This window comes from Roseibium sp. MB-4, assembly GCF_053005265.1.
Genome location: NZ_JBRKQB010000001.1, coordinates 280,240 through 391,363 on the forward strand (window position 1 = coordinate 280,240; position 111,124 = coordinate 391,363).

Sequence of the window (111,124 nt, forward strand, 5' to 3'; positions counted from 1 at the left end):
TCGAGAAAGGTTGTCAGCGTTGGGAGCAGCGAACTCTCGATATAAAGCTGGCTGTATTGATCGATGATGTCCCGAGCGTACTGCTCGTCAAAAATGGTGTCGTTCAAGAAAGCCCGGTCTGCAGCATATGTGGACGCAAGGTCTGGATTTAAGTCCGGCCGGCTGGCACCGACATATTGGCTCAAGTGCGTGAATTGAGAGCTTGTCAGGTTGCCGGTGTCGCGTGCTGTCTGCAGGATCGATGTCAAAGCAGACTGCGCGAAACTGTTGGATCCGGCATCAAGCTGGACAATCCCAAACGAAAAGCCGCTGTTGTTGCCACCCTGACTTTGACCCAGAAGCGAATTCGGGACAGCAAAGGAAACCCGGTAAACCGTTGCGGAGTTACCCGCGTGTTCGGTGCCCAGCAGGATCTGGAAAATTTCTTCTGAAGAAAGCTTTGCCATGTCAAATAGATTAAGAATTCAGTCTCTTATGCAGCGAGGCCGCATTGATTGGCCAAGTTGCGATCGATAGGTCCAATCACACACTGGCACGGCGCAGTTGAAATTCAGTTTCCTGCTTAAAGAGAGTTTTCGGAAAAAGGATCAGACAACCGGTCAAGCCTGAGCGACTTCATCATCTGTTTCGCGCAAATAGGGATGACCGTTTGGTCCGGGCTGAGCATCCAGCCAATTTAACAGTTCGCCGACTTGAAGGCTCGGCGTGAAGAAATAGCCTTGCAGGCAGTCCGCGCCCAATCTGCTCGCGAATTCCGCCTGTTGTTCGGTCTCAATGCCCTCTGCCACTGTTTTGCAATCGAGCTCTTTCGCCATCTTAAGCGTGTAGGCCATGATCGTGCCAATGCGCGGATCATCACTTGCACCAGCAATGATGGACTGATCGATCTTCAAGAAATCCACCGGCAGGTTCGCGAGCCGGGCAATGTTCGAATAGCCGCGGCCGAAATCGTCGATAGAGACCCTGTAGCCAAGATCGTGCAGCTGGTTGAACGCATCGACGGCTTTTTCTTCCGAACTGAAAAGCGTGTCTTCTGTGACTTCGATCTCAAGCAGGCCGCGATCAAAGTTCAGTTCGTTCCGGATCGCTTCAACGTTGCTTATGAAACCCTTTGAGACAAAATGATCGGTGCCGATGTTCACGGACATCCAAAGATCATGCCCTTCCGACTGGATCCTGTTGAGGTCTTTCATGGCGGTTTTCATGACCCACTCGCCAAGACGCGGCATGGCATTGGAGCCCATGAGGCTGGGGACCCAGAATTTCGGCATAAAGAGCCCGAACTCCGGGTGTTCCCACCGGGCGAGGGCCTCGACGCTGATCACCTTGCGCCGCCGCGTACAGACCTTTGGCTGGTACTCCAGATAGAGCTTTTCTTCCTCGATCGCTGCGGTCAGGTCACGCCGGATCTCGGAGACAGACTTCGTCCCGATATGCGGTGCATAGACCTGGGTTTTGTTCTTGCCCGACCTTTTTGCGTGGTACATGGCAATGTCGGCCCGCTTGATCAGCTCAATCAACTCAACGCCATCGTTCGGGAATTTCGCGCAGCCGATGCTTGCACCTGGGGTAATATTGAGCTCGGTAATCGGCTCTGCCAACGCATTGCGGACTTGGGCCAGAAACGTTTCGATCTCCTCGTCATCGATCAACCCCTGGATCATGACGATGAACTCGTCGCCGCCAATGCGCGCGACAATCGGCGTGGCGAAGGGTTTGCCCTCGGGGGCGCTTACCTTTGTATTCTCAGCCACCTTGGAGAGGGTCTCGGCGCACGCCTTCAGGTGTTGATCGCCCGCAAGATGGCCATAAAGGTCGTTGATCTCTTTGAAGTCGTCCAGATCGATCAGTAGAATGATCCCACCACGCTTTGGACTGATTGCTTCCTCCAGGATGGATGTTGCCTGAAGATGCAGATGATCCCGGTTCGGCAGTCCGGTTACATGATCACTGAAGGCCAGTTTTTCGATTTGTGCACTCGCCATCGATATCCGGGACACCATCGTGTTGTAGCTGTCGCAGACTTCCTCGGTCTCGCGGAAGCGCATGAGGCTTTTCGGCATTTTCAGTGAAGACAGTTTCTGGTTCAACGCACCAAGATGCATTGCATGGGCAAGTTCTTCGATGGGACGAGACAGGGACCTCGCCAGGAATAGTCCGATAAACACGAGAAATATGAGCGCCATCCCGAGCACCGGAAGGAGTGAATACAGAACCTGGCTTGCCTTGGCGTGGATTTCTGAGACCGGTTGGGGAACCATGATCCCCCAGCCCGGACCGGGCACCGTTGCAAAACCCGCAATCATTTGCTTCTCAACTGCCGGCGAATAGAATTCGCCAACTCCGCTGTTGCCGTCCATCATTTGCGCGACGACCGGCACTGCGGAGATGTTTTTCCTGGACGCAATCCATTCGTCTCTTGGATGGGCGATCAAAGTTCCCGAGCTGTCAACGATGGCCGCGTGCCCTTTCTCACCGAAGACAATGCTCTTTCCGAGCTCAACAATATAGTCTGGCTTGATCACCCCAATCAGCGTTTGATTGGGCTGTTCAATGACCAGATAGATCCGGTTGCGCCCTTCCTTGTCAGGCAAGACATTTGAGAACACCGGCTGATCCGGATTTGAATTACCGAGAAGGGTTTCTAAGGTAGCGTCTTCAATATGGCCTTCTCCCGAGCCCCCCGTTTTGAAGAAATATTCGGTGTGCCCGGTCCGCTTGTCGGTAATTCCAACACACGCAATGAACAGTTGTTCAAAGAGACGGCTGTAGGCGCCGGATGTTTCACTCGACTTCGCTGAAGTTCCGATCGCTTCCACGGCTGCGACCAGGTTTTGCTGGTAATGATCCAGCGTCGCGGCTGCTTTCCTCGCAAGAAGCAGGTGCCGGTCCTGAACATCCGCAAGCTCACGAGCAACGGTTTCCCGATAGGACCAAACGCTGAAGATGATCGTCGGTAAAAGAGCAGCAAGCAAAAAACAGAAAATCACATAACTTCTGATCTTCATCTGATGTCCTTTGGACTGCACACAGCGCCCTGATCAGCACCCGGCTTCTTGCATTGTCTTATTTGGTTATCGTCTTCCGCGATCTTCCCGTTCAAAATTCCAGGTCGTAATATGTCCGTCTTGCAACACCGTAGCAAAAGCGGCTTTATGTTAACATACGGAAACTCAACACTGTAATTTTGCAGGGCACTGTCTGCAAACGTCAATAATGATATCGAGCAGGATGTTACAGGGACATGAAACTCACTTGGTATGGACACTCCGCATTCAAACTTGAAACCGGCGCTGCCACCATCTTGTTTGATCCATTTTTGACCGGAAACCCGATGTTTCCTGACGCCATAACCCCGAAGGAAGCAGCGGAAGGTGCAACACACATCATCCTGACACATGGCCATGACGACCACATTGGGGATTCAATCGATATACTGAAGGAAACTGGTGCGCAGCTGACGGCCAATTTCGAAATCTGCATGTGGGCAACACGCCAGGGGATCGAAAACATCAATCCGATGAACTCTGGCGGCATGGTTGATGCAGGGCCGTTCCGGGTTGGCATGGTCCGCGCGGATCATTCCTCCTCCAAGCAGACCGACGGCGAAGCCATTTATCTCGGCAACCCACATGGCATCATCGTTGAAGTGCCCGGCCAGAAAGTCCTCTATCACATGGGCGATACCGACATTTTTTCCGACATGGCATTGATCAATGAAATCTACCAGCCGAAGATCGGTCTTGTTCCCGTTGGAGACCGGTTTACGATGGGTGGAAAGACGGCCGCAATGGCCTGTCAGCGCTTCTTTGAATTCGACACAATTGTGCCCTGCCATTATGGCACGTTCCCGATTCTGGATCAGAACACGGACGCATTCCTGACAGCGATGGGAGAACACAGCGGCAAGGTGGCCGCTATGGCACCCGGAGACTTCATAGAGATTTGATAGGTCTTTCGTTTTCTAGGTTCTTCCAGATGTTTCGGAGCTCCGCCTATGGGCTGATTTCCGAAACGCTATCGGACAAAGACAGAAGTTTATTTGATCGGAGGAAACATGCGGCTGGCGTTATGGATAGCAAGCCTTGGACTGGCAGTGACCGTTGGAATGCCCGTCAGTTTCGCGGCTGACAAGTCAGTTACACCGGACGGCAAACCGGCCCCGTCACAACCAGCTGCAAAACCCGGGTCTCTAGCAGCCATTGAAAAAGAAGAGGCTGCCAAGACGCCTTACAATGCTGTGCGTGAGGTGTTTTCCGGCAACCAGACCGTAGCGGGTGAGGAAATCAAGTTTCCTCAAAACAATCCGTCGATCCATTCGTTGGTTGTCACCATGGCCCCTGGCGAGGAAACAGACTGGCACCAGCATCATGCGCCTCTTTATGCCTATATCCTCGAAGGCGAAATCACCGTGACTTACGAGGGAATCGGCAAGAAAATCTACCGCGAAGGTGAGGGGCTGCTTGAAGCAATGAATGTCACGCATCGCGGCGTAAACACAGGCGATGGTCCTGCGAAAATTCTCGCTGTGTTCCTGCTGGGCGACGATGGCAAGGCAACGGTGCTCGAGGAAGCGCCGGGCGGGAGTGATGCGCCAAAGATCCAGTGAGTGATCGAAAACTTAACTGCCGGCTGATGCGAGCCTTGAAGCAAACAATCAGATCAAATGACGACCAGCCGCTGTGATACCCCACAGCGGCTGTGTTTTTCCAAGCTGACGGCTTTGGGATGTCCGGCTCAATTCCCGGACAAGGTTTTCATCCCGCAACTCGGGCAAGATCTTGCGAACCTGGCTCAAACTCAGGCCACTCGATTTCGCAATTCCGGTCGCTGTTCGGAAATTGTATTTGTCACTCACCAATGCACTCAGGATTTTCCGCCACTTCTCATCGATGAGGTCTGGCGCGCTGGTTTCCAATAGCGTCGAATGCTCTGGTGTGACAGCTGGAGGTTCCTCGGTTTCCGCGGTCGTTTCGATGATGGCGGAGACGGTATCGCTGGTCTGGTGCAGCTCCCGCTGGAGTTCCTGCAGTTCGGCCTCCAGACCGTCCTTGCCGACTTTGAAAGACTTCACGAAGGATCCCGCCCAAGGCAAAACGGCGATACCGCAAAACACGAGTGCTTCGGTGGTGATCTTGTCTGGATAAACGATGCTCACAGCGACCATAGCCAACGCGGCGACCGTCACCAGCCCGCGGACGATCAGATCCTTATTTGCACCATCCTGGTCCATGGCGGTTTCCCCCTCCGGCATAGAACAAGACTAGAGTGGGTTGGGCGCCGGCTCATGTCAATCTCTGGTTGGTGGCTCAGTGCCCGACAGACTTTGAGAAAACGTTGATTACGATCACGCCGGCTATGATCAGGCCGAGGCCGAGAACCGCAGGCAGGTCCAATTTCTGGCCGAAGACCAGCCAGGCGACCATGGTGATCAGCACAATCCCGGCGCCGGACCAGACCGCATAGACAATACCGGTGGGCAGGACGCGGATCGGATGGGACAGACACCAGAACGAAATTCCGTAGCCGACAATCGTGATGATGCTTGGCCAGAACCGGGTAAAATTCTCGGTTCTGGCCAAGGCCGATGTTGCGATGACCTCGGCGGTGATGGCCGCAGCGAGGAACAGATAGGTGGCAGCGGTTGGAGCGGGCATCAGAGTCTGTTCAACAGGGCGGGGGTCGGCCAGGCATCGGCAGGCATGCCGAGCTGTTGCTGGACCTGCTGGACTGCACCGCGCGTTCCGGCGCCCAAAATCCCGTCGATCTTGCCGACGTCGTATCCCAATGCGCTCAGCTTGGTCTGCAGCTGCTTCATTTGAGCATCGTTCAGGCCTTGGTCCGGATTACCGGCATCGTAGCGCGGGGCACCGGCAAGCCGTGTCGCGAAGTAGGCGGCGGACGTCGTGTAGATGAACGACTGGTTCCACTCCAAGTAAATGTTGTAGTTCGGATACGCCAGAAAGGCCGGCCCCTTGCGGCCTTGTGGTAGCAGAAGAGATGCAGGCAAGTTCCCCGAAATCTGGCCCCAGCGCGGCTGAACCCCCAGCGCGGCCCAGTCGTTGCCAGACTTCGTTTTGCCAAGGCCCGTTTCGGCCCAGTTCAGGTTTTCAGGAACGGTGACTTCCTGCAACCAAGGTTCGCCGTCACGCCATCCCAGATAATTGATGAAGGCACCGGCTGTCAGGATCGCGTCAGGGGCGCTGGCTTTGAGCCGGACATGGCCGTCTCCATCAGCGTCCTTGCCGAACTTGATGATGTCTTCGGGCAGCATTTGAACCATGCCGATTTCGCCCGCCCAGGCTCCCGTGGTGTTCCGTGGGTCCAGATCTCCGTGCTGAACCATCTCGATCGCAGCAATCAACTGAGGCCTGAAGAGTTCAGGCCGGCGGCAATCGTGTGCGAGCGTGGCGAGCGCGTTGACCGTATTGAAGTCACCTTGAACTGCGCCAAAGTCGGTTTCAAGTGCCCAAAAAGCGGTGATGACAGGCGCTGGAACACCATATTCGCGCTCAACACGGTCAAACACACTGGCGTATTTTTGCATGTTGGCAGCACCGTTTTTCATCCGGTAGCTTGAGATCACGCGCTTGGAAAAATCCAGGAACGTCATCTTGAAGACGCCCTGCGCCCGGTCGCGCGACAGGACCTTTCGGTCAATCTGCGCACCAGAGAGTGTCTGATCTGCGGCGCTTTCGGACAGGCCTTTGGCAACGGCTTCCTGTTTCACGCCGGCAAGAAATGTTTGAAAGTCACCGCCACATTGTTGGGCTGCAGCCGGGGCGGTCAGAAACGCCAGGCCCGTCAGCGCGGCAGTTGCAAATGTCTTCAATGGAAAAGGGTGGCGGGTCATGAACCAGTCCTGTCGTCAACGATCAATTGAGGATGCTTCTTTGCACAAAATTGCGATCAGTTGAGTGTGCTTTGCTGGCAAGGTCAACCGTTTCCAGAAAGAGGCCCTGTTTCATCCACGAAAGACGCAGCGGTCAGCACTGGTTAGCGGCAGTTCCGGCCGCCCGAGCCGACCATCAAACCACCGTCGGGAGACCTTTCTGATGGACCGTCGACGCTAGCGCTTGATCGGCAGTTGGGCATAACACCTGCACCATAAGGAGCTGCGCTAGCACCAGAATTCTGCTGTGTGCAGATTTGGTAAGCCATATCGTAAAGCGCTTGCCAGCCTTGAGGAACAGAGCCGAGATTGTTCAACACACCAAGGGCGGCGCCTGTGCGTGCGCCGCGGGCAGCGCCCCCGGTCAACGGGTTCCATTGCCCACCGACAACAGCACCGGTCATGCCACCCGAAACAGCATCACCGACCATGTCACCGCTTCCAACGTGTGCGTTGGCATAATCCGTTGCGTACACCACACAGTCTGTGCCATCTGCCTTGGAAGGAGAGACAGTAAACAGCAGAAGCGGCGCCACAAGTGCGCTGTGGGAAAGAGTGCGACTGAAAGTGGTTCGCATGCCGAGGCCTCCCGCTTTTGAATCCGGGAATTGAGTTTAAGGGCAACGCCTTAACAAGCTTCTACTCGCAGCGTTGCCCATTGGACACGTTACCTGTCGACAAATTTTTGGCCGACAAAGCCCGTCTTGCCGTCGTGAACGACTTCACACCACCATTTTCCACAGTCGTTGAAGCTGACTTCTGAACCTTCAGGCACAATCCCGATGATTTTGCCGTTCTTTGTTCCCGTTGCGCGCAGATTGACAGAAGCCTTGATCGTTCCGGTCGTTTTTTCGTTCGAAACAGACGGCGCGAGCGGCGTTCCAGCTGCTTGCCGCAGTTCGGACGTTGAAAGGGCCTGTGGAGCTGTTTCTGTAGTCCGTCTTGCTGACACTGTCCGCGCAGCTGTTGTTTCAGAACTTGCTACGCTTCGCGCAATCGCGGCCCGATCCAAAGACGCCATCGCCCGGTTCGCCAACTCATTCGTTGGTGTGTCGGCGTTTGTCTCTGTTTCCGCAAAGGCCTGATGGATTCGGTCCTGCGCCTTTGTGAAGGTCGTTGGGGTTTCCGGTGACGCAACGGTAGACGGAGTATTCGAAACCGAATTTGTGAGCCCCCCCTTGGACACTGCTGTTATTGTTTGGGTTTCGACCTGGACGACATCCGGATCACTCCCCACCATAAAATCCTGCAAGCCAAGCGCAATGGCACCAGTACCTGCAAGAGCGAGCAGAACCGTACTCACTGCCAGCGCTTTGAATGACGGTCCATACTGAACGGGCAAGGCGCGGCTCACACGTCGCCGTCTTGGACGCGGTGTCCAGTCATCCATTGGATCTGCGGTCAGAACCTCCGGCATATCCAAGGGAGTCTCATCCGATCCCTTCAGTGCCGGCTTTTTAGGCCGCTGAGGCATCTTTGTTTCAAAATCTGCACTCAATTGCAGAATGCGAGCCGCCAGGGCGCTGGGGTCGTTTTGATTGTCTTCGGTGGCAGCGTTTGCAGTTGTTGTCGTGGTTATTGTGTCTTGCGTTTCTTGTGTTGCATTGTCCGGTGTGCCCTCAGACTGAGGTTCGCAAGAGTTGGTTTGGGCAGTTACTTTTACCATTGAGCCCTCCATGAGTTTGCGGTTTGGCACGCGCGGAGCGATCGCCATGTTGGAGACCTGCCCAATAAGCCCGGCCAATGCGCCGTCATGCGGGCTGGATTGCGGCGGCTCTGCGGAAATTTCCGGCAATTCTCGCGATGGGTTGCAACCCCATAAGGTTCGAGGCGTTTGCAAATACATAACCTGTGGCTGGCACACTGGACGCCGGGTGAGTGGTGCTTGATCGGGCAATCTGTCCATCTTTTCAGGCGCTGAGGTCATGTCAGGAATGGGCAAAACACGATGAAAAATGTGCGCGCGCGGTTCAAACGCCTGGCCGGAGCGGTTCTCTGCAGCGCCTTCATGGCCGCTGTTCCCGGATATGCGCAGGAAACACCCAAATTGACGGTTGGCTTCATGGCGACCTTGTCGGGGCCGGCAGCGATTTACGGGGAGCACATGCGCGATGGCTTCATGCTCGCTGTCAATCAATCGAACGGAGCCCTAGGCGGCCTGGAAACAAACGTACTTATCACCGACGACAAGCTGGACCCTGATTACGCCGTTGAAAAGGTTACAGAGCTCATCGAAGTCAACGGCATTGATGTGCTGGTTGGCGTCAATTTTTCCAGAGTGATGCTGGCGGTACATGATCCTGTTGTGCGCAGTCGAACGCTGTTCATCGGGACCAGTTCCGGGCCGGCGCCAATCGCTGGGCGGACCTGCAGTAGGTATTTCTATTCAACTGCGTCGCAAGATGATCAGGTCCATGAAACAATGGGCCGGTTTGCAAGCTTGAAGGGCTATCAGAGGGTGGTCACGATCGCGCCGGACTATGAGGCCGCCCGGGATGCCCTCGCAGCCTTTCAGCGGCATTTCAAGGGCCAGATTGCGCGCGAACTTTTCCCACGCCTTGGACAAACCGATTTTTCCGGCGAATTTGCTCAGATCGATGAAATCAGCCCGGATGCCATTTACGCCTTCATGCCGTCCGGAATGGGCGTTGAGCTGGTGCGTCAGTTTCACACCTCCGGGCTGAAGGGGGCCATTCCGTTCCTGTCCGCCAAGACCATCAATGGCGTTTCTTTGCCGTACTTGGCCGAGACTGCCGAGGGCTTGATGTCTGCGTCGACCTGGGCGCCCAACCTCGATAATCCGGCTAACAAGCGTTTCATGCGCGAGTTTCAGCGGACCTATGGCTACCAGCCGTCCGTTTATGCCGCCCAAGGCTATGATGCGGCCAAGTTTCTTCATTTCTCGCTGGAGCTCACGGGTGGAATCAAAGATACGGAAACGCTGATTTCTGCCATGAATGCAGCGCCCTTTGAGAGCGTGCGGGGCGATTTCCGTTTCAATGACAACCAGTTCCCGATCCAGGACTTCTATCTTGTGGAAGGGGTGCGCCGAACAAGCACACTCTACGAAATGGAGGCCACCGCCCGGATTTTTGATGATGTCGGCGACGCCTATTCTGGCTCGTGCCGGATGTAGGGCGGGGTCAGGGTAGGGCCCTGTGCCAAGTTCGGATACTCTTTCCGGACTGTGCAGTCCGAAATATTTTTGATGCGTCTTGTAATTCCGGAATGAGCAGTCCATATCCGGTTCATGAGTGACACAGCAGACATTCAAAAACCAAATGGACCAAGCTCCGGCGGGCGTGCGCCGGGGCCGGGGCGGCCGCGGGAGTTCGATGAATCGAAGGCCCTTGAGACCGCGCTCAATGTCTTTTGGCAAAAGGGATTTGAGGCTGCGTCGCTTGATGATCTGACGAAGGCCATGGGCCTGAGCAGGTCAAGTTTTTATGGCACATTCGGCAGCAAGCAGGCGTTGTTCCAACGTGCGTTGCTGCAATATTCCCAAAAGGCCCTGGACAACCTGCAGGACGTTGCCGACACATCGGGCGATGACCCTGTCGGTGCAATGGTCAAAGCGTTGGCGGACCCTGAGGGCGGGTCCCGCGGATGCATGCTGATCAACTGCATTACCGAACTTGCACCGCATGATCAGCAGGTGGCAACCATCGGCCGTCGCCACCTGGAATCGATCGAGGAAATCATTGCAAGAGCGATTGATCCGGACAATCCGGACACAGCGCGTGACCAAGCCAGTGCCTATGCGTCGCTGGCCATTGGGACACTGGCATTAAGGAAAGCCGGGGTTCCGGCTGAACGGATCGCCAAGACACTTGCTCAGGCCAAATCTGTCCTGAGCCCAGACTAACCTATTTGTCTCAAATCCCATCGGAGGAGTCTTGGGACTAAATATGGACTGATCATTCCACAAATGTCAGTTCCAACCGTCGATATCGTTGAAAAGGAAACGTGATGTCCGACACCAAACTGTTTTCCCCGGCCAAGGCGGGAGCCATTGATCTGAAAAACCGGATCGTGATGGCGCCGCTGACCCGCAACCGGGCACGTGCGGAGGATGATGCGCCATATGAGCTTCATGCCAAGTATTACGCGCAGCGCGCAGGAGCCGGTTTGATCATTTCCGAAGCTTCCCAAATTTCACCGCAGGGCAAGGGCTATGCCTGGACCCCGGGCATCTATTCGGATGCCCAAATCGAAGGCTGGAAGAAAGTCACAGACGCGGTTCATGCCAAAGGCGGCAAGATCGTCATCCAGCTTTGGCATGTGGGCCGGATTTCCCATCCCGTTCTGCAGCCGGGCGGGGCAGACCCGGTCGCGCCATCCGCAATTTCTGCAGCCTCGAAGTCGTTCGATGGCACCAGCTTTATCGAAACCACGACACCGCGGGCGCTGGAAGCAGATGAAATCGCCGGTATCGTTGAAGACTACCGGAAAGCAACCTTGAGCGCGAAGGCTGCCGGGTTCGATGGCGTAGAAATCCACGCAGCGAACGGATACTTGATAGACCAGTTCCTGAAAGATGGCGCAAACCAGCGCACCGACGATTACGGAGGCTCCATCGAAAACCGCACGCGCTTCCTCAAGGAAGTTGTCGATGCGGTGACCGGGGCCTGGAGCGCGGACCGTGTGGGGATCCGTTTGAGCCCGTTCTCTAACGCAAACAACATTACAGAAAGTAACCCACAGGCGATCTTCAGCCATGTGATCAAACAGTTGAATGGCTACGGCCTTGCCTATCTGCATCTGGTGGAAGGCCAGACCGGTGGACCGCGGGACGTCCCGGAGGGCGGAGATTTGGCAGCGCTTTATGAGTTGTTTGACGGCGCCAAGATGGGCAACAATGGTTATGACCGTGACATGGCAATTGCGGCTGTGGACAGCGGTGACCTGGACCTTGTTGCGATTGGCCGTCCGTTCATCTCCAACCCGGACCTTGTGGAGCGTCTTGAAAAGAACGCCCCGCTCAACCCGCTGGATCCGGATACACTCTACGGCGGCGGCGAAAAGGGCTACGTGGATTACCCAAGCCTTGCGGAGAGCGCAGTTGCTGCTGAGTAGGCAGTAAGGTCCGGCTGCCCGGCATCCACAAAATCCAGGGCGGCCCGAAAGAAGCCGGTGCAGACAGCTGCACCGGCTTCTTTTGTTCTGCGCGAGATCCGACCCTTGCGGGAGATGACCAAAGCTTAATGCAAACGCCACCCCGGAGCCGCAATTGAGCCCCCATCTCTAGGTTTCGATGAAACAAGAGTTATGGATATCGATATGACAAATATGAAGAGTTGGGTGGCTGGGGCCGCTCTCGGGACCGCAGCAATGTTGGCGGCAGGATCTGCACTCGCAGCTGTTGCCGTGGGCGATACGCTTGGGACCAAAGTGTCCGAGATCGCCGCCCAGCTTGAGGACAAGGGTTACACTATTTGCGAGATTGACGTTTCACGCAGCAAGATCGAAGTCGAAGTTACCTTTGATGGCGCGGACTATGAGATCGATGTCGATCGAACCAGCGGCACGGTGATCAAGATCGAGGACGACTAACGTTCTGCCGTTGTGACGAACGGTTGGAGGTTTACTGCGCCGGATCCAAGACTTCTTGCTTCTGGCGGCGGGCGAAGGGTGTCTCGTCGATTGTCGCCGCAACTGGGGCTCCGGTTGCCGCGTAATGCGTCATGATATTGCTGTGATCGTCTTGCCGCGCTTGGCGCAGGCAAATACCGGCGATTTCAATCGCACGCTGAATACCGGTGTCGGCGGTGCCGGCAAAAATCCCGGCGCTCAACCGTGCGGAAAACTTGTTACCTGATGCCGACTGGCTCTCCGTAACGAGCATTTTCGAAATCCGGCGCGCGTAGGAGTTCGCCTCAACACCATCGGATAAGGGCATGAACACAACGATCTGGCCGGTTGGCAAGTGACCCGCAACCGCAGTTGAGGGCAATGTGGAACCGGAGATTTTCGCGAAGAGTTTTTGCAAGGCGTCGCGCATGGTTGCACCATAACGCTCTTCGATCTGCCTGAGCTCGTCAATGTCCATCAGGACCAGCGCATATGGGGCGGATGTCGGGGCCAATTGTTCGTGATGTTGCGATGTAGCGCGCATGAAACCACGCTGATTGAGCAAACCCGTTTGCGGATCTTTTTCCGCTTCTTCGCGATACTGATGCCGCTGCATCTCGAAGATTGACATCGTGATCCCGACCAACTTCAAGACGATTGCCGTGATCAGAGCAAGGAAACAGAGCTGAAGAGGCAGAGTTTCGTAGGACTCAAGCAGGGTCGGGTAGTGTTTTTGCAAATGCGCGCCGATCAGGCTGATCCTGACGGCGGCATCCATCGAGAACGCAATCGTTAGAAACCAACTGCTGACCCTGTGATGGTTCAACCGGATGCTTTCCCGAACACAGAGCAAAACGCCGAGCAGGCAAAAGCCGTTGATGTAAATGATCCGCAAAAGAATGTCCTCGCGGAAGAACTCAAAAGCATAAAGGCCCAGCCATCCAAGTGCTCCTGCGACCGGCAGCCACAGGTACTGCATCTTTCTGCCGTTCAAGAGTGCAATGGCACTTGGCCTCAGACCGAACCCGATGGTCAGGAGGGCGTTTGCCACAATGATACTGAGCGCATCTGGAATGGCACCGCGTTGACTGATCATTATTGCCGCCGCCGCGGACAAGAAGAGGCAAATTCCCCAAAGCCCCCAACCAAACCGAACGGATTTCGGAGCGGACCGCATTGCGATCGATAAAACAGTCATGACGACCGCGCCGATCAGATAGGCCAGAGTAACAACCGTAAAGAGAGTTTTGACGTCCAGGTTCATGGCGGGAAAGTCTGAATCAATGAATGTTACGAAAACGGAAGGTATCGAATCTATACACTACGGGTCACCACATGTCCTCGCCAATATTAACAAAGGACTGTTGTTTTGGGAGTTTCCGTGGCCTTAAACGTCGTGTCTGTTGTTTCTAAGGGATTACAGGTTTTGCGTTATGAGGTCGCGACCAGGCCGCGCGGCTGGTTCGGCGAATTCACTATCGTCAGCTCGTCAGAAGGAGCAGTCTTGTCGAGAGCGACATGCCGATTGCGGCCGGTTTTTTTGGCTTTGTAGAGCAGCTGATCGGCGTGATCAAAGGTCTCTTCGAAGTCTTGGCTTGTCGTCGCAGTGATGAGACCGGCACTGACTGTAATTCCCGAAACGTCCGACCTTGGACAAATCGCGCAATGCGAAATGACTTCGCGCAGTCTGCCAAGAAGATGGACGGCATCTGCTTTTTCTGTTTGCGGCAAAAGCACAGCGAATTCCTCGCCGCCGATCCGCCCTGGGGGGATTGCGCGAGGAAAGATCGATTTCATGGCAGTCCCAAAGGAGGCAAGCACGCGATCACCGGCAGTATGTCCAAACTGGTCGTTGATCGACTTGAAATGATCAATATCGATCAGGATGAGAGTAAAGGCCTGAGTCTGGTTCGTTGATGAGAACCAGCGTTCAGCCGCCCTTATGAACGCACGCCTGTTTGCAAGACCTGTCAGACTGTCGGTCAAGGCCTGCTTTTCAAACCGGACCTGGATGCGTTCAATGGCCATCGCGACAAAGGAGGCCGACACAATGACAATCGCCACCATCAACAGCACCAAATAGGCCAGTGGCTGTATGGGATTTGCAAAGACCTTAAGGGATTCGTGCTGGTAGATGAGCTGGCTTCCAATCGTCATCAGGTAGGCGGATGCTTCGAGAAAACTGCCGATCGTGAACAACCTTACCGATGACAGGTGTTCCGCGTTTAACCTGAAAACACGCCATACGGAGTACATTGCGGCTCCTAGAAGCATCGATTGGATGAAAATCAGCCTGATTGAAAACGAGCCAAAAAAGTCTGGAACCAAGCAAATGACCAACCAGCCACTGAGGGCCGCAAGTAGCATCCAGCCGCGTACCGGACGACCATAAAAAACCGCAATGGCTTCCGGGCGCAAAGCAAAGCCGAGCAATACCAAAGCGTTAGCAAACGTGATGCTCCAGAATGCTGAGACCTCGGACCGGAAGGCAACGAGAACAGTTCCACACGCGACCAAGAACATGGCAGGTGCATAGATGGCAAATGCCAAGCGTGTTGCCCGGTTGGCTTTCTTCAAACTCACAAGAAACGCCAGCAAAATCAGCGCACTTGCAAATTCCGCTGCTGCCAATGCGATCAGTAGTGTCGGCGTATCCAGTGTCATGCTGCTTTCCGGCTATTGGATCGCGTTCTAAATTTTAAATGGAAGTAATATAATAACGCAACTAAACCGCTTATGTCATTTTTTACATGGAAAGGGTTGGCAAATACCTAACGGTACACAGCTGTTTTCCGCCGAATTGCTGGTTTCTATTCCGCTGAAACGAAGGGCAGATCCATTGATTGAATGAACTACGGTCTCTTTGATGTTCTCGGTTGCTCTGCCTTAACGAGAGCGAGAAGGGCGGCGCGCCGGGTGCCCGTCCTTAGCAACGATACAATCATTTGCCAGACCACAGTGTGCGCCCAACGTGATCTTTTGTGCGATGTGCTACGTACTTCTTGCATCGGCAAACTATTGACCCACTTATGGTAAAACCACCAACGACCGCTTAGGCCACCCGGACCCCTTCATGGATTCAATCACCCAATTCGTACTGGGCGCAGCTGTTTCAACGGCGTGTCTTGGCAAGAAAATCGGTCCAAGGAAAGCAGCGCTTGTTGGTGGTCTATTAGGCACCGTTCCGGACTTGGATGTTCTCATCCCGTTCGCCGACCCAGTCGACAGCTTTGTCTATCACCGTGGATGGACGCACTCCGTGTTTGTTCATGCGCTTGCTGCACCGGTTTTCGGAGAGTTGCTCGTTCGCCTCTTTAAGGGCTTGAGAGACCATCGCTGGCTGACCTACCTGACGGTTTATCTGTGTTTCGCGACCCATGCGATGATTGATGCAATGACGGTCTACGGAACACGCATTTTCTGGCCGATCTATCCAGATCCTGTGGGTGTAGGATCGGTGTTCATCATCGATCCGATCTACTCGCTGCCGCTCCTGTTTGTCGTGGTTTGGGCGTTTTTCAAAAGCGACTGGACACAGAGATTTGGGCGGTGGGTCGGCGGCGTTTTGGTTGCGACCAGCGCGTACATGCTGTTGTCGGTCGGAATTCAAGCCTATGTCGAGCAAAGAGCGGAGCAGATCTTCGCCAGCCAGGGAGAGGTTCCCGAAAAGATCTTCGCAATCGCAGCGCCGTTTAATATTGCGCTTTGGAAAGTGATCGGTCTCGATGAAGACCGCTATCAAAACCTTTACCTGTCGCTCTTTGACGGGGATCAGGAACCGGAGATTTACACTCATTCGCGCCATCCTGAACTCGTTGCCTGCGTTCAAAACTCGGACGCTTATCAAAAGCTCGATTGGTTCAGTCGCGGATTCAATCGCGCGGAACTCGTGGACGGCAAGGTGGTCATCTCGGACTTGCGGATGGGTCTGACACCTGGTTATGCGTTCCGATTTGCCGTTGGTGAACAAACGGATGGTGGCATTGTTCCGATGATGCCGGAGCGGGACTTGTCTCTGCGCCGTGCCGACAGCGAAGACTTCGCCTGGCTTGGCGAGCGTTTGAGAGGGCGGCCTGCTATACGTGCAGCCGAAGCGTCAGAGATGCCGGCTGTTACGCAGCCTTCCGAGCGCTCGTGCTAGCCTGAAACGCATTCACGTCAGTATTTGATTCCGGCCTTGCGATACACAAAATGCAGGAGCCACGCCGGTCCGATCAGCAGGAACTGAATGTCCTTGAAAAAGGACGGTTTCTTGCCTTCGATCTTGTGTCCGATGAATTGCCCGATCCATGCGACTACGAACACAGCCAGCGCTGTTTGCCAGAGCGGCAGCGGTAGGCCGTAGCTGGCATTGATGGCGGAGCAAATTGCCCCGATAACGGCCATGCCAAAGGCAAGTGGAACGGAGAGGGTTAGGTAGTAGAGCGTCGCCAGCAAGATCACCAACGTCGACCAGTTGAGAAGCGGCACTGCAATGAACCATGACGGAACCGGCAAACTCCAGAGCAATGCGGTGACAGTCCAGACGATCACGGGAACACAAATCCAGTGAATGAACTTGTTGGTCGCGTTCTGGTGGCTTTCGCCATACTCCGCCAACAAACTGTCAATCCGGCGATTGTTCGCTGCCTGTGTCGCCATGCGCTCCTCCCGTATGCTCATGCATAATTCTTATATTGAACATATGTTCAATTAAAATCAACCATTGACTTGTGCTGGTTCGACACTCCTCTACGACCGCGAAGGTGATGAATTTCTTGGAATAAGAAATTCAGCAGCCAAGTAATTGCATGAAAGTTGAGCAGAGTGCTGAACTTGTCGGCATCGGCAATATTTGCAAGGCATAATTAATAAATTGCGCGGGATCATGCCGCCCATTCAGGTTTCTTGGGCGGTTGCAATGCGTAAGCTTCGGGTTCAGTTCGAAACTCTTGTTTGGTGTGGAGTTTTTTTCTTTTCGGGTATGTTGCTGCCTGCGCAGGCAGCTTCGGAGAGTTTGCAGCAGCGCCTTGATATGGTCTGGGTGCTGGTTGCTGCAGGGCTGGTTCTTCTGATGCAGCTCGGATTCATGCTGCTTGAAGCGGGCATGGTCCGGTCAAAGAACTCCATCAACGTTGCGCAGAAAAATCTTCTGGATCTTGCTGTTTGCGTGATCATTTTTGCCGTGTTCGGATTTGCAGTGGCGTTTGGGGCAGGCGGCACATGGTTTGCCGGCTACGATGATCGGTTGTTTTTGCTGTCGGACGTTACGCCTTGGGCTCTGACCGTGTTCGCCTTCCAGGTCATGTTCTGCGGGACGGCGGCGACAATCATTTCCGGCGCAGTTGCCGAACGCATGCGGCTTCAGGCCTATGTCTGGTGCACGGTCTTAACCGCAGCCGTCATCTACCCGGTCTTTGCCCGTTGGGCGTGGGGCGGCGTGTTGTTCCCGGACGCCGAAGCTTTCCTTGCTGATCGCGGATTTGTAGATTTTGCAGGGTCAACGGTTGTCCACGGGACCGGCGCCTGGATTGCATTGGCCGCATGTATCATCCTCGGTCCCCGGATCGGACGGTTTGACGCCGAGGGCCGACCTTATCGTATTCAGGGTCACAGCTCTGTTCTGGCGACAACCGGTGCTGTCGCTCTCTTCGTCGGCTGGCTCGGATTCAATGGCGGTTCAACATTGGCTGCCAGCTGGGATGTGCCCAAGATCTTCGCCAACACCGTCTTGGCGGCCGCAGCCGGAACTGCCGCTGGGTATTTGGCCGGCAAGTATCGGGATGGCGTGGTTTTACCGGAAAACTCTATTTCTGGGCTTCTCGGCGGGCTCGTTGCAGTAACTGCAGGGTGCCATATTCTGACGCCCGGCGGTGCGCTCTTGGTTGGAGCTGCCGGGGGGGCAACAGCGCTCTTCGGAGCGCTTATTCTCGAACGGTATTTCAGGCTGGATGATCCCGTCGGCGCGATCAGCGTTCACGGATTTGCCGGTGTAATTGGAACGCTTGGCCTGGCCGTTTTGGCGCCTGCAGAGGCATTGCCGCTCGGTGCGCGCGTGCCTCAGCTTCTGGTTCAACTCCAAGGCATCTTGACCAACTTCTTCTGGTGTTTTGGTGTGAGCATCCTGTTCCTTGCGGTGTTGAACAAATGCAGCCCGCTGCGTTTGTCGCAGCAGGCTGAAGACATCGGTCTAAATGAGGCTGAGCATGGGACACGCCTCGGGATCGGACATGTTGAGGATGCGCTCGACAGCCTGATTGCTGGAAAGGCCGATCTTTCCATGCGCCTTCAGGTGTCCAAAGGCGAAGATTCTGAGCGCCTAACCCGGTTGTTCAACGCGCTTATGGATACTGTCCAAAGTCAGGAACAGGCCCAGTCCCGGGTCGCTGATGCAAAACGGACCCAGGAAGAAGCAGAGCGTCTGTCTGCGCTCGCAAATGCCACCTTCGATGCGATTGTGATTTCGGTCGATGGGCGCATCCTGGACGGCAACAAAACCTTTGAAGAGCTCGTCGGGTATTCGATTTCCGAGCTAGAAATGCGCGGTCTTTATGAGTTTGTGGAGACCGATGTTGCCGGAACTCTGGAAGATCATCTGATCAAGGCGGAGAAGGAGCCGCGCGAGGTCGTATTCGTCAACCGCGCTGGCGAACGGGTGCCGGTTGAGATCCGGACCCGCGTGATCGCCTACCGGGGTGTTCCAACCCGTGTGTCAGCCCTTGTTGATTTGCGTGAGCGGAAAAAGGCGGAAGCGCAGATCCTTCATCTCGCGCAGCATGATCCCCTGACTGATCTTCCAAACAGGGCCGTCTTCAATGCCGAACTTCAGCAGACACTGCGCCGCTGTGAAAAGAACGGGCAGGGCGCCGCGCTGCTGCTTGTTGATCTGGACAAGTTTAAAGACATCAATGATCTGCATGGTCATCCTGCCGGAGATGCGGTCATTCGTGTCACGGCTGAGCGTCTTTTGAACGCTTGCCGGGGCAGTGACACTGTGGCGCGTTTGGGCGGGGATGAATTCGCCATTATCCAGACGTCGATTTCATTCGCCAATCAGGCGGAAGACATGGCGCACCGTCTGGTTGCCATTCTGTCTGAGCCGGTCAATTGCGGACACGGGCTAATTGTGAAGCCAGGGGCCAGCATTGGGGTTGCCATGATCGCGGCAGGTCAAAGCGAGGAGCAGGTTGTTTCGAATGCCGATATTGCCCTCTACAATGCCAAAAGCGCTGGACGGCAGACATATTGCCTGTTCCGAAAGGGCATGGGGGCTGAGGTGCGGCAGCGCCGTGAAATGGAAAAGGATTTGAATGCGGCTCTCGCTGGTGACCAATTCGAGCTCTATTTTCAGCCGCGCCTGAACCTCACCACGGGGAATATCGTTTCCTATGAAGCGTTGATCCGCTGGAACCATCCGGACCATGGGCTTGTCAGCCCAGTTGAGTTTATTCCGGTTGCGGAAAACTCAGGCCAGATCATCGGGATCGGTAAGTTCGTGCTTGAGCGGGCGCTTGCAGTTGCAGCACAGGAGATCCCCACAGGCAACATCAGTTTGAATGTCAGTCCGGTTCAGTTTCGGGACAAAGATTTCATTGAGGATGTTGCAAGGGCCATTCTGGTGTCTGGGATTCCGGCCCACCGGATTGAACTTGAAATCACCGAAAACACTCTGATCGAGGATGATGCACGGGCACTTTCCATTCTGACGAAACTGAAGGATATCGGCGTAAAGATCGCCCTGGATGATTTTGGGGTTGGGTATTCCTCACTCAGTTATCTCAGCCGCTTCCCCTTCGACTGTATCAAGATCGACCGGTCCTTTGTGTTGGAAGCGCAGCAGAACTACAACGCATTGGCGATTATCGAAGCTGTCGTAAGGCTGGGCAAGGCGCTTAACATGCGGATCGTTGCCGAAGGCTTAGAGGACACTGAAAACCTCTGCCTGCTGGCAGCTCAGGGGTGCCATGAAGTGCAAGGGTATTTGATTGGCAAACCTGTTCCAGTCGACAAGCTGGTCCGGGTTGCACCCAAGGCTGTTTTGGCGGCGTTGGATCGGATCAGGTTTGCCGCTGAACTCGGCAGTGACGATATCCCGCCTGCAGAATTGGCCAGTTGATCCAATCCAAATCGTAAAAGCACTGATTGTTCTGAAGGGATGCCTGTCTGGATTAATGGCTTGAAACGTCAGTTCGCTTCGTTTTCTGGCAAAGGAGGCACTGCGATTGTGCTCAATATGCCAGCCGGATCATGGATCTCAGGAACCTGCGTGCAGTCTTTTTCGTTGGTTTGACTGTCCGACTGCTTTTCTCTCAAGGCGACGCATATCGGGATCGCGGCTTGCCGGGTGCCGGCGGAAGCGGCCCTGATCACGTCGGCAAGTGTTCCCTCAGTGGCTGATAGAGACGCTGCCAGATGTTTGGCGAAAAGGGCGATCGTCCGGTCAGCGGAATAGTTTGCCATTTGTCCGGCTCCGGCAGAAGTCACCAGCGCCTCGGGACGGGCATCCAGATTTGTCGCATGTGTTTCCAAAAGGTCCGGATCGATCGTGTCCGAGTTGCTGGTATCCAGGATCAAGATCACCTGGCCAACCGGGACGGTATGGAGCATGGCTGCAAATGCGGGGGCGGAGATCCATGTCCCTGTTTCAATCGCAAGCTCTGTGCTTTCCGGTTTTTCGTCCGCCCAAAGTTGCAGTATTTGACGGTTCGGTAAGCCGGCCTCAGCGGCCGCATTGGAGATTGACGGTATGTTGGCGTAGATGATGAGCCGGTCGTCTGGTCCTAGTGTGTTGGCGAGTGCCGTGACGGTTTTCTTGAGGCTGTCTGCGGAGGCACCCTCATTTAACATCAAGTGAAGCCGCGCTTCGGAGAGACCAAACCGTTCTGAAAATGCCTTCAGAACGGTTTGAACACTGTTCCGGCAAACCTCTACCGATTGTGTCCGCCATGGCGGGCAAATCCCGATACCCAGAACCATGTCGGCGGCTTGGGGTGCTTGTGCAAATGCAGGCTTTGAAAGTGGTCGCTCCAATACAGCAAGACCAATTCCGCAGATCAGTGTTAGCAGCAGGCCTAATTGAGCGCCAGTCCTCTTGAATACCGTCACCGCTGTTCCCCGGCGTATCAGCCACTGTGTTCATGCGTCAGCTGTGCGCAATATGTACGCAGCGTCCAGAGTCTATGTGCACATTATCGCGAAACCCGTTTGCGCAAAACCTGCATTGGAAAAATTATGCATTTTATTTACCTGGAAAATACTGAACGTTTTACGCGAGTTATCCCGCAAGGGAAGTTTCAGTATCCTGGATTCCAAGGGAAATGGCGTTTGGTTTTTAGAATTTGTTCTGGTCATCTGAATGATCCAGAGTATCGACAATTTTTACACTGCTTGTTGCTGAATAGAGGCAATTGTGACCGCCTCATTTATTCAAAATTAATTTTAGTCGGGAGATACTCAGAGCCAGTTTTTTCAGACTGCTGACAAGGTCAGCACGTAGCAGCTGGGGTTTTCCGGTGCCAAAAAATGCCTTCCTAACGGGACGCGAGCGAACGTTTCACAGAGACGATGTCATCGTCAGCAAAACGGACCTCAAGGGCCGCATAACCTACGCCAATCGGGTTTTTCTGGACGTTGCCGGTTACACGGAAAAAGAAGTTCTGGGGCAGCCTCATAGCCTGATCCGCCATCCTGAAATGCCTCGATGTGTATTCAAGCTGTTGTGGTCCACACTCGAAGCCGGTCAGGAGATCTTTGCCTACGTTGTAAACCGTTGCAAGAATGGCGATCACTACTGGGTTTACGCCCATGTGACCCCGAGTTTTGACGCGTCTGGCAAAATCATCAGCTATCATTCCAACCGGCGCGTTCCTGACATGGCAATCGTGAACGAGCACATCATTCCGCTCTACAAGATGCTTCTTGAAGAAGAAAAGCGTCATGCAAGCCGTAAGGATGGCATGCTGGCCAGCGAGCAGATGGTGTTGGGGCTGCTTGAGCAGCATGGGATCGCTTACGACGAGTTTGTCGCGACACTGGGTAAGGCGGCTTAATCACCGGAGCAGCCTTCAGGCAGGCGTCCGGCTAGGAATAGGTTTGGGAATAGGCAGATGATCGGTGGATTGAGCAAGGCGTCACTGCGCAAGGCGACCAAGGTGTGCAAGGCGGTAGCTGCGGGTGATTTCGAAGCCCGTATCACCGGAATTACCGAAACCGGAGAGGCGGCAGAACTTATGCATGCCATCAATCTCCTGATCGACCGCACCGACGCCTACTTGCGTGAATCGAAAGCCTGCCTCGATTATGTCGGGCGCAATCAGCATTTCCGCATGATCTCTGAAACCGGCATGGTTGGCGGGTTCGCAAGTGCCGCCAACAGCATCAACAAGGCGACCGTTGCGATTAAGGAAAAGCACGACGCCTTCTGCGATCTTGCTGAACAGTTCGAAACCCGGCTCAAGGACGTGGTCGAGACTGTTACGCATTCCGTTCAGGAGCTGAACACTGTTTCAACGGGGGTTGCTGCGGCCAGCGCGACTGTCAACGAACAGTCCACCGTGGTTGCTTCAGCGGCAGAGCAGACTTCGGCGAACATGCAAAGCGTGTCGTCGGCAACGGAAGAACTTGCCAGCTCGGTAAAAGAAATCAATCGCCAAGTTTACTCCGCGTCGGAAACGGCAGAAGGGGCTGTTTCCAAATCCGAGACCATGAATCGTGAAATTGGCAGCCTTGCGAAGATGTCTTCGGACATTGGCGAAGTTGTTCAGTTGATTACAGATATTGCTGCGCAGACAAATCTTCTGGCGTTGAACGCGACGATTGAGGCGGCAAGGGCCGGCGAGCATGGGCGTGGGTTTGCGATCGTTGCTCAAGAAGTCAAGGCGCTCGCTGGTCAGACAGCGGAAGCAACGCAGACGATCAACGGCCAGATTTCCGGTCTGCAGGGGGCAACAAAGAACGCCGTAGCGGCCAGTGAAGAGATCAGCCTTGCCATTGATCAGGTCAACAAGGTTTCAACGGCCATTGCGTCGTCGGTCGAGGAGCAGGCCGCGGCCACGGGCGAAATCGCTCAGAACATTGACGAAGTCGCCTCTGGTGTTGCTGAAGTCAGCAGCAGCATTGCAAACGTTCGGGCGGCCACGGCGGAAAGCAAGCAGATCAGCGATCGCGTTCTTGTGGAAGCCGAAACCCTTAACGCTCAGGAAGTCCAGCTGCGTTCGCTGCGCGAGGATATGCGTCACTTCCTGGCAACCGCCACCAAGGTTGGATAAACCAGGTTGGCTCTGCGAAGCAATCGGTTTGCGGACGTGACGCGCAGCTGAGGCTCCCGCCAGGTTTTAGGCTGATTTCGCAGCTTCGAGTTCTGCCATCATCAAAGCCCGAACTTTCTCCAGGGCCTTAAGAGGCCGGAGCATGACCTTGAACTCAGTGATTTGGCCAGCTTCGTTGAACGTCATCATATCGACGCCGTTGATGTGAATTCCGTCGATCTCTGTCTCAAACTCCAGCACGGCATCCTGTCCTTGCTCGAGAATCCGGCAGTATTTGAACTTTCCCTCCTTCAAAAGCACCGTAAACGCGCTCGCAAGATAGAGGAAGGTCAGCTGTTTTCCCTTTTGCGGAGTGTGCATGACGGGGCTGTAGAAGACACAATCGTCCGCAAGGATCTTGTTGAGGACCTTGTATTTGTCTGCCCCCTCAAGGCCGCTGAGCCAGAGGGAGAGGTGATCGGAATACTGGGTCATGGATCCTCCCGTAAAACAAAAAGCTGCAGGATGGTATCTTGCAGCTTTTGAGTGGTGAATCCGTGACGCTACGACAGCTGAGCAAAAAACTCAGGCGCTCTCGGCGAGCTGTCTGCTCTGGACCAGACGGGTCACGACGTTTTCTATGATCTTGTGCCCGGCATCCTGATCCAGCGACATGATGGATTCTGGATGGAATTGAACTGCGGCGATCGCTTCTTTCTGATGTTCGATTGCCATCACGACACCATCTTCTGTTTCCGCCGTTACCCGGATGTCGCCGGGCAGTGTGTCCCGTTTGGCGAAAAGTGAGTGATAGCGGCCGACGATCACAGGGGCGTGCAGGCCATCGAAGACGAGTGAGTTGCCCAACAACGAGATCGGTGAGGGTTTGCCGTGCATCGGCACGTCCAGCTGGCCGAGTTCAGCGCCGAAATACTCCGACAGCGCCTGGAGGCCGAGACAAACGCCGAAGATCGGCAGGCTTCGCGCCCGCGCGCGTCCAATCGTGGCTGCACAATCAAAGTCTTTCGGGTTGCCGGGGCCGGGAGACAGGACCACGAGGTCCGGGTTCACATCGTGAAACACATGATCTGCGACCGGGGTCCGATAAGTGACAACCTCGGCACCTGTCTGGCGGAAGTAGTTTGCCAGCGTGTGCACGAAACTGTCTTCGTGGTCGACCAGGAGGACTTTCAAGCCCTTGCCGGGGTTATTAATGTCGCCAGCGGCCGTTGTCTTGGTCGCAAGACCAGCTTCGCGAACAGCTGCGCGCATCGCTTCCGCTTTGAGTTCGGTTTCCGCTTCTTCGTCCTCGGGAATGCTGTCATAGAGCAAAGTCGCGCCCGCCCGAATTTGGGCAACACCGTCCTTGATACGAACCGTGCGCAGGGTGAGGCCAGTGTTCATATCGCCATTGAAAAGCACTGCGCCAATCGCTCCGCCATACCAGGCGCGCGGTGACTTCTCGTGATCCTCAATGAACTGCATGGCCCAGCGTTTTGGCGCACCGGTGACGGTCACAGCCCAGGTATGCGAGAGGAATGCGTCCAGGGCATCCATGTCCTCGCGCAACGTGCCTTCGATGTGGTCGACTGTGTGGATGAGGCGCGAATACATCTCGATCTGACGGCGCCCGATCACCTTGACGGATCCGGGGACGCAGACGCGGCTCTTGTCATTGCGGTCGACGTCGGAACACATCGTCAGTTCCGCTTCATCCTTGGCCGAATTCAAAAGCTTTCGGATCTGGGCTTCGTCTTCAATCGCGTTCTTGCCGCGCCGGATGGTGCCTGAAATCGGACACGTCTCAACCCGGCGGCCACCGGTGACCCGGACATACATCTCCGGCGATGCGCCGACGAGATACTCGTCATTGCCAAGGTTGAAAAAGAAGGAGTAGGGCGAGGGGTTGATCTGTGCGAGACGCCGGGACACCGCTGAGGGCGGGTTCGGGCAGGACTCATAAAACACCTGTCCCGGCACGGTTTCGAAGAGATCCCCACGGCGGAAATAGTCCTTCGCCTCTTCGACAAGGCGTGCGTATTCGCCCGGTTCATGGTCTCCGCGGCCTGGATCCTGGTTCGAAGGGGTGTACTGACGCTTTTCGCCGGTGCGCTCAAGGCCTTTTGTGCTGCGGCCGTTGACGACAAAATCGTATTCCAGAACATAGGCACGTTTGCCGTGGTGGTCGACGATGAGAATTTCGTCGGGCAGGAACAGAACAACATCCCGCTGGTCGTTTGGCCGGTCGCGTTTCAAATCGATCGGTTCGAACTGAAACGCGACATCATAGCCAAAAGCGCCATAGAGGCCGAGCTGAGCGTCATTGCAGGCAAACAGGTCTTTCAGAGCCCGCACGATCGAGAAAGTTGACGGCTGACGGGAGCGCTCTTCTTCTTGGAAAACGCGATCTGGTTTTTTGACCGTCAGGTCGATGCGCTCGTCGGTCTCTGCAAAGTGCTCGACATCTTCATGGGTTTTAAGGGCCTTGGAGATCGCGGGCATCAATATCTTGCCGCGGTCGTTCAATGCACGGATTTCAACGGTCCGGTCTGCTGCCTCCATGACGAGAGGCGGATTGACCAGCGCCATGTCCCAACGGGTGTACCGGCCGGGATACTCGTAGGACGAGGCAAGAACGGCCCCACGCTCCGCGTCCAGCCGGTCGATCCATTCCGATGTCCCTGTTTCGTAATCGGAAGGGCGGGAGCTGCGCAGGATAGTGATCCCGCTCTCGGTTACGAAACTCTGGTCTGCCAGTTGCGGCATGGTATGTCCCCGTCTTTTTTGGCCTTTGACCGGAACCCGGACGGCCCAATAAAGCACCAAGGCCGCCAGCGGGTTCCCGCGGCGGCCTTGGTTGAAACTTGTCGATCTTGTCAGAGCATGAGAGATCGCTGGCCGCCTATATCGCGCCGCGCCACCACCAAGCTGCTTTCAAGGTTGTCATCATGCCAATACCGTTAGAGGATGGCGCCGGCAATGGCAATGAAAAAGTGCCATTCCAAGGATTGCTGGAGGAAACGCCATCAGACCGCGCTCCCTGATAAGCTGGGCTCAGGTAGCGCAAGACGAGAGGTTTGGCAGGAGTGGCCGCGTTCAGTTCGGCACTTTAGAAGAATGGCCTTGCGAGGTCGGCACGATCCAGTCCCGCAGGCCGTACCGCTGCAGGATCTGCGAAAGTTCGCCGGAATTGCGAAGCCGGTGCATGCCTTCCGACAGTGCTTTTGCTATCTCGTGCGAATTGGCATGAGCGGGCGTAAGCGCAATGAACAAATCGTCTTGCGTGAAGGTTTTCTCAAGCCTGAAACGGTCAGCCAGTCCCATCTCCTCCGCCTTGTATGAAAACGTGTTGATGTCCTCCAGCATATAATCGAGACGTCCAGCAGCTAGGGTTCTTATGTTTTGTTCCAGCGCGTTGTTGCCGCCGGTCCGGACAACTTCAGAATAGCGATTGACGGATGCCTCGATTTCCTCGCCGTATCCATAGTCGATGATCAACCCGGCTCGCTTGTCTTTCAAAGAACTCGGCCCGTCATAGCGCCATGGATCATCTTTAGCGACGAACATGCCAATCGTGTATCGGCCTTGCGCTTCGCTGGGGAACACAAAACCAGTGGCCTCTTCGGGGGTGCCGGCAAAGACGCCGTCAAACCGGCCTTGCCGGGCAAACAGAAGGGCTCTTGCCCAGGTTATCTGTTGATAGCGCACCTCGTAGCCAAGCGGTTCCAGAATTCGACTGGCAATTTCCACCATGTAGCCTGGGCGCTCACTGCCGGGTTCACAGTTGACCGGGCACCATTCGTCTGCGGCGAATGTGAGTGTCTGTGCGAATGCAGAAGCATTCAACATCAACAACATAAGGATGAAATGGCAGGCCAATTTAGCCCGCCGCAGGCGTAGCACGTGCGTCCTCGAGTCAGTTTCTAACGCGTGGCAACAGTTTATTTGAGGTCGCGTGATAAATCCAGCAACCGGACTTGAGCGGAGTTACCACCGGGCAACGGGTTGACCTTGGGCGAAGGATCATGTTTGTGCGGTGCGACATAGAATGTAGTGCGGTTTTTGGACGGATTCGCATTCGCAAGAGGTATGTGAGGGGCACATGGATCATTTTGATCTGATCGTTATCGGGAGCGGACCCGCGGGGCGCCGGGCGGCTATTCAAGCTGCGAAATTCGGATACGAGGTTCTTGTTGTCGAAAGGGGCCGCCGGGTTGGTGGTGTCTCGGTCCACACCGGAACAATCCCGTCCAAGACCTTGCGGGAAACCGTGCTGAATCTCACCGGTTGGCGAGAACGCGGCTTCTATGGCCGGTCTTACCGCGTGAAACAAGACATCTCGGCGGGTGACCTCAGAGCACGCCTTCATATGACGCTTGATCACGAAGTCGAAGTTCTCGAGCTGCAATTTGCCCGAAACAAAGTGTCAACGGTGTACGGCGAAGCGCGCTTCGTATCGCCCGAGAAAATTGAGGTCAAGAGCGAAGAAGGCGAGGTGAAGCTCTTCTCCGCTGACAAGTTCATTCTTGCGGTCGGAACCAAGCCGTTCCGGCCTGACTATGTGCCATTTGACGGAGAATTCGTCCTCGACAGTGACGAATTACTGGAGTTGAACCAATTGCCCCGCTCGATCGCTGTGATCGGGGCCGGTGTCATCGGAGTGGAGTACGCTTCGATTTTTTCCGCGCTCGATGTGGCCGTGACACTGGTCGAGCCTCGAGACACCATGCTTGATTTTCTTGATCACGAGCTTGTCAGCGATTTCACGCACCAGCTTCGGGATCGCGGTATCGCGATGCGGTTTGGCTCGAAAGTGAAAAGCATCGAAAAACACGGTCCGGGGGAATGCGAAATCTTTCTTGAAGGCGGCCGGAGCGTGCGGTCCCACGTGATCCTCTTTGCAGCTGGCCGGATGGGCGCGACACCATCGCTCAATCTCGAGGCGTGCGGACTTGAGGTCGATCATCGCGGTCGCTTGAAGGTGGATCCAGTTACCTTTCAGACAAGCGTGCCGCACATTTATGCGGCTGGCGATGTCATCGGGTTCCCAAGTCTTGCCTCCACCTCGATGGAACAGGGGCGGATTGCTGCCTGTCAGGCGCTGGGTGAAAGAGCGTACGATCCTCCGGAGTATTTTCCCTACGGGATTTATGCCGTTCCGGAGATATCGACTGTTGGCATGACCGAGGAGGAAATAAAGGAACGCGGCATTCCTTATGAATGCGGGATCGCCCGGTTCCGGGAGACCTCAAGGGGGCAGATCATGGGCTTGGATACCGGCATGCTGAAAATGATTTTCTCATTGAAAACCAGACGCTTGCTGGGGTGTCACATTGTCGGGGAGGGGGCAACTGAGCTTGTTCACATTGGCCAGGCTGTTTTGAATCTGAAGGGCACCCTGGAGTATTTTGTCGAAAACACGTTCAACTATCCGACATTGGCAGAAGCCTACAAGATTGCTGCCCTGGACGCCTGGAACAGAATGGGTCCCTTGAAAAACTGATATTCCAAGGTTTGGCTTGAAAGAGTTCCAGAGCACTGGCCGTGGTCTTGGGCTGATCCAAAGGCTAGGGTGAGGCACCTTCGATTCTGCCTGAAAGACTGCTCATGCCCGAGACGCTGCTCCTCAAGAACGCCGATATGCTGGTCACGATGGATGACGAGCGGCGGGAAATCGCCGGCGGCGGGGTCTATGCGGTGGACGGCGTCATCCAGCAAGTCGGGCCGTCCGATGACCTACCCAAGCATGCGGACAAGGTCATTGACGCCTCTGGCCAGATTGTCCTTCCCGGATTCGTCAACACTCATCACCATCTCAACCAGACGCTTACGCGCAATCTACCGGCAGCGCAGAACAACAACCTGTTTCCCTGGCTGCGGGCGCACTACCGGGTTTGGGCGCGCACCGATCCGGAGGCTTCGCGCGCCAGCACGCTGATCGGTCTGGCCGAACTGGCGCTGTCCGGCTGCACCACTGTCTTCGATCACACCTATCTCTTCCAGAGTGGCAACAAGGTCGATTACCAGATCGAAGCGGCCCGGGAGCTTGGGGTCCGGTTCCACGCAAGCCGTGGATCCATGTCGCTCGGAGAGAGCAAAGGCGGTTTGCCGCCCGACGAGTGTGTCGAAGATGAAGAGTTCATCCTGAACGACACGGTCCGGGTCATCGACCGCTATCATGATGCGGCGGACGGGGCGATGACGCGGGTGGTTGTCGCACCTTGCTCCCCGTTTTCTGTATCGGAGGATCTCTTGCGGGAGAGTGCCGTGCTCGCCCGCGATAAGAAGGTCATGCTGCACACGCATCTCTGCGAAACGGTGGATGAAGAACGCTACACTCTGGAACGGTTTGGCAAGCGCCCGGTTGAATGGATGGAAGGGCTCGACTGGACCGGTCCGGATGTTTGGTTTGCCCATGCGATCCACGTGGATGACGACGAGATCCGTCTCTTTGCCAAGACCGGCTGCGGCGCTGCGCATTGCCCGTGTTCCAACATGCGGCTCGCGTCGGGCATTGCGCCGGTGAAGAAATATATGGCTGCGGGTGTGAAAGTTGGTCTTGGCGTTGATGGGTCCGCAAGCAACGACAGTTCCAATATGCTAATGGAAGCCCGCCAGGCGATGCTGCTCGCGCGGTTGCAGCTCGGACTTCAGCCGCCGGAAGGCCCGAGCAAATACGCCCTGCTGCCACCAGCGCACCCGCTTCGAGCCGGGGAGTGGATGACAGCTCGGGAAGCCTTGGAGCTTGCCACACTGGGCGGCGCTTCCGTGCTTGGCCGCGATGACATTGGATCTTTGGAAACAGGCAAGTGTGCCGATTTCTTCACACTTGACTTGAATACGATTGGGTTTGCCGGAGCGCTTCATGACCCGGTCGCGGCCGTGGTTTTTTGTGCGCCTCAAACCGCAAAAACAACGGTGATCAACGGCAAGGTCATTATTGAGGACGGCCAGATCACGACCATGGACATGGTGCCGGTTATCGAGACCCATAACCGGTTGAGCCTGAAACTGGCCGAGGGGCTCTGAAGGCTGGCCGGTGAGACTTCAGCAGAGCCAGCAATTCTCGGGCTGCACAGCTTCTGTGACGTCTCCGCCGCCTGAGATCCAGCTCGTGATGCCATTGGTCACGTTGGCGACCTGGGTGAAACCGCCCTGTCCGGCAAGGTACTCCGACAAGGCTTTGCTGCGCGCGCCCGTCCGGCACAGGAAGATGACCTCATCGCCGGGGCCGGAGATCAGTGACTGCAGTTCCTTGCCGAAATTGGGGTTCGGGTTTCCGGAGGCATCGAAGAAGGTCACCAGATGGGTGCCGGGAATAACACCGGTCTGTTTCCATTCATCCGGGCGGCGAATGTCGATTACAGTCGCTCCTGCGGCCAGGCGCTCTTTGAGCTGATCATTGCTGAGCTCGGAGAATTTCTTGCCTTTGACATCCAGTAACTCGATTTCGAATTTGAGCGTGGCATTCGGCGGAATGACCCCACCAGCACCGGATGCGCCATAGGCGAGATGCGGCGGGATGATCAGTTCGCGCTTGCCGCCGACCTGCATGCCTTCAACACCTTGTTCCCAGCCCGGGATCACCCGGCGTTCGCCGAGTGTGAAGGAAAACGGGGTGCCCCGGTCGAGGCTTGAATCGAACTTTGTCCCGTCCATCAGCCAGCCGGTGTAATGCACGACGACGGTCTCGCCGACATTGGCTTCTTCTCCGGTGCCTTTTTCGATGTCCTTGATTTGCAGTTCTTCTTGCGCGACTGCCGGGAGAACAAACAGTGTTGCGGCAAGGATGGTGGCGATCCACTTGATCATGTCGGGGTCCATTTTTTTCGAAAATATCTTTCGCGCTGACCGTCGATCATCTCCTTCTGAAATGCAAATCAAGGTGCGTTGATTGGGGCCGCGCCTATTGCCGCACCAATATGCATTCTTCTGGCAGGTTGCGGTTATCTGGCGGGTGGATCAGCCGGTCTTCTTCTCGTTGGCCGTGCGGATGAGTTTTTGCAGGAGCTTGCCGAGTTGCTGTTGTTCGTCTTTGCTCAAACCGTCGACCGCGGCGGCCTGCGCTTCCACATAGTCCGGCATCATGCCTTTGACGAGACTCAGCCCCTTGTCCGTCACACAGACGGTCAGAGCCCTTCGGTCTTCCGGATGGGGGCAGCGTTCGACAAGACCGGCCTTTTCCAGCTTGTCGAGCCGGGCCGTCATGCCGCCTGAGCTCATCATGGTGGTCCGGTAGAGTTCGGTTGGGGTGAGCTTGTAAGGCGGGCCGGAGCGGACGAGCGTTGCCAGAACGTCGAACTCCCCGAGTTTCAGGCCGATCTTGGCATAGGCTGGCGTCAGATAATCGGCGGTCATCATCTGTGAGGCTTCGTTGATCCGGCCGAGCACCACCATGGGTGTCAGCTTGTCTGCGATCTCCGGCACTTCCTTTTGCCATTGCTGGCGGGCGCGTTCAGCCCGGTCCATCAAAAGCTCTTCAGGATCCCCGAACATGTGGTCCGAGTTTTTTGAGCGTGAAGACGGCGATTTGGACATCTTGCTTCCTGGTTTTATCGCGCAAGCTTGTCCAGGGGACAGATCTGCGCTGCGCAGTGGCTTTCCTAGATGATTGATTTCTATTCCGAAAATGCGCCAGGACTCGCTGGTTGTCAATCAATATCAAGAAGCTTGATAAAAAGTATCTTGATATAAAGATAAAAGTCCTTATGTTGACCGTTACCGCCGTATTGCAGCGGCTGAGAGACTGTTTCTGAGAAGGATTTTCAAATGTCGGATACGTTTAAAGCCCTGCCGTCACAGGCCGGGGAAGTGCCCTGGCAACAACCGAGCCTCGTGACCCGGTTTTACGACAACCCGCATATACTTCTACTGACCGTTGGCAGCTTTCTGGCCGTCTCCGTTGTGTTTGCCAAAACCGGCCCCATGGTGGGATGGCATCCGTTGGGACTGTTGCAATGGGCCATTATTGGCGGTGCCGCGCTGCTCTGGAGCGGGACGTTGCTCGCCGGTGTCGAAAGCGGTGCCCGGCATCGGACCTCCCGTGCGGCGAAACTTCGTCTCCTGAAATACCTTTTCATCACCGGCATATTGTTCATTGCGCCCAACATGATTGCGGTGGTCGCGGCCCCTGAAGTCGGCGCGAGTTTTGTTTCGCTGAGTTACGCGTTTCCGCTGGTTTTGACCTATGCCTTCGCTGTGCTGATCGGACTTGAGCGGTTCCAGTTTTTGCGCAGCATCGGGGTTCTGGCCGGTCTTGCCGGAGGTGTCCTCTTGGCGGGCGGTGGGGCCGGGGTGTCTCCTGAAGGCTCCTTTTGGGCCGTGGTCACACTCGCAATCCCGGTGTTTCTCGCCGTTGGAAACATCTACCGGTCTCTGAAATGGCCGGACGGTGCACCCCCCATCGAACTGGCTCTTGGCATGATGGTCGTCGCGTTCATCGCGCTGGCAGTTTTCAACGCGGTCATGGGAATACCGGTGGGCCCGGCCGAGTGGACGTCTGCAGCGCTTGGCCTTTTGCTGGCACAGATCCTGGCGTTCTCGGTACAATACGGGCTCTATTTCCGCCTTCAGCAGGTGGCCGGTCCGGTTTACCTCAGCCAGATCGGCTCCGTGGCGGCCATCGCCGGGCTTGGTCTCGGGTATCTCGTCTTCAGCGAAGTTCCCAACCTTGCCAAACTCGGCGCCATTGCAGCCGTCGCGCTCGGTATCGTGTTCGTCACGCTTGGAAAGGGGCGGGGATAACCAGTCTTACGCTCAAAACTGAAAACGCTGTCCCGGCCTCGCGCCGGGACCGGTCCGTTTCAGTCAAGGAGGCTCAGGTCCCGGTGCGCGCTTAGCTTGACCGGGACGGCAGGAAAGGACACCGCTTCAGAGAATCAATCATTCCAAAGCCAGGCAGCACCGCGAACGCCGGAACTGTCGCCGTGTTTTGCCTTGCGGATGGGCGTGTCATAGGTGTCTGAAAAGACGTAAGGCAACATGGCGTCCGGCAGGTCGTCATAGAGTTCCGTAATGTTCGACATGCCACCGCCGAGCACAAAGACATCCGGATCCAGCAGGTTGGCCGACATGGCCAATGCCCTGGCCAAGCGGCTCACATAATCCTGGTAGACCTTGGTGGCCACCGCGTCGCCGGATCGTTTCAAGTCGATGATTTCATGACCTTTCAGCCCTTGCCCGGTACGTTCTTTGTAGTCCCACTGGAACCCGGTTCCAGAGCACCACAGGTCAATGACGCCCTTGTGGCCGATCCAGCTGTCGGGGCCCGGAAACTCTTCTGCCGTCATCCAGGGTAGGGCGATGCCGCCCCATTCCCCGCCAATGCCGTTGGCGCCAAGGTGGGCCTTGGCGTCAATTGCGATGCCGGATCCGGATCCCGTGCCGATGATAATGGCGTGCACGATATGAGCGCCTGCGCCGGCACCATCGGTCGCCTCGGATACGGCCAGGCAATTGGCATCGTTCTGGATGCGGACCGGGCGGTTGAGGGCGGCTTCCAGATCCTTGTCGAGCGGCTTGCCGTTCATCCAGGTGGAGTTGGCGTTCTTTACAACACCGGTTTTTGGGGAAAGCGATCCGGGAATGCCCAACCCAAGCGAGCCGGTCTGGCCGGTTGCACTTTCAGCCGCGTCGACCAGATCCTTCACCACGCGGATGCAGCCTTCGTAATCATCTTTCGGCGTTGCGCTGCGCTGGCGGAACAGTTCTGCGCCCGCATCATCCAGCGCGATGATCTCGATCTTTGTTCCACCCCAATCAATTCCAAGACGCATGTTCAGCCCACCCGTTTCGGCAATTCAAATGCAGCGGATTGACCGTCTTTGAGGTCGCCCGCTTGTTTGCCGTAAGTTTTAAATTTCGTGAGAATGTCGGCCATCTCCGCCGCATCCAGGATCACCGGTTGCCCGAGTGCCAGTGCGGACAAATATTGATCCGCAAGATCTTCGACGCCTTCAGCAACCGACAAGGCTTTCTTGAGCGTTGCCCCGCCGGCAATTTGGCCATGATTGGCAAGAAGACATGCGTTTCGATCCCCAAGCGCCTCAATCATGGCTTCGGAGAGGGCGCGGGTCCCAAAACTCTCGTATCGGGAGCACTCGATCCGGTCACCTCCGGCAAGGGCCACCATGTAGTGAAAGGCCGGAATGCCTTTCCGATGGCAGGCCAGGGCTGTTGCACGCGGGCTGTGACAATGGACGACCGCTCCGCAGCTTGGTTTCGCCATGTAGAAGTCCAGATGCATGCGCCATTCCGAAGAGGGCAGAATGTCTCCGCGATAACACCCTTGCATATCCACGGCGACGATCTTTTCTTCAGTCAAATCCTCATAAGGTGTGCCGGACGGAGTTATCAAAAAACCGTCCTCAGTGCGTGCACTCACGTTCCCGGACGTGCCTTTTGTCAGCCCCAGTTTCGGCAAGGCCCGTGCCGTCTCGATGATCTCCGCGCGGAGCGCCTCGGTGTCTTTGGGAAAGACAGGCTGAGTTTGGGCGGTCATGACAACTCCTTGAAACCAATCCGTTCTGTATAAAGGCCAGAGCGTGGGCTTCAAGGGACTTGGCGGTGGCTTATGGTTTCGGCACCGGTTTCGCAAAAGAAAACCGCGCCGGAGGTCCGGCGCGGCTGAAGTCTTTTGGCAATGACCTGAAAACTAAGGCCCGGGCCGGTCGGGCAGGGGAATGAACTCCTCTTCGTCGCCTGGCACGATGTCGAACCGGCCCTGACGCCAGTCTTCCTTGGCCTGCTCGATCCGTTCCTTGGACGAGGAAACAAAGTTCCACCAGATGTAGCGTTCGCCGTCCATCGGCTCGCCGCCCATCACGACAAACCGGGCGGGTGCCGGAGAGGTGTTTTCGATGACAAGGTGATCGCCCGGTTTGACGACCATCAGCTGCGCCGGATCGAAAGTCTGTCCGGCAACCGTGATCTGTCCGGAGACCGTGTAGATGCCGCGCTCTTCCCAACCGGCATCAAGCGGCACCTTCGCACCCGGCTCCAGATGGATGTCGGCATAGAACATGTCTGAAGCCGTTTTCACTGGCGCCGTATGGCCGTAGAGCGATCCGGCGATCAGTTTGACCGAAACGCCTTGATCAGCAAATTCCGGCTGCTCATCGGTTCCGTGGTGCTGGAACGTCGGGTCGGTCTCTTCCAAATGTTTCGGTAGTGCTACCCAGCTTTGCAGACCAAACAGTGGGCGTATTTCGTTGAGCCGTTCGGGCCGTTCGCGCTCTGAATGAACAATGCCTTTCCCGGCGCTCATCCAGTTGAGTGCGCCCGGGGCAATGGCGATTTCCGTGCCGAGGCTGTCCCGGTGGTACATCTCGCCCTCGAACAGATAGGTGACGGTCGCAAGGCCGATATGCGGGTGCGGGCGCACGTCAATGCCGCCGCCCACCAGAAGCTCTGCCGGCCCCATCTGGTCGAAAAAGATGAACGGGCCGATCATCCGGCGTTTTGCAGAAGGCAGGGCCCGGCGGACAGAGAAACCGCCAAGATCTGATGTGCGCGGCACGATAATCGTTTCGATCGGATCGCAGCTTGCAGCGTCTCCCGGAGTTGGATCCGGGCAATTCAACCAGCTCATGGGCCTCTCCCAATGTCACAAATAAGTTTCTTCTCATCATAGATAGGGGATGCATGCCGAAAGTGTCCATTGAACAGTCCGTTTCGGCCTTGAGCAGTGATTTGCACGCAGTATAACGGACCGGTAATCGGCCTTACGCCGCTATCTCCGTGAGCCAGTATGAAACTCGATCCCTTTTATCTCATCGTTGACAGCTCTGATTGGATTGCCCGGCTGGTGCCGCTGGGCGTGAAACTTGTGCAGCTTCGCATTAAGGACCAGCCGGACGCGGACATTGCCCGCCAGATCCGGGAAGCAAAAACCGTCTGTGCCGATCACGGGTGTCAATTGATCGTGAATGACTATTGGCGGCTTGCCATTTCCGAAGGCTGTGATTTCGTCCACCTGGGGCAGGAAGATCTGGCGGATGCTGACGTGGACGCGATCCGTAAGGCTGGCTTGAAACTGGGCGTCTCCACCCATGATGGCGCGGAGCTCTCGACGGCATTGGCAGTACAGCCGGAGTATGTGGCGCTCGGCCCGGTCTATCCGACGATAACCAAGGAACTGAAGTGGGCGCCGCAGGGGCTTGAGAAGATTACACGCTGGAAAGCGGACATTGGCGATCTGCCCTTGGTCACCATCGGTGGATTGACCGTAGAACGGCTTTCAGGTGTCTTTGAGCATGGCGCGGACAGCGCTGCGGTGATCACTGACATTACCCGAAACAGCGATCCGGAAGCGCGGACGCGTGAATGGATCTCTACAACGAAAAAGTGGCGCTAAGGTACGCGTTACTCAAACATCGCCTTGTCGCGCGCGACTTGCTCGCGCAGGAAGTCCTGCACCGCCGCGACGTGGCGCAAGGGGCGGGAGCTTTCGTGGGTAACCATCCAGTAAGCGCGTTTCAACTTCATATCCGGTAGAACAGGCACAAGCGATGGATCTGCGCGGGCGATAAAGTCGTGCAGGATGCCAATGCCAGCGCCCGCCTTGACTGCTTCAGTCTGGCCGAGTGCGGAGGCAATTTCGAAGCGCGCGGTCCAGCCCTTAAAGAACTCCGTCCCATAATTGAGCGAAGCGGAATAGAGCAGGTCCTCCACGTACCCGATCAGATTGTGCGCGCTCAAATCTCCAGGACTTGCCGGGATACCCCGTTCCGACAGATAGGACCTGGAGGCGTAGAGCCCGAGGGCGTAATCGACCAGTTTTCCGGCGATCAGGCGGCCCGTTTCCGGCCGCTCGATGGTGACGGCGATGTCCGCCTCCCTTCTGGACAGAGAGAAGGAGCGGGAGACCGGAACAAGCTGAACCGTGAGGCCCGGATGCTGGCGCGTGAGTAGCCCGAGGCGCGGGGCAAGGTACGCCACCCCAAACCCGTCCGGCGCACCAATGCGCACGGTGCCGGATATCTCCGGCGTGTCATCTCCAAGATCAGCTTCGGCTTGAAGAGCTGCGGCTTCCATGCTCTCGGCGCGGTCGAAAAATCGGCTGCCGGCATCGGTTAAGACGCAGCCTGAGGTCGAGCGATCAAAGAGCCGGGTGCCAAGACTGTCTTCAAGGGCGGTCAACCGCCGGGCAACGGTGGCATGGTTCAGCCCGAGCCGTTTGGCCGCCGCCAGAATCTGCCCCGTGCGGGCCACGCCCAAAAAGATGCGAATATCGTCCCAGTTCATAGAGGATGTCTTTGTTGTCGTCTCGGACCCTGCGCAGCGAAGATCCGGGGTCCAATCGATTGCGGATGGCTGGTTTATTTTTCGGCCCGGGTAGTCCCTGCTCCGCGCTCTGCTTGGCCCGGGTCGCGTGGGGTGGCTTTTGTGCCGAGTTTGTGATGCCTGTTTGTTATCAAGTTATAGTGGAGCTTATGCGTTCTAACTATAAAAAATGCACAACGGATGCGGATTTTCGGTTCTTGTAGAATGCAAAAATAAAAGCGAAAACAGCTGCAGCATAATTTGGGTAGCAGTTATCAGCTGCCGTTGCTTCTGACGTTTTGGGAGAAACGAAAATGGAAAAGATCGGTCATTTTATCGGCGGCAAACAGGTTGAGGGCACCTCGGGTCGCTATGCCGACGTTTACAATCCGGCGACTGGTGAAGTTCAGGCACAGGTCGCGCTCGCAACCACCGCCGAAATGGAAGCTGCCGTTGCAAACGCTGCCGCTGCCCAGCCGGCCTGGGCTGCGCAGAACCCGCAAAAGCGCGCCCGCGTGATGATGAAGTTTGTCGATCTTCTGAACCGTGACATGGACAAGCTGGCCGAAAAGTTGTCCTCCGAACACGGCAAGACCTTTGTCGACGCCAAGGGCGACGTGCAGCGCGGGCTGGAAGTGATCGAGTTCTGCATCGGCGCGCCGCACCTCCTCAAGGGCGAGTTCACAGACAGTGCCGGCCCGGGTATCGACATGTACTCCATGCGCCAGCCGTTGGGCGTTGTTGCCGGGATTACCCCGTTCAATTTCCCGGCCATGATCCCGCTCTGGAAGATGGGCCCGGCACTCGTTGCCGGTAACGCGATGATCATGAAGCCGTCCGAGCGCGATCCGTCCGTTCCGATGATGCTGGCGGAGCTCTTGAAAGAAGCCGGTTTGCCGGACGGTGTGTTGAACGTCGTCAACGGTGACAAGGAATCAGTCGATGCGATCCTCGACAACCCGACCATTCAAGCTGTCGGCTTTGTCGGCTCCACGCCGATTGCCCATTACATTTATCACCGGGCTGCTGAAAACGGAAAACGGGCGCAGTGCTTCGGTGGTGCCAAAAACCACATGATTATCATGCCGGATGCGGACATGGATCAGGCCGCGGATGCGCTTGTTGGTGCCGGTTATGGCGCGGCAGGCGAGCGCTGCATGGCGATTTCCGTTGCTGTGCCGGTTGGTGATGAAACTGCTGACCGCTTGATCGAAAAACTGGTCCCGCGCGTTGAAGCGTTGAAAGTCGGCCCATGGACGGCTGGTGACGACATTGATTTCGGTCCAGTCGTGACCAAGGCCGCACAGGAAAACATCCTGCGCCTCATCAACTCCGGCGTTGATCAGGGCGCGAAACTGGTTGTCGACAACCGTGACTTCTCCATGCAGGGCTATGAGGACGGTTTCTTCGTCGGGCCGCACCTGTTCGATCACGTCACCAAGGACATGGACATCTACAAGACCGAGATCTTCGGTCCGGTGTTGTCCACTGTGCGTGCCAAGACCTACGAGGAAGCCATTGGCCTTGCCATGGATCACGAGTACGGCAATGGCACCGCGATCTTCACCCGCGACGGGGACACGGCCCGCGACTTTGCCAACCGGATCAACATCGGCATGGTCGGCATCAACGTGCCGATCCCTGTGCCGCTCGCCTACCACACATTCGGCGGCTGGAAGAAATCCGGCTTCGGCGATCTGAACCAGCACGGTCCGGACGCGTTCAAGTTCTATACGCGGACAAAAACGGTCACCTCCCGTTGGCCGTCCGGTATCCGGCAAGGCGCGGAATTCTCCATTCCGACCATGAAGTAAGTCTGTCTAAACTGACAGTTTCAGGGGCGGGCGGACCATCTGGGCCGCCCGTTCTTTTTTGTAGCTTCAGGCGGCGGCCGTCATCTCGGCCTCGACCACCCGGTCGGCGGTGTAATGTGCAATTGAAACGAGACCATCGATTTCCGCCATGATGGCTTTGAAGCCCGGATCAGACATGACCTTCTGCCCGGCGGCTTTGGCCGTCGCGAGATCGCGCCACATGACAACATCAGCGAAGAGGCCTTCGTCGTCGCACGCCTCATAGGCGGACCAGGACAAAAAGCCCTCATAATTGCGAACTACGTCCTGCGCTGCCCGCCGGGCAATGCGCGCCTGGGCGCGGTCCTTGACTTTGAAAACCACCAGTTCGAGGCACGGAGTTGTCATGACGGATCATCCTTTTCGGTTTTGCTGTTGAGGAAACAATGTCCGCAGACTTTGTTGCACAGGCCTCCTGCCAGCTTCCTGTCAGGAGAAACAGCTGGTGATTGGGGCAAAATCCGCGCTCAAACCTTGGGCTAGATGGAAATTTCGGAAAACCGCGTGTAAGAGTCGTTGAAACAAGACAAAGGGGCAAAAAGCCTCAGTGACATCGCGGGGGGAGCGCGGCGATAAGCAGTCCATGACTAAGGGGAATACCAAACGGGCAAGAATACTGGGCGCGAGCGTGACGACTGCCGATGCGGCTGATGGGCTGATCGGCGTGCCGGATGACGCCTGCGCGAAGGCTCTTCGGCGTGCCGGATTGCTGTTGGCATTCGCCGATCTCATTTGGATTGCCCAGGCCGGACTGATCGCGTTTGCCGCTGCTCTCTTGCTTCAGCCCTTTTTGGGTCCAGCAAGCGCAGATGTCTTCCTCGAGAGCTCTGTTCCGGTGCTCGTAGCTGGTTTTGGCGTCATAGCGCTGGCGCTTGTTCGCATGGTTTTGCAAACGAGGGGTATGAATGCGGCACGCCGTTCTGCTCGCAAGGTGCAAAGTGCGGCGCGAACCCGGTTGCTGAAAGCAGCCGTTGAAGTTTCGCCAGCAGCGGCATTCCCATCTTCAGGCGCCTTTGCTGCCCATCTGACCGAACAAGTTGATCTTCTTGGTCCGTATTACCAAAACTATGTGCCGCAAATGATGCGGGTGAAGGTCGTTCCGCTGGTCATTGTTGTGGCAGTGCTGCCGGTCAGCTGGATTGCCTCTCTCATTTTGCTGATTTGCGGCCCGTTGATCCCGGTCTTCATGGCCCTGATTGGCATGCGGGCCAAAAAAGCCAGTGCACACCAGCAGAACGAACTGACACGACTAAGTGGGACATTGCTGGACCGGATCCGAGGGTTGGAAACGCTGACCCTGTTTGGTGCTCTTGATCGCACGTTGCAAAGTGTCAATGACGCTGGAGAGCGGTTCCGGTCTGGCACAATGAATGTCCTGAAGATTGCGTTTCTTTCTTCAACCGTGTTGGAGCTGTTCTCGGCGCTCGGGATTGCTTTTGCTGCCGTTTATATCGGTTTTTCCCTCCTTGGAGACATCTCCATAGGAACTTGGGGATCGCCTTTGACCTACGGCGGAGGGCTGTTTGTCCTGTTGCTGGCACCGGAGTTTTTTGCGCCCTTGCGCGGATTTGCGGCCGCCTACCATGACCGGGCAGCAGGTTTGGCAGCTCTGGAAAGCCTTGCCAGTCTTGAAAACAGCTTTCCGGCACCCAAGCCAAGCAGTGCCGAAAAGAGCGAAGCGGTCACGTTTCCTGTCGGAGGCGGCGTACCAACTATCCGGTTTGAAGACGTTTCGATCAGGTTCGGCGAGCGGTCCGTCTATGATGGTCTCACACTGGATATCCCGTCTGGCCAGACGCTTCTGTTGTTCGGTCCGAGCGGCAGCGGCAAGACAACGCTGATCGACTGTATCCTGGGCTTCCACACACCAGCAGACGGTGCCGTAACAGTTGACGGGCAGGCGCTGACATCAGCAATGGCCAAGGAATTGCGCCAGAGCGCCATGTGGCTCGGTCAATCGCCACGGCTGTTTCATGGCTCGATCAAAGCCAACTTGATGCGGGGCGCGGGACCTGGCGAAACCGTAAGTGACGATGATCTCTGGGCCGCGCTACGGCTTGCAGGTGCAGAGGGACTGGTCCGCGGGTTGCCGCGCGGACTTGGGACACAGCTGGGCGAGGATGGTTTTGGCCTCTCTGTTGGCGAGATCCGGCGGATTGCGCTCGCAAGGGCAGCCGTGCGCAGATCGGCAAAGCTCCTTCTGGCAGATGAACCGACGGCAGGGCTTGATGACGAAACCGCTGCCGATGTGATCTCCGGGCTGCAAAAGCTGTGCGCCGGCCGGACGGCGGTCATTGCAACCCACAATCCGGCCATTCTGGCTCTTCCTGGACAAAAGATTGATCTTGCCCGCTTGGCAGGAGCGAAGATTTTGGAGACAGTCGGATGAGCGCTGTTCTGAGCTTTGTCTCGCGCCACTTTCAGCACAATCGACTATCCTTTTGTCTCGGGATTGCAGCTGCACTGGTTCCGGCAATCTCCGGCCTGTTGCTGTTGGGTGTGGCGGGCTGGTTCATCACGGCTGCCGGTATTGCCGGGGCGACCGGTGTGTTTTTGAACATCTTTGCCCCGAGCGCCATGATCCGGGCTTTGGCGATCTTGCGAACGGCTGGCCGGTATGGCGAACGGATGCTGACCCATGACGCAACATTCCGGTATCTCGCGGATCTGCGCACAAAGCTCTTTGCCGCAATGGCGTCGAAGTCGCTGTCCGGACAGCGATCTGGCCTGTTGTTGAACCGCCTGACTATCGACATTTCCGCACTGGACGGTGTTTATCTTCGGTTGGTTGTTCCTTCTGCGGTAATTTCGACGGTCTCGCTCGCGGCTCTTGCGATTTGGTTGTCTATGCCGGCAATCGTATTTGCCGCTGGCGCGGTTTGCCTCAGCGGCTGGTTCGGGCTCGCAGTCTATGCGGTCCGCAGTGCCGACAAGAAACTTGCCCGCCGGGCAGATGCCGCCAATGAAGCCATGCGTTTGAGAGCAACCGACATGGTCGCCGGACGCCGTGATCTTGCGGTGTTTGGTGGGCTGGAGCCGGTTGTTGAAACCATTCGGCAGGCGGATGACAGCCAAGGCGCAGCGGAAGATTTGGAAGATCGCCGGGCGGTACGCTTGACCGGGTTTTCGGCCGCGCTCGGACAGATGTTTGTGGCCCTGATGCTGGTGGCGGTTTCGCTCTCGGTCATGGCAAACGATATCTCTCCAGGCCTGGGCATTGCGCTTGTCCTTGCAGCCATAGCCGTTCCTGAGATCATCGGGTCTATCCTGCCGGGGCTTGCAAAACTGCCCCGTATCGCTTTGGCGGCAGACCGGACAAACACTTTGCTCGCGCCGTATCAATCGGACGAAAGAGCTGGTGTCGACCAAAGAAACGACAACAACCAGGAAGAGCCAGTCACTGGTTCAATTCTAAAGTTCGAGTCGGTATCATTCGGCTATCCTGGTGCAGAGCGCACTGTTCTGGAAAATCTGTCCTTTGAACTATCAGAGAAACAAACGCTGGCAATTGCGGGGCGCAGTGGATGCGGCAAGAGCACCGTTGCCGCACTTGCCTCCAGAATGCTGGTTCCAGGCAAGGGGCGGATTCTTTTGAACGGTCAGGATTTGGCTGATGTGCCTGAAGCAGAGCTTCGTTCTCGCGTCACGGTTCTGAGCCAGCGTCCGCATCTTTTCAATGACACGGTCGGCGCGAACTTGAGGATTGCGAACCCGTCTGCAAGCGATACCGAACTCTGGATCGCGCTGGCGCAAGCGGCCATAGCGCAGCGGATCTCTGAAAGCCCGGATGGACTAGATACGGTCATCGGGGAGGGGGGGCTTGGTCTGTCTGGTGGTGAACAGCGGCGGATTGCTCTCGCACGTGCGTTTTTGACAAATCCGGACCTGTTTATCCTGGATGAAATGACGGAAGGATTAGACACGGCGACGACAACAGACGTCCTGGAGCGGTTCTTCTCTTTCCGGGGGCGTGCTGTTGTTCTCATGATCGCGCACAAGCGGATCGAATTGGAATCGGCCGGCAGCGTTTTGTTTCTCAATCAGAGAAAAGCCGATCTTGCAGCGGAATAAAGTGACTTCAGATTATCTCGAATTTGTAATTTCGCATTCATTTTGATGTAGTTAGGTGACCTGCGATATAGTCTGGGTGCATTGACCTTAAGATGCACCTGGGTCACCATCACCAAAGGCTAAGGCCGCACGGGCTTAAAAGGGGAACCCGATGGAACTCAACGTCGTCGATCTGTCGCGGCTGCAGTTTGCCATGACTGCGATGTACCACTTCTTGTTCGTGCCGCTGACAATCGGACTCTCCATCCTGCTTGCAACGATGGAAACTGTCTATGTCATGACCGGCCGCGAAATCTGGAAACGGATGGTGAAGTTCTGGGGAACGCTGTTCGGCATCAATTTCGTGCTTGGGGTCGCCACGGGGCTGACCATGGAGTTCCAGTTCGGGATGAACTGGGCCTATTTCAGCCAGTATGTCGGGGATGTGTTTGGGGCGCCCTTGGCCATCGAAGGCTTGATGGCATTCTTTCTCGAAGCGACCTTTGTCGGCTTGTTCTTCTTCGGCTGGGACAGACTTTCGAAGCGCCAGCACCTCGCTGCGACCTGGGCCGTTGCTTTAGGCACCAATTTTTCAGCGCTCTGGATTCTGATCGCGAACGGCTGGATGCAGCATCCAGTTGGTGCCGAGTTCAATCCCGACACGATGCGAATGGAAGTCACAAGCTTCTATGAAGTCCTGTTCAACCCGGTTGCCCAGGCCAAGTTCGTTCACACCGTATCGGCCGGTTACGTCACCGCGGCGATGTTCATGATCGGGATTTCCGCGTGGTACATGCTGCAGGGCCGGCATCTGCAGATCGCGAAACGGTCCATGGCAATCGCCTCGGCATTCGGTTTCGCCTCGGCACTGTCCGTCGTCGTTCTGGGCGATGAGAGCGGCTACGAAGCCAACTTGAACCAGAAGATGAAGCTCGCAACGATTGAGGCCATGTGGCACACGGAACCGGCCCCGGCTGCGTTCAACCTCGTCGCCTGGCCCGACATGGAAACACGGGAGAACATCTTTGCGATTGAAGTCCCGTATGTGATGGGTCTCATTGCAACACGGTCTCTCGATACCGAGATCCCGGGCATCAACGAGCTCGTGGAGCGATCGAAAGATCGCATCCGGCAAGGCGCGGTCGCTTGGGATGCGTTGCAGAAAATTCGAGAGAACCCGGCTGAGGCCAGCGACGAGTTGCGGGAAACGTTCCGCCAGAACGCACAGTCTCTCGGCTATGCCTATCTCCTGTTGCCCTACACCGACAACCCGATGGCAGCTACGACCGAGCAGGTTGATGCGGCAGCCTGGTCGACGGTGCCGAATGTTTGGCCGATGTTCTATGCCTTCCGGATCATGGTGGCGTGCGGTTTCTCTTTCATCCTGCTGACAGCCGTGTTCTTCTACTACTCCTCTGCCGGCCGGCTGGAAACGCTCATGGAAAAACGGCGCTGGATCCTTCATGTCGCGGTTTGGTCCATACCGCTGCCCTGGATTGCATGCGAAATGGGCTGGTTTGTTGCCGAGTACGGCCGTCAACCCTGGATCATCGAGAGTATGCTGCCAACGTCTGCTGCCGTTTCCAGTCTCTCCGTTCCTGAAGTTCTGCTGACGCTCGCCGGTTTCGTGGCTCTCTACAGCACGCTGCTGGTCATCGAGATCGCGCTGATGATCAAATACATCAAGATTGGACCGGAGGATGGCGAACGGATTGCTCCCACACCACCGCCGTCCATCTCGGCGCCCTCATCAGCTTCAGCAGTTCCGGCGGAGTAAGCGATCATGGTCCTTTACGAACTCATCGATTACTCGACCCTGAAAGTGATCTGGTGGTTGCTGCTCGGCATCCTGCTGATCGGATTTGCCGTGACCGACGGTTTCGACATGGGCGTTGGAACGCTGCTGCCGTTCATCGCCGAAACCGATATTGAGCGGCGCGTCGTGATCAACACGATCGGTGCCACCTGGGAAGGCAATCAGGTCTGGTTCATCTTGGGGGGCGGTGCAATCTTTGCCGCTTGGCCGCCGCTTTACGCGATCAGCTTTTCCGGTTTTTACCTGGCCATGTTCGTGGTCCTGGCGGCCATGATCCTGCGGCCAGTGGCCTTTAAGTATCGCTCCAAACGGCCCGACCCTAATTGGCGTAGCGCCTGGGACTGGGCACTCTTCACCGGGTCTTTTGTGCCTGCGCTGGTGTTTGGTGTTGCGGTCGGCAACGTCCTTCTTGGGGTGCCATTCCGGCTCGATAATGAACTTCGCATGACCTATGACGGCTCGTTCTTTGGATTGTTCTCGCCATTTACGCTTCTGTGCGGACTTTTGTCGGTCACCATGCTTGTGATGCATGGGGCGGTTTGGCTGGTGATGCGGGCGACCGGGGAGATTGCTGCACGGGCCAGAAAGGCCGGCACCTTTGCAGCTCTCGGCGGGATCCTCCTGTTCGGCGTTGGCGGATATCTGGTTGCAACCGGTTATGTAGAGGGTTTCCGGATCACATCGGAGGTTGATCCGAACATGCAAGCCAACCCGCTCGCCAAACAAGCGGTTGTTGAGGGCGGAGCCTGGATGCAGAACTATGCGGTATATCCGATGCTGTGGCTTGCCCCGATCATGGGGTTCCTGGGGATGCTCGGCACACTTGTTTTGCTGCAGACGCGCTTCGAGATGCCGATTTTCGCGTTCTCGAAGATGGCTGTATTCGGGATCATTGCCACCGTCGGAGTTTCGATGTTCCCCTTCATTTTGCCGTCCTCGGTACAACCCGAGGCGAGCTTGACTGTTTGGGACGCCTCTTCGACACATCGCACGCTCTTCAACATGCTCGTGGCGGTTGTCATCTTCCTGCCGATCATCCTGGTTTACACGGCCTGGGTCTACAAGGTGCTGTGGGGCAAGATTGATGAAGAAACCATCGAACGCGACAACCACACGGCCTACTGAGGCACGCACAGACGGAGACGAAATCTCATGTGGTACTTTGCCTGGATCCTGGGAATGCCGCTCGCCTGCTGTCTGGCGATATTGAATGCAATGTGGCTTGAGTTGCGCTCTGAAGACGAGCGGCGCCGGGGTCTCAATCCGGACTAAAAGCAAATGCCGTGTCTCTGACCGCCGCTCCGCCCCGAAACAAAACACGGGGTCAAAGCGGCTGCGATCCCGCGGCCGTTTTGTCTTTTCAAGGCGCGATCGAGCGTGCGTTACTGGTTTCCCGAGTGGTCTATGTGCTGACCTTAGGTAATAATTCAAATTTCAATTGTATTTTTCAGTTGCCCGACAAGTCCGGTATTGGCAGGCTTCGGGTTAGCCGCGTTGATTGCCTTTTCATTCAGTAGAAACACAAGCAATCATCGCCGGAAGAAAGGCGAGAATGCAGAAGTTTGCGTTGTTGAGACTGATTGCCGTTTCTATTTTTCTCGTTTTTTCCGGGGTTGTACCCGCGCGCGCCGAGACTGTTGGTGCTGTTATTTTTACGAATGCCAAGATGGACGGTTCCTTCAACGAACTCGCAGCAATCGGGTCTGAGCGGGCCGCGGCTGAGTTTGGACTTGAAATCCGGGAATGGATCAGCACGGATCGGGACGAGACAATAAACGTCATCCGGCAGTTCGCGAAGTCCGGTGTGAATCATATCCTGACGCTCGGATTTGAGAGCTCGGAACTCGTTCGCACCACGGCGATGGAGTTTCCGGATGTCAAATTCACAAGTATCGATGGTGTCATTAGTGACCTTCCCAATGTCCGGTCTATCCTCTTTGCGGACGACGAGAGCGGATTTCTTGCAGGTTATGTTGCCGGCCTGAAGACAAAAACCGGGACAGTGGGGACCATTGGCGGGATGGATATCCCACCGGTGCGCCGGTTCATGTGTGGATTTGAAGCCGGGGCGAAATATGCCAATGCTGATGTCAGCGTGTTGTCATCTTTCGTGGGTCAGGACATGTACGCTTTCCGGAATATCCAAGGTGGAAAGGCGATCGCAGACAAGATGTTTGCAGATGGGGCCGACGTGATTTTTGCACCGGCCGGAATGGCCGCGGAAGGCGTTGCACGGGCCGCTCGAGAGCAAGATGCCCATGTGATCATGGTGGATGCTAACAAGAACGGATTTTTGCCAGGAACCGTTCTGACCAGTGCCTTGAAACGGGTCGATGAAGCTGCCTATGCGACTTGGAAAGCTGCAATTGATGACACATGGACGCCGGGGCTGGTTGTAATGACAACCCGTGACAAAGGCGTCGGCTGGGCGGTTGACGAGCACAACAGGGCGCTGGTTTCCGATGTCGAAGACCAGGTGAATGCAATCGTGGATGGATTGGCCGCCGGCAGCGTTGCGATTGTGCCTGGAGACACTGTTGCCGGTTGTGCCGATGTTCTTTGACGGTTTTCTGGAAACAAAAAAGCCCCGGAGCAGTCCGCGCCGGGGCTTGATCCAAATTGCTGCAGTTTAAGCAGCTTTTGCTTTCGATGCCTTGAGGTTCTCCAGGATGTTTTGCGGAGACGAAACACCGTATGGGTCGGTTTCGCAGTTGTCAGAGAAGCCTTCTTCTTCGAACCACTGCTCAACAATGCCGTCGGTGACGACCGCGCCATAGCGCCAGGACCGCATGCCAAATCCAAGATTGTCCTTGGCGACCAGCATGCCCATCTTGCGGGTGAATTCACCAGAGCCGTCCGGAATGACTTTGACTTTGTCGACGCCCTGAGCCTTTGCCCAGGCGTTCATGACAAAGGCATCGTTCACGGAGATGCAGTAGATTTCGTCGACACCTTCGGCCTTGAAGTCATCGAACAGTTTTTCAAAGTCCGGCAGCTGATAGGTGGAGCAGGTGGGGGTGAAAGCACCCGGAAGGGAGAACAGCACGACCTTCTTGCCTTTGAAGTAGTCATCGCTTGTCTTGTCGTCCCACCGAAACGGGTTCGGGCCTTCGATAGACTCGTCGCGGACACGGGTGCGGAAGGTGACAAAAGGAACTTTTTTGCCGAGCATTTATAGACTCCAGGAAATGGATTTTGAATTTGCTTTCAAACCGGTAGGAGGTGCAGCGCCCGGGAGGAGGTGGGCCGGCCCGTTATCCAGTCTGAAAGCGAAAGGACGGCCCCGACCTAGCGCACTTGCTGCGCTGCGGCAAGGCGCGACGGTTCAACGAGATGCGGCAAATTCACAGATTGCTGAGACTGAGACCACGCGTTCGACGTGGTCTCAACTGGAGGTCTGATTTGCTAGTGCGCGCCGGCCATGGTCACCATAAATTTGGCACCATCGCTCATTCCTGAAATCTGGAAGAAATGGGCTGGACCTGTTTCCGGCCGCACCATCCAGACCTCCATCGGTTTTGCATTGGCAACATCAAGTTGGATATGCCGGACAGTCAGGTTTTTCCCTCCGACCGAGGTCTGCGTTTCGCCATGATCTTTGACCTTCGCTTTGAATACGGACATCTCCTCTGTGTCGATGATCGTCAAGGAGCTTGGCAGAACATAACCGTTCGACTGCCAATAGAGCGGCAGGCCGATCAGTGACGTATCGAAATGGTCGGTTGTCAGGCGTTTGTGCTGCGGAGCGTCCCGCTTGTCTGACAGGAGAATGCCGGCAACAGTCATCGCGTCTCCGGCGTAAGGGACGACCGTCGCAATGACCTCCTTTGCCAAGCCCGCAAGCTCCTCGGTTTCAAGCTGTTCCGGTGTCTTCATCTCGGCTGTAAATGCCAGATAGCTGCTGCCGGACCGCTGAATCTTTGTCCAATAGGTTTTCTTGTTCTCAACCAGCCTGTTGGAGGCTGCATCAAGATAGCCGTCGGCGGAGATTGTCTCTTCCAGAACGCTGTTGATGCGTACCTTGCTGAAGAATGATTTTGTTTCGATCTGAGTGGACAGTTTCAACCCGTGACCGCCATCTGGCTGCTGAACGTATTCATGAACGATTTGGCCGACAGGATTTCCATCAAGTTCAATTTGATAGGTAAGAGGGGAAGCCGCATGGGCGCCCGACAGGCCGCCAAGGACCAAACCGGCGAAAACACTTGAGGTGACGAAAATTGATCTTAAGAAGCGCATGTTGAATGAGGCCTGAGTTTTGGAGCAGATGCTCCGGTTAAGACAGGAGGAAAGGGCGTAATCCCGCAAAGTTCGATACGTTTCCATAACTGTTGCAGCACGCAGGAAGTTGGGATGGTCTGGTGCTCTGCGCTTATTTAAACGAACGAACGTTCGTTTGCAATATCTGTATGTTTCGTTTTTCGTGCGCGCCTGTAGTGCCGGCAATTGTTCGGTTTGTTTCACCGATCACCAAAAAGCGAAAACGCTGGTACCGCCGATAACCGGGACGGGCTATTGCGGGATCACAGGCTGAGCCGTTACAACATGGTCGGAATCACGTGTTGTAGTTCGGAATTTTCATGCAAAACTTGTTACAAGCGGTGCGCTGGCTGTGCATGGGGCTCGCCGTCATCGTTTTCGCCGGCCAACTCGCCATGGTGCTGATGCGGTATTTGCTCGGTGTCGGCTTTGTCGAACTTCAAGATGCTGTCAGTTATTCGTTTGCGGCGCTGGTTGCACTGTCCGTCGCTGTGACCTTTGACCGGGACCGTCACGTGCGGGTGGATGTTTTCCGCCAGACCTGGTCGGAACGCGTCAACCAAAGCATTGACCGAGCAGGGGATCTGTTGTTTGCACTTCCAGTCTTTGGGCTGATGCTGTGGGCGGCGTATCCGCTTGTCAAAAGCTCCTGGCTCATTCTGGAAGGCTCCCAGGAAACCGGCGGTCTCCCGGGTCTTTTTGTCGTTAAGACCTGTCTCGTTATCCTTCCCGCATTGATCCTCTTGATTGTGCTCACAAGACTTGTTGGCGTTGTCCGCCGGAGCGTTTCATGAATCCCGATCTTCTCTGGCTTGTAGTTCTGGCTCTGGCCGTCTTTGCCGGGATCCTTTCCGGCGTTCCGGTCCTATTGGCAATCGCGGGCGCACCGACGCTCGTTGCCTTGATCGCCGCATCTGCCGGACAATTTGATCTCGGTTATTTCCAGGCCGTGCCGCAGCGTGTCTTCGGTGTGATGACCAATCCGCTCCTGCTTGCGGTTCCATTGTTCGTGTTGATGGGTCTGTTGCTGGAGAAATCCCAGCAAGCGGAAAAAATGCTGAAAAGCCTGACCGCCGCGCTCGGCGGCAATCAGTCCGCGCTCGCTCTGGCGGTTGTTCTGGTCAGCGCGCTGATCGCGGCCTCAACTGGCATAATCGGTGCGACGATTGTCATGCTTGGAACGATCACGCTGCCTGCGCTTTTGAAGGCAGGGATCAACAAGCATATGAGCAGCGGTTTGATTTGCGCCAGCGGAACGCTTGGTCAGATCATCCCTCCGTCAATCGTTCTGATTTTGCTTGGCGATCAGATTTCCAACGCCTATTTCGAGGCGCAACAGGAAGCTGGCAATTTCGCGCCTGACCCGGTCACCGTTGGTGATCTGTTCGCCGGTGCGCTGTTGCCGGGGCTTCTGCTGGTGGCGCTTTACTCCGGCTACGTGTTTTTCAATCTGCGCGGCAAAGCGTCGGAGACCGAAGAGGCTGCAGATTCACCGAAATCCTCGCTTTCGGAGCTTTTAAAGAACATCGCGCCGACACTCGGTCTCATCATTGCTGTGCTGGGCAGCATTTTGATCGGGGTTGCAACTCCGACGGAGGCGGCTGGCGTCGGCGTTGCCGGTGCATTGGTAATTGCTGCGGCCGGGCAGGGGGCTCGCGCATTTTGGACGGCATGTGCCTGTGCAGCTCTCGCAGTTTTACTCCTGATCCTTCGGCAAAGCGGACTGTTCGGTCTGGAGTTTGCCGGCGGCAAGATCGCCTGGACGCTTCCGACACTGATCGCAGTCGGGGCGGTTGTTGTGCTCGGCGCGCTGCTTGCCGCGGTCGTGATGGCTTTGCCGCGCCGCGATGTCTTGGGTTCCGCCCTCAGCGAGACAGTCATCATCACTGGCATGATTTTCGGCATTGTTATTGCCGCAAGTATCCTCTCCCTGGTTTTCCGAGGCTTTAATGGCGACGAACATGTCTCCGAGTTGCTGCAATCACTGCCGGGCGGCGCTTATGGCATGCTGCTCCTCACGATGCTCGTGATCTTCCTGCTCGGTTTCATACTGGAATTCGTCGAGATCATTTTCATTGTTGTGCCGATTGTTGGGCCAATCATCCTGCAGACGGACATCAGTCCGGTCTGGTTCGCCGTTCTGATTGCGCTCAACTTGCAAACATCGTTCTTGACGCCGCCCTTCGGCTTTGCCTTGTTCTATTTCAGATCGGTTGCGCCCGATACGATCAGGACACGGGACATTTATGTTTCGGTCCTTCCGTTCGTTGGCTTGCAGTTGTTTGCTCTGGCCCTTGTGGCCGCTATTCCGGCTCTGGCCACCTGGCTGCCGGAAGTCTTGTTTAAATAGAAATCATCTGAGGGAGACTTTCCATGAAAAGACGTGATTTCCTAAAGGCTGGGGCCGTTGCGGCACCGGCCACAATGCTTGCAGCACCAGCGATCGCGCAGGGCAAGATCGAGTGGAAAATGCCAACGTCGTTTCCGGCCAAGGCGCCGGGCGTTGGAACAAATGCCACGACGTTCGCCGCCCGCGTCAACGCTATGTCGGATGGTCAGTTGACGCTGAAAGTCTTCTCCGGCGGCGAACTGGTACCGCCCTTTGGCGTTGAAGACGCCGTGGAGCAGGGTACGGCCGAGATCGGCCATTCCACCCCGTATTATGCGGCTTCCAAGAACTCGGCCCTTCACTTCTTTTCTGCCGTGCCTTTTGGCATGACGGCGGTTGAAACGACAGCCTGGCTTCAGTACGGCGGCGGCCAGCAGCTTTGGGACGAGATCTACGCCGAGCGTGGCCTCAAGCCTTTCTACTCCGGCAGTTCCGGTGTCCAGGCAGCGGGCTGGTTCAAGAACCCGGTCAACAGCCTTGAAGACCTTGCCGGTTTGAACATGCGGATTGCAGGTCTTGGCGGCGAAGCCATGCGCAAGATCGGCGTCAATGCGGTTCTCCTGCCGCCTCCGGAAATCTTCCCGTCCTTCCAGTCCGGTGCGATTGATGCAGCAGAGTGGGTTGGTCCGCTGCTCGATCAGGCGTTCGGTCTGCAAAAGGTTGCCAAATACTGCTATGTCCCGGCCTTCCACGAGCCGTCCGCGGCCCTTGAGATTGTCGTCAACAAGGACGCTTATGACAGTCTTCCGGCACATCTTCAGGCAGTGATTGAGAATGCCGCCGCTGCGGCTTCCGTCGAGACGACTGCGCAGTTTGACTATTATAATGCTCTGTCCTTGAAGAGTCTCCAGGAAGACGGTGTCACGTTTGGTGCTTTCCCTGGTGATGTGATCGCGGCACTCAAGACGGCTGTTGCAGAAGTCATGGCGGAAAACGCGGAAGCGAATCCGCGCTTTGCGGAAGTTCAAAAGAGCTACAATACGTTCCTCGATCTCGCCAAGGACTATGCCACCTTGGTCAAGGAAACTACCTTCACGCAGCGCGTATAAAGCTTAGAGGCCGGGAGAGATCCCGGCCTTTTTGAAAATGGGGCACAGACAGACCTAAGGCTGCGACCTGCTTTCCCGCAGCACGATGAAGATCCCGCTGGCGATGATGATCGCCGCGCCGATATAAGTCCAGGTATCCGGGATCTCCCGCCAAAACATCCAGCCAAGCAAGGTCGCCCACAATAGGGACGTGTATTCAAACGGCGCGATCGTGGACGCGGGGGCAACGCGAAAGGCCTGGGTGAGCATGGTCACACCCGCCGTTCCGAAAGCTGCAATGCCGAGAAACAAAAGGGCATCTTCTGCCCGCGGCGGCACCCATAGGAACGGCATGGTCAACGCACTGATCAACCCGCCGGAGCCAACCAGATAAAGCATCAATGTCCAGACGCTTTCGCGCTCATCGACCAACCGGGCGCTCAGCATCAAGACGGCATAGAGAAAGGCCGTTGCAAGCGGCAGAAGCAGGGCTGGCTGAAAAGCGCTCGCACCTGGCCGGACGACGACCAAGACACCGATAAACCCGACCATCACGGCGGACCAACGGCGCCAGCCTACTTGCTCGTTCAAAAACAAGGCCGAAATCGCAGTGATGAAAATGGGTGCGATGAACACGAGGGTCGTCGCTTCGGCCAGACCCAGATACCGGAAGCTGGTAAAAAACGTCATGGCCGCCAGCACCCAGACACCGCCGCGGACCAAGTGAGCGACCGGTTTGTGCGACTTTAGCGCGGAAGGCCCCGCCAGCTTCCAAATCAAGGCCACAACAATCGGCAGAGCGATCAGGTTCCTCAGGAAGAGGATCTGCAAGACGGGGTAATTGGCGGACAAGGCCTTGGCAATCGCGTCGCTGATGCAAAGACAAATGACCCCGGCACATATCAGGATGATTCCGGCCCGGGCATTTGACCGTGGTATATAGGCTGCCGAACTCATGAAATACTCCGAAAAAAGAGCGCCAATAAATCACTGAAGCTTGTCAACGGCAAGCCGAATGTGGGACGGAGTGTGATATCATTGCATGATCCGAAGGGCTCTAATTTATTGGAAAATAAGTTATTTCTCATTGAAGGGCGAAATGGCGGTTCATGCCTCTGCTTGAGGATTGGCGAGCCGGCGGAAAGCCTGCGAATGCGGGGTCCAGTTAGAGGAAAAGATCCGCAGAATTCGCCACTTTGCGTTCGACGCGGCCAAGTGATATGGAGGCGCCATGACAACCCGTGATCGCCTTTATACCGCTCATCAGCCACGCTTCGCCGTTGCGCCGATGATGGATTGGGCAGTTTTTCCTAAAAACCGTAAGAAAAACAATGGCGTAACAATTTTGGTGTAGCGATTTGGTGTAGCAATTAGCCTGTATATGATGCGCGGGTGTTACTGCTGGTAACTTTAACTGAGTGTGCGAAGGCTGTTGTTAGCCGTTTAGGCCGCGCAATTCTAGTTTGAATGTGTGAAGCGCAGATACAACTCTTTGCCAGAAATGCGGGCGGTGTCTTAGTTTGAAATTTGATCAATCTTGAATACGGCTCTCCAGTTATCTAAATCTGTGTTAACCACTGATCCTCGATAATGAGACGACAAGCGCAAAGCGAATGTTTGCGTAATTTGTTCCTGTTGTGTACCGTCTCCTTAGTTAAAGTCTGGGGAGGCGTTCGATTAAAGATTCGAACGGAGACTCGAAGATGCCTGAACGGCCGAGAGGTGAAAAGCGTCCCGTTGATGTGATCGACAACGCAGTTATGGTGACGTGTTTCGCAAACAGCGAAATTCAAGAAAAGCCTGACCGAGTCCGGTCTGAAGAGGCCGGAGCTGAAGCCCGTTTGGAAAGACTTACCAGCCAGGAACGTTGCGATATCGCGCGCAAGGCAGCAATTGCGAGGTGGCAGTAATGACTACGCTGTTACGACCACGTTGGTCGCATGCTGAGAAGGAGGCAGAGAGGTTAACGAAACTAATTTCGTCACCCCCGGTTCCTGTATATGAAATTGCTGAGAGCAACGGCGTGAACGTCATATTTGCAGACTTTGGGGCGAATGCGGAAAAGGTATCCGGCCTCTGCGATTTCGAGAATGCTCGCATATATGTAAATCAGGACGATTCAACAGAGCGGCAAGCGTTTACAATGGCTCATGAATTTGGCCATTGGGTTCTTCATAGAGATTTTTTTCTGAAGAACCCGGATAAGTATCCTGTTTTACCTCGTTTTCATTCTCCCAATCGCGATGATCCGATGGAGAAAGAGGCGAATAAGTTCGCAGCATGTCTGCTAGTTCCAGAGCGCTTACTGAAGCCTGTAAAGGGCGCGCCAATTAGCGCTCTAGCAAGCAGTTTTGGAGTATCTCGTACGATGATGGAATTTCGCCTGAGAAATGTCTGAGACCGAAGAAGATAGCGATCACGCTTCCCCTAAGTCGCAGGAAGTACTTAGGGGGATACGTTTACCTTCTGGGCAAGGTCATTCAAGGGTTTCAGGCTCCGAGCGAGATTACTTAATACGCTTTCGAAACTTATCAATTGATGCACAAGTTCAATATGCCCACCTGCAGGGGATAAAGGACCACTACTGGCACAAAGGAAAATGGTCATGGTTCTTAATGGCGGCTGTCGGCGGGATGATCATTTTTCAATCGGTACTTCTTTGGAAAGTGGGTAAAGGAGAGCTAGATTTCACGCAGTATGAATGGCTTTTGCCCGCCTTGTTGGTCCAAAATTTAGGGCAGGTCATAGGTTTAGCTGCCTACGCAGTAAAATACCTGTTCAGCGACATTCGCGGCAATTCAGATTAGACATTTTGTGTTAGATAACCATGCTCAGTGCATGGCAAACGACTCTGCCATCGCAAAACGTTTTCAAATATTCGCCATTCCATTTGAAAGTTGCTACATGCGGTCAGTCTCCAGCGTGGTTGATGCGTCAATCAAAAAATGACCTTCAACCATTTTTGGTACCCAAAGATCTCAAAAATGCAATGTCTCGTAGAGAGCGATATTTCAACTAAGCCACTGTCCGGCATTCTGCTGGTCATGTAATGCCAGCTTCGTGCTAGGTTTGCATAGAGAATTTAGGCTTCATTCTCGGAGCACATTGCCGTATATGGCGATTTAAAGCCCTATACGTTTTGGATGTCTTGTTGGCGTTTTCAAAACTGAAATAACACTAGGACTACACCATTGGAAAATGGTGTACTGATTTGGTGTATCTTGCCTACTCTGGGTGGTGTTTTTGTGGTTTTGTGAAAATTCTGTGATCGCCGGGTGAATGTAAGTGTATGATATAAAAGGAAAAAATAAGTACCATAAACCGCAATTTGCGGTTGCACCGATGATGGAGTGGACCGACCGTCATTGCCGTGCCTTCCACCGGCAATTGTCGGCGCATGCGCTGCTGTACACCGAGATGGTCACAACCGGCGCGGTCATTCATGGCGACCGGCAGCATATTCTGGGGTTTTCCGATCTGGAACATCCGATTGCCTGCCAGCTTGGTGGCTCTGATCCAAAGGCGATGTCTGAGGCAGCTAAGATCGTCGAAGACTTCGGCTATGACGAGGTCAACATCAATGTCGGCTGCCCGTCCGACCGGGTTCAGTCCGGGCGGTTCGGGGCGTGCCTGATGGAAGAGCCGCAGCTTGTTGCAGATTGCGTTGCTGCAATGAAGGCTGCGGTCGCAATTCCCGTGACCGTCAAATGCCGGATTGGCGTTGATGATCAGGACCCGGAACCCGCGCTGGATGCAATGGCAGATCTGACCTTCGCCGCCGGATCTGATGCGCTCTGGGTGCATGCCCGGAAGGCCTGGCTTCAAGGCCTGAGCCCGAAGGAAAACCGCGACATTCCGCCCCTGGATTACGACCGGGTGGTGCGCTTGAAACAGCGTCTTCCGGACAAGTTCATTGGGCTCAACGGTGGTCTCGATACCCTCGATCAGGGTGAGCCTTATCTCAAGACGCTGGATGGCCTGATGTATGGCCGGGCCGCGTATCATTCACCCGAAATCTTGGGCGAAGTCGACGCCCGCCTTTATGGCGCAGAGACCAAGACCGTCACGCCGTGGGATGCGGTGCGGGGGCATATGACCTATTTGGACGATCAGTTGTCCAAAGGCGTGAAACTGGCGCACATGACCCGGCATATGCTTGGATTGTTCCATGGCCGGCCGGGTGCGCGTTCCTGGCGCCGTATCCTGACAGTGGAAGCCATCAAACCGGGCGCAGGCCTTGAGGTGGTCGAAAAGGCACTCGAAGCCGTCAGCCCCACGAATTTCGAAGTGGATGCAGCCGAGTAGCCTTTGGCTATCTTCTATGGATTCATGATCAGCCGGTCGCCCTCAATGCGCCAGCTTCTGAGGCGGTCGAGCGCCGTCATGCCGAGCAGGCTTTGACCGAGTGAGCCGTCCCGCGCGACAAACGCCCGGACATTGCGCAAAGTGTGATCACCGATCGTCAAATTGTCGATCCGGATCGGGGCAACAAGTGTCCGCCCGTTGGCTGTTGCAACAGGCACGGTGAACGACAGATCGCGTTCCGGAATTCCGGCCCTGGCCGCATCTTGATATGTGAGGACAACGGCGCTCGCGCCTGTATCGAGCAGAAAGCTTGTTTTCCGGCCATTGGCGCGGCCGTCGACCACGAAATGCCCACCAGCGTCCCGTACGATCAGGATCGAGCCGTCAGCCTGGGTGACCGCCATACCCGGCGCCAAAGAGCCAAGGACCCGGTAACCGGCCTGCACCAGATCAGTCCGGTAGGTGTAGCCGACCACCAGCAAGGCACACAAACCGCCCCAGAAGAGCGTTCCTTGAATGATGTCGCGCACTTTCGGCTGTCCAAAAATGAAGCTGGCCAGGAAGACAAAGGCAAGAGTCGAGAGAGCGACAACCCGCGGTCCGGTGTCGTCGAAATTGAGGTTTTCCGGGTCTGTCGGATCGCCAAAGAAGAAATAGAAGACTGCGGCCGCCATCACCGTGATCAGGATGACAAGTGCAAAGCCCCGGTACTGTCCGCGCCCGTTCACGTGAGCGCCGCTTCTCCGGCAGAAAAACGCATGCGCCGGGTGTCCAAGCTGTCCATGATCGCTTGCCGCCGGGTGTCGTCATAGGTGCTCCAAGACGCAATTTCATCAAGCGTCCGGAAACATCCGGTGCACAGGCGGCTGACCTGGTCGATCTGACAGATTTTGATGCAAGGTGATTTCATAATTCTCATATGGCGTTTGCAGATGGTGCTGCCAATGCTTCTTTCAAGAATTTCACAATTCTCAACTCCTAGAATCCACCTGTCGCCAGTGTAAATGGTGCAGCTATGATTTTGATAGGCAGCGTGACAGCAGCCTGAGTGGTTGTCCCGACAAAGCTGCCGAGATCGTCACCAAAATTCTTGGGACCTGTGGCGCTCGTCTCGCTTGTGAGACCACTTTTCAGCAAGGCATCGCGTAACTCTGGAGAGTACTCAGCCAACGCTGCAAATTTGCTGTGGCTGGATGTTTCGCCTGTTTCGAGTTCGGTCACGTCAAAGACGATCGCCCCAAGTTCCGCCAGTTCTTCGTCATCCGAATAGGCGCCGACCCGCTCAACCCCGCCGGCTATCGCCCTGGATAGCCGAAGTGCCTGATCATCACGAGACACAATAATCACGTAAGGTTTGGCTGGCCCACCTTCCAGTTTCCGGAGGGTGGATTTGAAAAGGTCGATGTCGATATCGGGAGCTGCAAGAACGACGCTGTTGACCTTACGATTGAAGCGCTGTCTGTCGGCCTCTGGGATCTGCCGAGCGGTTTCCATGAGCAAGTAGTTGCCCATGGAATGCGCTAGAATTGAGATGTCATCGGCATTGCTTTTCTCTAGCAGACGGAACGTTTGTTCGAGGCTGTCACGGGCGATTGCGGCGCTGTTGAGATCGTACACATACCCTTGGAGTTGCCCACGGGAAGCCCACGTGAACAGAACTGGCACGACGGGTGTTTTGGAATCGTGGATGATCTGTGTGAAGCGATAAAGCCCCTCCACAAACCTCGTATTGTAACCGTGAATGAACAACATCACGTCCCGTTTGCCCTTGGGAAGTTTTGCGAGCTGCTCGTTCAATTGTTTCAAGAACGCTTGTTCATTTTCGATGTAGCCAGCCTTTCGAGCTACGAAATCAGTGGCTGGATTGCCGGGAAGTTCGCGCGGCCATTCGACCGCACCTGCCTTGTGGGTTGGCGGGACGGAAATTGTTGCTTGCGCATAGTTGGTTGTTTTTGAACGTTCACCGTTGAAGTAAGTATCCGGCGCAGAGTCTTTTTCACGGGTGGTTACGATGAGAATGTCGTGGTCTTCCGCACCGGCGGCAAGTTCGGTGTTGATTGCAAGAGCACCTGTTGTCGGCCGGCTGCCACAAGCGCTGACCAGAAGCGCGACCAGCAGTGCTGACAGGGCAAGTCTCGCCGGCGCGGGAACTGAAATACTCAACATCAACGGCCACGCCTCTTGCTCGGTCCGGATCACCGCCTGGTTACACGGCCACCATAAGCACTCCGGTCAAGAATCCAAGTCCGCTGATCTGCTGAATTGCCCCTAGGACATCTCCGGTTGTTCCATTGATCTTGGACAGTGCCACCTGTGCCACACTCATAGCCGCAGACACGGCGACCACAATGCCAACTGCGATGGTCTGCAACGGCAAAGCAAGAATGGCGGGGAGCAAAAGTACCAGCATAACCAGAACACATTGGCGCAGGGCGGCGTCAGAGGGTTTGCCAAACCGGGCGCCAAGTCCGTCGGGCCGGGCCAATGGCAATCGGTGCCATTGCCATACCATCAGGAACCGGCTGAAGGCCTCTACGCTCACTATGAGCAAGGCGGTGTCCGCTGCTCCGAACCGATCCAACAGGGCTGCAATCAAAGCAACTTTCAGAAAAATGACAAAGACAAGTGCGATTGCGCCAAATGCTCCGATCCGGCTGTCTTTCATGATGTCGAGGCGCCTGGAGGTCGTGGCTCCTCCGAAAAAACCGTCAGCCACATCGCTCAGGCCGTCTTCATGTAAGGCCCCGGTCACGATCGTGAGGACGGCTACGGCCATCACGGCGACAACAAGTGGCGGGAGGCTGGTTGCTTCAAGCACCAGAAGCAGGCCGGCAGCCGGAAGCGCCACAAACGCACCTGCGAGCGGAGCAGCTCTCGAGATCCGGCTAAAATCCGGAAGCGCTGCCGGATCATCGGCCGCGTTGAGCTTCTGTAGAGGCATGCGCGAAAAGAATCGGACGCAGGCCGCCATATCAGCGAACAGGACCGCTAGAGATGACGCCGTTGCTGTTGATTGATCCCAAGAAAACTCGGGCTTTGTTTCGGATGCAGTTTCAGTGTTTTGGTCGTTTTCAGACGGCATCCTGTTCGGTCCGGAGCTTGAGTTTTATCAAGGGGCGGTTATAGAACGGCCTCTTGAAGAGACCAAGAGGCGGCCTAACTTTCCGCCCATCAATTGGAACTGTGAGCACCATGTCCCTGTCCGAAACCGCGCTGCCCTTCGACGATATTCGCAACCTGGTCAAGTCCATGCCTGGCCCGGACGAAGAGGCGCTTCAGAAGGTGAAGGCGCGGGATGCAGAACTCACCAAGCCCGCCGGGTCTTTGGGCCGTCTGGAAGAGATCGCGGAATGGCTTGCGGCCTGGTCCGGCAAGGCCCCGCCGAAAATCACCCGGCCGATGGTCGGGATCTTTGCAACGGCACATGGCGTTGCGGACGAAGGCGTTTCAGCATTTCCAAGTGCGGTGAACCGGCAAATGGTCGAAAACTTCGCAGCTGGCGGGGCGGCTATCAATCAGATCTGCCGGATCAACGACATTGGCTTGAAGGTGTTTGATCTTGCCGTTGATATGCCAACACCAAGCATCACCCAGGAAGATGCGTTGGATGAGGCCAACTGCGCGGCCACCATGGCTTACGGTATGGAAGCGCTGGCGGGCGGTATCGATCTGATCTGTCTCGGAGAAATGGGTATCGGCAACACGACCGTTGCAGCAGCCGTCTTGAACGGCCTGTTTGGCGGATCGGCTGCCGACTGGATTGGCCGTGGCACCGGCGTAGACGACGAAGGTTTTGCGCGCAAACGTGACGCCGTTGAAAAGGCCGTGAACCGGCTGAACGGCGAAAAAGACCCGCTGGAAGTGCTTCGCAAGGTTGGCGGACGTGAAATCGCAGCCATGGCCGGACTGATCATCGCCGCGCGCCTTCAGCGCGTTCCCGTGGTGGTGGATGGGTTCGTTGCAACGGCTGCTGCTGCGGTGGTTTACGCGATGGACCCGGAAGGACTGGATCATTGCCTGTTTGCGCATGTCTCTGCCGAACAAGCCCATGCCAAAGCGCTGTCCCATATGGGCAAAGATGCGCTGTTCGATTTCGGCATGCGTTTAGGTGAAGGTAGCGGAGCAGCGTTGGCAGCCGGGATCATCAAGACCGCGGCCGAGGTTCATTCGGGTATGGCAACCTTCGCTGATGCCGGTGTTTCAGAAAAGTCGGAGTGACGAAAGGCGTCTCACGGCCTTATGCGCTGCGCGCGTTCTCAAGGTCGAAGTCGGTGCTGTCCGTGTCTGCCCAAACGACGTCCGGTGAATAGTTCATCACCCGGGCGCGGGGCAGGGACATGATTGCCTCGGTGCCGACACCCAGCTGGGATTTGATCACGAATTTGCCGTCATGCATTCCAACGAGCGCCTGAACGATTGACAGTCCGAGCCCTGTGCCGGGTTCCGCGCTCTTGATGGCATGAGACCCCTGGCCAAAGGCTTCCAGCACTGTCGGTATTTCGTCTTCCGGAATGCCGGGGCCGGTGTCGGTAATGGAAACATATTGCCCATCGTCGCTGGTTCGGCCGACCTTGATATGCACTTCACCGCCCACCGGCGTAAACTTTACCGCGTTTGAAATGAGCTTGAGGACGACCTGACGCAATGCGCGCTCGTCGGCCCACACCCGCGGCATATCCGGTTCATGGGTGTGATGCAGCACGATGTTCTTGGCGTTGGCGCGTACGGTCATCATCGACCCGCATTCTTCCACGACCTCTTCCAGATAGAGCGATTCTTCCTGCAACTCATGCCGGCCCGCTTCAATCCGCGACAGATCTAGGATTTCATTGATCAGGTTCAATAAGTGTTGGCCTGAGCCGTGAATATCGGCGGAATAGCTCTTGTAGGTGTCGTTCTTCATCGGACCGAGCACCTCATCCTTCATGATTTCGGAAAACCCAAGGATGGCATTGAGCGGTGTCCGGAGTTCGTGGCTCATCGTCGCCAGGAAGCGTGACTTGGCGACGTTTGCAGCTTCGGCGCGGCGGCGTGCTTCGTCCGACATGGCGTTGGCCGTTTCCAATTCGGCAATCAGATGGTCCTTTTCGGCGCGGTACTCCAGCATCGTATTGGCGTTCTTCAAAAGCTGATTGCCAAGAATGAAGAAGAAGCCTTGTGCGCCAATCGCCATGGCAGCCAGCGTGTAGTGGATCGGGTCGATCTGCTGCAAAAAGCTCGCCGTGACGATGAGCGTCATTGGCAAGGTACTCGCCAACAGGCACCGCGGCAGCGTTGCCGATTGCATGGTGTTCATTGCAACGACAATCAGGAGCGTCGCAAAGTGAAAGATCACAAAACCGTCGCCCGCGTTGTCAGATCGCGGCAGGAGAAAGAACACCGCCCATGAGCATCCATAGAGTAGGTCGCCGAGGGTGAAGCGGCGGCGCCAATAGATCCTGGCCTTTTGGTCTGACGGGGCGCGCTCATAAGAGTGGCACGTGACGACCATCAAGAGATGCGTGCAAAGCGTGACAATGAGCCAGGCGCCGAGAAAAAACGGGTTCAGCCAGATTACAGAGATTGCGGTGACGATAAGCACCAGAAGGGGAACCGCAAAAGCCGCGTTGATCCGTGTGTCGGCGAAGAGATGCTGGCGTTCCAGCTCAAAGGTTGAGTGCTGCCGGTCGGATGTGCCGAGACGGCTGCGGACATTTCCGGCCGAACGGGCCATCTCGCGCCGGCGGCGCGCGCGATCCCGATCAATTGCCTGACTGTCGTCGTCTTTTACTGACGCGGCGGTGTCCATTCGGCCTGCCCAAGGTGTTCAATTGGTTATTTCAATTATGCTTGTTTCCTTGTTTTGACTCACCATTCCTTAAGATCGTCCCTAGAATTGTGGTAAGCAAAGGGTTAACCGGATCGCTAAAATTAAGGCATTGATTGAATTGACAAAAATCGAAGAAATTGAAGCTGTTTCTAACGCAGTGCGCGCGTGCCGGATTTGTGTCGAGAAGCCGGAAAAGGCGCCCTTGCCGCATGAGCCTCGACCGGTTCTCCAAACATCTTCGACGGCGCGGATTTGCATTAGCGGCCAGGCACCTGGGACCCGTGTGCACAAGAGCGGACGACCCTTTACAGACCCGTCCGGAGATCGTCTGCGATCCTGGATGGGGATTGGGGAAGATATCTTTTATGACCCGGACCTGCTGGCAATCGTACCGATGGGGTTCTGTTTCCCGGGCCTGGATGCCAAGGGAGGGGATTTGCCACCGCGCCCGGAATGCCGAAAAGTCTGGCACGATCGTGTGTTTGCAGCGATGCCGCAAATCGAATTGATCCTGGTTATCGGGCAATATGCACAGGCTTACCATCTGGGTAAGGCGCGCAAGGGCTCTTTGACGGAGACCGTTGCTGCATGGGAGACCTACTTTCAAGAAAGTGGACAGTCTGACCGTCCGCTTGTGCTGCCGTTGCCCCATCCGTCCTGGCGCAACAATGCATGGCTCAAAAAGAACCCGTGGTTCGAAGCGGAGCTTTTGCCGGTCCTTCAAAAAGAAATCGCCCGGCTGTTGAGCCGGGCGTAAGGTGAGGGGCGGCACATTTATGGATGCCATGCCAACCCCAGGGGAAAAGCTTAGTTCGTTGCCGTTTTCGGGCTTGAGATCGGCAGGTCTTTTTGCTGGCTCCAACCAACCATGCTGTCGTCATAAACGGCGACATTCTCGTGACCGAGCAGCTCGCTCAATACAAACCAGTTCGTCGCGGCCCAGTGACCTGTGTTGCAGTACGAGACGACCGGTGTGTCCGAGCCGGAAACCGCATTCTCTGCCAGCGATGCCAAAGCTGCCTGCGGCTTCAACTGGTTGCTTTCAGTGTCGTAGAACTTTGCCTGGTCGAAGTGGGTTGCGCCCGGCAAATGACCGAAGCGGGTTGCATCCTTGTGCTTCTCTGCGCCTTCAAACTGCGCCAGCGGCCGGCCGTCGAGCAGAACGGCATCCCCACCAATGAGGGACGCTACATCGTCGGTCGAAACCAGCAGCTCAGGACGTGGCTCGGCAATGAACATGTCACCCTCCGGCACGACTTCTCCTGTTTCAAGGGGCTTGCCGGCTTTTACCCACGCGTTGTGGCCACCATCCAAAATGGCGACTTTGTCGTGGCCGAGATACTTGAAGGTCCAATAGATCCGGGTCGCAGCCCCAAAATCGAGGTGAGATGTTCCCGCCGGAACCAGAACGACGGTCCGATCTTCATGAACGCCGAGCTCAGATAGCGAAGCCTCCAGCTTTTCAATCGACGGCAGAACGCCAGTCACATCGCCGCGCGAGGTGCGCCAGAAACCCGGATATTCGCTCCAGACAGCTCCCGGAATATGGCCTTTCAGGTAATCGTCTTTACCGGACTTGGCGAGGGGGGAGCGAATGTCTAGGACCAGAAGGTTTTCGTCGTCTTGATTGGTCTCAAGCCACTCGACGCTGACCAAAGGAGATGCGTCCAGCGCCTGGGCGGCACTGGTCAGGCTTGTGACCTGAAACAAGATAGCACATGCAGCGGCCACAATCGCTTTTGTGCCAAGGTGCAAACGTGTCATGCCGGTCTCCTTCCAAAATTCGAATAAATTTCTATTCGACCGTGGAAATTGCACTGAGAGGGTGCCGTTTCAAGCCAAATCGGCTCCTCTTTTGGAAGAAAAATCTCAATTTCTCTTGCGTTCCCCCCATGTAGAACGGTATTGCGGGATCTGGACCCGGCAGGCAAAAAGAATCCTGTCATTTTGGGGCGTCCCAACGCTTGGTGACGCTGCGTTTTCTCAGGCAAAACCATGATCGACCGCATAGACCGCCGTATTCTCTCCATTCTTCAGGAAGACTGCACCGTGCCCGTTGCCGAAATCGGCAGGCGGGTTGGGCTGTCGACCACTCCGTGCTGGCGCCGCATCCAGAAGATGGAAGAAGACGGTGTGATCACGGGCCGGGTGGCTCTGCTCGATCCGGCCAAGGTCAACGCAAAGGTGACGGCTTTTGTCGCCATCACCACGAGCCAGCACTCGGAAGACTGGCTGAAGAAATTTGCAGACGTTATTCAGGAATTTCCCGAGGTGGTCGAGTTTTACCGCATGGCAGGGCAGGTGGATTATCTCCTGCGCGTCGCAGTGCCGGACATTGAAGCTTATGACTCGTTTTACAAACGCTTAATCGCCAAGATCGATATCTCCGACGTTTCGACCACCTTCGCGATGGAGCAAATCAAAAACACCACCGCCTTGCCCCTGGCCTATGTCGCTACAGAAAAGCCGAAAGCTGACAAGGACGCGTAGGATCATCAGGTTGTTTTTGCTGGGGTGATGCATTTATAGCGATTGTATTTATAAATTACACTTTTTGCGTTTATGTGATTTTTACTAATACTGCGTACTTTCAAAAGTGTTGGCTGTAATCAAGCTTGCATTTTTTGAGAGTTTTTCAATGAACTATATTATGGCAATTGCCGCGCAGTGGCGGACAAGTTACCCCACGTTCCTCAACACAGGGCCACTATGTAAACAGTTAGGCGGTCCGTTTTTTTTCCCTTTTTGGCTTCTTGCGGGCATCTTGACTCTGGTTTTTTTGTTCGGAGTCGATCATGGCTTGTTGGAGTTTGATAAAGGCATCGGTGAGATAGGGGCGGAGGACTTTGCTGCATTTTATCGCGGTGGGCAGTTGGCCCTGAATGGTGCTGCAGCTACAGCTTATGATCCAGTTGTTTTTGCTGAACCGTTCTCTCATGAAAACAAAGGGTTGCTGTTTCTAAATCCTCCACATGCATTCCTTTTTTTTGAACCGCTTGCCAATCTTCCTTATCCCGTTGCACGAGGGATCATTATCGTTGTCAATTTGTCGGCAATTTTGGGCTTGGTGTATATTCTGCGCTTGAAATTAGGGGGGGCTCCATATGTTTTTGCCCTATTTTCTTGCGGGTCCTACTTCAGCTTTAGTGTGCTTCAGATTTCGCCAATTATCATTTTTTTGGTGATCTACGCTTTGATCCATCATCAACGCCGACCTGTCTTGAGCGCAATTGCGCTTGCAATCGCGACAATTAAGCCGCAGCTAGGTGTGCTTATTCCCTTTTTTCTTATTTCTGCAAGAAGTTGGACAACGCTTACTTATGCGACTGTATCTACACTGTTTTTGTTTGTGCTCAGTGTTGCGTTTTACGGCTTTATTGTTTGGACTGCTTTCTTTGTTTCACTGGTTGATGGTTCGCATGTTGTTCAATTTGAAAATATGATTGGATATATGATTGGTATACGCCATTCATTCAGCATAATTGGAGCATCAGGTACTACTAAGTTGGTGTTTCAGTTGCTCGTGACTTTGTGCTGTTCAGTTTTGGTTTGGTATTCAGTTCGCAGCTTTCCCGAAAAACAGGCATTGCCGATCGTTGTTTTTTTGATGTGCATCGCTGCACCGTCCTTTCTTCTCTACGATTGGTTGCTGTTGTCTGCGGCAATGCTTCTTGCGCTAGGTATTCAGAGCCGTTGGTCTGCGCTGTTGCAGATTCTGGCCGGAATGCTGCTGTTGGCTCCATATATTCAAGCGCTGCTTCGTTTAAGAGGTAGTGATGCCATGATCCTGTTCTCCTTATTCGTGCCATTCCTAATGATCGGTGTCTGCTGGCTCTACATAAGGGAACTATCTAGCAAAAAGCATGTGACCCGTGGTGCAAACGAAGCGCCTCGACGCCAGAGTTCACTACCCCGAAATGAAGTATTTAGTACCCAATAGGATGCCGGGCGCGGAAGCGGGCGATTTCCGCGTTTGAGACGGGTTTTCCGGTGAAGATCTCCGCGTAGTGGGGCATGCGCCCCAGACGCGGTTCCAGCGGTTCGGACGGCCCGTCCTCTTTCATCGAGATATAGCCGATCTGGGTCTGATAAACGGTGTTCGCGCGCACATTTGCGTATTGCGGCGCATCGCCAAACCGCAAAAACAGAGCTTCCAAAGCTTCGACGCGCACCTGATCGGCCTCGTTCAGAAGTTTTGCCAACTGCGGGTCGGTGTGCGCCCAGTTGCGGATGGCAAATTCCAGGCGGGAATCGAACAGCTCCGGCAAAAGCCACAGATCGAAAATATTCAGCATCGCTTCCGTGATGGTCTCAGCGTAGGCTTCGGTCCGTTGGACGAGATTGCCGGTGTTTTTGGTTTGCCAAAGCGTGATCAACGCATCCAGAAGATCCTGCCGATTGTAAAAGTGGCCGTAAAAGCTGGTGCGCGACAGGCCGAGCCGGTCGCTCAAGGGCATGACTTTGACCGCATCAATACCGCCATCCAAAAGCGCTTCATAAGCCGCCTGGACCCATATGTCGCGCGACCCGCGCCATCCCGATGTTTTGCTGATCAGATCTGAGTTCATTCAGATCCGTTATCAGTGCAAATCCGCAGAAACAAGCAAAATTGACACCTATGTTTTCAAATCCGACATAAATGTCGTTTTTGCGGCTTTTCAAAGGAGCCTATGCGGCCTTTACTGAAGGTATTCCGCGACCATCGCGGGCATGCGCACAAGAGGGAGAGGCATGTCGAAAGATCCGTTGCTGCAGCCGTATCAGCTAAAACATCTGACCTTGAAAAACCGGATCATGATCACCTCTCATGAACCTGCCTATCCTGAAGACGGGATGCCGAAGGACCGTTACCGTGCCTATCACGAGACCCGGGCCAAGGCCGGCGTCGCCCTGACTATGACGGCCGGATCTGCTGCCGTGTCGCGCAACTCCCCACCGGTCTTCAACAATATCCTGGCCTATAAGGACGAGGTGGTGCCCTGGGTTAAACGGCTGACCGATGCTTGTCATGACCATGGCTGCGCGGTGATGATCCAGCTGACCCATCTTGGCCGGCGGACCCACTGGAACAAGGGAGACTGGCTGCCGGCTGTTTCGTCAAGTCATGAACGGGAAGCGGCTCACCGGGCCTTTCCGAAACAAGTCGAAGACTGGGACATTGCCCGAATTGTTCAAGATTATGCCGATGCTGCCGAGCGCATGAAAGACGGCGGCATGGATGGCATTGAGCTGCAGGCCTATGGACATCTGATGGATCAGTTCTGGTCCCCGGTCACCAACACACTCGACGGTCCCTATGGCGGGTCTCTGGAGAACCGGATGCGGTTTTCGATGGAAGTGATCGATGCTGTACGTGAGCGGGTCGGCGATCAGTTCATTGTGGGTATCCGGTTCACGGCTGACGAAGACCTTGAGGGCGGGATCACCGAAGCCGAGGGACTGGAGATTGCCCGTCGTTTAAAAGCAACAGACAAGATCGACTTCTTGAATGTGATCCGCGGGCATATCGATACCGACCCGGGTCTGACAGACGTTATTCCGGTTCAAGGAATGCGCAACGCGCCGCATCTTGATTTTGCCGGGCGGATCAAAAAGGAAATCGGACTGCCGACCTTTCACGCGGCGAAAATCCCGGATGTGGCCACCGCGCGGCACGCCATCGCGGAAGGTCTGCTCGATATGGTCGGCATGACCCGTGCCCATATGGCGGACCCTCAGGTTGTGAGGAAGATTGCGGAGAAGCGCGAGGACGATATTCGTCCTTGCGTCGGAGCGACCTATTGTCTGGACCGGATCTACCAGGCCGGTGATGCGCTGTGCATCCACAACGCGGCGACAGGACGGGAACTGACCATGCCGCATGAGATCCCGCCGGCAGATGAGAAAAAGAAGGTCGTTGTTGTGGGAGCTGGGCCTGCGGGATTGGAAGCAGCGCGTGTTGCCAGTGAACGTGGTCATGACGTCACGGTCTTTGAAGCAGCGCCCGATGCTGGTGGTCAAATCCGGTTGACGGCGCAGTCCGAGCGCCGCCGGGAGATGATTTCAATCATCGATTGGCGTCTGCAGCAGTGTTCCAATCGTGGGGTGATATTTCACTTCAACAGATTTGCGGAAGGTCCTGATATTGAATCTGAAAACCCGGATACTGTCATCATCGCGACCGGAGGTTTGCCGCACACGGATGTGCTTGGTGAAGGCAATGATTTGGTGGTGTCGGCCTGGGACATCATCGCGGGCGACGTCAAGCCCGGCAAGCGGGTGCTGGTCTATGACGATGCCGGCGATCATCCAGCCTTGCAGGCGGCAGAGATGATTGCAGCATCAGGGGCACATGTTGAAATCATGACCCCGGACCGGTCCTTTGCGCCCGATGTCATGGCGATGAACCTGGTGCCTTACATGCGTGCGCTTCAGGACAAGGATGTGCGCTTCACGGTGACCTACCGCCTGAAAAGCGTGCGCCGGTCCGGCAACCAATTGGCAGCTGTGATCGGAACGGACTATTCGGCGCACACCGAGGAGCGTGAGTTTGATCAGATCGTTGTCAATCACGGCACCGTTCCGATGGATGAGCTTTATTTTGAGCTGAAACCGAAATCGACCAACCTCGGTGCGGTTGATCAGGATGCTTTGATCTTTGGCCGGTCTCAGCCGCAAGGAGCGAATCCGGACGGGTCCTTTGCGCTCTACCGGATCGGCGATGCGGTCGCTGCCCGTAACACACATGCGGCAATCTATGACGCTTTGAGGATAGTGAAAGATATCTAGAAAAGCGGCACAGCTGACTGAATTTGCAGCACGTCTTACTTGGATAAAATCATGCCGTTTTTGTGCTATGTAAAATCACAATTGCGCGTCAATTATCCGCCAGACCAATGGCCACCACAAACGGCTTTTACAGGATGATGCAGAATGCACAGCGACGCTGATATTCTTTCGCTTCTCATGTCCCGGACCCCCGGTTATTCCCTGCCGCAAGCCTTCTATGCTGATGAGGATGTGTTCCAGGCGGACATGAAGCACATCTGGCACAAGGAGTGGGTGTTTGCGATCCCATCTGCGGAATTGCCGAAGACCGGGAATTACGTGACGCTCGAAATCGGCGCCTATTCAATCATCATTGTGCGCGGTGCGGACGGTCAGATCCGCAGCTTCCACAACTCCTGCCGGCACCGTGGCAGCCGGATTTGTTCTGCATCCAAGGGAAGCTCGCCGAAACTTGTCTGCCCTTATCATCAGTGGACCTATGAGCTTGACGGCAAGCTTCTGTGGGCGCGGGAGATGGGCGAAGACTTCAAGCCTGAAAATCACGGGTTGAAGCCGGTCCACTGTGCCGATGTGTCAGGCATGGTGTTCATCTGCCTGGCCGACGTTGCACCCGACATCGCGGACCTGAAGGCTCAAGCATCCCGATATCTTGGTCCGCATGACCTCTCCAATCTGAAGGTGGCGCATCAGTCGACGATCACGGAGAAGGCCAACTGGAAGCTTGTCCTTGAGAACAACCGCGAATGCTATCACTGCTCCGGTTCGCACCCGTCGCTCTGCCGGACTTTTTCGGATGATCCAAATCTTGTTGGCGGAGACGATTCCAGCAGTTCCAATGTGGGCCTAGCTCATGTTGATCGCTGCGAAAAATCCGGCTTGCCGGCCAAATATGTGATCAACGACGACGAGCAGTGGCGGTTCGTCCGCATTCCGTTCCTTGGGGACGCGGTGAGCTACACCATGGACGGCAAGGCGGCAGTTTCTCGCCGGGTGGGGTCGATCCCGTTCGACAATGCCGGGACGTGCCTGTTTTTCCATTATCCGAACACGTGGAACCATTTCCTATCCGACAGTGTTCTGACGTTTAGCGTGCTTCCGGTCGGGCCGATGGAAACACGGGTCACGACGACGTGGCTGGTGCACAAGGATGCCCAAGAGGGCGTTGACTATGATTTGAAGCGGCTGACCGAGGTTTGGGTGCACACCAACGATGAAGACCGGCAAATTGTTGAAGAGAATCAGATCGGTATCAATTCCCCTGCGTATGAACCCGGACCATATTCGCCTGTTCAGGAAAGCGGCGTGATCCAGTTTGTCGACTGGTATGCCCGCACCCTTGAAAAGGGCCTTGTGCGCCGGTTTCGTGTGGCGGCGGAGTAAGTCATGGCGATGATTCCGATGCCGGACAAGGACACACCTGTCTGGACCGATGCCGAGATGCTGGAATGCGTCAACGTTTTGCCGGAGGCGCCAAACGTTAAGACTTTCACGTTCCGCCCGCCATCCGGCAACCGGTTTGTTTACAAGGCAGGCCAGTTCATCACGCTTGACCTGCCGGTCCCTGGCGGGAACGTGCAACGCACCTATACGATTTCCTCTTCACCAGTGACACAGGCCTATTTGTCGGTGACGGTGAAGGCCCAGGAAGGCAGCATCGGGACGCGCTGGATGCTCGATCACCTGGCCCCGGGCATGAAGATCAAGGCCTTTGGGCCTGCAGGCCTGTTTCATTTGCCGCCTAATCCTGACGGCAAATTCCTGTTCATTTCCGCCGGATCTGGCGTGACGCCGATGATGTCGATGGCGGGCACGTTGTTCGAGCGCGGTGAAGAGCCGGATATCTGCTTCATTCAGTGCGCCAACCGGCCGGCAGAGCTGATTTTCCGCAAGCGTCTGGAATATATGGCCTGCCGGACGAACGGTCTGCAGTTGCATTTCGTTGTCAATCAAAGCGACCCTTACGAGGTTTGGACCGGCTATCGCGGTTACTTCAACCAGCTGATGCTTGGTTTGATGTGCAACGACTATCTGGAACGCGACGTCTATTGCTGCGGCCCTGAAGGGTTCATGGAAGGTGTGCGTGAGATCCTGAATGCGCTCGGTTACGACATGGACCGGTATCATCAGGAAAGCTTCCAGGCTCCGGCCGAGACCAAGGAAGAGCTCACCGAGTTCGACGACGTGGTCCCGCAGGAAGACACCAAGGCGCATATCGTCTTTACTCGCTCCAACGTGTCGGCCTGGTGTTCTGAGACGGATACGGTTCTGGCTGTTGCCAAGGAGGCCGGGTTGAATATTCCGTCCGGCTGTACATTCGGCGTTTGTGGGACCTGCAAGGTCAAGAAAGTGTCTGGCGAGGTGCATATGGTGCATTCCGGTGGTATCAGCGATGAGGACATCGAGGGTGGTTTCATCTTGGCCTGTTGCTCCAATCCGATTGGCACCGTCGAAGTCGAAGTCTAATCCGGACGGAATAAAACATTCAAAAATTGAGATGTATCAATGGCGGTGGCCGTGATCGTGCCGTATCCTCCCAAAAAACAAAGCTTTCTTGGGAGGATGGTATGAAAACAGGTTTAACCACGGCTGTCGCCATCGCGATTGGAGTGTTTGGGCTTGTCGGCATTGCAACCGCCAACGCGGCTGACAAGGCAGATGCTCCGGACGGCGTAACGGCCTATTTGGTCGAGGCAGACTTCGAAGATGTCCGGTTCGGTCTTGAGAACGCGATCATCAACCACGGCCTTGTCATCGACTACACCTCCCATATTGGTGAGATGCTTGCGCGCACATCCGCCGATGTCGGGGGAACAAAGCAGATCTATGCCAACGCCCAGGCGATGCTGTTCTGCTCTGCGGATCTGTCGCGAAAAGTGATGGAAGCCGATCCGGCAAATATCGCCTATTGCCCTTACACCGTGTTCGTCTACGACACGCCTGGGGCGGACGGCATGGTGACGGTTGGTTTCCGCCGATTGTCCGAAACCGGATCAGATGCATCCAAGGCTGCGATCCGTGACATCAACGCGCTGTTGGACGGCATTGCGCAGGAAGCTGTATCTGAGTAACGGAGCAGAGGGGAAAGCGGATCACTCAGTCTTTGCTGTTCAAAAGACGCTGGCGCACCTTGTCAGAGTTCAGTTCCCGAAACGCTTCGCGTCCTACCCGCCTTACGGTTTTGTTCTGATCTTCAGAAAGCTCTTCAGCGAGCTGAAGGGCAGGGCCATGCAGACTGGCAGACCGCTTTCCGATCTGGCGCAAGGCCCAATGCACCGCCTTCCAAACGAAATTTCGGGGGTCGCTGGCAGCTGTTCTGATCAGTGGCAGGTAGCTGAGGAACTCGGTGTGCGGCGATTTTTTCGCGTGAACGGCCCGCCAGGACATCAGCGCAAAGGCTGCTCGCCGGAGGAACTCTTCTTCTTCGGCTGCGAGGGGGGCGATCAAGCCGTCTGATCCTTCCCGCCGCGCCAGGACGTTGGTCAACTGATCGCAGTGGTCCCAGGAGCTGATTTCGGACAGCCACCGCAGTGCGCGTTCATCTGTAAAGGCCGCTTGCGGAATGGTCAAAATAGCGAGCAGACGCGCTTCATGATACCCGCTGGCCCAAAGCTCATCAGCCAGGTTTTCGTGTTTGCCAATGCGCCGCGCCAAGGGACGCAGCTCTGCCATTGGAACGCCGAAGGCTTTGGACGTTTCAATGCCAAACCGCGCCATGCCGGCGCGGTTTTCTTCTGAGCCCAAGGCCGTCAAGGTGTCCAGAACACGATCAACAGACCAGTCTTCACCGGAAGGTTTTGGACGCCGGGACATGCAGACTTAGCTTTTGTCGGCGTTCCGCAAGCGGGCGACCAAGCTGGAGGTGTCCCACCGGTTTCCGCCCATGGCTTGCACTTCTGCGTAAAACTGGTCAACCAGTGCGGTGACCGGTAGGCGAGCGCCGGTGTCGCTTGCGGTTTTCAGGCAGATACCCAGGTCCTTGCGCATCCAGTCGACGGCAAAACCATAATCGAATTTGCCGTCGCGCATGGTTTCCCAGCGATTTTCCATCTGCCAAGACTGTGCTGCACCACCGCGAATGGCGGAGATGACGGTCTCCACATCAAGGTTTGATTTCTCGGCGAAATGAATGGCTTCAGACAGTCCTTGAACCAGTCCGGCGATGCAGATCTGATTGCACATCTTGGTGAGCTGTCCGGCGCCGCTCGGACCCATCAAGCCGACAAACTTGGAAAAGCAATCGATGACCGGCTTGGCTTTGTCGAAGACATCTTCATCTCCGCCGCACATGACGGTCAAAACGCCATTTTCAGCGCCGGCCTGGCCGCCTGAAACGGGCGCATCGATAAAACCGCAGCCCTTTGCTTTGGCCGCTTCATAAAGTTCGCGTGCGACCTCTGCGGAAGCCGTTGTGTTGTCGATGAAAATCGCGCCGTCTTTCAGGCTGTGAAACGCGCCGTCCGGGCCAGTTGTGACAGACCGCAAATCATCGTCATTGCCGACGCAGCAGAAGACAAAATCACAACCCTCAGCGGCTTCCTGCGGGGTCTTTGCGAAGGCGCCGCCATACTCGGCCGCCCATTTTTCTGCCTTCGCAATTGTGCGGTTGTAGACCGTGACGTCATGGCCGCCTTTGGTCTTCAAAAACCCGGCCATCGGGTATCCCATGACCCCAAGACCGATGAATGCCACCTTTGCCATGATTTTGCTCCCCATGCAGACGAAGGCCCGGCTTGCCGCCGGGCCTCGGTGTTCAGATGTTCGGCAAAGTTCTAGGGCATCTTGATGGACTTGTCAGTCCCCCGCTCAGATCCAATACGGGCCGCGACGCCACAAGCGTGTGTGACGTGTTCTTGCAGCCGTTTGCTGATCTTGATGCTGTTGGGTAGCAGGATCAGGGCGTGTGTTTTGTGTGAAGCGTGTTGCCTCAAAGAAAGAACGGGCATAAACGTTAAACATGATCTAACATCCTTCTATCCGGTTGACTGGAGATAATGTGCGTTTTCTGGCCTTCTTTAGCGAGTCAGGAAGATTTTCAATATGTAAGGAAATCTAATATATGGATTGGCGCAACATGCCCCCGCTTAACAGCCTTCGTGCATTTGCGACTGTCGCGGAAAGCAAAAGCCTGTCCGCTGCCGGACGTGAGTTGAACGTCACACATGCAGCGATCAGCCAACAGGTGCGGGCTCTGGAGAAACACCTTGGTCTTCCGCTGGTCGCCCGGGCAGGACGCGGAATCGAGCTCACGGACGAAGGGCGGCAGCTCTATGAGGGCCTTCGAAAAGGGTTTGAAACGATCGGTGAAACCGTTGAGGCCATTGGCGCAAGCGGAGAAACCCGCCCGCTGAACATCACGATGACTCCCTCATTTGCAGTGAGTTGGTTGATGCCAAGGATCAACGATTTCCGGCATAAACATCCAGGTGTCGAACTCATGCTCAATCCGAGCGCCGAGGTGACCGAACTGGCGCCCGGTGGTACGGACCTTGCCATTCGTTTCGGAAAAGGCAATTGGCCTGGATTGGAAGCCGAACTGTTCTTGGCGACCAATTTCGTGGTTGTCGGGGCGGATTGCCTGATTGGCGACCGGAAAATGGAAAACCCGGAAGATATCCTGGAGTTTCCCTGGCTCCAGGAATACGGGACCAACGAGCTTGGCGTCTGGTTGGAGCGGCAAGGGGTTGTTCCGAAAAACAAGCTGAGCGTTACGCACCTGCCTGGCTACATGGTTCTGGAAGGTCTTCGCCGAGGGGAAGGCATCTCCGCCACTGCGAAGGCTTTTATCCAGCCTGACATTGATGCAGGAAATCTAAGGGTGCTGTTTGAGGAGGGCCTCTATCCGGGGACAGGGTATTATTTGGTCACACGGCCTGGCGTAAAGCGGCCCGCCCTGAAGAGCTTTATCAGCTGGCTCCGCTCGATGATGCAGGAATGAGCAGAGCAGTCTTTTTGTTGCGGCGGGTTATTTGGGTGCAAGCAACGCGAGACCGACCACAATCAGCATTGAAGTTGCCATGGCGATGTTCACCCGCCGTTGCACATGCGGGGCAAGATTGAGCCTGTGGATCGTCATTCCAACATATAACCAACCAAAATGAATCGGGATCCAGATCAGGTTCATAATCAGGAACTTAAGTAGAGTTTCGGCGATCAAACTCGACGGCAAAAAAGCAAATCCCGCCAGCAAGGTTGTGTTCACGGCATAGGCCTTGGGGTTGACCAACTGCAGTGTGACGCCCGCCCAAAAGCCAGGCGCGCTTGGTGCTTCCTTGAACGCAATACGCGTTCCCGCAAAGGCAATCCGATGGGCAAGGTAAAGGAGGTAAAGCACCGAGGCGATCAACAGACCTGCGCGAATGTTTTCATTCGCCAGGATTACGGTCGCCATGCCTGACACAACGGCAATTGCAACCAAGTTTGTGCCGACAAACAGCCCGCCGATATAGCGAGCGCCGGGACCAAAACCGAACGCAGATCCTACGCCTGCGACCGACAAGACACCGGGCCCAGGAGTGATGATCAAGAAGAAAACAGCAAGAGCGAATGTGATCATGCGCGTCCTCCTCTCGATCTGTGTGGGATCAACGGCTTATTGCGATTGACTGTCTGGTTCACCCAGGATTATGGATTAGATTGCTTTCAGTGCCGCATCGAAGTCGGCAATCAGATCATCGATATGTTCGATGCCAAGCGAGAGCCGCAGGAGGTTCCCCGGGATACCGGAAGTTTCGCCTTCAATGGAGCGGCGGTGCTCAATGAGGCTTTCCGTACCACCCAGCGATGTTGCCCGCTGGAACAGCGTCAGCGCTCCGGTGACCTTGAGAGCTTCCTCTTTGCCGCCCTTGGTCTGAACGGACATCAAAGATCCATATCCGCCCGACATCTGTGCCTTTGCGACTGTGTGATCTTTGTGTCCTGGAAGTCCGGGATAAAGAACCTTCTCGATCTTTGAGTGCGTCTCAAGATGGTCTGCCAAAGCCTGTGCGTTGGCATTCATGCGCTCAACGCGAAGGCTCAGCGTTCTGAGGCCCCGCAGCAACAGCCAAGTTTCGAACGAGCCCATCACGGCGCCGGCCATCTTGCGTTCCGCCTTGATGAAGTCCCAGGCTTCGGACTTGGCATCTCGTGCAGTGACAACACCACCAAGCAGATCGGAGTGGCCGTTCAGGGCTTTGGTTGCGGAATGCATGACCAGATCCGCGCCAAGTGAGAGCGGCTTCAGGATCAGCGGTGTTGCGGCTGTGGCGTCCACCGCAAGGACAGCGTTTGCTGCCTTGCAGAGTTCCGCGGCTTTCTCGATGTCGGCGACCTTGAGGTAGGGATTGCTTGGAACCTCTAGCCAGACAAGGTCGGGTTTGGTGATGGCCAGTTCGTCGCGGAAGGTTGCAAGATCGCTCGCATCGCACTCAACCAGGGCGATGTTGTTGCGGGCGCAGTGTTCGCGCAGGAACAGCGTTGTTCCCCAATATATTCCGGACTGAGCCATTAAAGTGCCACCGGGTTTTACAACCCGCGCAACCGCTGCGACAGCCGCCATGCCTGAAGAGAACAGCCGGCTTTCCGCGCCGTTTTCCAGCGTTGCGAGCAGATTCTCCGTCTTGCGGAAAAGGTCGTTGTCGTCCCGGCTATAAAGGTGATCGTCGCTCACCAAGGCGTAGTTTTCGTCCCGCACAAATGTTGTCGCCACCGGAATGGGAGGCACAACAGCGCCGGTCGCGGCATCGAACCCTCCGCCGCCATGAGCGAGGAGCGTGTCAGCGTGAAGCGGTGGTTTGTGTGAGGACATGAATGGCTCCATCACCGCGCCCAGTGTCGAGAACAGATGAGCGGGTTTATCAATATTGAAGAATTGGAGAAGCGGTGAGGGGGCTCACCGCTTCAAGTGCCGGGTCAACCGGGCTTCGATCTTGTCCCAGATCCGGCGCAGCGTTTCCACGATCAACAGATAGGCAACCGCCGCCCAGATGTAAGCCTGGAAGTCGTAGGACCGCGAATAGGCACGGCGGGTTTCGCCCATGAGATCGTAGATTGTCACGATTGAGGCAATGGCCGATCCCTTGATCATCAGGATGATTTCGTTGCCATAGGGCCGCAAGGCGACCATCAAGGCCTGGGGCAGGATTATCTTGAAGAAAATCACATTTCTGGAGAGCCCAAGAGCTTCTCCGCCCTCCCACTGGCCTTTTGGTACGTTCTGGATCGCGCCACGCAGGATCTCGGCCTGATAGGCCGCCGTGTTCAGCGAGAATGTAAAGATCACACAGTACCAGGCGTCCCGGAAGAACCACCAGAGACCGGCAGCTTTCAGCTCTTCGCTGAAGGATCCAAAGCCGTAATAGACCATGAACGCCTGGGCGAGCAGAGGCGTGCCGCGGAAGAAGTTCACATAGGCATAGGCCGGCCAGGAGAAGATTTTCAGTTTTGACGCGCGCCCGGCTGCAATCGGCACCGAAAGCAGCGCCCCCAGCACCAGTGAGACGCTGACGATCTGGATCGTGACGATGAAGCCATCGACATATTCAGGCCAGTACTTCTGGAAAAACGGGCTCGCGACATTCGAGCCAAGAAAGTACAGCAGATAAAGACCGGATAGGATCCAAAGCGCCATCAGGACATGGCCGGCGATCCGCAGGTTGGTCCACTTTTTCTGCGGTGGTGGCGGGCGTGTCATGCCGGTTGAGGGATTGGCTGCGATCATCTTGCGGCGTCTCCCCGTTTGGACCAGCGTTCAATGCGGAGCAGCCCCACAGAAGAAATCATGGTCAGAAGGAGGTAGATGACCAGCACCAGCCCGAAGAACAGGAACGGCTCTTTGGTCACACGGGCAGCAATTCCGGCTTCGCGCACCAAGTCAGCCAAGCCGATCACGGACACAAGCGAGGTTTCTTTCAAAAGGATTAGCCAGAGGTTTCCGAGCGCGGGCAAGGCAAGGCGGATCAACTGCGGCAGGATGATCAAACGCATTGTCTTGTAGCGCGACAGGCCAAGCGCGTAGCCGCCTTCATACTGGCCTTGCGGAATGCCGTTAAATGCGGACAGGAAGGCTTCGGAGGCATAGGAGGAAAACACCAAAGACAGCGCAACCATCCCTGCGACGAAGGAGTTGACCTCGAAGTAGATGTCGTAGCCGAGCAGCTTGATGAATTCCTGGATGGCGATTTGAACGCCGAAATAGACCAGGAACAGGGTCAGGAGCTCAGGAAGGCCACGGAAGATTGTTGTGTAGATGTTGGCCGCCAGCTTGAGGCTGGGTTCGGACGAGTTTTTGGCCAGTGCAATCAGAAAACCAAGGATAAGACCGATCGGTAAGGTCGCGAGCGCCAGCGATACGGTGATCAGCACACCTGAGGCAATCGTGTCACCCCAGCCTTGTTCCCCAAAAGATAACAGCGTCAAAGCTTCATTCATGAGCCGGCGCTTCTTTCTGTTTTGTCGTTGTTAGTCCAGCCGCCCCTCCGGCTGGCAGCGTGAGGACCACCTCACGATAAAGCGTGGCCCGGAGGTCCGCGCCACGCTTCAAAGGTTTTCACACCGCGATCAGATTAGCCGCCGTATACGTCGAAGGAGAAGTACTTGTCGTTGATTTCTTTGTACTTTCCGTTCGCAATGATGGCTTCGATCGCTGCGTTGAATTTGTCTTTCAGCTCATCTTCGCCCTTGCGGATCGCGATGCCGGCACCTTCACCGTTGATGACCGGATCGGACTTCAACGTGCTCAGAACTTTACAGCATGCACCGTTGTCGGTTGCGAGCCAGTCGGACAGAACCACAACGTCTTCGATCACAGCGTCGATACGGCCGTTTTCGAGATCCAGCTTGTATTCGTCAGCAGTCGGATACAGCTTCAGTTCGGCATCCGGGAAGTGCGCTTCCGCATAGTTGGAGTGGGTCGTGGAGGACTGTGCACCAAGAAGAATGCCGCTCAGGTCTTCCTTGGTCACACCGGTCAGCTTGGTGTCTTTCGGAACACCGATTGCCGGCGGGGTGTTGTAGTACTTGTTGGTGAAGTCGACCTTCTGCTTGCGCTCTTCGGTGATCGACATGGACGCGATGATGGCGTCGTATTTGCCAGCTTGAAGTGCCGGGATCATGCCGTCCCAGTCCTGAGTGACGAATTCGCACTCGACCTTCATTTCTTCGCAAAGAGCGTTGGCGATATCGATGTCGAAGCCAACAAGCTGACCGTCAGCGGTCAGGGAGTTGAACGGAGGGTAGGCGCCCTCGGTTCCGATGCGGACCTTGGACCAGTCTTTTGCAGTTGCGCCACCAACCGTGGCCAGGACTGCAACCGCAGCTGCGGCCATACGCACAAAACGCATATTGATTCCCCTAGTATTTTGTTTGGGTTTCAGGCGGGTTCGTCCCGCCTTTTTGCCCGAAGGCCCTATTCCATACACTTCGATCCAAATTTCAAGCATGCCCATGAAAAAAACACAGCGGAAATTTGCCTTTTTTTGATCCAATTAGGCATGCCGTAGGGAAATGCTGGCCGGTTGGCGAACATTGTTGTTTGGTTTTGCTCAATATTGAGACAATTATCTTTCGCGGCCCATATCGATGCTGTTCGCCAAGAGAGCAGTATCTTGCCGTGCTCCAGCGGGTTCGCTCGCATCCGCAGGGTTGGCGTCGGAAATGGCGAGCACCGAGGCCAGAGAAATGACGGGCTTGAAGAGAGCTGATCTGCTGGTGCTTTCGTCAGAAGATGGCGCAAATACGGGCTGTCGGCTTGCCTCAGCGACTTTTTGCTCAAACTGGGCACGCTCTGCTTCTGGAAGATTGTCCAGATCCTGTTCGCTCAGTCCATGCTTCTCAAGTTTTAGGTGGCGCAATTTCTGATCTTCGGGCAGCGCTTTCCACTCTTCGTATTGGCGGGCGAGTTCTGCCCTGATCTCAGACATGTTGAAAGGAGATTTGGACGAAGAAAGAGGTTTGTTGGTTTGGGCAACGGTCAAAGTCTTGGCTGCTGCGGAAACGGTCATTGGATGTATGTCCTTAAAAATTAGAAACGCATGTTCCAATGCAAACAGCATGCCGTTGTCCACCCATGAGACTTCCTTATGGGATTGATGAACTTATTCAATTTGAAGCGGCCGCCGGGTGCCGGTAGGACAATATCGCCCGGCACAGTTTGCCGGTCGCATCTCATGACACAATCTGGAAACGGATTTGAAAGCGGGTGGAGCAGATGGCCGAATTCGAACTCTTCATCGGGAACAAGAACTATTCGACCTGGTCGTTCCGGCCCTGGATCGCGATGCGGCACAAGGGTATTGCGTTCAAGGAAACGCTTGTTCCCTTCGATTTTGAAAACGGCAATCCGAAGTTTCGTGATTTCTCGCCAAGTATGAAAGTGCCTGTGCTGAAGCACGGTGATCTCACGGTTTGGGACAGCCTTGCGATCCTTGAATATGTTGCCGATTGTGAACCTGAGACGGGACTTTGGCCGACGGAACTTAAATCGCGTGCGCACGCACGGGCGGTTTCGGCTGAAATGCATTCAGGCTTTCCAGCGCTGAGAGCCGAATGTCCGATGAACATGCGCCGTCCGGCTGAAAAGCGGTCCGTCAGCGAGGCCGTCCATGCGGATGTCGGCCGGATCCTTGAGATTTGGGAAGAGTGTCTCGAGGCCTCTGGTGGACCGTTTTTATTCGGCGATTTCACGATTGCAGATGCCATGTATGCGCCCGTCGTGAGCCGCTTTGACACATATGGCCTCAGCGATGCGCCTGTTGCCGCCAAATACAGCCAAACCTTGCGCGGACTTGACGCCTGGCAGGCTTGGGAGGCCGAGGCTCTCAAGGAGACGTGGGTCGTCGCCGTCGATGAGGTTTAACGGGCTTATTCCGCTGCAGCCAAATGCGTGGTCGGGTCTGCGAAGGCCTGCTGCTCATCCAGATGAGCTTGAAGGTCCGAGACAAACTGGCGGACTTTCATTGGTATGAAGCGGTAAGACGGATAAACCGCGTGGATGGGATGAACACCATAGGACCAATCCTCAAGGATCAGTTCCAGTTCTCCCGTTCCAAAGTGCGGCGCTGACAGCCAGGTAACTGCGGTGGAGATGCCCAAGCCTGCGATTGCTGCACGGCGGAGGGCCGCAGAATTGTTGATCACCATCGTTGGCGACACAGCAATCTTGGCTGCCTTTCCTGTGGGGCCGACGAGGTCGATGGATCCAGCCTCGGCGATATGCGGATAAAGCAGGAAGTCGTGCGTTTTAAGATCTTCCGGTGTCTCGGGTCGCCCCCTCCGGTTCAGATAGTCTGGTGAGGCGACAAGGCATCGTTTCATGTCGCCGAGCTTCTTGACGATCAACCGGTCGTCACGCAAATGCCCCATGCGAATGGCGACATCAATCCGTTCCTTTTGCAGATCCACCATGGCGTCCGACAGTTGCACGTCGAACAAGATGTTTGGATAGGCCGCCTTGAACTTGGTCAGGAAGCCTGCCAGCTCCGGCTCTGTGAAGGCATACGGCAGGCTGACGGTGAGGCGGCCACTCATTTGGGCTTCATTGCTTTGTACCGACCGGTCCGCCTCGGAGAGCTTTTCCAGAATGTCACTGGCATAAGAGAAATAGCGTTCCCCCGCCTCGGTCAAAGACAAGCGCCGGGTCGTGCGGTTGATCAGCCGTGTTCCGAGCGTGTCCTCCAGGCTTCGGACCTGTTGACTGACCGCTGGCTGTGACACGCCCAAGTGCGTTGCGGCCGCGGAAAAGCTGCCCAGTCTCACCGCGTTCACAAAACTGCTGAGCGCGCTCAATTTGTCCATTTCAGTCTCCTGAAGCCGCCAGAAAATATAATTCATAAGTTGGGCTTCTGGTTCTTATAAATAATCTCCGGCTTTAAAATCCAGAAGAATAAATCAATTAAAGGGCACGGCCTCTTTAGGGGGCGGATTGGCAGAACGGCATTGGAGAACAGGTATGACCGTTGAAACAATTTCCATGAACCGGCGCGGCTTCTTGGGCGGCGCCATGACCGGCGGTGCTGCACTTGGCGCGGCAAGTGCTTTGAGCCTCGTCCCGGCATCAGCACATGCGGCAGCGCCTTTGGCTGGGTCACCAATGGCGGGTGCTTTGCGGCGCAAAGTCGGTGACTTCGAAGTGACTGCGCTCCTCGACGGTTATCTGCAACTGGGTCCAGAACTTTTCGTTGGCTACGAAGAAGAAACTGCGGCGAAACTTCGTGAGGCGGCCTTTATTGAAAGTCAGGCCCTCACAGGACCGGTGAACGCTTATCTCGTCAACACCGGCGACAAATTGGTGCTGATCGATGCGGGCACATCCGACAAGATGGGGCCGACACTGGGGCATCTAAGCAGTGCTTTGTCCGCAGCGGGTGTCACGCCGGAACAGATCGATGCGGTTCTGATCACCCATATGCACCCGGATCACCTTTTCGGCGTGCTGACACCGGCGGGCGAGAAGGCGTTCCCGAATGCTGAATTGCTGCTGCCTGAGCTGGATAACACCTTCTGGTACGATGATGCAGCAATGAACGCAGCGCCCGAACAGTTCAAACCGTTCTTCCTTGGGGCTCGCGCAAGCGCAGATGCCTACAAGTCCACCCAGACACTGTTCAATCCGGGAAAGGAACTCTTCCCAGGTATTACTGCGAAGGCTTTGCCGGGCCACACGCCTGGACATGTCGGTTTTGTCATCGAAAGCAACGGCGAACAGCTGATCATTGCGGCGGACGTTATTCACGCAACGACGTATCAATTTGAGCATCCGGATTGGGCGATTGCCTTTGATATTGATCCAGCGCAGGCAATCGAGACCCGGAAGAAGTTCTTTGATGAGATTTCGGCCGACAGGGTGATGTTTGCCGGAATGCACATCCCGTTCCCGGGTTTTGGCTATCTCGCCAAGCAAGGCGATGGCTACCGCTTCGTTGCAGCGGACTGGCCGTACACTTTCTAAAGGACTTCTCAAAGAGGTAGGAGCGCTTGGACGGCGCTCCTACAAAACACCCATGCCGGAGAACGGCAGGAAGGTGACCAGCTCACCGCGTTTTACAGAGGTTGCGTCTTCCGGGATCTCGATCAGCCCGTCCGCTTCGCGCAACCCCGTGATGAGGCCAGAGCCGTCTCGGTCGAACTTGCGGGCGATTGTCTTGCCGTTTTCGTCGACACCGAGGATGCCTCTGTAGAACTCCCGGCGATCAGGTTTCTTCTTTGGAACCGCGAAGTCCGCCGGGGCCTGGAACCGTTGTGGTTCCACAAAACCACCACCACCCAGAACACTGATGACTGGGCGGCCATAGAGCAGAAAACAGACCATCGCTGCGACCGGGTTGCCGGGCAATCCAAGAAATACGCAGTTTCCGATCTGGCCGAACATCATTGGCCTGCCCGGCTTGATGGCGAGTTGCCACATGTGCCGCTGGCCTAGCTTTTCAAGCGCGGTCTGCATGTGATCTTCTTCACCGCGGCTTGCCCCGCCGGTCGTTAGGATGATGTCAAAGGTCTTTGAGGCTTCCGCCAGAGTGTTTTCGACAAGACCGGCATCGTCCTTCAAGATCCCCAGATCTTCGATTTCGACCGGCAGCCCGGCGGCGAGGCTTTTCAGCAAGTAGTGATTGGAATCGTAGACGTCCCCGACGGTGATCAGATCGCCGGGTCGGCGCAATTCATCGCCGGTTGAAACGAGCGCGACTTTAAGCTTTCGATACACCGTGATTTCGGCAAGTCCGGTCGATGCAATTGCCGCAAGGTCTTGAGGCTTCAGCCGGTGGCCGGAGGTCAATATCTTCGTGCCCTCGGCAACATCTTCCCCGGCCTTCCGGCAATTGGCACCTTTCTTGAGGCCTTGGGGCACGATGACGAAGTCTTCGCCGTCCTGGCTGTGGGTTTCACAGTCTTCCTGCATGGCGACCGAGTCAGCGCCCGGCGGCATGACGGCTCCGGTGAAGATCCGGGCGGCGCCCCAAGGCGCAAGCATTTCATTGCTGGCATGTCCGGCGGCAACACGTTGGCGCAACCGGAAAAAACCACCGGCTTCATCATGGTCCGCAAATCGGAATGCATACCCGTCGACAGCGGAATTGTCGGCGAGCGGAATGTTGCGCGGCGCGGTGATGTCTTCTGCCAGGATCCGGCCGAGCGCATCGCCCAGGGGAATGGTCTCCAACGCAGCCACCGGCGCAAGCCGGTCTTTCAGAATAGCCAGGGCTTCAGCGTGTTTCAGCCGGTCCTTGTCGTGCAGAAAGCAGTCGTTCAAGAGAGGCTTGGCCGTCATGACTGGACACTCTGGAGGCTGAGGTGGCTGGTTATGAAGTCGGCAAGACCTGAGATGTCGTCAAGATCATAAACAGGCAGCGCTTCGTCAGGAATTGCATGATCAGCAGCAACAGCCAAAATGTACGGGTCTTCGGGCGACAAGGGTCCTTTGCTGGCCGATTCCGTGCGTCTTGCTTCAATCTTCGGATGGTTTTCCCGCTTATACCCCTCGATGAGGATCAAGTCGCAGGGTGCCAGGCGCGGGAGGATTGCTGACAGCGGTGGTTCTTCTTCCTCGCGCAGCTCGTGCATCAAGGCCCAACGGCGGCCGGATACAAGAGCGACTTCAACGGCGCCAGCTTCCCGGTGCCGGTAACTGTCGGCGCCTGGCCGATCGATATCGAAGTTGTGGTGTGCGTGTTTGACTGTAGACACCTTAAGACCACGGGAGGTGAACTCCGCCACCAGCCGGGTCACCAATTGCGTCTTGCCGGAGTTCTTCCAGCCAGTAATTCCGAAGACAGGCGTTGATATCATGAGGACAAAAGGCTCGCCGCGTTGCGGGCCGTCTCAAGATCATCCGGCCGGTTGGCATTGAAAAACGGATCCAGGCCGGTCGCCTGATCCAATTCGAAACCGACTTCGATGCTGTCATGCCGGTCGACAAAGGCCAGTACCTTGCCGCTTTGTCCCGTCGACAGCCAGTCGTGCAGATCGTTATAGAGCGCGACCGGCCAAAGACCAAAGACCGGGTGGAGTTTGTCAGACGAACTGGCGAGCGCGATCACCGGTTTGTCGCCAGGAGCCGCTTCCAGGAAACGATCAACAAGGTTAGATGGATAGAACGGTGTATCACCGGCGACTGACACGACATGACTGACGTGAGGAAGATTGCGCCGTGCGTGATCAAGTCCTGCGAGAACACCAGCAAGAGGACCGGCAAAGCCGCCGATCGGGTCAGGCTCTACCGGAAGCCGGAACTGGGCAAACCGCTCGGGGTCGCCATTTGCATTCAGGACAATCTGCGAGACCTGCGGGTTGAGCCGATCCAGAATGATCTCCAGCATCGATTTGCCATTGAGATCAATCAGCGTCTTGTCGCCGCCGCCCATCCGGCGCGATTGCCCGCCCGCGAGCACACAGCCGAGGACACGGTCTTTGGAGAGCCGAGCATTTGCCGGGGTCATTCCGCTTTTTCACTCCCTTTCCGGCCGGAACTACGGGGTTCGTCGTCCGCAAGCGCGGGATCCATATCAAAGTCAATCCGTTCAGAGCCGGATAGTACGACGAATCTCTTGCCCCGCGCCCGGCCAATCAAGGTCAAACCGGCTTGCTGGGCAAGTTCCACGCCCCAAGCGGTAAAGCCGGAGCGCGACACGAGAATTGGAATCCCCATCATGACAGTCTTGATGACCATTTCGGATGTCAGACGTCCTGTTGTGTAGAAGATCTTGTCGTCTGCCGGGATCTTGTTCAGCTCCATCCAGCCGGCAATCTTGTCTACAGCGTTATGGCGGCCGACATCCTCCATGTAGACCAGCGGCTGGTCATGACGGCACAACACGCAGCCATGGATCGCACCAGCTTCCAGATAAAGCGACGGTGTTGTGTTGATCGCCTTGGTAAGCGCATAGAGCCAGGATGTTTTCAGCCGGGCGTCCTTTGCAAGGTCGATGGTTTCAAAGCCCTCCATGACATCACCGAAAACGGTGCCTTGTGCACAGCCGGAGGTCCGGACCTTCTTCTTCATCTTGTCTTCGAAGTTGGTCTCGCGCTCTGTGCGAACGATAACCACTTCGAGATCATCATCGTATTCGATCCCAGTGATGACATCGTCGGGTGCCAGCATGTTCTGGTTTTTGAGATAGCCGACGGCAAGCAGATCCGGGTGATCGCCGATGGTCATCATCGTGACCACTTCCTGGGAATTCAGAAACAAGGTGAGAGGTTTTTCGGTGACCACTCTTGTGTCGACCTCGGCACCGGTATGGTCGACCCCGGTCACGGTGGTCGAAAGGGCGGGATTGAAAGGGTCGGGTTGCAGTATGTAGGGCGCCGTCACAGGCACAGAACTCCAAAGTTGTTTCGTCTGGAAGACTATGGGAGCCAAAGGGGGAAGGGCAAGCACTTAAGTCTGTTTTCGAAAGCGCATAAGTGCCGTGAACACTCCCCCTGCAAGAAGTCCCCAAAAGGCGCCGGACACTCCGAAGAAGCTGACGCCGGAGGCCGTGATTGCAAAGGTGATGATCGCGCTGTCCCGCGTTTCGGCCTCTTTGGTCGCTTCACCGATTGAAAACGCAAGCGCGCCAAGCAAGGCAAGACCTGCCACGGCTTCAATCAAGATGCCAGGTGTTGCGGCCACGAACGCCATGACCAAACCGGCGAAGAAACCGAACAGGATATATATCACACCGGCAAACACGGCCGCCCAATAGCGGGCGGCTGGATCCTTGTGCGCATCTTCACCGGCGCACATGGCGGCCGTGATTGCGGCAAGGTTTACGGCGTGCCCGCCGAACGGGGCCGATACCAAGCTGAACACACCGGACAGTGTAAACAAAGAGCTGCTGTTCGGCTGGTAGCCGAAGGCCCTCAAGACCGCGATGCCCGGTATGTTCTGAGACGCCATCGTTACGATGAAAAGCGGCAGCGCAATGCTGACCAAAGCCTCGAAAGTGAACACGGGGAGGATAACAAGCGGTTGGTTGATGAGAGGCGTTTCTCCAAGATCGAGCGAACCGCCGGTCAAAAACGCAATGCCGAAGGTAACGACCATGGCCAGCGGGACGGCGTAGAGCCTGGCAAAACGGACAGCGATTGCCCAGGTCAGGATCACCGCCAATGCATAGACCGGCATTTCACCAACCGCCCGCACCGGAGCAAGACACAGCCCGAAAAGAACGCCCGCCAGCATGGCATTTGCAAGTGGACTTGGGATCGCTGCAACGGCGCGCCCAAAAGGACGGATCAGGCCTGCCAGAATGATCAGGACTGCGCAAACAATAAACGCACCAACCGCAGCCGCGAAACCGCCGTCGACTGCACCGGCGGATGCAAGCAAGGCTGCACCGGGGGTCGACCAGGCAATGCTGACCGGGATCTTTGTCCAGAGCGATGCGACGACAGCGCAAAGGCCCATGGAGATGGACAAAGCCATCAGGCCGCTGGTTGCCTCAGCGGGCGTGGCTCCGGTGGCATTCAACCCCTGGATAACGATGGCAAAGGAACTGGCAAAGCCGACGATTGCGGCGAGCAGTCCGGCAGAAAAGGACTGGAAGGACGGGCGTGCGGCAGACATGAAAATGTGATTCCAAGGAAAGGGAACCACACCCTAGTCTGCACGAAGTAAGGATGACCAGATCAGTTCAGCCGCAAACCGTTCTCTTTGGAGTTCGGGTCGGGGCTCAGATCATCAACATGTCGTTGGTCATCCGGCCTTCGCGTAGCTCCTTGGCGAAGTGGCTGAGCGCCAGGTAAGCCTCATCGCGGGTGACTTCACCTGGATGATCAAGAAGTGGGCGGAGTTCTGCATGCCGGGATGCAGCAATGCCATCCGTCAGATCGCGGAAGAACATCAGGGAGTTCGGAAACAATCGGTAATCGGCCGGCTCGTGAATGATGCCCTCAATGTCGTGGAGGCGAGGATCGTTCATGACACAGTACACAGTGTCGAGTACCGGTCCGGTGTAGCCTTCCAGGACCTGAATAATGTGTTGATCGACAAGAAGCAAAGCCCCGGTCACACCTGCACGGCGGTTGATGCGCCGAATGCGCAACAAGGTCTTGTCGATTTCATCCGGCAGGGGCAAGCGCATGTTGTCCCATTTGATCTTGCTGCGGTAGCAGGCCCGGTAGAGTTCCATTGCTCGTGTCCCATCCAATCCCCGATAAGACCAGCCTGCGCTTCAATTCCTCACATTTGCTTAAAATTTGAATCAAATTGGAAGAAGAGGACCTGTTTTCGACAGGTCCTCTCTTTGGTCTGACGATTCCGGTGCTGTTGATTCAAAAGATCAGCATCAAGAAACCTGTGCACAAATACATTGGCTGATCTTCTTGTGTGAAAGCGGCTCAGATGTCTCGCGACAGCTTGAACATTAGGCCGTTTTTAACTGCTGGCCATTCGTGTGGAAGAATCGAATAGACCGCCGTATCCCTCAATGCACCATCTGCGGATCTTTGGTGGGACCGCAAGACGCCATCAAGGCGTGCGCCAAGCCGCTCGATGGCTGTCCTGCTCTGCCGGTTCAGGAAGTGGGTCCGGAACTCCACCGCTATACAGTCCAGCTCTTCAAAGGCGTGCGTGAGCAGCATCAGCTTGCACTCTGTGTTGAGGCCGGTTCGTTGAACAGACTTGCGATACCAGGTGGAGCCGATCTCGACCCGTTTGTGAACGGGATCGATGTTCATGTATGTCGTCATACCGACCGCCTTGCCATCCGGTGTCAGAACCGCAAAGGGCAACATCGAGCCGGCCTCCTGCAATCCGAGGCGCCGCTCTATTTCTGCCCGAACGTCTTCAGGCTTCGGAATGCTCGTATACCAGGCCTTCCATAAATCCCCTTCGGCCGAAGCTTCTGAAAGATCGTCCGCGTGTTCAAGGCTGAGAGGAACGAGAGAGACATGTGTACCGGTCAAGGTAATGGGTAAGGGCCAGGACATCGAATGATCCGCTAGTTTGTTGGTGCGTTGGTTGTCTATCAGAAGGGCCGTTCTTCTCCGCTCCATTTGAAGAACTTGCCGGTGTCTTTCAACGTGAGGGTTTCGCTTAAGTTCAGAATGCCCGAAGCAACATCGGCCGGGCAATTGTCGGCCTCCGGTCCGCCCATGTCGGTGCGGACCCAGCCCGGATCGATCAAGGCAACTGGAATCCCTTCGTTTTCGAGCTCTGTTGCCAGACCTTGCATCACCTTGTTCACAGCCGCCTTGGATGCGCGGTAGGCAATACGGTCGGACTTGCGATAGCCCATCCAAGACATCTGGCTGGAGACCGTGATGATCGTTCCCGGTTTGCCTTTCAGGATGTGAGGCAGAAAGGATTGGCTGACGGCGAGGGGACCAAGGGTGTTGATTGCCAGCGTTTCGTGAAAGCCGTCATAGTCCATATCGAGAGGGCTTTGCCGGTCGGGTCCGATTATGCCCGCATTGTTGATCAGGACGTCGATTGAGACGTCGAGTGCTTCTGCAGCTGCTTCCACGGCCTTGTGATTGGTAACGTCAAACACGAGAGGCGAGACTTTGCCGTCAAAGGCTTCAGTGACTTCGCGGGCGGCCTCCGCTGACCGGACAGACCCATACACAGTCCAGCCCTTGGCAAGAGCGGCGGTGACGAGTTCGCGGCCAATTCCGCGATTGATGGCGGTAATCAGACAGGTGGTCATATATTTTCTCGAAAGGTGGTTGTTCAGGCGACTGGGCCGAAACTATCCGGACTGCTTGGGGGAGGGTCAAGGACAACATTGTCCTCTCTCCGCAAGGGGGACAATGTTGAGCGCTCAACACACCTTGTAACGCGCAATCATCAACCCTAAGAAACAGAATGAAATCACCTTGAAAGGTGAAAATCATAAAATAAGGTGATTTAGGGCCGATATGGCACATCAGCGGAGGAGCGCTGCGATCACCTGAGACCGATAGGACGCATAAATGAGTGAAACCATAAAAAGTGCCGTGATGGACCGGCTGCGCCAAATCAAAGGGCCTGACCTGGAGGGCGACATCGTCTCGCTTGGACTGGTTTCAGATGTCTTCGTGTCCGATGGCCGTGTCGCGTTTTCCATTACCGTCCCAGCTGCGCGAGCTCAGGAACTGGAACCTTTGCGTCAGGCGGCCGAGAAAGTCGTGAAGGAAGTTGAGGGTGTTGAAAATGCCATGGTTGCCCTGACTGCGGAACGCGCGCCCGGTAGTGCCCCCGCACGTCCGCCGCAGCCAGCGCCTGCGCCGCGAGCACCAAGACCCCCGCAAGAAGAACAGGCCTCCGCCAAACCGGGTGTTCCGGGGATTAAACACATTGTTGCCGTGGCGTCCGGAAAGGGCGGTGTTGGCAAATCGACCACAACTGCGAACCTCGCGCTGGGCATGGCCGCGAATGGTTTAAAGGTCGGTGTTCTCGATGCCGACATTTATGGACCGTCCGTGCCGCGGCTTTTCAATGTTTCCGGACGTCCGGAAGCCTTGTCCGGCCGCATGCTCAAGCCGTTGGAAGGCTATGGCGTCAAGGTGATGTCCATGGGCTTCATGGTGGAAGAAGAAACCCCGATGATCTGGCGTGGTCCGATGGTGATCTCCGCGCTCACTCAGATGCTGCGCGAGGTTGCCTGGGGCGAGCTCGATGTCCTCGTGGTCGATATGCCTCCTGGAACCGGCGATGCGCAGCTCACAATGGCCCAACAAGTGCCGCTCGCAGGGGCAGTTATTGTCTCGACGCCGCAAGATCTTGCCTTGATTGATGCCCGCAAAGGGCTTGCCATGTTCAAAAAGGTCGACGTGCCGGTTCTCGGCATCGTTGAAAACATGAGCTACTTCCTCTGCCCGGATTGCGGCAGCCGCCATGACATCTTCGGCCACGGGGGCGCACGCGCCGACGCTGAGCGTCTTGGTGTGCCGTTCCTAGGAGAGGTGCCGTTGGCGATGAAGATCCGTGAGACGTCCGATGCAGGAACGCCAATCGTTGTGTCTGATCCGGAAGGCCAGTCTGCGCAAATCTACAAAGAGATTGCGGGCAAAGTGATGGCCGGCATCGAAGGCGGGACGGACGGTGCAGATCGCGCAGCACCCGCGATTGTTTTTGAATAGTCCGCGCAATAGTTTAGTTTGGATCGGGCAGGGGCGGTGTTCCTGCCCGAATTTCTTTTAAAGGCATTTTTATGGACCATCCGAGCAACAGCCGGGCGATTGCAGCGATGCTGATCGCCATGGCTGGCTTCATCTTGAACGATACGCTGGTCAAGATGGCTTCTGACGCGGTGCCGCTCGGACAGATTATTCTAGTACGTGGTTTGATCTGCATCGCCGCGCTGGGCGTTGCCGGTGCCGTGACCGGGCTGTTTCACAATGCGCGTGTTCTGGCGCATCCAGCGGTACTGGTTCGGGCACTCGCAGAGACAGCGGCCACCATCCTCTATTTGACGGCGCTCTTCCAGTTGCCGATCGCCAATGCGACTGCGATTCTTCAAGTGTTGCCGCTCGTGGTAACAGCCGCAGCAGCGGTTTTCCTAAAAGACGCGGTTGGGTGGCGCCGATGGAGCGCGATCCTTGTTGGTCTGATCGGTGTGTTATTGATCATCCGGCCGGGGTTGGAGGGCTTCAATGCGTTCTCCCTTCTGGCGCTGGCAGGTGTTGGCTGCATGGCGCTGCGGGATCTTGCAACCCGTCAGTTGCCAAAGGATGTCCCGACCCTCGGTGTCGCCTTGGTAAGTTTTATTGCCGTGACGCTGCTTGGTACCTTCTTAACCGTGCAATCCGGCTGGACGGATCTGTCTTTGGTGGAATACGGCTATCTCGGCGGGGCGGCTGTTTTTGTCCTGGCTGGATACGTCTTCATTATTCTGGCGATGCGCCTTGGGGATATCGCCGTGGTTGCGCCCTTCCGGTACACGATCGTCGTCTGGGCGATTTTTCTGGGCTACCTTGTGTGGGGCGATGTCCCGGATGGAATCACATTGGTAGGCATTGCTATCGTCATCGCTTCCGGCACCTACAGCTTTTTCCGCGAGCGCAAAGCTGGCGCAGCGGATACAAGATGATATGCAACTATCGCGATAGTTGGTGCCGCCTTCAATTAATAAGATTGATTTTTTGAGAGCGCCTTCCTAAGGTCTGCGTTCAGCGAAAAGAACACTTTCAAATGGCCTCAGATCTGACTGCGCATACAACCCGGGAACCCAAACGGATCGCGTTTGTTGTCATGCTCATGGGCATTTCGACATTGTCTCCCTTTGCGATGAACATCTATCTGCCATCGGTCGATGGCATGATGAGTGCGTTCTCGGCCACTGCTGCTGAGATTCAGCTCACATTGGCTTTCTATTTCATCGCAATTGCTGGAGCGCAGATTTTTTTGGGGCCGATCTCCGATCAGTTCGGCAGGCGCCCTGTTGTTGTTGCCGGAATGGTGCTGTTCGTTATCGGCAGCGTGTTGTGTTTGATGGCACCGACAGTTGAGGCCCTGATAGCTGCCCGGATTGTTCAAGCGATCGGCGGCGGGGCCGGTCTCGTTCTGGCTCGTGCCATCGTCCGGGACGTCTACGGACGCGACAAAGCAGCCAGCATGATCGGTTATGTTGCTATGGGCATGGCCGTCGCGCCGACCATTGGGCCCGCGATTGGCGGTTTTCTCGACGCGCATTACGGTTGGCGGGGCGGTTTTGTGTTGATGCTGATTTTTGGGATCGGCGTGACCATTTGTGCCTGGCTGTTCCTTCCCGAGACCAATCAGCACAAAAAGGCGGTCAGTCTGAAGCAGATCGGGCAGGGCTACGCGGACTTGTTCAAGGTGAAGATGTTCTGGGTGTATTGCGGAGCATCGACCTTTATGGCCTGGCTGTACTTTGCCTATCTCGGCGGCGCCCCGTTTGTGGCGGCCGGTGTGTTCAATATGGTTCCTGCGGAAATCGGCCTTTATCTGATGGTCGTCTCAATCGGCTATATCATCGGGAACTTCATCACCGGCCGAATTGCAGCTCGAGTAGGGATTGCCCGGATGATCGCACTCGGTGTTATCACGGGTGTCTTTGGGGTATCCCTTCTTGTCGTTGGGACTTTGACAGAAAGCCTTACCGGGGCATTGTTCTTCCTGCCGATGTTTTTCATCGGTCTGGGCAATGGGCTTGGCATTCCAAGCGCCATTTCCGGAGCTGTGAGCATCCGCCCTGATCTTGCCGGCACGGCATCCGGAATGCTCAGTTTTCTCCAGGTTGGCGCTGGTGCGCTGGTCTCAAGTGCCGTCGCTTACATGTTTTCGGCCGACATTGCCGGTGGTGGTGAGATGCCGATGATCCTGGTCATGGTTGTCGGAGGTGTTTTCGGACTGGCGTGTGTGCTCGCCGTTTTTCTCGGCGAGCGTCAAGACACACCTTATGAAGACCGTTGATCAAACACTAGGCACGTTTGTCGTTGCTGCGCGGCTAAACTGCCGCGCAACATGTTTCTTGCTGCTTCGCGTTTCTGGTTTCCCGAAACGAATGAGACCCGAGATTAGCCGCCCGTAACGCTCATATGACGGGAAACCGCCGGCTGATTGCGCTCCCGGTCAATGACAAAGTCGTGCCCCTTTGGCTTGCGCCCAATGGCCTCGTCGATTGCGTCACTCAGCAGTTCGTTGCCCTCTGAGGCGCGCAGAGGCGCACGCAGGTCTGCCATGTCATCCTGACCCAGGCACATGTAAAGCTGGCCCGTGCAGGTCACGCGGACCCGGTTGCAGCTTTCGCAGAAATTGTGGGTCATCGGAGTAATGAAGCCGAGGCGGCCGCCGGTTTCCTCAACCGTGACATAGCGCGCCGGACCACCGGTCTTATAGGGGATGTCCGTCAGGGTGAAGCGTTCGGAAAGGCGTTGGCGCACGGTGGAGAGCGGAAGATACTGATCGGTGCGATCTTCGTTGATCTCGCCGAGCGGCATGGTCTCGATCATTGTGAGATCGTACCCATGCTCATGGCACCAGGACATCATGCTCTCAATCTCATGCTCATTCACTTGTTTGAGCGCGACCATATTGATCTTGATGGCAAGTCCGGCTTCCTTGGCAACTCGGATGCCGTCCATAACTTTGGCAAGGTCGCCCCAGCGGGTGACCGCCTTGAATTTCTGCGGATCGAGCGTGTCGATGGAAACATTGATCCGGCGGACACCGCAATCATAAAGCTCGTGGGCAAAGCGGGCGAGCTGGGATCCATTGGTGGTGAGTGTCAGCTCGTCCAGAGCGCCGCTGTCCAGATGCCGTCCGAGGCTGCGGATCAGGCTCATGATATTTTTGCGCACCAGCGGTTCACCGCCAGTCAGGCGCAGCTTGCGGACACCCTTTTCGATGAAAGCGGTGCACAGGCGGTCCAGCTCTTCAAGGCTGAGAACTTCGCGCTTCGGCAGGAACGTCATGTCCTCTGCCATGCAGTACACGCAGCGGAAATCACAGCGGTCTGTTACGGAGACCCGCAGATAGGAAACGGCGCGGCCAAAGGGATCGATCATCGGTTTGGGCCTTGCGGATGTCTCTGGTGCCGCCGGTTTCGAAACCACGATATTGCCGTCTGTCACGTTCCGCTCTCCCTCAGAATTGTCTTTGACGGCGGGTCTTCGCCCGCTCCTGCATCATATGGAACAAACCGGTATGTTTTCAAACAAAACCGGAGCCAAATGGTACAGTTCCGAATTATGGGTAAACTGGTTAGTGTAGTTCTGTCAATCGCGCGCGAGCTTTGCAGGTCACCAGTGTAATCAACTCTCGTCGCGATATGCGTCCATGAAACTTCTGATTTCCGCCAGAAGCGGCAGAATCTCAGCGATTTTTTCCTCCGGTATCGCCGATTTTATCGCCGACATGTCCGGGTCAATCGAGCGGATTGCCGTCTCACGGAATTGTCGTCCGGCTTCGGTGAGCCAGACTGTTTTGCTGCGGCCATCTTTTGGGTTGGGGCGCATGTCAACCAAGCCATGATCCAGCAAACCGCTTAGTGTGTGGGTCATCGTCGTCTTGGGGACCTGGAAAGCTTTGGCAAGGGCAAGTGGCGTTTGACCGTCCTTGACCCGTATCAGGTGATTGATCACGCTGAAGTGGGGCAGGGTCAGGCCCTTCGGCAGCCGGGCTTCCATGGCAGCCCGGCTCAGTTGGGCGATAATGCCGATTTCATTGAAAAAACTGAACAGCGTATGGCGGGACGCGTTATCCATTCATCATCCGTGTTTCAAGGGGCCAGCGCGGCGTGCGGGCGGTTTGCGGCCCGAATCCCAATCGTCCAAGCATCTGAACAGTTTCTCCGGGTTTGGCAAGCAGGCGGTGCGCTTCAGCATGATGCGGGGTCATTTCATCAAACTCCTGCAGCGCCTGGCTCACCGGGTGAAGCGCCAATCCGAGACGTGTCGTGTCCAGGTTGAGCCTCAGCCAGCGGCGGCCAGCCTCTATCTGATCCTGCCGCGTGTTTGCTGGCGTTGTCAGGCTGATATAGGCGGGCGTTGCATGGAGCATTGCCTGGTACATTTTCACGCCCTCCTGAAATCCTGTGGACGCCGGATCCAGCTGACTGTCCTTGGTCAGAAGACCTGCCACCATGAGGCTTTCCAGGAACGGACCGCCGAGATCAATACCGTCCGGATTTGCATTGATTTCTGCTTTGCCGAAGCGCATCAAATCGACGCTTTCCTTCAAGGTCCGGTGGGTGTTTATTTCCGTTAGCCAGGCCTGCCATGTCAGGTCCTTGATGCTTTTAACATCCGCCGGATTGGTCCAGACCGAGCCATAGGTCTGGAGTTGCGCCGCCATGGCATCTGGAACCGGCGTGTTCTGAAAGGGCTCCTTGCAAGACCGGCGGTCCATGATATGCGCACCCAATGGATCTGCGTCCGCCCCGTCGATCAACACTACGTCCGCGATTGGACCATCAGTTCCCTCTGGAAAGAGCGAAATCTCAGTCGAAAAGCCTTTGAGGCTAGCGGCAATGGCCATTTGCTCCAGGAAGCAACCGAGACCAATGAAGATCTGCCGGTGATAAGGGTCAGTGTGAGGGAGATCCCGCGCCGGATCTCTGTGCAGCCGGAATGTGTCCTTGTCAGTCAACTCGATCAGCCAGGGCTGCCGGTTATGCGGGTTTGGAGCAAGCAAGGCGTAAGACAGCGCAAACAGCCGCGGATCTTCGTATCCGCCCGCGCTGCTCCACGGTTTGAGCGCCTTTTCTGGAGTCCGGGTTGCGAGAAATGTGCCGGCCGATGCGGTGGCGGCAACTATCAGACCACCTCCAAGGAGGGCGAGCGTTTTGCGGCGGGAAACTGACATGGAAGGCTCCTATATGATGCGATATCGCACTATATAATGCGATACCGTACTAAATCAAGTGTGGTGTCAGACGTTCGGTTTTTGGGAGCATGTGCTTTTAAAGTCAGAGAAAAATTGATCTGAAGAGGGGCGACCGCGTAGGAAAGAGACACACTTAAGAGGCGTTATGACTACAATCGTTTGGTTCCGGCAGGACTTGCGTGTTTCGGACAATCCGGCCCTTCATGAAGCGACTCGGCGCGGCCCGGTGTTGCCGGTCTATATTCTTGAAACACCGGATCAATCTGGCGATGGCCATCCGTTGGGCGGCGCCAGCCGGTGGTGGCTGCATCACAGCCTGGCAGCGCTGAAGGAGGACCTCCCGGGCCTCGTCTTTCTGCGCGGCAGCGCGCGGCATCTGATTCCGGAACTCGTTCAGGAGACCGGCGCAGATGCTGTGTACTGGAACCGTTGTTATGAGCCGCATGCCATCGAACGCGACAGTGCGCTGAAAGAGGCCCTGAAAACGGACCTGATCGATGCCAAGAGTTTTAAGGCCTCCCTGCTGTTTGAGCCCTGGGATGTCGAAACGAAGACCGGTGGCCCCTACAAAGTCTATTCGCCATTCTGGAAGGCGGCTCAACAAATCAGCGTGCCGGATCCCTTGCCGGCCCCAGAGGAGATTGACTTCGCCGCCTACGACAAGGGCGATGGCTTATCCGATCTGGAGTTGCTGCCGACCAAGCCGAACTGGGCCGAAGGCTGGGAAGACATCTGGCGGCCTGGGGAAGCCGGCGCCAAAGACCGTCTGATCGAATTTCTGGATCACGGATTATCCGGCTATGGCGACAAGCGCAACCGGCCGGACTTGCCCAACGTCTCACGTTTGTCGCCGCACCTTCATTTTGGAGATATCTCGCCGAGGCAGGTGTGGTCGGCAACGCAGCATGCAACGGATCGTAAACCCAGCCTTGCCAGCGACGGGCACAAATTCCTTTCGGAGATCGCCTGGCGCGAGTTTTCCTATCATCTCCTCTATCATTTCCCGCAATTGCCGGAGAAAAACTGGCGACCTGCTTTCGACGCATACCCTTGGCGGGAGAGTGCGGAGGATCTCACAAAATGGCAAAAGGGATTGACCGGGTATCCGATGGTGGATGCCGGGATGCGCGAACTCTGGCACACGGGCTACATGCACAATCGTGTGCGAATGCTGGCTGGCAGTTTTCTGGTCAAGCATCTCCGTCTCCACTGGAAGCACGGAGAGACCTGGTTCCGCGATACGTTGGTCGATGCGGATCTTGCCAACAACTCGGCAAGCTGGCAGTGGGTGGCCGGATCTGGGGCAGATGCGGCACCATATTTCCGGATCTTCAATCCGATTTCGCAGGGACCGAAATTCGATCCGGATGGCAAATACGTGCGCCGCTGGGTTCCGGAGTTGGCAAAGCTGCCGACAAAACACCTGTTTTCGCCCTTCGAGGCCCCGGCCAGTGTCCTGCGGGAGGCAGGCATCAGGCTCGGAGAGACATACCCGTATCCGATTGTGGATCACGGCAAGGCCCGCCAAGCTGCGCTCGACGGTTATGAGGATGTGAAATCAGCGGGACAAGATGCAGCTTGACCCGTTGTTTTTGCCCGGTATCGTCGCGCCACCAAATTCAGCCTAACCGGACACATACAAAATGACCGACTCTTCTGCTCCCTGGCCAACCGAACTCAGGGTTTCCAAGGATCGCAAAACGCTGACTGTTGCTTTCAACGACGGGGAGCAACACGAGTTGAGCGCGGAATATCTGCGGGTGTGTTCACCGTCGGCGGAGGTAAAGGGTCACGCTCCCTCGCAAAAGAAAACCGTCCCGGGCAAGAAAAACGTCGGGATCATGAAGATTGATCCGGTCGGCAACTACGCCGTCCGCATTCATTTCGACGACCTGCACAATTCCGGAATTTTCAGCTGGACCTATCTTTTGGAACTGGCAACGGACCGGTCAAAGCACTGGGGCGGGTATTTGCAGGAACTCGGTGAGAAGGGCCTCAGCCGGTAAAGTGATGGGCGGCGCGGTTTTCACCGCGCCGCCGCCGTTTGGTTACGGGGTGACTTCGCGTTTCAAGAAATCCCGAATTTCCTCGGCTATGAACGCGCCGTCTTCTTCAAGGGCAAAGTGCCCGGTATTCAGAAGATGGAACTCGACGTTGGTCAGATCCTGCCGATAGGGGTGAGCGCCTTCCGCCGGGAAAATCTGATCATTCTTGCCCCAGACCACGAGGGCAGGCGGCTGATGCTCGCGGAACAAAGCCTGCCATTCCGGATAGAGCGTCAGGTTGGTCCGGTAATCATAGAACAGCTCCAGTTGAACCTCGGCATTTCCGGGACGATCCAAAAGGTATTGAACGTGCCAGTAATTGTCCGGGCTGATGGCGTCCGGGTTACGGGTTCCGTGGGTGAATTGCCATTTGGTGCCTTCGATCCCGAGGAACGCGCGCAGAGGCGCTGCATTTTCCTCTGACGGATCTGCCCAATAGGCCCGAATTGGATCCCAGAACTCCGGCAGTCCCTCTTCATAGGCGTTGCCATTTTGGATGATAAAACCCGTGACCTTTTCCGGCGCATCGGCGAACAGGCGGTACCCAACCGGCGCGCCATAGTCCATCAGGTATAGCGCAAAATTCTCAATGTTCTTGCGCTCCAAGAGTTCTTCGATCGTACCGGCCAGGTTGTCGAACGTGTAATCATAGGTCTCAGCGGACGGCATGTCGGATGCGCCGAATCCCTGAAAGTCAGGTGCGATCACGTGATAGTCCGCGGCAAGGTCTGGAATCAGGTTGCGGAACATGTGCGACGAGGTCGGAAAGCCGTGCAGCAGCAGCACAGTCGGATTGGCCGGGTCTCCGGCTTCCCGATAAGCAATCCGCAACCCGTCAATCGTTTCGTATCCAAACTTGGTCCCAAACGTGGAGGCGCGCTCTGAGGCGTTGGATGACGCAATTGGTGTGATCAAGGCCGCTGCCAACAAGGCAGCCGAAAGGGTTCTGGTAATCAGCGACATGGGAAGTCTCCTATTGTGGTGGGTCGCCGGAAACTGCCGGCATCAGGTTTAGGGTGCGGGTTTCAGGAAGTCTTTCAGGTCCGCGTTTTCCGCTTCGAGCTCTGAAATGCGGTTTTGAAGAGCCAGAATGTCCGGGGCGAGTTCTTCCAGCGTGTAGCGCTTTGGAATGTGCTGCGGACAGTTCCAGTCGAGGGCTTCGATCGTCAGGACGACGGCGCGTTCAGGCAGGCCGCGATATCCGTCTTCGCGCAAGGTTGCGATTAGGTTCGGATCGTCCTTGGCATCAATCTGCCGGGCCCGCGCCCAGACTTTCAGACGGCGACGGTTTGGGTAATCCATCAGGATGAGGGATACACGGTCATTTTCTTTGAGGTTTCCGGAGCTGATGTACTGCCGGTTGCCGCGAAAGTCCGCATAGGCCAGCGTCTTTTCATCCAGAACCTTCAAGAACCCGCGTGGTCCGCCGCGAAACTGAACGTAGGGCCAGCCGGTCTCGGAAACGGTTGCCTGATAGAAGCCATCGCGTTCGGAGATGAAGGCAGCTTCTGCTGGGCCCAGCCGATCGCCGCTGTCTGCCTCCGGAAGATCGAGCGGGGCGTAAGCCTCCCTGGAACCTTCTTCCGTTTGCCGCGCCCGAACAGCCGGGGTGAAGGCAATGGTTGATAATGCGCGTGCCATGACGTGTCTCCAATCAGATATTGTACCGATCTGTTCACTTTGATGGATTGTATATGTACAGATCTGTTCATTTAATCAAGAAGATTCAGACATATTTTTTGAGCTGGCGCGCTTTGAAATTCATCGAAAATCAAATAAATGTCTGTAATTAATAGATAAAAATGTGTTCCGAAAAATTCGATTGAATGCAAAATCAATCTTAATATATATACAGATCAGTACACATAGGAGTGAGCATGCGCCCGAGTAAACGCGATGAACTGGTCCATAAAGCCCAAGAGATTTTCGATCGGGATGGATTTCAGGCGACCGGTATGGATGCGCTTGTGGCTGAGACCGGTATCAGCAAGACAACGATGTTCAAGCACTTCCGCAACAAGGATGAACTGATCCTGGCGACTTTGCGGCTGCGGGATGAGACGTTCCGCAACTGGATGCACCGGAAACTTGACCGGTTCTCAGGAGCGCCAGATCAGCAACTCCTGGCGGTTTTCGATCTGTTGCAGGAATGGTTCGACCAGCCGGATTTTCATGGCTGCTTGTTCATCAAGGCAGCCTCGGAGTTCTCTGACGGTGAAGCGGCGATCCCGGCGCAGGCCCGCGAACACAAACGGCTCTTGCTGAACGACTTGATTGGTTTGGCCAAGGCTGCCGGTGCAGATCTGCCGGACCAGTTGGGACGCCAGTTGATGCTTTTGATCGAGGGCGCAATCGTTGCAGCGCGCATGGGATACTCCCAAACACCGGCCCGCGATGCATATGCGGCTGCGTCGGTGCTGATCGGACAAGCCATTGGCAAATAAAAAAGGCCAGGATGTCCCGGCCTTTCTTTGATGCATGCGGCTAACGGATCAGCGCTTCACGACGATTTTCGCGCCGACATCCACACTCTTGTAAAGATGGATGACGTCTTCATTTGCCATCCGGATGCAGCCGGAAGAGACCGCTGAGCCGATCGTCCACGGTTCCGTGGTGCCGTGGATGCGGTACAAGGTGTTGCCGATGTAAAGCGCACGTGCGCCCATCGGGTTGTTCGGGCCGCCTTTCATGTGCGCCGGAAGGATCCGGCCCTTGGCACGCTCCCGCGCCCGCATTTGCGCCGGCGGTGTCCAGCTCGGCCATTCAGCCTTGCGGGTTACGCGGTGTGTCCCGGCCCACTGGAAGCCTTCCTTGCCGACACCCACGCCGTATTTCATGGCACGGCCATTGTCCAGGATGTGATAAAGGCGGCGCTCGGACGTGTCGATGACGATCGTGCCCGGGCTGTAAGGACCGTCATAACGCACGCGTTTGCGCTTGATCGGGGACGGCCCGCCTGGATGATATTTCATGGTAAGCCAGCGTTTGCTCACCGGATCGAAGTACGTTCCTTGCGCACTGGCCGGGGTTTCGAACATGATCGCGCTGATCGCGATTGCCAAAACCAAATAAAAAAGTTTTCTCATAACATTTCCCCGTAAGCACCCAGCCTCCTGACGGAGAGGCGAATCCATGTCTTCAAGATAAAAAGACGTCCTTGCCGTACCGTTAACACTATTGGCGTAATCGAGGCGCGTCTTCCATCTCACGTATCTGTGATCGACCTATATCGGCCGATATTTGTGCCTCATCAGCAACAATTCATGCACGTCAGTACAGTCAAAACCGACGGCACACGCATAAGTTAGTCTTTGCAGTCACTCTTTTTGGTGATCCGGAACACACTTTGCCGCCGCTTTTCTAAAATTTCCAATCAATTCCCATGCGTCAGAGCCCGTGGCTGCGATCATACGGATTGATATCTGGCGATTGCCATCCATTCAGACGGCCATCCTGCGGCTTGAAGACCTCCATGAGCATTGGATGACAGGGCGCTGTATCGCTGGAATGCTCAGATCCGCAATCTCCGCCAGGACAGGCGCTCATGACGGCGAGCAATCCGATTTCGGCGAAGAGCTCCAGATAATCGCCCGGCCGCACAGGGCTGGCCTTCATGAAATACTGACCGGTATCGCGCGTAAAACCGGTGCACATGAAGACATTCAGGACATCATGCACATGTTGTTCCGCGTCTTCCAGGCTCATGCCTTTGGTCTGTGCAAGCGCACGGGTCAAATTGGAATGGCAGCAATGATGATAGTCGGGACCGCCAAGCGCACGGCCGGTATACGGGTCGCAGCGGGTGCCGATGACGTCGTGCACCGAGCCGCCGAATTCATCGATGCCATACCAGTCGAGGGTATCGGTGGTGACCGTTGCCAGCGGCCGCAGGGTCGGGAAGTTCGACCAGAGACGATTGCCGGTGGTCACATGCGTGCCATGGAGAGCCCGGGTCTTGCCGGAGTAAAACCGCTCCGTGAGATCTGCGCTGTTGAAGAGATTGAGGTCACCTACCTGCGGGCCCTCAATCGAAGTGATCTTCAAGAAACATCCAGCCGGGACTTCAATGCTCGCCGCTTCCCGTGGCGGCACCGTGACCTCGCCGATCTTTTCAGCCCCTTCGCGCGCCTTTGCATAGAGCGGCAGGTTAGGGGACGGCAGGGTATCGTTCGGATAACAAATCACCGGGCGGATCGCGCGGCGGTCTGCAGCATCAACGGGTTGGGTCATCGGTGCGTCCAGCAAGGTTTGGCGATGAACGAGTTGTGGCTGGGGCCGGTCCGCGATGCAAGACCGGTTGGCAGAGAAAACGACCTGTCTCCTGTCAAAACTGTAATGATCCGGTGGGTCTTATTCGGCCCGGATGTGACGACCATCACGTCGTGAGGCGCACGCCTTGGATAGTCTCGTTTCAGTTGAACGGAAGATCCTTGGGAGGACATCATGGCACAGTACGGCGGAAGAAGAACATCTCACATTCGTCAGATGTGCGTGGCGCTGAAACCGTTAAAGCGGACGGACGCCGAAACTTCAGGTGAGACGTTGAAATCCGACACTGAAGATCAGGATTGATGGTTTTGCTGTGCCGGGCGGGTTAGTCGGGTCATGCGTGTGGTTATGGCGCGGAAACATCAACTCCCGCGGCCGAGTGCGCGTAGGCGCATGACATCTATGGCGCCGATGTCGACCTCTATAAGAACGTCTTCGCCAATGTCCTTTGCCAGCTGGGCACTGAAACGTTCCAAATCCTCTTGTGCTTGCGCCAGTTTTTGGCGGTCGGCCAGAAGGTCGACCCGGATGAACAAATGGTCGTTGCGATAGCCGACATTGACCGTTTGGATCCGCACTTCGGTGCCTTTGGAACCAAAGGTGGGTTCCCGTTCCAGATTTTTGATCACCAGCCGCAAAAGACGGTTTTTGACATAGATTTCGTGCAAGGCAGTGTTGAGCGGAGGCACAAGGAAATAGCCGCCAAGCGAAGCAACGATCAGTAAGGCGAGACCCTTCTTCCACTGGCCATAGTTCTGCAACAGAAACACCAGCGCGGCGACGATAATGATGCCAGCAAGGTTCGTTAAGAACAGCAGAGCCCCTCCAGCTGCGACATCGATGCCCGCATCCTGCAAACCGAACTCGTCGAGACGCAGACCGATCTCAGAGCTTGCCTTGCTGCCCAATGCCAGTCCAATTCCGGCAACAGCAAGGGGAGGGACAAGGGCAACCGCGATCGCGACCCCGGCAATGGAGTCGGCGATGCTGGGCCGGGTTTGCGCATAGGCGCCAGCGCAGCCGGCAGCGAGGGCAACGGCGAGATCAATCATCGACGGGCTGGTTCTTGCCAGAATCTCCGGTCCTACGATCCGGGCGCCAATGGCCATCACTCCGATATACCCGATCGTCACCACACACACCGTTCCAGCCAGAACGGTGACAGCCGAGCGTCTGATCAGCGCCCAGTCGTAGGTCGCTATGCCAAATGCGAGGCTCAGAATGGGCGCCATCAAGGGCGCAATGATCATTGCTCCAATCACTGTTGCGGTGCTGTTGGCAACCAGGCCCAACGTTGCCAGGACCGCGCTTAAGGAGAGCATCAGATAGAAAGGGAAAGTGGCGACGGAGAACCGCTCCATGCGGGCCGCGAGCTCTTTTCCGTCCGTTTTTTCAGATGGCTCCGCATCTGGGCGGGGGCGGAACCACAATGCGTAAATCGGTCGTCGCACGGCGCACCTCATCGATCGCAATCTGACGTAGGATGCGTCGATGAATGGCGGTTCTCAATCCTGTGAAATTTACGCTTAACCGATCCGAAGTAGGCGTGTCACATTGTGCAAGCTTCCTTGGTAAATACATGGATAGTGGCCTGTACCTAACACTCAGAAGGCGCGTTTTCCCGTTCTTGGAGGCCGATCAGTCTGCCGGCTCTTTCTTGGTGACTTTGAACCAAAGGACGGCCACGGCGACCCCGGCGCCGCCGAACTTGGCCATTGTCTCCAACAACTGTGTCGTCAGCGGCTCGTCTTTTCCGATGTCGGTGCGCAATCCGAACATGCCGGACCAGTCATAGCCCGCAATGTCCAAAAGGCTCTGTTCCCTGGTGATCATAAAATAGACAAGTCCGGCGATCATTCCGGCAATCGGCACCAGTGGATACTTCGCCTGGATCGCGCGCTTCCTCTTTTCCTTTTCACCCTGCATGCCACGTTGCAGTCCCTTGAACTGCAGAAACAGGATGAAACCGACGAAGGTCATCATCGGAACCAACATCAGCAGTGTTATGGTGCTAAACTCGCCAACAGCGAAAAGTGTGGTCGCTATGACCGCCAGCGTAATTCCCGCAGCAGCATAGGCCGGCCAGGGCGTGTCCGTTGCAAAGCGCACAAGGACAGGATCTTCATAGCTATCGACCGCATCGTGGATTGGACGGCGGGGCAGGGACCGTCCCCGCTCTTGCGGGACAAAACTGTGTTCGCGCTTTCCAAAGGATTTCTGCTGCCGCATTCCCGATCCTCCGCATGTCAGAATTGCTGAGAAGATAGAGAATACAACTTAAAATAGGCTTTCAGATTGCCCTAAATGCTTAGGGAGATGGCCCGGTAACGGAGACTTGGTCTTTTGGCGCAATAACTCCCGGAATGCTGTTCAATACGTGGCCGTCCCGGCCTTTGAGCCGGGACCTTTCGCAACACGATTGTGGTCCCGGGTCGAGCCCGGGACGGCGGGGCGGCAAGTCGAAAATGTGTAGCGAAACCTGCAGCTTCTCCTATGTCATCACCGGGCTTGACCCGGTGATCCATGCCGTTTCCTTTTCACTCGATCAGCATGGGTGCGAAACATCGGCACGGCATGGGAGGCTCCGCACCCGTAGCGGGGACAGGATTTCTGCTACTCAATTCCGCGTCTTATCACGGATCTCGACGAACACTTTTATCGAGCAGATTTCTCTGGGTCGCAATGCGATCCATTTTCTTGTCGGCGCGAAAATCGGACTTCAGACCGAGCACAAGTCCAACCGATAGGAGAACTCCAACAATACGAAACAGCCAAAGGGCACCTGTAACACCAAGTAGCTCTACGGCCCATTGAGCCCGATAATCGGCTCGGATCGTGTCTGCGCCGACGAAGATCAGGCCGAAAACGCATAGTGAAAGCAAACAGAATCCGATGAGTTTGTGGCGGTTATGTCTTTTGAAAAGGGAAAGACCAAACACTCAAAGCTCCGAGTGATTTATTTGTTTCGTCTCTAAGGTGACAATCAGAGGTTTAAAGAGCACGAAGCCCGCAAGTATGGGTGCTTGCGGGCTTTGCTGGAGCAATATGGATTTTGCCGGAGCCCGGCCAAAACTCACCCCAAATTCAGTTCCTTGAAAAAGTCATTGCCCTTGTCGTCGACGACGATGAAGGCGGGGAAATCTTCGACTTCGATCTTCCAGACCGCTTCCATGCCGAGTTCCTCGAATTCAACGACCTCGACCTTCTTGATGCAGTCCTGGGCAAGCCGGGCAGCCGGGCCGCCGATGGAGCCGAGATAAAAGCCGCCATGGGCCTGGCAGGCGCGGCGGACTTGGGCGGAGCGGTTGCCCTTGGCCAACATCACCATCGAGCCGCCGGCTGCCTGGAACTGATCGACATAGGCGTCCATGCGTCCGGCCGTTGTCGGCCCGAAGGAACCGGAGGGCATTCCGTCCGGGGTCTTGGCAGGGCCTGCGTAATAGACCGGGTGGTTCTTGATGTAGTCGGGCAGGGGCTCACCGGCTTCCAGCCGTTCGCGCAGTTTGGCGTGGGCCGCGTCCCGCGCAACAATCAGTGTTCCGGTCAGGGAGAGGCGGGTCTTGATCGGATGTTTTGTGAGTTCCCCGAGGATCTCGGACATCGGCTTCGTCAGGTCGATCTCGACGACGTCACCACCCAAGTGTTCATCGGTGATTTCCGGCAGATATTTTTCCGGATGCATCTCCAGCTGTTCCAGGAAAATACCGTCCTTGGTGATCTTGCCGACAGCTTGACGGTCGGCGGAGCAGGACACGGCCAGACCGATCGGCAGGGAGGCACCATGGCGTGGCAGGCGGATCACGCGGACATCATGGCAGAAGTATTTGCCGCCGAACTGTGCGCCAACGCCGGTTGCCTGGGTCAGCTTGTGGATCTCTTCTTCCATCGCCAGATCACGGAACGCGTGCCCGGCTTCCGAGCCTTCGGTCGGCAGGTTGTCCAGATAACGGGCGGAAGCGTATTTGGCCGTCTTCAGGTTCATTTCCGCCGACGTGCCGCCGATAACGATCGCCAGGTGATAGGGCGGACAGGCGGCTGTTCCGAGCGTCAGGATCTTTTCCTTCAGGAAGTCGATCATGCGATCGTGGGTCAGGAGTGATGGCGTTCCCTGGAACAGGAAGGTCTTGTTCGCAGACCCACCGCCCTTGGCCATGAACAGGAACTTGTAGGCGTCCTCGCCCTCCGAATAGAGTTCGATCTGCGCCGGCATGTTGTTCTTGGTGTTTTTCTCCTCGAACATGGAAATCGGCGCGAGCTGCGAATAGCGCAGGTTCTTCTTGTAATACGCATCGCGCGCACCTTCCCCGAGCGATGCATCGTCGCCGCCGGAGGTCCACACCCGCCGGCCCTTCTTGCCCATGATGATCGCAGTGCCGGTGTCCTGGCACATCGGCAGAACGCCGTGGGAGGCGATGTTGGCGTTCTTCAAAAGATCAAAGGCGACGAACTTGTCGTTTTCAGTGGCTTCCGGATCGTTCAGGATCTTCTGCAGCTGTTCGAGGTGTCCGGGCCGCAAAAAGTGATTGATGTCCTTGAAGGCCTCTTCGGCCAGAAGGCGCAGGCCTTCCGGCTCGACGACCAAAACTTCTTCGCCGTTGAATTCGGCTGTTTTGACGTGGTCAGAGGTCAGCTTGCGATAGGGCGTTGTGTCTTCGCCTTGCGGGAAGAGGGCGCTGTGCTGATAGTCTGGCGGGGTGACGGGCGCGTTCATGCAAAAAGCCTTCCTGATCTGGCTAGGCGCTGACGGATCAGCCCCTGGCAAAAGGTCTGTGGCGTGTTCTTAAGCAAAATGTTGGAAGAGTCCAAGCCGACATAAGGTGCAATCGATCTGGTTTTCGAATTTCGGCGCATAGCCGTTGAGCTTGTTGAGCGCTTGTGAAACAGTGCGATCAGAAAATTCGTCCGATCTGATCGTTTTCATTTAGCTATTATCTTTGGGGGACTTATGGACCTGTCGTTTTGGGCCCTGTTCGCACTGACAGTCTTCACCGCCTCGATGGTGCCAGGCCCCAGCACATTAATCGCATTTACCCACGGTGCGCGTTATGGATGGAAACAGGTGCTTGCGACCGCACTTGGAAATATGAGTGCGTCCGTGGTGCAGGCCATCTTGGCCTGTGCCGGTCTTGGCATCGTGCTTGCCAAATCGGCTGTCTTGTTCATGGTCATCAAATATGCTGGTGCCGCATATCTTGTTTATCTTGGCTTTTCGATGTGGCGCAGCGCTTCCAACGGGCTCAATATCGGCGGAGACAAACGGTCAGAAGCGGATACGACCGGGCGCCTTTATCGGAGTGGATTTCTCGTCGCTGCCGCAAACCCCAAGGCAGTTGTGTTTTTCACTGCTTTGTTTCCCCAGTTTCTCGATCCTTCGGGAACAGCTGTCACTCAGCTGACCGGGATGGTTGTTCTGATCGCGCTGGTGTCGTTCTCGGTCGCTATGATTTACGGCTTCGTTGGAAGCCGTTTGAGCGTTCTTCACCTGTCGCGACGGTTTATGGGTCGGATGCACAAAGCGATTGGTGGTTTGTTCGTTGCAAGCGGCATCGGTTTGGCAGCCTCGCGCGGTTGAAGACCGCGCGAGATCCGAAAAAAGCTAGCGGGTCGCCGTCAGGTTGAGCGTGACGGTGACAGCGTCGCCGACGGTGTCTGTTCCGACACCGGATCCGAGGCCGTATTCAAGACGGTTTAAAGTCGCCATGCCACTGGCTGTGGCAGTGTCACCATTGATCGCCAGCGTAAAGTCCAGGACGAGCGGCATGGACACACCTTTGATCGTGAGCGTTCCGTTTGCCCGGTAACTGTCGCCTTCCACCCGTTCGACACTGTCTGCGGTGAAGGTCGCGTCCGGGAACGCGGCGGTGTCAAACCAATCGCCATTCGGCAGGGTCCCGTCAAATTGGGCGTTGCCGGTGGAGGCGCTGGCCGGACGGATCGTGGCCGAAATATCGGCGTTTTCCGGCGCGTCCGGGTCAAACTCGATGGATGCGTCCCAGGAGGTAAACCGTCCTGTCAAAGCGCTGCTGCCCTGCTGGACTTGGAACCCAAGTGTGCTCTGCGCCGGATCTACAGTCCATGTCGCGGCAAGTGCGGGCTGCACGGTCAGGAAAGACAAGGTGCAGCTGAGGAGTGCAAGTGATTTCAGTGTCATGCTTTGGCTTTCTCAGAATGTGATTCAAGCGCGTTTTGAGCTGGCTTGGTTGATGTCATCCGCTTCAAGGTGTCGTCCTTGGCAATGAAGTGGTGCTTCAGTGCGGCGGCGATGTGAACAACCACCAAGGCGATCAACAGATACGCACCATATTCATGGAGGATCATGAAAAAGGCTTCGGCCTGTTCTTTTGTTCCAAGGGCCTCCGGATAGGGCAGGTGTGGGATCGGCAGAACGTTAAAGACCACCGTCGGGATGCCCCAGGGGGACGCGGACACCATGAACCAGCCTGTGATCGGCATTGCGAAGATCAGGACGTAGAGCCCGATATGACCGAGATGAGCTGCGAGTTTTTCAAGAGCCGGCATGTCGGACGGCAGTTTCGGTGAAGGGTTTGTCAGACGCCAAACCAGCCTGAAGGCCGCAAGCGCCAATACAACAAAGCCGAAGGACTTGTGCAGCTGGTACAGCTGAAAAAGGTTCGGGTCGGTCTGCGGCAGCTGCTTGAGATAAAGTCCGAAGGCGAGCATGCCGATTATCAGCAGGGCCATGGTCCAGTGAAAGAAAATGGCTATCCGGCCATAACCGGTTGGCGTATTGCGATACATGGCAGTTTCCTTCGGCAAACGGGAAGCCTTAACAAGGCTCCCCGCATCTTCGCAGATTAGTTTGTTGCGGCAGTCGTAAGCGTTTCGGTGTGAAACGTGATCGTGACCTCGTCACCTACATAGGGCACGAACATGTCCATGCCGTAGTCAGATCGTTTGATTACGGTGTTTACGGCAAAACCAACCGATTCCTTCTTCGCCATTGGATGCTCACCCATTGCCTTGACATCAACGGTCAGGGTCGCCGGCTTCGTGATGCCTTTGATGGTGAGATCTCCGGTGACTTCAAGCTGCTTCTCGCCGGTTTGTTCAACGCTTGTGCTCTTGAAGGTAGCTTCCGGGAACTTCTCAGCGTCAAAGAAGTCGGCGCTCAGGAGGTGCTTGTCGCGATCTGCCCAGAATGTATCGAGGCTGCCGATCTGAATGGTGAACTCGATTGAGGAATTGGCCGGGGTTTCCTTGTCGATTAACAGGGTGCCATCCCAGTCGCCAAAACGGCCATCGGTGGTGGAGTAACCAAGGTGATCATACGTGAAGGACAGGTTGGAGTGGGACTTGTCGAAGTCGAACGCAACCGGTTCAGCGACAGCAGCGCCA

The 111,124-nt window shown here is 55.9% G+C and carries 109 protein-coding genes (2 of these 109 running past the window's edge); 47 read left to right on the forward strand and 62 right to left on the reverse strand.

What is annotated here, in order from left to right:
• On the reverse strand, positions 1 to 446 hold the 5' portion of the coding sequence (locus ACVDG4_RS01435) for a hypothetical protein (RefSeq protein ID WP_447233752.1). It extends 1,018 nt beyond the left edge of the window; the window shows 446 of its 1,464 coding nt (coding positions 1-446); its start codon is at positions 444 to 446; its stop codon lies off the left edge, out of view.
• A 153-nt stretch (positions 447 to 599) separates the two neighbouring features.
• A complete protein-coding gene (locus ACVDG4_RS01440) occupies positions 600 to 3,008 on the reverse strand; it encodes a bifunctional diguanylate cyclase/phosphodiesterase (protein WP_447233753.1) in 2,409 nt (802 codons plus the stop codon).
• Positions 3,009 to 3,244: 236 nt separating this feature from the next.
• On the opposite strand from ACVDG4_RS01440, the gene ACVDG4_RS01445 reads away from it, so the two are divergent.
• Positions 3,245 to 3,949 (forward strand): metal-dependent hydrolase, encoded by a 705-nt coding sequence (locus ACVDG4_RS01445; RefSeq protein WP_306148441.1) that lies wholly within the window; start codon positions 3,245 to 3,247, stop codon positions 3,947 to 3,949.
• A gap of 108 nt (positions 3,950 to 4,057) precedes the next feature.
• On the forward strand, positions 4,058 to 4,609 hold the full coding sequence (locus tag ACVDG4_RS01450) for a cupin domain-containing protein (RefSeq protein WP_409688479.1): 552 nt from the start codon (positions 4,058 to 4,060) through the stop codon (positions 4,607 to 4,609).
• Positions 4,610 to 4,657: 48 nt separating this feature from the next.
• On the opposite strand, the gene ACVDG4_RS01455 is transcribed toward ACVDG4_RS01450, so the two are convergent.
• The 5 genes from ACVDG4_RS01455 to ACVDG4_RS01475 form a co-directional block, all read right to left on the reverse strand.
• A complete protein-coding gene (locus tag ACVDG4_RS01455; RefSeq protein WP_447233754.1) occupies positions 4,658 to 5,233 on the reverse strand; it encodes a hypothetical protein in 576 nt (191 codons plus the stop codon).
• A 76-nt stretch (positions 5,234 to 5,309) separates the two neighbouring features.
• Entirely contained in the window at positions 5,310 to 5,657 is a 348-nt protein-coding gene (locus ACVDG4_RS01460; RefSeq protein ID WP_447233755.1) for an SMR family transporter, read from the reverse strand.
• Positions 5,657 to 6,853, reverse strand: a complete 1,197-nt coding sequence (locus tag ACVDG4_RS01465; RefSeq protein WP_447233756.1) for a lytic murein transglycosylase — start codon at positions 6,851 to 6,853, stop codon at positions 5,657 to 5,659. The genes ACVDG4_RS01460 and ACVDG4_RS01465 overlap by 1 nt, the downstream gene beginning before the upstream one ends.
• 143 nt (positions 6,854 to 6,996) lie before the next feature.
• Positions 6,997 to 7,470: a hypothetical protein gene (locus ACVDG4_RS01470; protein ID WP_447233757.1), complete on the reverse strand. Its 474-nt coding sequence runs from the start codon at positions 7,468 to 7,470 to the stop codon at positions 6,997 to 6,999.
• Between the two features lie 89 nt (positions 7,471 to 7,559).
• Positions 7,560 to 8,558, reverse strand: coding sequence for an SH3 domain-containing protein (locus ACVDG4_RS01475; RefSeq protein ID WP_447233758.1), 999 nt, complete (start codon positions 8,556 to 8,558; stop codon positions 7,560 to 7,562).
• Positions 8,559 to 8,840: 282 nt separating this feature from the next.
• On the opposite strand from ACVDG4_RS01475, the gene ACVDG4_RS01480 reads away from it, so the two are divergent.
• The 4 genes from ACVDG4_RS01480 (at position 8,841) to ACVDG4_RS01495 (ending at position 12,445) form a co-directional block, all read left to right on the forward strand.
• Entirely contained in the window at positions 8,841 to 10,028 is a 1,188-nt protein-coding gene (locus ACVDG4_RS01480) for an ABC transporter substrate-binding protein (protein ID WP_209175018.1), read from the forward strand.
• Between the two features lie 114 nt (positions 10,029 to 10,142).
• Positions 10,143 to 10,757: a TetR/AcrR family transcriptional regulator gene (locus tag ACVDG4_RS01485; protein ID WP_447233759.1), complete on the forward strand. Its 615-nt coding sequence runs from the start codon at positions 10,143 to 10,145 to the stop codon at positions 10,755 to 10,757.
• A gap of 104 nt (positions 10,758 to 10,861) precedes the next feature.
• Entirely contained in the window at positions 10,862 to 11,968 is a 1,107-nt protein-coding gene (locus tag ACVDG4_RS01490; protein WP_447233760.1) for an alkene reductase, read from the forward strand.
• A 204-nt stretch (positions 11,969 to 12,172) separates the two neighbouring features.
• Positions 12,173 to 12,445: a PepSY domain-containing protein gene (locus ACVDG4_RS01495; protein WP_447233761.1), complete on the forward strand. Its 273-nt coding sequence runs from the start codon at positions 12,173 to 12,175 to the stop codon at positions 12,443 to 12,445.
• Between the two features lie 31 nt (positions 12,446 to 12,476).
• Here the strand turns inward: ACVDG4_RS01495 and ACVDG4_RS01500 are convergent, their stop codons facing one another.
• Together ACVDG4_RS01500 and ACVDG4_RS01505 are read right to left on the reverse strand one after the other, a co-directional pair.
• Positions 12,477 to 13,727, reverse strand: coding sequence for a GGDEF domain-containing protein (locus ACVDG4_RS01500; RefSeq protein ID WP_447233762.1), 1,251 nt, complete (start codon positions 13,725 to 13,727; stop codon positions 12,477 to 12,479).
• Positions 13,728 to 13,894: 167 nt separating this feature from the next.
• A complete protein-coding gene (locus ACVDG4_RS01505; protein ID WP_447233763.1) occupies positions 13,895 to 15,127 on the reverse strand; it encodes a GGDEF domain-containing protein in 1,233 nt (410 codons plus the stop codon).
• A gap of 409 nt (positions 15,128 to 15,536) precedes the next feature.
• On the opposite strand from ACVDG4_RS01505, the gene ACVDG4_RS01510 reads away from it, so the two are divergent.
• Positions 15,537 to 16,604 carry a metal-dependent hydrolase gene (locus tag ACVDG4_RS01510; protein WP_447233764.1) on the forward strand — a complete coding sequence of 356 codons (1,068 nt, stop codon included), beginning with the start codon at positions 15,537 to 15,539 and terminating at the stop codon, positions 16,602 to 16,604.
• 17 nt (positions 16,605 to 16,621) lie between these two features.
• Here the strand turns inward: ACVDG4_RS01510 and ACVDG4_RS01515 are convergent, their stop codons facing one another.
• Positions 16,622 to 17,104: an Mpo1 family 2-hydroxy fatty acid dioxygenase gene (locus tag ACVDG4_RS01515; RefSeq protein WP_447233765.1), complete on the reverse strand. Its 483-nt coding sequence runs from the start codon at positions 17,102 to 17,104 to the stop codon at positions 16,622 to 16,624.
• Positions 17,105 to 17,363: 259 nt separating this feature from the next.
• Here ACVDG4_RS01515 and amt point away from each other — a divergent pair, with 259 nt between their 5' ends.
• Positions 17,364 to 20,558: an ammonium transporter gene (gene amt, locus ACVDG4_RS01520; protein ID WP_447233766.1), complete on the forward strand. Its 3,195-nt coding sequence runs from the start codon at positions 17,364 to 17,366 to the stop codon at positions 20,556 to 20,558.
• 68 nt (positions 20,559 to 20,626) lie between these two features.
• Here the strand turns inward: amt and ACVDG4_RS01525 are convergent, their stop codons facing one another.
• A complete protein-coding gene (locus tag ACVDG4_RS01525) occupies positions 20,627 to 21,547 on the reverse strand; it encodes a hypothetical protein (protein ID WP_447233767.1) in 921 nt (306 codons plus the stop codon).
• Positions 21,548 to 21,954: 407 nt separating this feature from the next.
• Here ACVDG4_RS01525 and ACVDG4_RS01530 point away from each other — a divergent pair, with 407 nt between their 5' ends.
• Complete coding sequence (locus tag ACVDG4_RS01530) at positions 21,955 to 22,491, forward strand: PAS domain-containing protein (protein WP_428524954.1); 537 nt, start codon at positions 21,955 to 21,957, stop codon at positions 22,489 to 22,491.
• Between the two features lie 57 nt (positions 22,492 to 22,548).
• Entirely contained in the window at positions 22,549 to 23,709 is a 1,161-nt protein-coding gene (locus tag ACVDG4_RS01535) for a methyl-accepting chemotaxis protein (RefSeq protein WP_447233768.1), read from the forward strand.
• A gap of 66 nt (positions 23,710 to 23,775) precedes the next feature.
• Here ACVDG4_RS01535 and ACVDG4_RS01540 read toward each other — a convergent pair whose 3' ends face one another.
• From ACVDG4_RS01540 to ACVDG4_RS01550, 3 genes are all read right to left on the reverse strand, one after another.
• Positions 23,776 to 24,183 carry a nuclear transport factor 2-like protein gene (locus ACVDG4_RS01540; RefSeq protein ID WP_447233769.1) on the reverse strand — a complete coding sequence of 136 codons (408 nt, stop codon included), beginning with the start codon at positions 24,181 to 24,183 and terminating at the stop codon, positions 23,776 to 23,778.
• A gap of 90 nt (positions 24,184 to 24,273) precedes the next feature.
• Positions 24,274 to 26,454 carry an anthranilate synthase component I gene (locus ACVDG4_RS01545; protein ID WP_447233770.1) on the reverse strand — a complete coding sequence of 727 codons (2,181 nt, stop codon included), beginning with the start codon at positions 26,452 to 26,454 and terminating at the stop codon, positions 24,274 to 24,276.
• 330 nt (positions 26,455 to 26,784) lie between these two features.
• On the reverse strand, positions 26,785 to 27,537 hold the full coding sequence (locus ACVDG4_RS01550) for a substrate-binding periplasmic protein (protein ID WP_447233771.1): 753 nt from the start codon (positions 27,535 to 27,537) through the stop codon (positions 26,785 to 26,787).
• A 253-nt stretch (positions 27,538 to 27,790) separates the two neighbouring features.
• Between ACVDG4_RS01550 and sthA the strand changes: the two genes are divergently transcribed.
• Positions 27,791 to 29,191, forward strand: coding sequence for a Si-specific NAD(P)(+) transhydrogenase (gene sthA, locus ACVDG4_RS01555; RefSeq protein WP_447233772.1), 1,401 nt, complete (start codon positions 27,791 to 27,793; stop codon positions 29,189 to 29,191).
• A 104-nt stretch (positions 29,192 to 29,295) separates the two neighbouring features.
• Positions 29,296 to 30,717 (forward strand): 8-oxoguanine deaminase, encoded by a 1,422-nt coding sequence (locus ACVDG4_RS01560; protein WP_447233773.1) that lies wholly within the window; start codon positions 29,296 to 29,298, stop codon positions 30,715 to 30,717.
• Between the two features lie 18 nt (positions 30,718 to 30,735).
• Here the strand turns inward: ACVDG4_RS01560 and ACVDG4_RS01565 are convergent, their stop codons facing one another.
• Both ACVDG4_RS01565 and ACVDG4_RS01570 read right to left on the reverse strand, forming a co-directional pair.
• Positions 30,736 to 31,500, reverse strand: a complete 765-nt coding sequence (locus tag ACVDG4_RS01565) for an FKBP-type peptidyl-prolyl cis-trans isomerase (RefSeq protein ID WP_447233774.1) — start codon at positions 31,498 to 31,500, stop codon at positions 30,736 to 30,738.
• Between the two features lie 150 nt (positions 31,501 to 31,650).
• Positions 31,651 to 32,226 (reverse strand): MarR family winged helix-turn-helix transcriptional regulator, encoded by a 576-nt coding sequence (locus ACVDG4_RS01570; protein ID WP_447233775.1) that lies wholly within the window; start codon positions 32,224 to 32,226, stop codon positions 31,651 to 31,653.
• A gap of 231 nt (positions 32,227 to 32,457) precedes the next feature.
• Between ACVDG4_RS01570 and ACVDG4_RS01575 the strand changes: the two genes are divergently transcribed.
• Entirely contained in the window at positions 32,458 to 33,432 is a 975-nt protein-coding gene (locus ACVDG4_RS01575; RefSeq protein ID WP_447233776.1) for a DMT family transporter, read from the forward strand.
• Positions 33,433 to 33,566: 134 nt separating this feature from the next.
• Here the strand turns inward: ACVDG4_RS01575 and ACVDG4_RS01580 are convergent, their stop codons facing one another.
• The 3 genes from ACVDG4_RS01580 to ACVDG4_RS01590 all read right to left on the reverse strand — a co-directional run bounded on the left by ACVDG4_RS01580 (position 33,567) and on the right by ACVDG4_RS01590 (position 36,277).
• Positions 33,567 to 34,463 carry an ROK family protein gene (locus ACVDG4_RS01580; RefSeq protein ID WP_447233777.1) on the reverse strand — a complete coding sequence of 299 codons (897 nt, stop codon included), beginning with the start codon at positions 34,461 to 34,463 and terminating at the stop codon, positions 33,567 to 33,569.
• Between the two features lie 2 nt (positions 34,464 to 34,465).
• Complete coding sequence (locus tag ACVDG4_RS01585; protein WP_447233778.1) at positions 34,466 to 35,188, reverse strand: class II aldolase/adducin family protein; 723 nt, start codon at positions 35,186 to 35,188, stop codon at positions 34,466 to 34,468.
• 153 nt (positions 35,189 to 35,341) lie between these two features.
• Positions 35,342 to 36,277: a pirin family protein gene (locus ACVDG4_RS01590; protein ID WP_447233779.1), complete on the reverse strand. Its 936-nt coding sequence runs from the start codon at positions 36,275 to 36,277 to the stop codon at positions 35,342 to 35,344.
• Positions 36,278 to 36,436: 159 nt separating this feature from the next.
• On the opposite strand from ACVDG4_RS01590, the gene ACVDG4_RS01595 reads away from it, so the two are divergent.
• Positions 36,437 to 37,042, forward strand: a complete 606-nt coding sequence (locus tag ACVDG4_RS01595; protein WP_447233780.1) for a thiamine phosphate synthase — start codon at positions 36,437 to 36,439, stop codon at positions 37,040 to 37,042.
• 8 nt (positions 37,043 to 37,050) lie between these two features.
• Here ACVDG4_RS01595 and ACVDG4_RS01600 read toward each other — a convergent pair whose 3' ends face one another.
• Positions 37,051 to 37,932, reverse strand: coding sequence for a LysR family transcriptional regulator (locus ACVDG4_RS01600; RefSeq protein WP_133946997.1), 882 nt, complete (start codon positions 37,930 to 37,932; stop codon positions 37,051 to 37,053).
• A 332-nt stretch (positions 37,933 to 38,264) separates the two neighbouring features.
• On the opposite strand from ACVDG4_RS01600, the gene ACVDG4_RS01605 reads away from it, so the two are divergent.
• Positions 38,265 to 39,764 carry a CoA-acylating methylmalonate-semialdehyde dehydrogenase gene (locus tag ACVDG4_RS01605; RefSeq protein WP_209175041.1) on the forward strand — a complete coding sequence of 500 codons (1,500 nt, stop codon included), beginning with the start codon at positions 38,265 to 38,267 and terminating at the stop codon, positions 39,762 to 39,764.
• A 66-nt stretch (positions 39,765 to 39,830) separates the two neighbouring features.
• Here ACVDG4_RS01605 and ACVDG4_RS01610 read toward each other — a convergent pair whose 3' ends face one another.
• The gene (locus ACVDG4_RS01610) at positions 39,831 to 40,151 is read right to left on the reverse strand and encodes a hypothetical protein (RefSeq protein ID WP_447233781.1); all 321 of its coding nucleotides are present in this window, start codon (positions 40,149 to 40,151) and stop codon (positions 39,831 to 39,833) included.
• 235 nt (positions 40,152 to 40,386) lie between these two features.
• On the opposite strand from ACVDG4_RS01610, the gene cydD reads away from it, so the two are divergent.
• The 6 genes from cydD (at position 40,387) to ACVDG4_RS01640 (ending at position 48,232) form a co-directional block, all read left to right on the forward strand.
• Positions 40,387 to 42,192, forward strand: coding sequence for a thiol reductant ABC exporter subunit CydD (gene cydD / locus ACVDG4_RS01615; protein ID WP_447233782.1), 1,806 nt, complete (start codon positions 40,387 to 40,389; stop codon positions 42,190 to 42,192).
• Entirely contained in the window at positions 42,189 to 43,874 is a 1,686-nt protein-coding gene (gene cydC / locus ACVDG4_RS01620) for a thiol reductant ABC exporter subunit CydC (RefSeq protein WP_447233783.1), read from the forward strand. The genes cydD and cydC overlap by 4 nt, the downstream gene beginning before the upstream one ends.
• Before the next feature lie 151 nt (positions 43,875 to 44,025).
• Positions 44,026 to 45,630 carry a cytochrome ubiquinol oxidase subunit I gene (locus tag ACVDG4_RS01625; protein WP_447233784.1) on the forward strand — a complete coding sequence of 535 codons (1,605 nt, stop codon included), beginning with the start codon at positions 44,026 to 44,028 and terminating at the stop codon, positions 45,628 to 45,630.
• A 6-nt stretch (positions 45,631 to 45,636) separates the two neighbouring features.
• A complete protein-coding gene (cydB, locus tag ACVDG4_RS01630) occupies positions 45,637 to 46,794 on the forward strand; it encodes a cytochrome d ubiquinol oxidase subunit II (RefSeq protein ID WP_447233785.1) in 1,158 nt (385 codons plus the stop codon).
• Between the two features lie 27 nt (positions 46,795 to 46,821).
• Positions 46,822 to 46,941 carry a cytochrome bd-I oxidase subunit CydX gene (gene cydX, locus ACVDG4_RS01635; RefSeq protein WP_008196892.1) on the forward strand — a complete coding sequence of 40 codons (120 nt, stop codon included), beginning with the start codon at positions 46,822 to 46,824 and terminating at the stop codon, positions 46,939 to 46,941.
• A gap of 280 nt (positions 46,942 to 47,221) precedes the next feature.
• Positions 47,222 to 48,232 (forward strand): BMP family ABC transporter substrate-binding protein, encoded by a 1,011-nt coding sequence (locus ACVDG4_RS01640; RefSeq protein WP_447233786.1) that lies wholly within the window; start codon positions 47,222 to 47,224, stop codon positions 48,230 to 48,232.
• Between the two features lie 66 nt (positions 48,233 to 48,298).
• Here ACVDG4_RS01640 and ACVDG4_RS01645 read toward each other — a convergent pair whose 3' ends face one another.
• Both ACVDG4_RS01645 and ACVDG4_RS01650 read right to left on the reverse strand, forming a co-directional pair.
• Positions 48,299 to 48,841 carry a peroxiredoxin gene (locus ACVDG4_RS01645; protein ID WP_209178258.1) on the reverse strand — a complete coding sequence of 181 codons (543 nt, stop codon included), beginning with the start codon at positions 48,839 to 48,841 and terminating at the stop codon, positions 48,299 to 48,301.
• A 233-nt stretch (positions 48,842 to 49,074) separates the two neighbouring features.
• Positions 49,075 to 49,908 (reverse strand): hypothetical protein, encoded by an 834-nt coding sequence (locus tag ACVDG4_RS01650; RefSeq protein WP_447233787.1) that lies wholly within the window; start codon positions 49,906 to 49,908, stop codon positions 49,075 to 49,077.
• Positions 49,909 to 50,249: 341 nt separating this feature from the next.
• Between ACVDG4_RS01650 and ACVDG4_RS01655 the strand changes: the two genes are divergently transcribed.
• From ACVDG4_RS01655 to ACVDG4_RS01665, 3 genes are read left to right on the forward strand one after another with little or no spacing between them, the layout of a single operon-like run.
• Entirely contained in the window at positions 50,250 to 50,723 is a 474-nt protein-coding gene (locus ACVDG4_RS01655) for a TRAP transporter small permease subunit (RefSeq protein WP_306148481.1), read from the forward strand.
• Positions 50,720 to 52,279 carry a TRAP transporter large permease gene (locus ACVDG4_RS01660; RefSeq protein ID WP_447233788.1) on the forward strand — a complete coding sequence of 520 codons (1,560 nt, stop codon included), beginning with the start codon at positions 50,720 to 50,722 and terminating at the stop codon, positions 52,277 to 52,279. Before ACVDG4_RS01655 ends, ACVDG4_RS01660 begins: the two co-directional genes overlap by 4 nt.
• Positions 52,280 to 52,302: 23 nt before the next feature.
• Positions 52,303 to 53,367: a TRAP transporter substrate-binding protein gene (locus ACVDG4_RS01665; protein ID WP_447233789.1), complete on the forward strand. Its 1,065-nt coding sequence runs from the start codon at positions 52,303 to 52,305 to the stop codon at positions 53,365 to 53,367.
• 54 nt (positions 53,368 to 53,421) lie between these two features.
• On the opposite strand, the gene ACVDG4_RS01670 is transcribed toward ACVDG4_RS01665, so the two are convergent.
• A complete protein-coding gene (locus ACVDG4_RS01670) occupies positions 53,422 to 54,330 on the reverse strand; it encodes a DMT family transporter (protein WP_447235071.1) in 909 nt (302 codons plus the stop codon).
• A 247-nt stretch (positions 54,331 to 54,577) separates the two neighbouring features.
• Here ACVDG4_RS01670 and ACVDG4_RS01675 point away from each other — a divergent pair, with 247 nt between their 5' ends.
• The 5 genes from ACVDG4_RS01675 to dusA all read left to right on the forward strand — a co-directional run bounded on the left by ACVDG4_RS01675 (position 54,578) and on the right by dusA (position 57,651).
• Positions 54,578 to 54,700 (forward strand): hypothetical protein, encoded by a 123-nt coding sequence (locus tag ACVDG4_RS01675; RefSeq protein ID WP_447233790.1) that lies wholly within the window; start codon positions 54,578 to 54,580, stop codon positions 54,698 to 54,700.
• Positions 54,701 to 55,049: 349 nt separating this feature from the next.
• Positions 55,050 to 55,256, forward strand: a complete 207-nt coding sequence (locus ACVDG4_RS01680; RefSeq protein ID WP_447233791.1) for an RNA-binding protein — start codon at positions 55,050 to 55,052, stop codon at positions 55,254 to 55,256.
• Entirely contained in the window at positions 55,256 to 55,744 is a 489-nt protein-coding gene (locus ACVDG4_RS01685; RefSeq protein WP_447233792.1) for an ImmA/IrrE family metallo-endopeptidase, read from the forward strand. Before ACVDG4_RS01680 ends, ACVDG4_RS01685 begins: the two co-directional genes overlap by 1 nt.
• A complete protein-coding gene (locus ACVDG4_RS01690; RefSeq protein WP_447233793.1) occupies positions 55,737 to 56,153 on the forward strand; it encodes a hypothetical protein in 417 nt (138 codons plus the stop codon). The genes ACVDG4_RS01685 and ACVDG4_RS01690 overlap by 8 nt, the downstream gene beginning before the upstream one ends.
• 535 nt (positions 56,154 to 56,688) lie before the next feature.
• Positions 56,689 to 57,651: a tRNA dihydrouridine(20/20a) synthase DusA gene (gene dusA, locus ACVDG4_RS01695; protein WP_447233794.1), complete on the forward strand. Its 963-nt coding sequence runs from the start codon at positions 56,689 to 56,691 to the stop codon at positions 57,649 to 57,651.
• A 14-nt stretch (positions 57,652 to 57,665) separates the two neighbouring features.
• On the opposite strand, the gene ACVDG4_RS01700 is transcribed toward dusA, so the two are convergent.
• The 4 genes from ACVDG4_RS01700 to ACVDG4_RS01715 all read right to left on the reverse strand — a co-directional run bounded on the left by ACVDG4_RS01700 (position 57,666) and on the right by ACVDG4_RS01715 (position 60,592).
• On the reverse strand, positions 57,666 to 58,379 hold the full coding sequence (locus tag ACVDG4_RS01700) for a retropepsin-like aspartic protease family protein (RefSeq protein WP_133947014.1): 714 nt from the start codon (positions 58,377 to 58,379) through the stop codon (positions 57,666 to 57,668).
• Complete coding sequence (locus ACVDG4_RS01705; protein ID WP_371932268.1) at positions 58,376 to 58,561, reverse strand: DUF1289 domain-containing protein; 186 nt, start codon at positions 58,559 to 58,561, stop codon at positions 58,376 to 58,378. The genes ACVDG4_RS01700 and ACVDG4_RS01705 overlap by 4 nt, the downstream gene beginning before the upstream one ends.
• A gap of 68 nt (positions 58,562 to 58,629) precedes the next feature.
• Positions 58,630 to 59,817, reverse strand: coding sequence for an alpha/beta hydrolase (locus tag ACVDG4_RS01710; protein WP_306148486.1), 1,188 nt, complete (start codon positions 59,815 to 59,817; stop codon positions 58,630 to 58,632).
• Between the two features lie 40 nt (positions 59,818 to 59,857).
• Complete coding sequence (locus ACVDG4_RS01715) at positions 59,858 to 60,592, reverse strand: adenosylcobinamide-GDP ribazoletransferase (RefSeq protein ID WP_447233795.1); 735 nt, start codon at positions 60,590 to 60,592, stop codon at positions 59,858 to 59,860.
• A gap of 251 nt (positions 60,593 to 60,843) precedes the next feature.
• Here ACVDG4_RS01715 and cobT point away from each other — a divergent pair, with 251 nt between their 5' ends.
• Entirely contained in the window at positions 60,844 to 61,869 is a 1,026-nt protein-coding gene (gene cobT, locus ACVDG4_RS01720) for a nicotinate-nucleotide--dimethylbenzimidazole phosphoribosyltransferase (RefSeq protein ID WP_447233796.1), read from the forward strand.
• Between the two features lie 19 nt (positions 61,870 to 61,888).
• Here cobT and ACVDG4_RS01725 read toward each other — a convergent pair whose 3' ends face one another.
• The gene (locus tag ACVDG4_RS01725; protein ID WP_447233797.1) at positions 61,889 to 63,439 is read right to left on the reverse strand and encodes a sensor histidine kinase; all 1,551 of its coding nucleotides are present in this window, start codon (positions 63,437 to 63,439) and stop codon (positions 61,889 to 61,891) included.
• A 130-nt stretch (positions 63,440 to 63,569) separates the two neighbouring features.
• On the opposite strand from ACVDG4_RS01725, the gene ACVDG4_RS01730 reads away from it, so the two are divergent.
• Positions 63,570 to 64,217 (forward strand): uracil-DNA glycosylase family protein, encoded by a 648-nt coding sequence (locus tag ACVDG4_RS01730; protein WP_409688345.1) that lies wholly within the window; start codon positions 63,570 to 63,572, stop codon positions 64,215 to 64,217.
• A gap of 50 nt (positions 64,218 to 64,267) precedes the next feature.
• Here ACVDG4_RS01730 and ACVDG4_RS01735 read toward each other — a convergent pair whose 3' ends face one another.
• Positions 64,268 to 65,224 (reverse strand): sulfurtransferase, encoded by a 957-nt coding sequence (locus ACVDG4_RS01735; protein ID WP_409688342.1) that lies wholly within the window; start codon positions 65,222 to 65,224, stop codon positions 64,268 to 64,270.
• A gap of 234 nt (positions 65,225 to 65,458) precedes the next feature.
• Between ACVDG4_RS01735 and ACVDG4_RS01740 the strand changes: the two genes are divergently transcribed.
• Together ACVDG4_RS01740 and ACVDG4_RS01745 are read left to right on the forward strand one after the other, a co-directional pair.
• Positions 65,459 to 65,950 carry an Lrp/AsnC family transcriptional regulator gene (locus ACVDG4_RS01740; protein WP_209178775.1) on the forward strand — a complete coding sequence of 164 codons (492 nt, stop codon included), beginning with the start codon at positions 65,459 to 65,461 and terminating at the stop codon, positions 65,948 to 65,950.
• Between the two features lie 148 nt (positions 65,951 to 66,098).
• Positions 66,099 to 67,400 carry a glycosyltransferase family 87 protein gene (locus ACVDG4_RS01745; protein ID WP_447233798.1) on the forward strand — a complete coding sequence of 434 codons (1,302 nt, stop codon included), beginning with the start codon at positions 66,099 to 66,101 and terminating at the stop codon, positions 67,398 to 67,400.
• Here the strand turns inward: ACVDG4_RS01745 and ACVDG4_RS01750 are convergent.
• On the reverse strand, positions 67,387 to 68,028 hold the full coding sequence (locus tag ACVDG4_RS01750) for a TetR/AcrR family transcriptional regulator (protein ID WP_447233799.1): 642 nt from the start codon (positions 68,026 to 68,028) through the stop codon (positions 67,387 to 67,389). The two genes, ACVDG4_RS01745 and ACVDG4_RS01750, sit on opposite strands and share 14 nt — an antisense overlap.
• A gap of 163 nt (positions 68,029 to 68,191) precedes the next feature.
• Here ACVDG4_RS01750 and ACVDG4_RS01755 point away from each other — a divergent pair, with 163 nt between their 5' ends.
• From ACVDG4_RS01755 to ACVDG4_RS01770, 4 genes are all read left to right on the forward strand, one after another.
• Positions 68,192 to 70,228, forward strand: coding sequence for an oxidoreductase (locus tag ACVDG4_RS01755; protein WP_447233800.1), 2,037 nt, complete (start codon positions 68,192 to 68,194; stop codon positions 70,226 to 70,228).
• A gap of 144 nt (positions 70,229 to 70,372) precedes the next feature.
• Positions 70,373 to 71,608 carry an aromatic ring-hydroxylating oxygenase subunit alpha gene (locus ACVDG4_RS01760; protein ID WP_447233801.1) on the forward strand — a complete coding sequence of 412 codons (1,236 nt, stop codon included), beginning with the start codon at positions 70,373 to 70,375 and terminating at the stop codon, positions 71,606 to 71,608.
• 3 nt (positions 71,609 to 71,611) lie between these two features.
• A complete protein-coding gene (locus ACVDG4_RS01765) occupies positions 71,612 to 72,691 on the forward strand; it encodes an FAD-binding oxidoreductase (RefSeq protein WP_447233802.1) in 1,080 nt (359 codons plus the stop codon).
• 101 nt (positions 72,692 to 72,792) lie between these two features.
• Positions 72,793 to 73,296, forward strand: a complete 504-nt coding sequence (locus ACVDG4_RS01770) for a DUF302 domain-containing protein (protein ID WP_447233803.1) — start codon at positions 72,793 to 72,795, stop codon at positions 73,294 to 73,296.
• 25 nt (positions 73,297 to 73,321) lie between these two features.
• Here the strand turns inward: ACVDG4_RS01770 and ACVDG4_RS01775 are convergent, their stop codons facing one another.
• Entirely contained in the window at positions 73,322 to 74,038 is a 717-nt protein-coding gene (locus ACVDG4_RS01775; RefSeq protein WP_447233804.1) for a DNA alkylation repair protein, read from the reverse strand.
• A gap of 6 nt (positions 74,039 to 74,044) precedes the next feature.
• Positions 74,045 to 74,926, reverse strand: a complete 882-nt coding sequence (locus ACVDG4_RS01780; protein WP_428525034.1) for an NAD(P)-dependent oxidoreductase — start codon at positions 74,924 to 74,926, stop codon at positions 74,045 to 74,047.
• Positions 74,927 to 75,299: 373 nt separating this feature from the next.
• On the opposite strand from ACVDG4_RS01780, the gene ACVDG4_RS01785 reads away from it, so the two are divergent.
• Positions 75,300 to 76,163: a LysR substrate-binding domain-containing protein gene (locus ACVDG4_RS01785; protein ID WP_447233805.1), complete on the forward strand. Its 864-nt coding sequence runs from the start codon at positions 75,300 to 75,302 to the stop codon at positions 76,161 to 76,163.
• 27 nt (positions 76,164 to 76,190) lie between these two features.
• On the opposite strand, the gene ACVDG4_RS01790 is transcribed toward ACVDG4_RS01785, so the two are convergent.
• The 6 genes from ACVDG4_RS01790 to ACVDG4_RS01815 all read right to left on the reverse strand — a co-directional run bounded on the left by ACVDG4_RS01790 (position 76,191) and on the right by ACVDG4_RS01815 (position 81,207).
• Positions 76,191 to 76,781: a LysE family translocator gene (locus tag ACVDG4_RS01790; RefSeq protein WP_447233806.1), complete on the reverse strand. Its 591-nt coding sequence runs from the start codon at positions 76,779 to 76,781 to the stop codon at positions 76,191 to 76,193.
• 75 nt (positions 76,782 to 76,856) lie between these two features.
• Positions 76,857 to 78,014 (reverse strand): trans-sulfuration enzyme family protein, encoded by a 1,158-nt coding sequence (locus tag ACVDG4_RS01795; RefSeq protein ID WP_447233807.1) that lies wholly within the window; start codon positions 78,012 to 78,014, stop codon positions 76,857 to 76,859.
• An 84-nt stretch (positions 78,015 to 78,098) separates the two neighbouring features.
• Positions 78,099 to 78,926, reverse strand: a complete 828-nt coding sequence (locus tag ACVDG4_RS01800; RefSeq protein ID WP_008190950.1) for an ABC transporter permease — start codon at positions 78,924 to 78,926, stop codon at positions 78,099 to 78,101.
• Complete coding sequence (locus tag ACVDG4_RS01805) at positions 78,923 to 79,636, reverse strand: ABC transporter permease (RefSeq protein ID WP_133947030.1); 714 nt, start codon at positions 79,634 to 79,636, stop codon at positions 78,923 to 78,925. The genes ACVDG4_RS01800 and ACVDG4_RS01805 overlap by 4 nt, the downstream gene beginning before the upstream one ends.
• Before the next feature lie 134 nt (positions 79,637 to 79,770).
• Positions 79,771 to 80,547, reverse strand: a complete 777-nt coding sequence (locus ACVDG4_RS01810; protein WP_209175070.1) for an ABC transporter substrate-binding protein — start codon at positions 80,545 to 80,547, stop codon at positions 79,771 to 79,773.
• 216 nt (positions 80,548 to 80,763) lie between these two features.
• Positions 80,764 to 81,207, reverse strand: a complete 444-nt coding sequence (locus tag ACVDG4_RS01815; protein WP_447233808.1) for a hypothetical protein — start codon at positions 81,205 to 81,207, stop codon at positions 80,764 to 80,766.
• A 206-nt stretch (positions 81,208 to 81,413) separates the two neighbouring features.
• Between ACVDG4_RS01815 and ACVDG4_RS01820 the strand changes: the two genes are divergently transcribed.
• On the forward strand, positions 81,414 to 82,061 hold the full coding sequence (locus ACVDG4_RS01820) for a glutathione S-transferase family protein (protein ID WP_447233809.1): 648 nt from the start codon (positions 81,414 to 81,416) through the stop codon (positions 82,059 to 82,061).
• 5 nt (positions 82,062 to 82,066) lie between these two features.
• Here ACVDG4_RS01820 and ACVDG4_RS01825 read toward each other — a convergent pair whose 3' ends face one another.
• Positions 82,067 to 82,999: a LysR family transcriptional regulator gene (locus ACVDG4_RS01825; RefSeq protein WP_447233810.1), complete on the reverse strand. Its 933-nt coding sequence runs from the start codon at positions 82,997 to 82,999 to the stop codon at positions 82,067 to 82,069.
• Positions 83,000 to 83,153: 154 nt separating this feature from the next.
• Between ACVDG4_RS01825 and ACVDG4_RS01830 the strand changes: the two genes are divergently transcribed.
• Positions 83,154 to 84,152, forward strand: coding sequence for an MBL fold metallo-hydrolase (locus ACVDG4_RS01830; RefSeq protein ID WP_447233811.1), 999 nt, complete (start codon positions 83,154 to 83,156; stop codon positions 84,150 to 84,152).
• 39 nt (positions 84,153 to 84,191) lie between these two features.
• Here ACVDG4_RS01830 and ACVDG4_RS01835 read toward each other — a convergent pair whose 3' ends face one another.
• The 8 genes from ACVDG4_RS01835 to ACVDG4_RS01870 form a co-directional block, all read right to left on the reverse strand.
• Entirely contained in the window at positions 84,192 to 85,469 is a 1,278-nt protein-coding gene (locus ACVDG4_RS01835) for a molybdopterin molybdotransferase MoeA (RefSeq protein ID WP_447233812.1), read from the reverse strand.
• On the reverse strand, positions 85,466 to 85,987 hold the full coding sequence (mobB, locus tag ACVDG4_RS01840; protein WP_447233813.1) for a molybdopterin-guanine dinucleotide biosynthesis protein B: 522 nt from the start codon (positions 85,985 to 85,987) through the stop codon (positions 85,466 to 85,468). Before mobB ends, ACVDG4_RS01835 begins: the two co-directional genes overlap by 4 nt.
• Entirely contained in the window at positions 85,984 to 86,637 is a 654-nt protein-coding gene (gene mobA, locus ACVDG4_RS01845; protein ID WP_133947037.1) for a molybdenum cofactor guanylyltransferase MobA, read from the reverse strand. The genes mobB and mobA overlap by 4 nt, the downstream gene beginning before the upstream one ends.
• Complete coding sequence (gene fdhD, locus ACVDG4_RS01850; protein ID WP_133947038.1) at positions 86,634 to 87,512, reverse strand: formate dehydrogenase accessory sulfurtransferase FdhD; 879 nt, start codon at positions 87,510 to 87,512, stop codon at positions 86,634 to 86,636. The genes mobA and fdhD overlap by 4 nt, the downstream gene beginning before the upstream one ends.
• Positions 87,513 to 87,578: 66 nt before the next feature.
• Positions 87,579 to 88,748, reverse strand: a complete 1,170-nt coding sequence (locus tag ACVDG4_RS01855) for a benzoate/H(+) symporter BenE family transporter (protein ID WP_447233814.1) — start codon at positions 88,746 to 88,748, stop codon at positions 87,579 to 87,581.
• Between the two features lie 106 nt (positions 88,749 to 88,854).
• On the reverse strand, positions 88,855 to 89,313 hold the full coding sequence (locus ACVDG4_RS01860; protein ID WP_133947703.1) for a BLUF domain-containing protein: 459 nt from the start codon (positions 89,311 to 89,313) through the stop codon (positions 88,855 to 88,857).
• A gap of 208 nt (positions 89,314 to 89,521) precedes the next feature.
• A complete protein-coding gene (locus ACVDG4_RS01865) occupies positions 89,522 to 90,112 on the reverse strand; it encodes a GNAT family N-acetyltransferase (protein WP_447233815.1) in 591 nt (196 codons plus the stop codon).
• A 38-nt stretch (positions 90,113 to 90,150) separates the two neighbouring features.
• Positions 90,151 to 90,831: an SDR family oxidoreductase gene (locus ACVDG4_RS01870; RefSeq protein WP_447233816.1), complete on the reverse strand. Its 681-nt coding sequence runs from the start codon at positions 90,829 to 90,831 to the stop codon at positions 90,151 to 90,153.
• 265 nt (positions 90,832 to 91,096) lie between these two features.
• On the opposite strand from ACVDG4_RS01870, the gene ACVDG4_RS01875 reads away from it, so the two are divergent.
• From ACVDG4_RS01875 to ACVDG4_RS01885, 3 genes are all read left to right on the forward strand, one after another.
• Positions 91,097 to 92,245 carry an Mrp/NBP35 family ATP-binding protein gene (locus ACVDG4_RS01875; RefSeq protein ID WP_447233817.1) on the forward strand — a complete coding sequence of 383 codons (1,149 nt, stop codon included), beginning with the start codon at positions 91,097 to 91,099 and terminating at the stop codon, positions 92,243 to 92,245.
• A gap of 71 nt (positions 92,246 to 92,316) precedes the next feature.
• Entirely contained in the window at positions 92,317 to 93,195 is an 879-nt protein-coding gene (locus ACVDG4_RS01880; RefSeq protein WP_447233818.1) for a DMT family transporter, read from the forward strand.
• A gap of 101 nt (positions 93,196 to 93,296) precedes the next feature.
• Positions 93,297 to 94,541 carry a multidrug effflux MFS transporter gene (locus ACVDG4_RS01885; RefSeq protein WP_447233819.1) on the forward strand — a complete coding sequence of 415 codons (1,245 nt, stop codon included), beginning with the start codon at positions 93,297 to 93,299 and terminating at the stop codon, positions 94,539 to 94,541.
• 104 nt (positions 94,542 to 94,645) lie between these two features.
• Here the strand turns inward: ACVDG4_RS01885 and moaA are convergent, their stop codons facing one another.
• The 3 genes from moaA to ACVDG4_RS01900 form a co-directional block, all read right to left on the reverse strand.
• A complete protein-coding gene (gene moaA / locus ACVDG4_RS01890) occupies positions 94,646 to 95,635 on the reverse strand; it encodes a GTP 3',8-cyclase MoaA (RefSeq protein WP_447235072.1) in 990 nt (329 codons plus the stop codon).
• A 246-nt stretch (positions 95,636 to 95,881) separates the two neighbouring features.
• The gene (locus ACVDG4_RS01895) at positions 95,882 to 96,334 is read right to left on the reverse strand and encodes a MarR family winged helix-turn-helix transcriptional regulator (RefSeq protein WP_447233820.1); all 453 of its coding nucleotides are present in this window, start codon (positions 96,332 to 96,334) and stop codon (positions 95,882 to 95,884) included.
• Complete coding sequence (locus ACVDG4_RS01900; protein ID WP_447233821.1) at positions 96,327 to 97,433, reverse strand: Acg family FMN-binding oxidoreductase; 1,107 nt, start codon at positions 97,431 to 97,433, stop codon at positions 96,327 to 96,329. Before ACVDG4_RS01900 ends, ACVDG4_RS01895 begins: the two co-directional genes overlap by 8 nt.
• A 166-nt stretch (positions 97,434 to 97,599) precedes the next feature.
• On the opposite strand from ACVDG4_RS01900, the gene ACVDG4_RS01905 reads away from it, so the two are divergent.
• Positions 97,600 to 99,036, forward strand: a complete 1,437-nt coding sequence (locus tag ACVDG4_RS01905) for a cryptochrome/photolyase family protein (protein ID WP_447233822.1) — start codon at positions 97,600 to 97,602, stop codon at positions 99,034 to 99,036.
• A 61-nt stretch (positions 99,037 to 99,097) separates the two neighbouring features.
• A complete protein-coding gene (locus ACVDG4_RS01910) occupies positions 99,098 to 99,460 on the forward strand; it encodes a gamma-butyrobetaine hydroxylase family protein (RefSeq protein WP_055671644.1) in 363 nt (120 codons plus the stop codon).
• Positions 99,461 to 99,502: 42 nt separating this feature from the next.
• Here ACVDG4_RS01910 and ACVDG4_RS01915 read toward each other — a convergent pair whose 3' ends face one another.
• Positions 99,503 to 100,462 carry an alpha/beta fold hydrolase gene (locus ACVDG4_RS01915; RefSeq protein WP_447233823.1) on the reverse strand — a complete coding sequence of 320 codons (960 nt, stop codon included), beginning with the start codon at positions 100,460 to 100,462 and terminating at the stop codon, positions 99,503 to 99,505.
• A gap of 48 nt (positions 100,463 to 100,510) precedes the next feature.
• Positions 100,511 to 101,140, reverse strand: coding sequence for a pyridoxamine 5'-phosphate oxidase family protein (locus tag ACVDG4_RS01920; RefSeq protein WP_133947051.1), 630 nt, complete (start codon positions 101,138 to 101,140; stop codon positions 100,511 to 100,513).
• 236 nt (positions 101,141 to 101,376) lie between these two features.
• Between ACVDG4_RS01920 and ACVDG4_RS01925 the strand changes: the two genes are divergently transcribed.
• Positions 101,377 to 101,943 (forward strand): TetR/AcrR family transcriptional regulator, encoded by a 567-nt coding sequence (locus ACVDG4_RS01925; RefSeq protein WP_447233824.1) that lies wholly within the window; start codon positions 101,377 to 101,379, stop codon positions 101,941 to 101,943.
• 48 nt (positions 101,944 to 101,991) lie between these two features.
• On the opposite strand, the gene ACVDG4_RS01930 is transcribed toward ACVDG4_RS01925, so the two are convergent.
• The 6 genes from ACVDG4_RS01930 to ACVDG4_RS01955 form a co-directional block, all read right to left on the reverse strand.
• Positions 101,992 to 102,585, reverse strand: coding sequence for a L,D-transpeptidase (locus ACVDG4_RS01930; protein ID WP_209175092.1), 594 nt, complete (start codon positions 102,583 to 102,585; stop codon positions 101,992 to 101,994).
• Positions 102,586 to 102,886: 301 nt separating this feature from the next.
• A complete protein-coding gene (locus ACVDG4_RS01935; RefSeq protein WP_447233825.1) occupies positions 102,887 to 103,729 on the reverse strand; it encodes an urea carboxylase-associated family protein in 843 nt (280 codons plus the stop codon).
• Between the two features lie 401 nt (positions 103,730 to 104,130).
• Entirely contained in the window at positions 104,131 to 105,219 is a 1,089-nt protein-coding gene (locus tag ACVDG4_RS01940) for a DUF389 domain-containing protein (protein ID WP_447233826.1), read from the reverse strand.
• Positions 105,220 to 105,406: 187 nt separating this feature from the next.
• Positions 105,407 to 105,997, reverse strand: coding sequence for a hypothetical protein (locus tag ACVDG4_RS01945; RefSeq protein WP_447233827.1), 591 nt, complete (start codon positions 105,995 to 105,997; stop codon positions 105,407 to 105,409).
• 404 nt (positions 105,998 to 106,401) lie between these two features.
• Positions 106,402 to 106,707 carry a hypothetical protein gene (locus ACVDG4_RS01950; protein WP_447233828.1) on the reverse strand — a complete coding sequence of 102 codons (306 nt, stop codon included), beginning with the start codon at positions 106,705 to 106,707 and terminating at the stop codon, positions 106,402 to 106,404.
• A gap of 134 nt (positions 106,708 to 106,841) precedes the next feature.
• A complete protein-coding gene (locus ACVDG4_RS01955; protein ID WP_447233829.1) occupies positions 106,842 to 108,479 on the reverse strand; it encodes a fumarate hydratase in 1,638 nt (545 codons plus the stop codon).
• Positions 108,480 to 108,713: 234 nt separating this feature from the next.
• On the opposite strand from ACVDG4_RS01955, the gene ACVDG4_RS01960 reads away from it, so the two are divergent.
• Positions 108,714 to 109,340 carry a LysE family translocator gene (locus ACVDG4_RS01960; protein ID WP_447233830.1) on the forward strand — a complete coding sequence of 209 codons (627 nt, stop codon included), beginning with the start codon at positions 108,714 to 108,716 and terminating at the stop codon, positions 109,338 to 109,340.
• A gap of 24 nt (positions 109,341 to 109,364) precedes the next feature.
• Here ACVDG4_RS01960 and ACVDG4_RS01965 read toward each other — a convergent pair whose 3' ends face one another.
• The 3 genes in view from ACVDG4_RS01965 to ACVDG4_RS01975 are tightly spaced (at most 56 nt apart) and all read right to left on the reverse strand, a layout consistent with a single transcriptional unit that may run on beyond the window.
• A complete protein-coding gene (locus tag ACVDG4_RS01965) occupies positions 109,365 to 109,919 on the reverse strand; it encodes a YceI family protein (RefSeq protein WP_447233831.1) in 555 nt (184 codons plus the stop codon).
• Positions 109,916 to 110,527, reverse strand: coding sequence for a cytochrome b (locus ACVDG4_RS01970; RefSeq protein WP_306148530.1), 612 nt, complete (start codon positions 110,525 to 110,527; stop codon positions 109,916 to 109,918). Before ACVDG4_RS01970 ends, ACVDG4_RS01965 begins: the two co-directional genes overlap by 4 nt.
• 56 nt (positions 110,528 to 110,583) lie before the next feature.
• A protein-coding gene (locus tag ACVDG4_RS01975; protein ID WP_209175099.1) for a YceI family protein crosses the window boundary here: on the reverse strand, positions 110,584 to 111,124 show its 3' portion. Its footprint extends 44 nt past the window's final position; only the last 541 of its 585 coding nucleotides appear in the window; its start codon lies beyond the right edge, outside the window; it ends in the stop codon at positions 110,584 to 110,586.

Bases quoted from the DNA above. Each gene is read 5' to 3' on its own strand.
- ACVDG4_RS01440 (WP_447233753.1), bottom strand. From the start codon at position 3,008: ATGAAGATCAGAAGTTATGTGATTTTCTGTTTTTTGCTTGCTGCTCTT.
- ACVDG4_RS01445 (WP_306148441.1), top strand. From the start codon at position 3,245: ATGAAACTCACTTGGTATGGACACTCCGCATTCAAACTTGAAACCGGC.
- ACVDG4_RS01450 (WP_409688479.1), top strand. From the start codon at position 4,058: ATGCGGCTGGCGTTATGGATAGCAAGCCTTGGACTGGCAGTGACCGTT.
- ACVDG4_RS01455 (WP_447233754.1), bottom strand. From the start codon at position 5,233: ATGGACCAGGATGGTGCAAATAAGGATCTGATCGTCCGCGGGCTGGTG.
- ACVDG4_RS01460 (WP_447233755.1), bottom strand. From the start codon at position 5,657: ATGCCCGCTCCAACCGCTGCCACCTATCTGTTCCTCGCTGCGGCCATC.
- ACVDG4_RS01465 (WP_447233756.1), bottom strand. From the start codon at position 6,853: ATGACCCGCCACCCTTTTCCATTGAAGACATTTGCAACTGCCGCGCTG.
- ACVDG4_RS01470 (WP_447233757.1), bottom strand. From the start codon at position 7,470: ATGCGAACCACTTTCAGTCGCACTCTTTCCCACAGCGCACTTGTGGCG.
- ACVDG4_RS01475 (WP_447233758.1), bottom strand. From the start codon at position 8,558: ATGGTAAAAGTAACTGCCCAAACCAACTCTTGCGAACCTCAGTCTGAG.
- ACVDG4_RS01480 (WP_209175018.1), top strand. From the start codon at position 8,841: ATGAAAAATGTGCGCGCGCGGTTCAAACGCCTGGCCGGAGCGGTTCTC.
- ACVDG4_RS01485 (WP_447233759.1), top strand. From the start codon at position 10,143: ATGAGTGACACAGCAGACATTCAAAAACCAAATGGACCAAGCTCCGGC.
- ACVDG4_RS01490 (WP_447233760.1), top strand. From the start codon at position 10,862: ATGTCCGACACCAAACTGTTTTCCCCGGCCAAGGCGGGAGCCATTGAT.
- ACVDG4_RS01495 (WP_447233761.1), top strand. From the start codon at position 12,173: ATGACAAATATGAAGAGTTGGGTGGCTGGGGCCGCTCTCGGGACCGCA.
- ACVDG4_RS01500 (WP_447233762.1), bottom strand. From the start codon at position 13,727: ATGAACCTGGACGTCAAAACTCTCTTTACGGTTGTTACTCTGGCCTAT.
- ACVDG4_RS01505 (WP_447233763.1), bottom strand. From the start codon at position 15,127: ATGACACTGGATACGCCGACACTACTGATCGCATTGGCAGCAGCGGAA.
- ACVDG4_RS01510 (WP_447233764.1), top strand. From the start codon at position 15,537: ATGGATTCAATCACCCAATTCGTACTGGGCGCAGCTGTTTCAACGGCG.
- ACVDG4_RS01515 (WP_447233765.1), bottom strand. From the start codon at position 17,104: ATGGCGACACAGGCAGCGAACAATCGCCGGATTGACAGTTTGTTGGCG.
- amt (WP_447233766.1), top strand. From the start codon at position 17,364: ATGCGTAAGCTTCGGGTTCAGTTCGAAACTCTTGTTTGGTGTGGAGTT.
- ACVDG4_RS01535 (WP_447233768.1), top strand. From the start codon at position 22,549: ATGATCGGTGGATTGAGCAAGGCGTCACTGCGCAAGGCGACCAAGGTG.
- ACVDG4_RS01540 (WP_447233769.1), bottom strand. From the start codon at position 24,183: ATGACCCAGTATTCCGATCACCTCTCCCTCTGGCTCAGCGGCCTTGAG.
- ACVDG4_RS01545 (WP_447233770.1), bottom strand. From the start codon at position 26,454: ATGCCGCAACTGGCAGACCAGAGTTTCGTAACCGAGAGCGGGATCACT.
- ACVDG4_RS01550 (WP_447233771.1), bottom strand. From the start codon at position 27,537: ATGTTGAATGCTTCTGCATTCGCACAGACACTCACATTCGCCGCAGAC.
- sthA (WP_447233772.1), top strand. From the start codon at position 27,791: ATGGATCATTTTGATCTGATCGTTATCGGGAGCGGACCCGCGGGGCGC.
- ACVDG4_RS01560 (WP_447233773.1), top strand. From the start codon at position 29,296: ATGCCCGAGACGCTGCTCCTCAAGAACGCCGATATGCTGGTCACGATG.
- ACVDG4_RS01565 (WP_447233774.1), bottom strand. From the start codon at position 31,500: ATGATCAAGTGGATCGCCACCATCCTTGCCGCAACACTGTTTGTTCTC.
- ACVDG4_RS01570 (WP_447233775.1), bottom strand. From the start codon at position 32,226: ATGTCCAAATCGCCGTCTTCACGCTCAAAAAACTCGGACCACATGTTC.
- ACVDG4_RS01575 (WP_447233776.1), top strand. From the start codon at position 32,458: ATGTCGGATACGTTTAAAGCCCTGCCGTCACAGGCCGGGGAAGTGCCC.
- ACVDG4_RS01580 (WP_447233777.1), bottom strand. From the start codon at position 34,463: ATGCGTCTTGGAATTGATTGGGGTGGAACAAAGATCGAGATCATCGCG.
- ACVDG4_RS01585 (WP_447233778.1), bottom strand. From the start codon at position 35,188: ATGACCGCCCAAACTCAGCCTGTCTTTCCCAAAGACACCGAGGCGCTC.
- ACVDG4_RS01590 (WP_447233779.1), bottom strand. From the start codon at position 36,277: ATGAGCTGGTTGAATTGCCCGGATCCAACTCCGGGAGACGCTGCAAGC.
- ACVDG4_RS01595 (WP_447233780.1), top strand. From the start codon at position 36,437: ATGAAACTCGATCCCTTTTATCTCATCGTTGACAGCTCTGATTGGATT.
- ACVDG4_RS01600 (WP_133946997.1), bottom strand. From the start codon at position 37,932: ATGAACTGGGACGATATTCGCATCTTTTTGGGCGTGGCCCGCACGGGG.
- ACVDG4_RS01605 (WP_209175041.1), top strand. From the start codon at position 38,265: ATGGAAAAGATCGGTCATTTTATCGGCGGCAAACAGGTTGAGGGCACC.
- ACVDG4_RS01610 (WP_447233781.1), bottom strand. From the start codon at position 40,151: ATGACAACTCCGTGCCTCGAACTGGTGGTTTTCAAAGTCAAGGACCGC.
- cydD (WP_447233782.1), top strand. From the start codon at position 40,387: ATGACTAAGGGGAATACCAAACGGGCAAGAATACTGGGCGCGAGCGTG.
- cydC (WP_447233783.1), top strand. From the start codon at position 42,189: ATGAGCGCTGTTCTGAGCTTTGTCTCGCGCCACTTTCAGCACAATCGA.
- ACVDG4_RS01625 (WP_447233784.1), top strand. From the start codon at position 44,026: ATGGAACTCAACGTCGTCGATCTGTCGCGGCTGCAGTTTGCCATGACT.
- cydB (WP_447233785.1), top strand. From the start codon at position 45,637: ATGGTCCTTTACGAACTCATCGATTACTCGACCCTGAAAGTGATCTGG.
- cydX (WP_008196892.1), top strand. From the start codon at position 46,822: ATGTGGTACTTTGCCTGGATCCTGGGAATGCCGCTCGCCTGCTGTCTG.
- ACVDG4_RS01640 (WP_447233786.1), top strand. From the start codon at position 47,222: ATGCAGAAGTTTGCGTTGTTGAGACTGATTGCCGTTTCTATTTTTCTC.
- ACVDG4_RS01645 (WP_209178258.1), bottom strand. From the start codon at position 48,841: ATGCTCGGCAAAAAAGTTCCTTTTGTCACCTTCCGCACCCGTGTCCGC.
- ACVDG4_RS01650 (WP_447233787.1), bottom strand. From the start codon at position 49,908: ATGCGCTTCTTAAGATCAATTTTCGTCACCTCAAGTGTTTTCGCCGGT.
- ACVDG4_RS01655 (WP_306148481.1), top strand. From the start codon at position 50,250: ATGCAAAACTTGTTACAAGCGGTGCGCTGGCTGTGCATGGGGCTCGCC.
- ACVDG4_RS01660 (WP_447233788.1), top strand. From the start codon at position 50,720: ATGAATCCCGATCTTCTCTGGCTTGTAGTTCTGGCTCTGGCCGTCTTT.
- ACVDG4_RS01665 (WP_447233789.1), top strand. From the start codon at position 52,303: ATGAAAAGACGTGATTTCCTAAAGGCTGGGGCCGTTGCGGCACCGGCC.
- ACVDG4_RS01675 (WP_447233790.1), top strand. From the start codon at position 54,578: ATGACAACCCGTGATCGCCTTTATACCGCTCATCAGCCACGCTTCGCC.
- ACVDG4_RS01680 (WP_447233791.1), top strand. From the start codon at position 55,050: ATGCCTGAACGGCCGAGAGGTGAAAAGCGTCCCGTTGATGTGATCGAC.
- ACVDG4_RS01685 (WP_447233792.1), top strand. From the start codon at position 55,256: ATGACTACGCTGTTACGACCACGTTGGTCGCATGCTGAGAAGGAGGCA.
- ACVDG4_RS01690 (WP_447233793.1), top strand. From the start codon at position 55,737: ATGTCTGAGACCGAAGAAGATAGCGATCACGCTTCCCCTAAGTCGCAG.
- dusA (WP_447233794.1), top strand. From the start codon at position 56,689: ATGATGGAGTGGACCGACCGTCATTGCCGTGCCTTCCACCGGCAATTG.
- ACVDG4_RS01705 (WP_371932268.1), bottom strand. From the start codon at position 58,561: ATGAAATCACCTTGCATCAAAATCTGTCAGATCGACCAGGTCAGCCGC.
- ACVDG4_RS01710 (WP_306148486.1), bottom strand. From the start codon at position 59,817: ATGTTGAGTATTTCAGTTCCCGCGCCGGCGAGACTTGCCCTGTCAGCA.
- ACVDG4_RS01715 (WP_447233795.1), bottom strand. From the start codon at position 60,592: ATGCCTCTACAGAAGCTCAACGCGGCCGATGATCCGGCAGCGCTTCCG.
- cobT (WP_447233796.1), top strand. From the start codon at position 60,844: ATGTCCCTGTCCGAAACCGCGCTGCCCTTCGACGATATTCGCAACCTG.
- ACVDG4_RS01725 (WP_447233797.1), bottom strand. From the start codon at position 63,439: ATGGACACCGCCGCGTCAGTAAAAGACGACGACAGTCAGGCAATTGAT.
- ACVDG4_RS01735 (WP_409688342.1), bottom strand. From the start codon at position 65,224: ATGACACGTTTGCACCTTGGCACAAAAGCGATTGTGGCCGCTGCATGT.
- ACVDG4_RS01745 (WP_447233798.1), top strand. From the start codon at position 66,099: ATGAACTATATTATGGCAATTGCCGCGCAGTGGCGGACAAGTTACCCC.
- ACVDG4_RS01750 (WP_447233799.1), bottom strand. From the start codon at position 68,028: ATGAACTCAGATCTGATCAGCAAAACATCGGGATGGCGCGGGTCGCGC.
- ACVDG4_RS01755 (WP_447233800.1), top strand. From the start codon at position 68,192: ATGTCGAAAGATCCGTTGCTGCAGCCGTATCAGCTAAAACATCTGACC.
- ACVDG4_RS01760 (WP_447233801.1), top strand. From the start codon at position 70,373: ATGCACAGCGACGCTGATATTCTTTCGCTTCTCATGTCCCGGACCCCC.
- ACVDG4_RS01765 (WP_447233802.1), top strand. From the start codon at position 71,612: ATGGCGATGATTCCGATGCCGGACAAGGACACACCTGTCTGGACCGAT.
- ACVDG4_RS01770 (WP_447233803.1), top strand. From the start codon at position 72,793: ATGAAAACAGGTTTAACCACGGCTGTCGCCATCGCGATTGGAGTGTTT.
- ACVDG4_RS01775 (WP_447233804.1), bottom strand. From the start codon at position 74,038: ATGTCCCGGCGTCCAAAACCTTCCGGTGAAGACTGGTCTGTTGATCGT.
- ACVDG4_RS01780 (WP_428525034.1), bottom strand. From the start codon at position 74,926: ATGGCAAAGGTGGCATTCATCGGTCTTGGGGTCATGGGATACCCGATG.
- ACVDG4_RS01785 (WP_447233805.1), top strand. From the start codon at position 75,300: ATGCCCCCGCTTAACAGCCTTCGTGCATTTGCGACTGTCGCGGAAAGC.
- ACVDG4_RS01790 (WP_447233806.1), bottom strand. From the start codon at position 76,781: ATGATCACATTCGCTCTTGCTGTTTTCTTCTTGATCATCACTCCTGGG.
- ACVDG4_RS01795 (WP_447233807.1), bottom strand. From the start codon at position 78,014: ATGTCCTCACACAAACCACCGCTTCACGCTGACACGCTCCTCGCTCAT.
- ACVDG4_RS01800 (WP_008190950.1), bottom strand. From the start codon at position 78,926: ATGATCGCAGCCAATCCCTCAACCGGCATGACACGCCCGCCACCACCG.
- ACVDG4_RS01805 (WP_133947030.1), bottom strand. From the start codon at position 79,636: ATGAATGAAGCTTTGACGCTGTTATCTTTTGGGGAACAAGGCTGGGGT.
- ACVDG4_RS01810 (WP_209175070.1), bottom strand. From the start codon at position 80,547: ATGCGTTTTGTGCGTATGGCCGCAGCTGCGGTTGCAGTCCTGGCCACG.
- ACVDG4_RS01815 (WP_447233808.1), bottom strand. From the start codon at position 81,207: ATGACCGTTTCCGCAGCAGCCAAGACTTTGACCGTTGCCCAAACCAAC.
- ACVDG4_RS01820 (WP_447233809.1), top strand. From the start codon at position 81,414: ATGGCCGAATTCGAACTCTTCATCGGGAACAAGAACTATTCGACCTGG.
- ACVDG4_RS01825 (WP_447233810.1), bottom strand. From the start codon at position 82,999: ATGGACAAATTGAGCGCGCTCAGCAGTTTTGTGAACGCGGTGAGACTG.
- ACVDG4_RS01830 (WP_447233811.1), top strand. From the start codon at position 83,154: ATGACCGTTGAAACAATTTCCATGAACCGGCGCGGCTTCTTGGGCGGC.
- ACVDG4_RS01835 (WP_447233812.1), bottom strand. From the start codon at position 85,469: ATGACGGCCAAGCCTCTCTTGAACGACTGCTTTCTGCACGACAAGGAC.
- mobB (WP_447233813.1), bottom strand. From the start codon at position 85,987: ATGATATCAACGCCTGTCTTCGGAATTACTGGCTGGAAGAACTCCGGC.
- mobA (WP_133947037.1), bottom strand. From the start codon at position 86,637: ATGACCCCGGCAAATGCTCGGCTCTCCAAAGACCGTGTCCTCGGCTGT.
- ACVDG4_RS01855 (WP_447233814.1), bottom strand. From the start codon at position 88,748: ATGTCTGCCGCACGCCCGTCCTTCCAGTCCTTTTCTGCCGGACTGCTC.
- ACVDG4_RS01860 (WP_133947703.1), bottom strand. From the start codon at position 89,313: ATGGAACTCTACCGGGCCTGCTACCGCAGCAAGATCAAATGGGACAAC.
- ACVDG4_RS01865 (WP_447233815.1), bottom strand. From the start codon at position 90,112: ATGTCCTGGCCCTTACCCATTACCTTGACCGGTACACATGTCTCTCTC.
- ACVDG4_RS01870 (WP_447233816.1), bottom strand. From the start codon at position 90,831: ATGACCACCTGTCTGATTACCGCCATCAATCGCGGAATTGGCCGCGAA.
- ACVDG4_RS01875 (WP_447233817.1), top strand. From the start codon at position 91,097: ATGAGTGAAACCATAAAAAGTGCCGTGATGGACCGGCTGCGCCAAATC.
- ACVDG4_RS01880 (WP_447233818.1), top strand. From the start codon at position 92,317: ATGGACCATCCGAGCAACAGCCGGGCGATTGCAGCGATGCTGATCGCC.
- ACVDG4_RS01885 (WP_447233819.1), top strand. From the start codon at position 93,297: ATGGCCTCAGATCTGACTGCGCATACAACCCGGGAACCCAAACGGATC.
- moaA (WP_447235072.1), bottom strand. From the start codon at position 95,635: ATGATCGATCCCTTTGGCCGCGCCGTTTCCTATCTGCGGGTCTCCGTA.
- ACVDG4_RS01895 (WP_447233820.1), bottom strand. From the start codon at position 96,334: ATGGATAACGCGTCCCGCCATACGCTGTTCAGTTTTTTCAATGAAATC.
- ACVDG4_RS01900 (WP_447233821.1), bottom strand. From the start codon at position 97,433: ATGTCAGTTTCCCGCCGCAAAACGCTCGCCCTCCTTGGAGGTGGTCTG.
- ACVDG4_RS01905 (WP_447233822.1), top strand. From the start codon at position 97,600: ATGACTACAATCGTTTGGTTCCGGCAGGACTTGCGTGTTTCGGACAAT.
- ACVDG4_RS01910 (WP_055671644.1), top strand. From the start codon at position 99,098: ATGACCGACTCTTCTGCTCCCTGGCCAACCGAACTCAGGGTTTCCAAG.
- ACVDG4_RS01915 (WP_447233823.1), bottom strand. From the start codon at position 100,462: ATGTCGCTGATTACCAGAACCCTTTCGGCTGCCTTGTTGGCAGCGGCC.
- ACVDG4_RS01920 (WP_133947051.1), bottom strand. From the start codon at position 101,140: ATGGCACGCGCATTATCAACCATTGCCTTCACCCCGGCTGTTCGGGCG.
- ACVDG4_RS01925 (WP_447233824.1), top strand. From the start codon at position 101,377: ATGCGCCCGAGTAAACGCGATGAACTGGTCCATAAAGCCCAAGAGATT.
- ACVDG4_RS01930 (WP_209175092.1), bottom strand. From the start codon at position 102,585: ATGAGAAAACTTTTTTATTTGGTTTTGGCAATCGCGATCAGCGCGATC.
- ACVDG4_RS01935 (WP_447233825.1), bottom strand. From the start codon at position 103,729: ATGACCCAACCCGTTGATGCTGCAGACCGCCGCGCGATCCGCCCGGTG.
- ACVDG4_RS01945 (WP_447233827.1), bottom strand. From the start codon at position 105,997: ATGCGGCAGCAGAAATCCTTTGGAAAGCGCGAACACAGTTTTGTCCCG.
- ACVDG4_RS01955 (WP_447233829.1), bottom strand. From the start codon at position 108,479: ATGAACGCGCCCGTCACCCCGCCAGACTATCAGCACAGCGCCCTCTTC.
- ACVDG4_RS01960 (WP_447233830.1), top strand. From the start codon at position 108,714: ATGGACCTGTCGTTTTGGGCCCTGTTCGCACTGACAGTCTTCACCGCC.
- ACVDG4_RS01965 (WP_447233831.1), bottom strand. From the start codon at position 109,919: ATGACACTGAAATCACTTGCACTCCTCAGCTGCACCTTGTCTTTCCTG.
- ACVDG4_RS01970 (WP_306148530.1), bottom strand. From the start codon at position 110,527: ATGTATCGCAATACGCCAACCGGTTATGGCCGGATAGCCATTTTCTTT.